We start from the raw sequence: 115,343 nt of genomic DNA on the forward strand, positions 1-115,343 counted from the left end.
GCGGGTTCCGCCTGCCATCGCCCGGAGCCCGTCATGTTCGCTGACGGCACCACCATGCACCGGCTCCAGCAGGCCGGGCGGATCCGCATCGGGGTGAAGTCCGACCAGCCCAGCCTGGGATTCCTCAACCCGGCGACCAACCGCCATGAGGGCTTCGACGTCGAGATCGCCACCATCGTGGCCGCCGAGCTCGGCCTCAGCCGCAAGCAGATCACGTTCGTCACCACGACATCCGGGGTTCGCGAAAGCTATCTCGTTCAGGGTCGCGTCGACATCGTCGTGGCCTCATACTCGATGAACGATCGCCGGCGAACGATGGTCGGGCAGGCCGGACCGTACTTCCGCACCGGGCAGCAGCTGCTGGTGCGGCGGGCCGACCGCAACGTCATCACCGGGCCGGATCGGATCGGCGCCGGCCGGGTGTGCTCAGCCGCCGGCTCGACCTCGATTGTGAAGTGGCAGCAGCTGTACGGCACGGCGCCGGTGGCCGAGCCGACCTACACCAAGTGTGTGCAGCGCCTGCTGACTCGGTCGGTCGACGGCGTCACCACCGACGGCGTCGTCCTGCTCGGCTACGTCGCCCAGCTGCCGACGAAGCTGGCGGTGGTCGGGCCGAAGTTCTCCGAGGACGCGTACGGGATCGGCTATCCGAAGGGCGATCGGGTGTTCTGCGAATTCCTCACACGCGTGATCACGGACGCCGAGGAGGACGGGCGCTGGAGCCAGGCCTTCGACCAGACGCTGGGGCGGGCGGGCGTGCACGCCTCGAACATGCCCGCGGTCGAGCCCTGCCGCGATCACTGACCTTCTCATGGGGCATGCGATACGGGGACGACCACGGCAGTTGTACAAGGCCGTGCTGCGCGCCACTGACCACTAGCGCGAGCGGCCAAGAACAGACCGGCGCAGGACTCAGGGGACGGGCGGTGCCGATTCGGCACCGCCCTTCCCCTGATCAGCGGGGATCCGGCCAGAGCACCGGCGGTTCGGCCGGCTGCAAAATCAGCAGCTGCTCGCGTCTGAGCCGCAGGTACGCCGCCGGCCCGCGAATCAAACCGGCGAACTCGGCCTGATCAGCCACGGTGAGCGTCGCCCGGCCCAGTGACCGCAGCGCCACGGCCTGGGCCAGGTCGTTGACCAGCGGCTCGCCGGCGAAGCTGGTGCTGAACGCTCCGGCCAGGAACGCCACGGCGTCGGGTGGTGCCGTGTCCGGTGCCGGCGTACGGAAGTCGGTGATCGCGGCGGTGAGCCAGGCCAGTGTGTCCATCGCTGCCTCACTGGATGGCGAACGGGGTCTGGCCCTCGAACGCGACGTTGCGGAACGGCACCCAGGACATGTTCGGGGTTTGCGAACCGGGCATCTTCGCCGAGACCGACCGGTGCAGGTCGGCGTAGGTGGCCGGGTTCTCGGCCAGCGCCAGCTTCAGATTCTGGGTGAACAGGCCGTTGCGGGTGCCGTCCAGCGACGTCTGGTTGTCCTGACAGCCGGAGTACAACAGGATCGACGCGGCCGGCGGGACGGACCGGCGGGTCATCGCCTTCGCCGCCCGGTACAGCTTCGACCGGCGCCGGAAGTCGATCGCCGCGTCCTCCACCGGCAGCAGTTTCGAGACCAGCGCGGTCTCGGTCGACAGGGCCCGGTGGGTCGCCCCGATCCGGTCCAGCACCGGCGCGATGACCTGTCCGGTGACTCGTTCGAGCTCTGCTCCCGTACGCCCACCGGTCACGGACGCGAGCAACGGCCGTACCGTCGCGGCGAGCGAAAGGGTGAGTTGCACCTCGTCGGGCGGGATGGTGCTCGGCGGGGCGAAGTCCGCGGCCGGGTCCGCCTCGCGGGACAGACCGCGCCGCACCAGGTCGCGTTCGGCGACGTCGCGTTCCGTCGCCTGGACCATGGCCCGGCTCATCGTGCCGCTGTGACAGCTGTCCGAGAACATCAGGATGCGCACGTCCGGGGCGAACTGCCCCCACAGGGCGTAGAGCTCGTCGTCGAGTAGTTGCCGGTCGTAGAGGATCCAGGTCTCGTCCATGTGGTCGGACTCCTCGGCGTCCAGGTCCGGCACCTGACTGCCGTGCCCGGAGTACGTGAGGAGGAAGATGTCGCCGGACTTCAGGCTCTGGGCCGCCGAGCTGATCGCGTCGATGACCGCCTCCGCCGTGGCCTGGCCGTCGTGCAGGTTCGGCGCGGCCACGAAGCCGTGCGACTGCGCGATGGCCCGCATGTCGTTGGCGTCGTTGATGCAGCCGCGCAGCACCGGGATGCGGAAGCCCGGATAGGCGCTGTCGTTCACGCGGTTGAGGCCGATGTGCAGGCTGCGGCCCTGCACCGTGCCGGTCGGGGAGCCGAGCGACTGGACGAGGGCCCCGTAGGTCTGCGGGCCGACTGCGCCGTCCACGCTCAGGTGGTGTTCCTGCTGGAAATCCTTGGTCGCGGCCTCGGTCGCGACGCCGAAGATGCCGTCGATGGTGCCGGGGTCGTATCCGGCCTGCTGAAGAAGTTGCTGGACCTCGCGAACGTCCTCACCGGTAACGCCCCGGCGCAGAGTTCGGGTAAGTGTGGCCATGGGTCTCTCCCGAAAAAGGGGGAGGGAGCGCAATCCGTGGACTCCGCTCCCTCCCTGCGGTCGGTGCGGGTCAGTCGTCGAGCCATTCGAAACGCAGCGACTTGCCGGCCATCTTGTCGAGGTCGTACACGTCGTACATCGCGGTGTGCACGCCCCAGAACTTGGCCTTCCAGAAGCGCAAGTGCCCGGCGCGGCGCAGCTGGGTGACCGGGATGCGCACCGGTCCGTCGTCGTGCCGGCCGTCCTGGCACCACATCGCCTGGATCACCGAGTCGCCGGCCATCAGCTCGATCTGCTTCCACCAGGTGTTGTACGGCTGGCTCAGCGAGATCTCGATCATGCTGGGGTCGCCCAGGTCGGACACGACCATGTTGATGAAGTCGCCGTCGTAGGTGCGGGTCGGGAAGCTGTCCAGGGTCAGTCCGGTGTCCCGGCTCTGGCCGCCGAGCAGGGTGAACACGGTCGGCAGCACCTGCACGATGCCACCGAAAATGCTGCCGAACAGGTCCCGCCCGACCGTCGCACCGAGCTCGCCCCGCAGCAGCGAGACCTCGGAGCTCGCCCCGTCGGGGCCGACGTCCCGGTTGCCGATCAGGCCGTTGATCATGTCGGTCACCGCGGGGATCACCACGGGGGCCAGCGCACTGATCAACGGGAAGATCCAGCGGCTCTGGGCCTCGTCGTCGTCGGCCGCGGGCAGGCCGCGGTTCTCGGCGGCGGTGCGGGTCAGCGTCTCGATCGCTTCCGGCACCAGGTCCCACAGTTTGGGGCCGATGGTGGTGAGGAACGAGGTGAGGTCGCGCACGCGCTGGTCGGCGTCGGCTTCGGGCAGCCCGGCCGCGCGTTGCTGGCCGGCTAGCGCGTCGACGGCGGCGACGACCGCGGGACCGACGACCTGGAACAAGGTGCCCCACAGGCTGCGCTGCAGCTCGGGGTCGTTCGGGTCGATGGCGGGCAGTGCGCCGGCCGGCGCCGCCACGTCCGGGCCGACGTCGCGGGTGCCGGTGGCGGGCACGGCGCCGAGGTCCTGCACCATCCGTTCGGCTTCCTGCGAGTAGTCGGGCGTGGGGTCGGTGACGGTGCGGCCGGCGTCGCGGCCGGTGGCGGGGTACGCGCCGCCGGCGGGCTTCGCGGTTGCGGTGCCGGTTGCGGATCGGTTGGTTGCGGTTCGTGACATGAGGATGCCTCCATGCATCGGTACGGTTCGACGCGTAGCCCGATGGCCTGCCGGGCCGGTCTGGTAGCGCTACCCGGCGAATCCTTCGCCGCCGGCCGCTGCGGTGGCGTGCGGCGACCGTTCCGCCGGCGCCGCGACGACGTGCCACGCCCGGGGCGGCAGCGTGGCAGGGGCGTCTCAGCGCCGTGCGCGTTCATCGGCAGGTCGCAGCCGATCGGGGGCCACACATACCCGCAGGCATCGCAGCCGTGTGGGAGTTCGCGCGTGGACAGCGTCGCGGAGGCGTCTCAGCGGCGTGACAGCCGAGGCTCCGGTGTCGGCTACCTGCCGGATGGGATCAGCAGTGACGGCTGGTGGCCGGTGGCCGCAGGTGCGGGGCGATCAGCATGGTCAGCCCGGGGCCCGGTTCGGCCTGCACTTCCCGATCGAGCAGATGGGCGTAGCGGCGGTACTGCCGGACGGCGTCGAGGCCGTTGCCGGCCCGGATCTCGATCTCGATCAGCAGCCGGTTCGCGCTTTCCCGCAGCGGGTCCACACCCACTGCCGTACGCGCCAGGGTGGCGGCCTCTCCCACCCGGCCGGCCATCAGCAATCGCTGCGCGCAGCCCTCCAGGGCGTACAGGGTGAGCAGCCGGAACTCCTCCCGGAACTCCACCAGCCACTCGTCGCTCCACCCGGGCAACAACTCGAGCGGGCCACCTGCCCACGGACGGAACGGGAGATCCTCGCCGCGCATAACCTGCCACGCCCACTGGCGTACCTCGTCGAAGTCGACGCATGCGTCGGCGATGCGCAGAACCTCGCCCTCCTCGGTCACCAGCTGTGGAGCGTCGTTACGCAACCGCCAGTACGCCGTCCGGAGGTTGTCGCGGGCGCGGTGCTGATCAAGGTCCGGCCACAGCAGCCCGGCGGCGTCGGACCGGGCGGTCGGCCCGCGGACGCCGAGCAGGGCGACCAGGCGCCGGGCACTCGGGCGCAGGCCCACCCGGCGCCCGGAGGCGACGACGGCGAACCGTCCGAGGAGATCGATGCGGTGTGCGGGAGATATGCGGACACGTCCCATGGAGGCCCCCTGCCCGACTCCGTGCAGAGCCTCATTCATGCCATCGCCGCCCGCCCGCAGCGTCAAGCCCTGCGTCGCAGCTACGGCACAAAAATGGCAGGTCGCAGAAATAGCCCAGAGCCGCAGGAAGAGTGCAGGCCTGCTCAAAGCCTGGTCTTGACGGACCCATTTACGCGGCGTCTCGGCGGTGCCGATGCCGAGTTTCTGAGCTTCCGCGGTGATCGCAGCCCAGTCGGACTCGTAGTGCGGCCGCACCTCAGCGACCAGCCGCACCGCCCGCTGACGCCGGTGCGGGACATCCTCGCCCTCATCACCGGGACCGGCGCCGACCCCACCGTCAGCGTGGGTCTGGGCGCCACCCTCGAAATCATCTCATCATCGCCAACGTCGGCACAGCCGTCGTCCCGTACGCACTGTTCAAGCGATACAGCGAAAGCCTCGCGCTGGGCTACGTCGCCGCCCGGCTCGTCGAGGGCACCTTCATCGCTATCGGGGTCGTCAGCCTGCTCCCGTTCGTGTTCATGCGCCAGCAAGGCACCGCCGGCACCGACGCGGCTCTCGGCGAGGCCTTCGTCGCGATCTACGACTGGGCGTTCCTGGTCGGGCCCGGCATCCTCGCCGGCATCGCGAGCGGCATGATCCTCGGCTACCTGATGTACCGATCCGGACTCGTGCCGCGAGGCCTGGCGATGCTGGCAATCATCGGCGGTCGGCGTCTATCTCATCGTCAAGGGCTTCGAGCCGGCTCCGATCCCGGCCCTGATCGAGGGCGAACCCATCACCGTGAACACCGGCTCGTAAAGGCACCTGCATCCAGCGCCAGCTCACGGCGAGATCCAGACCGCCTGCACCGTCATCTCGGCCTCGCTCAGAATGTTGTGGCGCTTCTTGATGGTCTGCTGGGCGCGCTCGTAAAGGTCGGTGCTGATGGGTGGCGTGTGTGACTCGGCGCGGGCGCAAGGTATCGCCGGGGGAGTGCTGGCGACGCGTGACTCGTTGGCGTGCCGTTGCGCCTAGCTTGGGTTTCTTGCGCGCAGGGCATACGCACAGTTCCTACACCGCATTCAAAGGTCATCCCGCAGGCATTTAGCTCTCAGGTTCGGTTGATTTCTATGAACGTCAGGATGACGACCACTAGTTGCCGCCGCCCTGACGTTCTCCTCCCGCACGGGGCGTGGGTCGTGCCGTGCACCCGTATCTCGGCAGAGCGGCGACGCGGGCCGGTCCCTCGCGTGGCGAGGGACCGGCCGATCTGGAGCGTTACAGGCTCAGCAGAGCCAGGATCGCGTTCAACAGCGCGACTATCTGCGCGAGCGGCGCATTCAGGCCGCCGTTGAGCAGGCCGGCGATCGCGCACAACAGGTTGCCCAGCAGGTTGCCCGGCCCGGAGATCGCGGTGATGTCGAGCACGACGGTGTTGAGGTGGACCGTCAGCCCGAGCAAATTGAGGTCCAGCGGGCCGAGCACCAGGTGCAGGATCGGACAGGCGGCCTGTGTGCCGACGTCCCCTGCCGGCAATTGCACCGGCAGGGTGACTGCGGTGTCCGTGGTGCCGACGTTGTAACCGGCTGCGTCGGTCAGCACGCTGTGCAACGTGCCGATGGCGACCACCTTGCCGTTCTGCGCGGCGAACCGCTTCGGTGTGAAGGTTCCGGTTACCGTGCCGCCGTTGCCGAAGGTGCCGTTGACGGCGGACGTCATGGTGCCGGCAGCGACCTTCGGTGCCGGCGCAGCTACAGCCGGGGTGCCCACGACCGTGGCCATGGCCAATGCGACTGTGCTGGCTAATGCGAGCCTGGCGATGATCCCGATGCGCATGTCCCACTCCTTTAATCGACGAGCTTCATTGTGCAGTATCTGCCCGTCATGCTCTGCGGATAACCTTGGGCGAGGAGCGGTGGATTCATATAGCAGGAACTAATTCTTGCGATTTTTCGAGAAGAAGGCGTCGGCGATTTTCGCACTCGGACGTACGCCATCGTCCGTCAACGCACGTCGACGTGCGGGGACAGTTCTTCACTTCTGCGAACTGGCGCTGGCGCCGTCACCAATTTCCGCCAGCTTTCACCGTCTAACGGAGACTGTCAAGTTGTAGAGGGCTGGAATGTGTCGATGACAAAAGTCATGCTTTTGTTATGACGATAGTCACGCTTTCGCCGTGACAAAGGTAATTCGTGAACGCCTCTGACAATTGTCGGCCACCGCCATGAGCCGCCGGGCGCACGCCCGGTACCAGTTGCGGATAGCGACGAGCGGTCGATGAGAGGCGAGCGCGTAGCTCGCTGGGCATGGCGGATGAAAGCTTGCGGCGGACATCGGGTTGCCGCCCGGACGCGCCGTGCCGAAGCTCCCGCGGCTACCGCCTGTAGAGCTTCCCAACAACACGGTGACACCGGCGACTCTCGGGGTAAGGAAACAAATCGAGCCGCCTACCGCCCGAGGGAGCACGCATGCCTGGACTACACGAACTGTTGACGGTTCGGCCCGGCGGTACACGGCTCGCTGACATCGACCCGCGCAGCACTCCCGGGCTGCCGGAGAAGCGGGTGATCGGTCACGACCCGAAACGGTGGTCACAGACCGAGGTGGCCGCAATGTCGAAGGAGCTCGCCGCGTACCAGGAGCGGTTGTTCGCCTCGGCCAAAGAGGGCGCCACCAACCGGCGGGTGCTGCTGGTGCTGCAGGCCATGGACTGCGGCGGCAAAGACGGTACCGTCCGCAACGTCACCCAGAGCATGAGCCCTGCGGGCATGAAAGCCGTCAGCTTCGGCCTGCCCGACGAGGAGGAACGCCGCCACGACGGGCTGACCATGGTCAAGGTCATGCTGCACATCTCCAAGGACGAACAGAAGAAGCGTCTGCTCGCCCGGCTCGACGACGCGAGCAAGCACTGGAAGTACAACCCGGGTGATCTCGCTGAACGAGCCCGGTGGGACGACTACCAGCAGGCGTACGAGGACGCGGTGAACCGGTGCAGCACCACTGCCGCGCCCTGGTATGTCGTGCCCGCCGACCGCAAGTGGTACCGCAACTGGGCCGTCGCCACCCTGCTGCGCGACGCCTTCGCCGACATCGACCCGCAGTACCCCGAACCCGACTTCGACGTCGCCGCCGAACGCGCCGAACTCCTCGCCGCCGACTGATGACCATCACGCGGGACGCCTCGTTCCGCGGTGCGGCGGGCGCGACGGAAGTCGATCATCCGCACCGGCGCAGCGTGGTCACTGGTCCAGGTCAAGCGGTTCTTGTTCCGACCCGGTGATCAGTTCGGTGTCCGATTGTGGTGGGGCGGGACTGCGCCATTCGGCGAGAAGTACGGTGGCGTCGTCCTGCAGCCGGTCGTCCTGGTAGTCGAGGATGGCGTGCACGAGCCGCCGCATGGTCTCCGGTCCGGGAAGCTGGTCGGCGAGGGCCTTGGCGGTGAAGTCGGTGAGTCGTTCGACGCCGAACTGCTCGCCGTCGGCCGAGCGTGCTTCGATGATGCCGTCGGTGTGGAGAAGCAGGCGGTCACCGGGCTCCAAGGCCTCTTCCACGACCACCGGGGGGCGCCTGTCGCCGAGCGAGACCGGTAGGGCGGTCGGGGTCGGTCTTGGTCGATACGGTCCGCGGGCCTGTCCCACTGCGAGACTACGAGCGCGACGGTGGTCAGCTTTTCGCTGCGTGCCCAGCGCAGGAAAGCTCCGCAGTTCGGCTCTGCGGGCGACCCGCCGTTCGGCGCGCCATTGATCGACGTCGGCGTACTGAATGTCGGCCAGGGCAGCGGTCGCCGCGTCGATGTGATTGCGCACGGTGGTGGCCTGAGTATCCGTGACAGCAGTGTTTGGGCCGGTGCGGGTTCGGAGCCGGCGCGAGGGATACCAGTGGGCGTAGCGCGAGACGCTGCGGCGCTGTTGCGGGTCATCGATGGCGGCCAAGGCGCGATGCAGCCACTGCTGGAGGCGGTCGAGGATCGGGACGGATCCGTCGGCCTGCATTCCCGCCGCTGGGTGGTGGACAGAACCCTGGCCTGGCTGACCGCCCACCGGCGGCTGGCCCGCGACTACGAATGCCACCCCGAAGTCTCCGAAGTGATCATTCGCTGGGCCGCCATCAACGGCATGCTCCGCCGTATCACCCGCGGATGCCCAGCCCGCCGTCAACTCCGCCGCACCTTCACATGGACTTGATCCACCTCTCGAACACTCACTCAGCCACTGTCTCTGCTCAGAGTCAGGTTGTGTCGGCTCCGGTCCCCGGCCCAGGCCGCTTCGAGGATCGCGGTCAGGCTGGCGGTGTCGGTCGGCCCTGGATGGTTCTGAATCAATCGGGTGACGCCACTGGCCATCTCCGCGAAGCGCGGAAGGTCGGCGCGTGCCACGCCGAGGTCCGCCAAGGTGGGCGGGATGCCGATGTCGGCAAGGAGTCCGTCGAGCCAGGCAAGGAACGCATCAGCCGCCTCGGCATCCGAGGCGTCGGTCACGTCCAGCCCGCACACCCGGGCGAGGATGGCCAACCGGTCGCCGATGGCATCCCGGGCCGCGTCCAGGGCGTAGGGCAGTAGCAGCCCGACGCCGAGGCCGTGCGGCGTGTGCGTGGCTGCGCCGATGGGGTACTGGAGGGCGTGCGGGGCCGCGTTGCCCGCGTGGGAGAAGGCGAGCCCGGCGAGCATGGACCCGTAGGACATGTCCGCGCGCGCGTCCGTGTCGCCTCCGTCCCTGACGGCACGGCGCAAGCTACGGGCGATCCGCTCCGCGGCCAGGAGCGCGTAGTGGTCGGTGATCGCATTGCGGCCGAGGAAGACCTGCTCCACCGGGTCGCGCGGTCCGTGGGCCCGGGGTCGCGCGGTGTAGCTCTCCACCGCGTGGCAGAACGCGTCGATGCCGGAGTGGGCGGTGACGGTCGCGGGGCAGGTGTAGGTGAGTTCGGGGTCGACGATGGCGAAGTCGGGCACGATGTGGACGCTGGAGACCCCCACCTTCAGCTCGCGGTCCGGGTCGGTCAACACCGAGACGGGGGTGAGCTCGGAGCCGGTGCCTGACGTCGTCGGTACAGCGACGAGAGGAATCGTCGGCCCCGGCACCTTCGACTCGCCGTAGTAGTCGCGCGGCGTCCCACCGTGGCGGCGGATGACGCCGACAATCTTGGCGAGGTCGATCACCGTGCCACCGCCGATCGCGAGGATCACGTCGGCGTCCATCTCGGCGGCGACCGAGACTGCCAGGGCGACATCGGCGAGTGGCACGTCCGGAGTCGCGTCGGAGAACACCTCGACGACCTTGATCTTCTCCCGCACGGCGGCCACGATCGCGGCCACGCCGGGCTGCCCCAGAAGGACCTGGTCGGTCACGATGAGGACTCGCGAGCCACTCTCGGCCACCACTCGCGGGATGTTCTGCGCGACCCCTTCGCCCACTATCAGCTGGCGTGGTCCGCGGACGGTCTCGAGCATGTCAGTGCCTCTCCGGAACATCGGCGGCGATCTGCTGGGCGGACGTCCAGGTCACCGGCGAGACCGGGACGGCGTCGGCAAGGCCGGCCGACCGGAGCAGCGGGCTGGTCACGGTAGGTCGATCGCCGCGTAGGTGACGTCGAGGTACTCGAGGATGCCCTCGTGCGAGCCCTCCTTGCCGATCCCGGACTGCTTCACGCCTCCGAACGGAGCCGACGGGTCCGAGATCAGACCTCGGTTGATGCCGAGCATCCCCGTCTCCAGCCCCTCGGCGAACCGGAGCGCCCGCTGAAGGTCCCGGGTGAAGACGTATCCGACCAGGCCGTGCTCGGTGTCGTTGGCCTTCGCCAGCACCTCGTCGTCGGACGTGAACGAGATGATCGGCGCCACCGGACCGAAGATCTCCGCCCCCAGCATCCGTGCATCGTCGGGCACGTCGACGACGACCGTGGGCGGATAGAAGTGGCCCGGCCCATCCGGACGCTCGCCGCCCACCAGGACCCGGGCGCCGCGATCGACCGCGTCGGCGACGAGCTCCTCGATCTTGGTGACCGCGGCCTCGTCGATCAGCGCCCCGACGTCCACGCCGTCGTCGAGACCGTGGCCCACCGAAAGCGCGCCCATCCGCTCGGCGAAGCGCGCCGTGAACTCCTCGCGCACCGGCTCCTCGACGTAGATCCGGTTGGCCGCGATGCAGGACTCCCCGATGTTGCGCATCTTGGCCACCATGGCACCGTCGAGCGCGACGTCCAGGTCGGCGTCGGCACACACGATCAAGGCCGCGTTGCCGCCCAGTTCCATGGAGGTGCGCAGCACGTTGTCCGCTGCCTGTCGGAGCAGCACGCGCCCGACCTCGGTCGACCCGGTGAACGAGAGCTTGCGGGTCCGCCTGTCGGCCAGCAGTGCTGAGACCACCTCGCCGGCCCGCTTGGTGGTCACCACGTTGACCACGCCGGGAGGAACGCCGACCTGCTCCATGATGCGGGCCAGGAGCAGCATGGTGAGCGGCGTCTGGGCTGCCGGCTTGGTGATGGTCGTGCAGCCCGCCGCCAGCGCCGGAGCGATCTTGCGGGCACCCATCGCCAACGGAAAGTTCCAGGGCGTCACGAAGACGCACGGTCCGACCGGCTTGGGCACCGTGAGGATGCGATATCCACCTGCGGGAGCGGTGCTGTAGCGCCCCTCGACGCGCACCGCCTCCTCGGCGAACCACCGGAAGAACTCGGCGCCGTAGGCCACCTCGGCCCGAGCCTCGGCGAGCGGCTTGCCCATCTCGAGCGTTATCAGCCGGGCGACCTCCTCGGATCGCCCGGTCAGGGACCGGTACGTCGCGGTCAGCAACTCGGACCGTTTCCGCGGCGGGGTCGCCGCCCACTGCGCCATTGCCTTGCTCGCCGCGTCCAGAGCGGCGAGCCCGTCAACGACGCCGGCGTCCGCCACCTCGGCGACGGTCTTGCCGGTGGCCGGGTCCTCGACGGCAAAGGTGGCTCCGCTTGCGGCGTCGCGCCAGGCGTCGCCGATCCGGAGCCGCCGGTGCTCGGGGGCCAGGACGTCCATCGGGTCACTCATCGCGGCTACCGCCCGGCCTCGGACAGCGACAGCCCGGTGCCGGCGTCGAACAGGTGCGCACGGTCCAGGTCGACCGTGACAAGCAGCCGCTCGCCCGGCGTACCGGTGATGGTCGGTCTTGCCTTGACCTTGAGGATCTCCGTCCCCACTCGGACGTCGACCACCGTCCGGTCACCGAGCGGCTCGAGCTCGTAGAGCTCGCCTGACAGCGACGCGTTCCCACGCTGTTCGACGGACAGGTCCTCCGCACGCAGGCCCAGCAGCAGGGAACGACCGTCCTCAGCCGTGGTCCAGCGGGGCCGTGGCAACGTCCAGCCTTGGGCACCGACCAGACGATCGCCCTCGGCGTGGCAGGCGAGCAGGCTGATCGGCGGGCTTCCGACGAACCCGGCGACCCACTGGTTGGCCGGCCGCTCGTACACCTCGGCCGGCGTTCCGACCTGTTGCACCTTCCCCTCCCTGAGCACCGCGACCTGGTCGGCCATGGACAGGGCCTCGACCTGGTCGTTGGTCACGTAGACGAAGGTTGCTCCGAGCCTGGAGTGGATGCGGGTGAGCTCGGTGCGCATCTCGACGCGGAGCTTGAGGTCGAGGTTCGTCAACGGCTCGTCCATGAGAAACGCGCGCGGGCTACGGACCAGCGCCCGGGCCAGGGCGACACGCTGCATCTCACCGCCCGACAACTGCGCGGGGCGACGCTGCAGCAGACGTTCGATGTGCAGCAGGCTCGAGATCCGCTCGACGGCAGCGGCGATCTCGCTCGAAGAAGAGCGGCGTGCCCGCAGCGGCGAAGCGATGTTCTCGTACACCGTGTGTCGCGGATAGAGGGCGTAATTCTGAAAGACCATGGCCAGATCCCGTACGGCGGGAGCGTCATCGGTCGCATCCCTCCCGTCCAGATGCACCGACCCGGCGTCGAGCTTCTCCAGGCCGGCGATCGCTCGCAGGGTCGTCGTCTTGCCTGCCCCGGAGGGCCCGAGGACGACGAAGAACGAGCCGTCCGGCACGTCCAGCGTCACCCCGTCCAGGGCCTGGACCTTGCCGAAGGACTTGCACAATCCGTGCGCTGCCACGGTTCCCATCAGGCCACCAGCTCTTCCGTGCTCACGTCATAGACCGCCGGGGCCCCGCCGCTGTGCCGCAGCCCGACCTTCGCGTCAGTAGCGAACCGGACAGTCGACGGCATCCGCACCCGTACGTCGCGCCGGCCGCCGTGGTCGACCACGTAGATGATCTCGTCGCCCAGCCACTCCGCCGAGACCACGCGGGCCGGTACTGAGTCTTCCGCCCCCGGTTCTGCGACCTCCAGCGCCTCCGGCCGGACGCCGGCGACCAGGCGACGGTCGCGCGGCAGGCCCGGCGGTGGCGTGAGGGCCAGTCCGCCTTGCCCGCGCAGCTTCCCGTCGGCCACCTCCACCTCGATCAGGTTCATCGGCGGGGAGCCGATGAACGCGGCGCAGAAAAGACTCACCGGACGGTCGTAGACCTCCAGCGGCGTACCGATCTGCTCGACGCGGCCCTTGTTGAGGATGGCGATCCGGTGACCGAGCGACATCGCCTCGACCTGGTCGTGGGTGACGTAGACCATCGTCGTCCCCAGCTGCCCCTGCAGGTGCTTGATCTCCGTACGCATGTCCGCCCTCAGCTCCGCGTCCAGATTGGTGAGGGGTTCGTCCATGAGGAAGGCGCGCGGTCGTCGCACCAGGGCGCGAGCGAGCGCGACGCGCTGCTGCTCCCCGCCGGACAACTGGCGCGGTCGCCGGTTCAGGAGCGGAGCGAGCCGCATCAGCCGGGCGGCCTCGTCGACCCGCTCACGGACCTCCGCCTTGGGCAGTCCCTCGGCCCGCAGTGGGAACGCCAGGTTGTCGCGGGTTCTCAGATGCGGGTAGAGGGCGTAGAACTGGAACACCATGGCGATGTCGCGTTCGGCGGGCGGCAGGTCGTTGACCAGCGTGGCGCCGATGTGGATGTCGCCCGTCGTCTGCCTTTCCAGGCCGGCGATGGCCCGCAGCGTGGTCGTCTTGCCGCAACCCGAAGGGCCGAGCATCACGAACAGCTCGCCGTCAGCGATGGACAGGTCCACGTGCTCAACTGCGACCGTCCCGTCCGGGTAGCGCTTGTGCAGCGCGGTCACCTCGATGCCGGCCATCAGCGTCGCACCGCGCCGAGCGTCACACCGGCGACGAGGTGCTTGCGCACCAGGTAGGCGAAGACGAGCACCGGTAGGGCGAACACCACGGAGGAGGCGGCCACGAGACCCCAGTCCACTGTGGTACCGCCGATGAGCCCGGCGATGGCGGGTGGCGCCGTCCGGACGTTGTCGCTGGAGGTGAGGAAGATGGCGAACACGAACTCGTTCCACGAGAAGATGAGTGCGAAGACGGCCGTCGCGGCGATGCCGGGCACGAGCAAGGGAAGGGTGAACTTCCGGAACGCCTGCAAGCGGGTGTAGCCGTCGAGCATGGCGGCATCCTCGTACTCCGCGGGTACCTCGTCGACGAAACCCTTCATCATCCAGATGGTGAACGGGACGTTGAAGGCGGTGTAGATGAGGATCAGTCCGAGCGCGCTGTCGATGAGTCCGACCTGGCGGTACATGAGGAAGATCGGGACCACGACCACCACGGGCGGCATGAAGCGGGTGGACAGGATGAAGAACAGCTGGTCCTTCTTGGCCTTCATGTCGAAGCGTGAGTAGGCCCAGGCCGCCGGGACGCCCAGCACGGTGGCCAGCACCGTGGAGACGCCGGCGACCATGACGGAGTTGAGGAACGAGCCGGACAAGGTCGAACGACCGCCGCCGGAGGCGACGAACACGTCCCTGTAGTGGTCCAAGGTGACCTTGAAGTCGAGGAACTTGGCCGGGATGGCGTAGACGTCCCGGTTCTCCTTGATGGACGTCTCGATCATCCACAGCACCGGAAAGAGCATCACCACGGCCAGTACGGTCAGCAGCGCGACCTCCAGCACGGATCGGCCCCGGCCGCCACGGCGGCGCGTGGGGGGATCGTGATCCTGGACCGGACCTGTGGACACGGCCTCGCCGACGGAGAGGGCCATCAGTCCTCCTTGAGCTTGTTCAGGTAGCGCAGGTAGAGCTGCGTGAGGACGATGACGACGAGGACCATGAGGATTCCGTACGCCGAGGCGGTTCCGGTGTTGAAGCCCAGGAACGCGACCTTGTAGACGTGGAACGACAACGTCTCGGTGGAGACCCCCGGACCTCCGCTGGTGAGGATGTAGACGAGGTCGAACAGGCGGAAGGCCTCGATGGACCGGAACAACACGGCAATGAGGAGCAGCGGCCACACCAGCGGCAGAGTGATGGTGCGGAACCGGAACCACTCGGACGCCCGGTCGATCGAGGCGGCCTCGTACAGGTACTTGGGAACCGCGGTGAGGCCGGCGAGTGCGATGAGCATGATGAACGGCGTCCATTGCCAGGTGTCGACCACGATCAGGGAGATCAACGCCGTTCGCTGCCGGGTGAGCCACTCGACCTGCCCGAGGCCGAGCGAGCCGAGCATGCTGTTGACCACGCCGAACTGCGCGTCGAGCATGAATCGCCAGAACAGCCCGACCACGACCGGCGACAGCATCATCGGAACCAGGAACAGAGTGGTCAGCAGTCCTCGCCCGTGCGTACGCCGTGAGATCAGGTAGGCGATGGTGAAACCGAGAACGGTCTGCAGACCGACCGCGCCGACCACGTAGACCAACGTTGTCAGGGCCCTCAGGTGGACCTGCGCCGAGGTCAGGATCGCGGTGTAGTTCCCGAACCCGATGAAATTCGCGGGCCCGCCGCGGGTGGCCGAGTAATCGGTGAAGGACAGGTACAAGGCCCACAGCAACGGGAACACCGACATGGCGAGCAGTAGCAGCAGCGCCGGCGCGATGAAGACCACGGCGAGTCGGCGGTCGCTCAACCAGCGGGACCTGCCCCGGGCAGGCGGCGTCACGGACGCCACCTGCTCGGGACGGTCGGTCGTCAGAGGGACGGGGGCACTCACAGTCCGCCGCCACCCTTTTTACCGCTGGAGTCGAGCACGCCCTGCTGTTCCTTGGCGATGTCGTCGAGCGCTTGCTTCGGCTTCTTGGCGCCGTTGAGAGCCGCGTTCACGTTGGTGTTCTCTATGTCGACGAGGCGCGCGTACTCGGGCACGTTCCACATGTCCCGCATCCGCGGAACCGAGTCGGCGTACACCTGGTTGAACGGCCCGGCATTGAGGAACTCGGGCGACGCCAGGGCGTCCGTACGCGATGGCACGCCGCCGGCCGCGGCCCACTTCTTCTGGATGTCAGCCTGCTCGAACCACTTCATGAAGTTCAGGGCCTCGGCCTGGTTCGCCTTGGGGGAGTAGGCCGACACGTGCATCCCCATGCCGCCGAGAGGCACCAGGTCTGTCTTCTGTTTCGGCAGGGTGGCAAAGCCCAGTTTGTCGAGAATCTGCTCCCGCGTCTTGCCCAGCGTGGACTGCTTCGGGTCGAGCAGGCCGCCGCTCGCGGCGATCCAGTTGAACGCGATGCAGGCCTTGCCCTGGGCGACCGCCGCGTTCGTCTCGTCGATGAACCAGTTGCCGGAGCCCTTGGCGGTCAGCGGCTTCATCTTGTTGACCAGGACGTCCATCGCCTCTTGGCCGGCCGTGTCGTTGAGGACGCCGTCGATCTTTTTCGTCTTGGCGTCCCAGAGGTTGCCGCCGTAGACGCCGTTGACCGTGTTGTAGGTGACGGCCGCGGCGTCGGAGCCGTTGGCCTGGTGGAAAGCCAGCCCGCTGACGCCAGGATTGTCCGCCTGGCACTTCTCGGCGGCTGAGATCATCTCGTCCCAGGTCTGCGGTGGCTTGTCGCCGATCAGGTCCTTGCGGTAGATCATCGTCCAGGTGTCGCCGAGCAGCGGCAGTCCGTACAGGCTGGCGTTCTCGTCGCGCTTGCCGGTCTCCGCCTGGGGGTACTGGCCGTAGGCCGCCAGGAGGTACGGGTTGTAGGCCTTGACGTCGACGTTCTGCTTGACGAAGTCGGTGAGGTCGAGGATGTTGCCGTTCGTCACGGCCTCACCGATGTGCTGCGAGTCCAGGATCGCGATGTCGAAGTCGGTCTTGCGCGCGGCGAACTGGGTGAACATCGCGTCGTGCCAGTTCGCGTTCGGTACGGTGTTGACCTTGATGGTCGCGTTGGGTCGCTCTTTCTTGTACTCCTCGTTCGCGAAGGCTTCCAACGCTTGGGCGGGGGGCCACTCGAACCAGATGAAGCTCAGCGTCAGCGGGTCCTTGGTGAGCTCGGGGATGGTCGCCGGTGCCTTGGGGGCGCTCGCCTTCGCGTCGTCGTCCTGGCTGTCGCCGCAAGCCGCCGTGGTCATGGTCACCAGCAGCAGGGCCGCCGTCGCCAGCCGCACCCTTCGACCGGGAACGGGCGGTCCTGTTCGCTTCGGATACCGCATCTTCTTGCCTGCTTTCTGGGTAAGGACTTCTGGAGCCTCGCTAGGTGCATCGCCGAGCAGTTGCTGGGTTCCAGGCGTGCCGCGGGCAGTCTCGAGGGCCGGCCTGCGGACTGGGAGGGAGCTCGCGGCGATCGAAGTAGAGCGATGGCGGGCGGTTCCGCGATGGCGAGCGAACGCCACGTTTCCTATACGATCCGGTGAGGGCGTCAGCATGTCGCAGCGTTGTGATTGATGTCAACAGGTTCGCCAGGACGCAAGAAAGGACCTCACGTCACGATGGACGACGAATCGGTGATCGCGCGGGACCGTGGCGCCATGACGGGCGGGATGCCGCCGGGCAGAGCTCATGGCCGGCTGGCCGACGAGGTGTACGACACCCTGCTCGGGCAGCTGATGTCGCTACGGATCGAGCCCGGCTCCCGCGTCACGATCGACGTCCTGGCGCGGGAGCTGGGGGTCTCGCAGACGCCGATCCGGGACGCGCTGAACCGCATGGAGGCCGAGGGCCTGGTCGTGCGCGTGCCCCATGCCGGCTACCGCATTCCTCCCCAGATCACCCGGCACCGATTCGAGGACATGCTCGAGATCCGCCTGCTCCTCGAGCCGGCAGCGGCGCGCAGATCCGCCGAACGCGCATCCTTGCCGCAGGTGGACGGTCTGCGACGAATGCTGGAGGAGATGGCGGAGCTGGAGGGGGGCAACGGGCCCACGGCCTATGGCGCCTTCGGGCTACGCGACGCCGCTTTTCACGATCTCGTCGCCCTGAGCGCGGAGAACCAGATCATCCGTGAAACGCTCGCTCGCCTGCACAGCCACGTGCACCTCTTCCGGCTGCACCACGACACCCAGGTCACCCACCTGGCCATGGCCGAGCACGAGGAAGTCGTGGCCGCGATCGCCGCACGTGACCCCGATGCGGCCGCCTACGCGATGCGCCGGCACATCCTGCGGTCCGGCGAGCGTTTCCGGCGATTGTTCGACGAGGTCAAGGACGCGGACGGGATGGCGGCAGAGGCTTGACGGGCGTGCCGGCCCGAGCGATGCTGACTCAACCAGATCGGATCGGATTGGATTTACCCCTCACGCGCCCCCCACATGCGAGGAGAAGCAGGTGCCCAGAGCGCTGCTCCTGACCGGCGACGCCGCCGAGGAGCTCGACACCATGTATCCCTACTATCGCGTGCAGGAGGGCGGCTGGGACGTCGACGTCTCGTCACGGACGTTGCGTGACGTGCAACTGGTCATCCACGAGTTCGACCCCAACTCCGACGCCTACGTGGAGAAGAACGGCCGGAAGCTGCCGGTCGACGTGCCCTGGGCCGAGGTCGACGTCGAGCGCTATGACGCCCTCATCATCCCCGGGGGACGGGCCCCCGAGTGGATCCGGGTCGACGCCGACGTCAGGCGCATCACCGAGCACTTCTTCGCGCGCAACCTCCCCATCGCGCTGGTGTGCCACGGCGCGCAGGTGCCGGCGGTGTACGGGCTGCTGAAGGGTCGGAAGACGGCATGCTTCCCGCCGATCACAGGTGACATGGAAAACGCGGGCGCGACGGTCATCGACGCTCCCGACGTCGTGGACGGCAACCTCGTCTCCTGCCGGGGGTGGCCCGACATGCCGCAATTCGGCCGGGCGATGATGGAGCTCTTCTCGAAGTCCGTCAACACCTGACCTGCCCCCGTGTCGATACATCGGACCGTCACAGTCGACGGATCCCCCGTCCACGTCTTGGAAAGCGGCACCGGGCCCGCAGTGCTGATGCTGCACGGCTCCGGACCCGGCACGACCGGGTCCGGCGCCTGGACAACGACCGCGCAGGCGCTGGGCACGTCCTGGCACCTGGTTGCTCCTGACCAGGCCGGGTTCGGCCGCACACCGATCCCGGCGGGCTCCAGGGTTGGGCTCCGGCTGTGGACGGAGCAGGCCGCGAGCCTGATGGACGCTCTCGGTCACGAGCAATACGCCGTGGTGGGCCACTCCATGGGCGGTGCCGTGGCGCTGGCGTTGGCGGCCGCACGCCCCCGGCAAGTCACCCGTGTCGTGGCGGTCTCGACGATGGGCGCCCCCGGGGCGCCGCTGTCCGCCGAGCTCGACGCGATCTGGGCCGCCCCCGCCGGCCCGCTCGGGGCACGAGACATGCTGGGCCGCCTCGTCCTCGACCAAGCGCTCGTGACCGATGCGGCCGTCGACGCCCGGGCAGCTGCGATGCGAGCGGGGGCGGCCACATTCGCGTTGTTGTTCCCTCCGCCCAGGGCACGATGGGTCGACGAGCTCACCCTCTCGGCGCAGACGCTGGCAGCGGTCCGCGCGCCCGTGCTGCTCGTTCACGGCGCCGACGACCGGGTCACCCCGCTCGGGACGGCAGCCCTGCCCTTGCTCGGACATCTGGCCGACGTCCGTCTGCACGTGCTCGGCCGATGTGGTCACGTGCCGGCAACCGAGCATCCGTACGAGTTCAGGCAGCTCCTGTCTTGCTTCCTCCGCCGGCACCTCAACTTCTCAGGCATACCTGTAGTCAACGGAACCTTCGACCATGCGAAACCACAAGGAAGCGGACCGTGAGTTGCGATTGGCAACGGCGACGACCTCTTCAATGAACCTGACGGTCTTCGGTTCCTCGGCTCGCGCAGAGAGCTACCTCGAAGCAACCGACGTTGAGAACGACGAGTACGTCTCCTTCGGGGCCGACGGCACATCCATCACACCTTCAGTCCGCGATGGGCGGGTGGCGCTGACGCCGACAGTCGAGAAGCAGCCTGTAGAACTCGGCGGTTCGACGGCGGAACAGCGGGAGTCCGGATGGGTTGCGAAGAAGGCGTTGCTGGCATTTGTCGACGGTGATCTGCGGCGGCGCTCAGGGAAGCCGGTCGTTCACCGGTCGGCGGGTTGTTGCCGGGCGGGAGCGAACCATCAGGGGCCGGTGAGGGGGAAGCGGTCGTGCGGCGGCTGTCGCCTGCCTATGAGGTGACGCCGATCCGGAGTGGCACGCTGTTCGAACACTGCCATCCCCCCGATGACGTGGCCTCCGCCGCTGTGTTGCCCGGCGCTGTCTTGCTGTGTGACATGCGGGAGAAACGAGGATTCAGACCCGGATTAGAGTGCGATCGTGACCGACGCATCCGTGTACCTCGCCGCCCAGCCTCGCCTCGACACGCTGGTGACGGTGTTTCCGTCCGACGCTCTGCGGCTGCGTACCGACTTCGCCGGGACGGCCTGGATCGGCGACATCCCCGACCCGGCATCCGGAATGATGGGGCCGCGATACCAGCGGCGCGCTGTCGACTCGCAACTTTTCCTGCCTGACACCCACTGGTACTCCGTTTCCGAGCTGGACGACGCCGAGGTGCAGGTTGTCGTCGGCCTGCTCCAAGTGCCTGGCACTACGCAGGGCACGCAAGGTCTGGTCGGCGCGATCGCGGACCCGCAGGCGGATTTCTTCGAGCACCCCGAGCACGACGACCGGGTCGGCATCTGCCTCACGCTGCGGGGCCAGATCTGGTCCAACGTCGGTCTGTCGTATCGAATCACCGTGCTGTGCCGGCCGGAGTCGCTGATGCGCTCATCGATGATTGCCACGCCAACGTGAGCGGAGGGCGTGGCCGCCGGTGTGGAAGCTGGCACGAATCCCCTGTGCTGGGGCGTGTCACGACTGGGCCGCGTCGTGGATGCTCCTGAGTGCGGGGACCGCCGACAGAGCAACCCATAGAGTGGACACGGACACGCCGATCGCGCCGGTCACCATTGCGGTGAACGGGTCGGTCTGTGTCGCGATGACGCCTCCGAGGGCGGCCCCTACCGGTATGGCACCCCAGGACACCAGACGGTAGGCGGCGTTGACCTGGCCGCGCAGGGCTTCGGGTGTGGCTGCCTGGCGCAGGCTGACGGCGTGGACGTTGGCGATGCCGATGCCGATGCCCATGACGACGAAGATCGAGCACAGCAGCGCGAGAAGCCCGGATTCTGATCCTGTCCGGTTGGCGAGCAGCACGCCCAGGGGTGCGCCGTTGCCGAGGGCCAGGGTGACGAGCAGGACTCGGCCGTACCCGAAGCGAGCGGTGAATCGGGCACCGAACCAGGCGCCGGCGAACGAGCCGATGCCGCCGGCGGTGAACACCGCGCCGATGGCCACGGGGCTCAGGTGGGCTTCGCGGACGGCGTACAGCATCAGGCCGAGCAGCAGTATCTCGTTGCAGAGGTTGAACGTGGTGGCCTCGCCGAGCAGCGGTCGTACGAAGCGTTGGCGGACGGTGAAGCGGATGCCGCGGAGCAGATCGCGGCGTGCCGAAACGCCGACGGCCGGCTGATCGTCGGCCGGTTGCGCGGTGGGAGCGTCGAGGCGGATCCGGCTCAGGGAGATCGCCGACAGGAGGTAGCCGCCGGCGTTGAGCAGTAGGGCGACGGGCGCGGACAGGGCTTGGACGAGCAGGGCACCGATACCGCGGCCGCCGATCTCGGCTGCGGACTGCGTCGCGGCGAGTTTGCCGTTGGCGTCGACGATCTGGCCCTCGGAGACGATCGTCGGCAGGACTGCGAAGTCGGCGATCTGGTAGATGACGGTCAGCACGGCGGCGGCGAAGACCACGACGTAGAGAGTCGGCATGCCGGCCGTCCCGGTCCACGCGGCGACCGGAAGAAGCGCTACGAGCAACGCGCGCCCCAGGTCTGCGCCGACCATCAGTCGTAGGCGGCTGTGCCGGAACCGGTCCACGAGCAGGCCGACCGGCACGGTGGCCAGCAGGAAGGGCAGGAACTGGGCGACTCGTAAGGTGCTCGCCTGCGCGGCGGAGGCGGAGAGCGTCACCAGCGCGAACAGCGGCAGCGCGATCTCGGCGACCTCGCTGCCGAGCGTTGAGGCGGCAGATCCGCGCCAGAGCCGCCGGAAGTTCCGGCTGGACCAGGCGGGGGCCGGGGGTTCATGGTCGTCTGTCACTTCCTCCGTAACCGGCTTCATGGTCGATCAGGTTATGACTAACCGGTTGAGGACACAAGCTGGTTACTATGAAGGCATGTCAACCGGCCTCTCGATGGCGGCCCCGGATCGGCTGGAGCCGATCCGCCGATTCGTCAACACCCTCGACATAGAAGCCGGCACCGACGCCCTCCAGGACGCTGCCGGGTTGCGGGTCTGGCTGAACGCGGCCGGCCTGCGGCCGGACCGACCAGTCAGCGACGACGAACTTCGCCGAGCGCGTGAGCTACGGGAGGCATTGCGTACGGCGGCCTCGGCCAACCACAACAAGGCCGCCCTGCCTGCTGCCACGGTGGCAGTCCTGGACGATGTCGCGAAGCGGGCCGGCATCTCGCTGTCCTTCACCTCGGATCGCGATTGGCAACTGACGGCCCACGCGGCCGGCGTCGACGGCGCGCTGGGCGAGCTGGTTCTTCGCGTCATCGAGTCGATGACCGCCGGCACGTGGCCGAGACTCAAGGTGTGTGCCAGCGATGCTTGCCGGTGGGCGTTCTACGACACTTCGCGCGCCGGCACCGGCAAGTGGTGCTCCATGAAGCTGTGCGGCAACCGCGCGAAGCAAGAGGCCTGGCGCGACCGACGCCGCACAACCGGATAGCCGCTCCTGTCGGCGATCGTGATGAACGGCGACCACAGCGCGTGCCGGTCGGGGCGTCAGGGTGCAGGAAGCAGAGTGGCGGCCTTGTCGGCGGTGAGGTGCAACCGAACGGCCACAGGACGGCTTCCGGCCCGGCGGGACGGCAGTTACGAAGGCGCCGTACTGGAGCCCGCTGGTGCGGCGGGTCGATACTGAAGGGATGTGGCTCGGGCGATGGGTCAGCGGTCTGGTGCGCGGATGGCGAGATCAGGAGTTCATCCTGGTTTCGGCGGTGCCGGCGCAGACGGCGCAGCAGCGGTTGGGTGCGGCGGTCGTCAGCCGGGCCCAGGCTTTCCGACGGGCGCCGATGATGGTCCCCGACGACCGGGTGGTGTACGGCTATGTCAGCGACGGCGGATTCCGGCTGATGTTGCTGCGGGTACGGTTCGTGCGTCACCTGCGGTTGCCGTCGCTGAGGGGGGAGATCGTGGCGGTCCCGGCCGGATGTGAGATCCGGTGCACGCTGGATGGCGATCGGTCGGGCCGGGTTCCGTTCTGGACCGGAGTCGTCGTCGGCGCGCTGATCGCGCTGCTCGGTGTCTACGACACTGTCGCGCCGCTGGTGCAGGGGTCGTTTCGGGAGGCGTTGATCGGGCCGGTGGTCGTCGGCGTCGGTGCGGGGATCGCTCTGGCAGGAGCCGGTCTTGCGTGGCTGGTGCGGGGAGTGCACCGTACCGACGGCGAATATCTGTCTTCTTGGGTGGCCGAGAAGCTCGCGGGCTCGGGAGTGGCCGGTCACGCCTGAGCGCGGCCGACGTGCCGGCTGCGACCGGCCGACCCTGACCATGTGCGGTGCCCGCCGACGTCCAGACCGCCCTCGACGCCTCGGGCCGCGACGGCGGTTTGGCGCGCTGCCGTCCCGCCGAGCGTCGGTGGCTTCTGTAGCCGATCGAGGACGCCGCCCAAGAAGCGACGCGGCGTTGGCGCGGTCGCCGGTTCCCGACCGTTAAGGGTTGACTCCCTCTACAGGGCGGCCGTCCTCGAGGTAGCGCACCTGTTTTGTCTTCCAGGCGGCGCGTACCCGACGTCGGACCGGTCCGCTGAGCAGAGGCAGCGCTGTGTCGATCGGCAGGATCCGGCTTTCGGCGATCTCGATCGGTTGGATGACCACCGTGTCCAGGACGGCGTCGGCGAAGACGCCGCAGTCGAACAGGAAGCGCATACCGCCCGGACGGTCGGGCCGTGGGCGCAGGAAATCCACGCAGACAAGCCGCCCCGTGGTGACGTCGAGGCCGCACTCCTCCTTGGTTTCGCGGCGACACGCCTCCCAGGGTGACTCGCCGATCTCGACGATCCCACCCGGGATCGTCCAACCGCCCTTGTACGTCGGCTTCAGGATGAGCAATCGGCCCTTGCGACCACGTACCAGAGCTCCGGCGGAGGCCGGGATGGTCGGGAGTACGAACGTCAGCTCAGGTAGCTCACCAGCGTTGACGTCGCTCATGGAGATCATGCTAGGGCCGGCGCGACCGATCGGCATCCGCCGGGCTCGAGCAGCATCCCTAGCGCGTGTACCTAGTGGTTGGCAGGTGCCTCCGCCTCGACGACGTCGTGGCGATGCAGCCGGACGCGGGTGATTGCCCGACCGGTGATCCCCACGACCTCGGCGCCGTCGGGATGTGCTCAAGCTGGGCGAGCCGCGGCCGTGGTCACCGGGAGGTGTCCAGGTCGGACCAGAAGTCGAGGTGGTGTTCGGCGGCGTAGTCGACCGGGCCGATGTGGTCCGGCGCGAGGGACTGGACATACGGTACGCCCGCGGTGGGGCGGAACCGCGGCCAACGGGGGAGGCCGTCGCTGCCCGGGTCACCGGTACGTGCGAAGTTCGTCCAGTAACGGATCATCAAGTCGGACAGCCTGATCTGCCGTGCGGTGGCGGTGTCGGTGAACTGCTTGTCGCGGAACACGTACGGTGTGTCGCCGGCGTGGTAGGCGCCGGCCGGGAAGTCCTGCGGGAACGGCAGGTACACGGGCGCGTCGCGGTCGGCGAACTCGTAGGTGTACGTAGGCACATGGGCGGCCAGCGCCCGATGCTGGGCGAACGTCGAGAGCGCCCACATCCGGTCGGTGAGCACGCCGGCCCAGGTGATGCTGGGTGACTCGGTGGTGGTGAGCGGGTAACGCCGCAGGATCGCGTCGACCTGCTCCGCGCCGAACGCCGCCGACAACAGCTGCGGGTACTGCTGCGCGGTGACCGGATCGCCGGGGAGCACCCGGAACAGTCCGACGAACGTCCGGTGCTCGTCGCGGGTCGCGCCGGATATCACCGGAACTCGATGGAAGCGCCCCTCGCGCAGAGCCGTGGCAGGCAGCTCGGGCAGCGCGGGTCCGCCGTAGACGATCGCCTGGAAGATGTTCATCACCTGCGGGAATGCCAGGATGGTCTCGACCGGGAGCGCACGCAGGCAGGCCAGCGCGACTGCGGGTTCGGCCGGGTCGCAGCCGAGTTCGCCGGCGACCCATGCTCCCGCTTCGTTGGCCTCCGTCTCCGGCCGCCAACCGAACCATGGCTGTGCGCCGAGCCCTGGGAACATGGATTCGGCGGGCATGTCCATCAGCCCGAAGCCACTCTCGATGATCGCCCGGTCGAACAGGCCCTTCGATCCCGGTGCCACCAGATGGGCGGTGGTGGCGAGGCCGCCGTATGACACGCCGAACAGCGTGACGTTGTGCGGATCGCCGCCGAACGCGTCGATGTTGTGCCGCACCCAGCGCATCGCCGCCTGCTGGTCCTGCAGGCCGAAGGTGCCCGCGCCGGCCAGTCCGGGAAGGCCGAAGCCGCCGAAGACGCCCATGCGGTAGTTGATGGTGACCGCGATGACGTCACCGTCGGCGGTCAACCGGTCGGCGTTGAAGAAGTGGCCGGCTCCGACTGCGCCGTCGCCGTGGATCCACACCATGACCGGTTTGCGGGCACCGCGGTGGGCATCGCGGGGTGCGGTGACGTTCAGCATCAGGCAGTCCTCGTCCACGCTGCTCACATCCGCGTACGACGACGGCAGCTGCGGGCAGGGGCTGCCCGGCTCGGTGGCGTTCCTCAGCTGCGTCCACGGCGTGACCGGCTGGGGCGCGCGCCAGCGCAGATTTCCCGTTGGTGCGGCGGCGTACGGGATTCCCTGAAAAACGCGGTGCTGCGCGGTGACGGTGCCGCGCAGTGGGCCGTCGTCGATCCGCACGACGGCGTTGCCGCTTGTCGATGGGGTCTCCTGTCGGCCGACAGCGACCGCGCCGGCCGTCGGCGTCGCGAGTACGGCGAGAGCAGCGATCAGCGTTACGGCCGGTGCCCGGCGTTTCATGTCATGGCCTCGCCGTGCCGGGGTGCCGGAGTCTGTGTTGCCGATGCGTGCCGGATGGTCGCTCATGCTCGTCCCCTTCCGGGGTGCTCACTTGCAGGTGGCCAGCTCGATCAGCAGGACCAATTCGCGCCGGTACGGCTCCAGGTCCAGCGCGGGATCGTCGGCGAGTTGGCCGATGACGGCGTTGCGCAGGGCCAGCACCGCCACCGCCATCACTCGGGTGTCGAAGCGGCGGAACTCGCCGTTGCGTTGCCCCTCGCGGAACAGTTCCTCCATCGCGGCCTGGTCAGAGGTGGCGATGCCCGAAACCCGGGTGGAGGCGCCGCCGGCTCCCGCCGCGCTGCCGAGGATGGCGGCCAGGGCCCGCAAGTAGGTGCGGTGTTCGTTCAAAAAGTCGAGGTTGGCTTCGATGAACGCGCGCAGCTGACCGGCCGCTGTGGTCTGCGCGTCGACGCGGGGGTGGACGTACGCGGCGAACTCGGCGAGCACCCGTCGCGCCACCTCGTTCATCAGGTCGTCCCGGCCGGCGAAGTGATACGAGATCAGTCGTGTGCTGCTGAGCCCCGCCCGCTGGGCGATCCGGGCGAACGAGGCTCCGGCGCTGCCCAGTTCGGCGATCGTCTCGATGGCGTGCTCGACGATCTGCGCCCGTCGCGCCTCGTTCGTGAACGTGCGTCGAGTTACTTGCACGAGTAAAAAGTAACACAGCCAGCGTAGGATCGCATCGAAGTCGACAGATGAGGAGATGGCGATGAGGCGGCCCAACATCGGCGGCACGTTCAAGGCGCGCAAGCTCGGCCATTTCCGCGACGAGGCCGCCTACCAGCGCTACTGCACCGCCTATGACACGGCGTTCGCGGCTTTGCCCGTCGTGCCGGCGCAGACGTGGGACATCGACACCAGCTTCGGTTCGGTGCGCGTGTACCGGTTCGGTGCGGACACCCGCGAGCCGATGCTGCTGCTGCCGGGCCGTGCCGCAGCCAGCCCCATGTGGGCCGGCAACCTGCCGGGCCTGGTCGACGCCCGTGGCACCTACTGCATCGACCTGCTGGGCGAGCCCGGCCTGTCCGTGCAGACGAGACCGGTCACCGGCGACGCCGACCACGCCGCCTGGCTCGACGAGCTGATCGCCGCGCTGCCCGTCGACCGGGTTCACCTCGTGGGCCTGTCCTTCGGTGGCTGGACCGCCCTGAATCTGGCCGGCCACCGCCCCGGGAGGCTCGCGTCGGTTACCGTGCTCGACCCGGTGAACACCTTCGGGCGCATCACCTGGAAGGTCGTCGTCGTCTCCCTCGGCGCGGTGATTCCCGGTATGCCCGGACCGTGGCGCCGCAAGCTCATGAGCTGGATCGCCGGGGGCGCCGAGGCCTCCGACGCCGATCCGGTCGCCGCACTGATCGCGTCGGGCCTGCGCGACTTCGCCGCGATGCTGCCACAACCGACATACCCGAGCGACGAACGGCTGCGCTCGATCACCGTGCCCGCGTTGGCCGTCATCGCCGGTCGCAGCATCATCCACAACCCGGCCAAAGCCGCGGAACGCGCCCACCGGCTACTCCCGACCGCCACGGTAGAGACCTGGCCACTGGCCACCCACGCACTGAACGGTGAATTCCCGGAGCGCATCGCCTCCACGATCAACACTTTCGTCGGGCGCCACTGAGGCGCTGCGGGAACGAAGGACCCCGCCATCGAACTGCGGCGCTGCCGGCGCCCGGCGCTCTTGCTCAAGGGCCCCGTTCACGACGCCGCGTAGTTTGCACCATCTCAGCGCACGCAGCGTTGGGAACGTCCACCGAGCACGAATCCTGCAACCGCGGTCAGGCTGCGTGGGCGCCGGCCGCGTCGAGGACCGCGCAGGTGGCGCTCACGCCGTCGTCGGCGGCGTCGGGGGGCGAGATGCCCGTAGAGGTCCACGGTGGCCCCGTTCCCGTTCCCGATGTCGCAGCGGAGTCGGCCAGTGGCGAGCACGGGCCGGCCCCACGTCGAGATGGGCGCTTGTGGAGCCGGTCCACGTCAATGCCGGGCGCGTTTACCGGCTGTGGTGCTACTCCACGATCCAGATGCCGTAGTCGCGGGTCGCGGTGCCGAAGTCCTGGAAGCCCAGGATGGTGTTGTTGCCGACGTAGGTGTAGTTGTTGATGCCCTTGGCGATCACTGTGCCGTTCGCGCCCGGGCCGTAGACGGGCCCGCCGCTGTCGCCTCCGCGTACCGCCGGCTGGCCGTCGACCTGGCGGGCCTCGACGGCGTCGCCCGGGTCGGTGTTGTACTTCTCGACCCGCAGTCCGCACACGGGACCGCCGATGTCGCGGGCGGAGGATCCGCCGGACTGGCAGAGGTACTCGCCGGGGAACGTCCAGTCCCACCCGGCGACGGTGGTGACGACGTTGCTGTCCAGTCCGCCGACGTACATGACGTTGTCCACGTTGCCCGGGGTGCTGATCAGGGCGATGTCGTGGCCGTCGTTGTCGGCGGTGAACGTACCGATGAATTCGCCGACGCCGTCGCGGATCTGGTTGCCGTTGCTGCCGCAGTGTCCGGCGGTCAGGATGAACCGTTCGTTGTTGCCGTTGCGCACGGGGAAGCCGGTCGTGCAGCGCGAATTGCCGTTGATCTGGTCGGCGCCGCTCTTCCAGGGCGCCCAGTCGTCGCGCCTGCTGGTCAGCACCTTCGCGCCCTGGTCGACGACTTCGACCGGTACCCCGACCTCCGGGGCCAGCCGGGTGACGCCCGTCCCCGCGCTCGTGGCGACGACGATTTTGCTGCCGTCCACGGCGTACTTGATCCGTGGCTGCTGCGCGGCGTACGCCGAACGCAGTCTGGCGCCCGCGGCCCGCAGCTCAGTCAGAGAGTTCTCGGCCGCGCCGACTCGCACGGGGGCGACCGACCGGGAGATGGCGATCGTCTGCTTGATCCGGGTGGGCAGTGCGCCCTTCCACCACACGACAACCTGCTTGTCCTGAAGCTCGATCCCGGCGTACCCGGGGTAGGCGTTGCGCTCGATTTCCTTACGGATGGCGCTGGCTGCCTGAACGAGCGGAATCTGTCGGCGGGCGTTCTCAGGGAACTGGAACGGGGCGGGGGAGGAGGCGGCGGCGGGGGCAGATGCCAGGACGCCGGCCGCCAGAACGGCGATGCTGACAGCTGCTCCGAGGCGCTTGCTACGTGTCATCCGAGTGCCTTTCGCTGGGCACGCGTGCGGAACGCGCACCGATGGGGATGGTGACGCTGAGGGGGCTGCGTCGACAGCGCTTGGGAAGAGACCTCCTCTTGTCGACCGATGGGGGAATCGGAATTGAATGACCGGGCGGTGCGTGCGATGCAGGCAGCAAGAAGCGGGACGCCACTTACCGTGCTTCATTGACTGACATCGTTGTCAACGGTAGAGCGTCTGCGTGTTGTTAACAACCCTGCACATCGACGGCAGCAAATGCGTTTGGCTGACCGGTGCGCTGCCGCGACTGCGCGACACGCAACCTCGTCGGGTGCGCTTGCCGGTCAGGCGACGAGGCGGTGCCCGCGACACCCGTCGGCCGGCACGGCGGCGGGGTTGGCATCCGGGCTCGCCGAGCGGCCTCAATCAACGACAAGCGGTTCGGCTGCCTGACCTCGACGGTGCGTCGGCTCCCGACGGTCGCCTGCGAGCCGGTTCCGGCACGGACCCGATGGGCTTGCTCCACGCGGTGAAGTCTCGCCCACCGGGCCGGCGGTTCGCGGTCAGCCCACGAGCGGCATCACGCGGGCGATCCTGATGGAGGTGCTGCTGCTGCCGGCGGCGGGATAGGCGGCGCTGCCGTCCGCGTACGCCTTGAACGCCAGGTAGTCGTGGTCGCGCACGGCAATGGTGAACTGGTCTCCCACCGTCTGCGCGGTCCCGGCGTCGTAGACCTGCGCCAGCATCGACGTGCCCGACTGCCAGGCCAGCAGCATCCGGTCGTTGCCGTAACTCACCAGATGGGGGTGACTGGTCGCCGCGGCCGTCGTGACCGTCCGGTCGGACGCACCCGTCGTGAAGTGGTCCAGTCGCGCCGTGCCGCCCTGGCTCCACGCCGTCCAGTAGCCGCTGGTCTTCGCCAGCACCAGGTCACCGCCGAACAAGGTGCCGTCACACGTGCCCGCCGCCACCGTCCGGTACGGGGCGGGCTGCGCTATCCGGCAACCGTTGTCGGTGGCACACACCATCACGAATTTGCTCGTCCTCGGGTCCCACACGATCCGCGAGGTCCAGGCGTGGCTGCACCCGAAGTCGAAGCCTTGCCCGGTGACCAGCGCACCCTTGGCGTCGACCACCTGCATCCGGTCACCTTCGTGGATGTCCACGCAGCTGCCGTTCTGCATGGTGATCGCCACCCCGAAATAGGCTGCGTAGTTGCTGCCGTCCGAGGCCAGCCGGCCGTGGTGCTGGTACCACCAGACGAACCGGGCGCCGTTGTCGTAGCCACCCCGGGCGTCGGTCAGGTTGGTCACCTGCTGCTCCCACACCTGGTGACCGGCCATGTCGAACCGGATCATGTGCATCGTGTTGCACGGGCTCGACGCGCCTCCGCACAGCGGGCCGGTGTGGCAATCGCCCCTGCGGGTCAGCAGCAGCACCCCGCCCGTCGCGTCGGCTTGCACGTCCTGCAGATCGATGCCCGCGAAGCTGGTCGGCGTGCCGACGAGCTTGTCGTCGCAGTCGAGCCGGCCGAGGTACACCTTGCTGTCGGTGCCCAACCAGGCCAGCCACGAACCGCCGTCCGGTGTAGCCGCGATCGCCATCGGAAGCGGCTCGGTGTCGCCCTCGCCGCCGTAACCGGTGACCGCCGATCCGACGTTCACGTCGGTGACCCGCACCTGCGGGGTGGAGGCAGCCGGGCGGGCGCAGGCACCCGTGGCGGGCCCCGCGCCGGTCGAGGCGGACGGGCCCGGGGTCGCGGTGGTGGACGGGCTCGCCGTCGTGGCCGCCGGCGCCGAGGTGCTCGTCGCCGTACTCGTGCTCGGGGTGCCGGTCGGCGACGCCGACGGCCCGGCAGGCAGCGTCAGCCGCCACTGCTGGTTCGTCTGTCCGGTGCATCTCCAGTGGATGACGGCGGCGCCGTTCGCCGTGGACCGGCCGGACACGTCGACGCACCGGCCGTTCTGCACGTTCTTGAGCGTGTAGCCGTCGCCGGCTCGGGTCGCGACGAATGTCGTCGCGGCACCGCCGGTGCACGTGGCTTCCAACCGGATCGGGGTGCCGGTGGACACCGCCAGGCAGCCGGTGCCGCTCAGCGGGGCGATCGTGTAACCGCCGGTGACGGCGGTGAGCCGCAATGCCTGCCGGGCGGCGGCCCCGGCGGAACAGGCCTGCTGCGTTACCGGCTGGCCGGCACCCGCGGTGGACAGGCACTTGCCACTGTGCACCGCCTCGACCGTGTTGGGCAACGCCGGTGTGATCGTAGCGGCGGAGGCCGTCAGCACGGCGAACCCGCCACCTGCGGCCATGACCGTGGCAGCCACGGACACGAACAACCAACGTCGTGAGAACACGAGCTTTTTCACCGAGGACGTCTCCAGATATGTGAACGAGGACCGGCGCAGATGATTCACAACGGAGGACCCCAGCACCCCTCAACTAAGCCGAAGATAAGACAACCTTCAATCGATGGGCGCGCGGTCCGGGCGCGGGCGGGCCGATCGCGGCTGATCGCCCCACCCGCGTACGTGTTGACGTTCGTCAGGACAGGAAACTGGCGAACGGACCGTTGAGGATGCCGTTCTTCTGGGTCTGGCTGAAAGTGCAGTTGGGGTAGTCGTAGAGCGAGGCCGACATGCAGGTGCCGTCGGTCGAGGTGGCGTCGGGCAGTCCGAAGGCGTGGCCCAGTTCGTGGACCATTCCGCCGTACCAGCGGTTGATCGGGCCGTTGACACCCGCGGCGCCGTCCGCGTCGTGGCCGCTGAGCAGCACCCAGCCGTTGCCCCCACCGCCGCCGGACTTGTTCGTCTCCTCGGCGCTGACCTCCTCGACGTTGATCCACCGGCTGTCGGCGCCGAACCGCTGCTGCAGTTCGCGCTGGCCGTTCTCGACCACGCACCAGTAGTGGTCGCTGCCGGTGCAGTTGTTGGTGATGTACCAGTTCGTGTCGTGCAGGCCGTTGACCACCTCGACGACCGGGGTGTTCAGCGTGAACGTCTTGCCGAGCTGAGCCTTGAAGAACCGTTGCGCTTCCTTCATGACGCTGGTGATGCCGTCGGGGTACCGCTGGTCGAACGCCTTGTCGGTGGGCCTGAGCCAGTAGACCCGGACAGTCCTGGCCGGCGGCGTTCCGTTCGGCGGCGCCGTGGTCGGGGCGGCCGTCGGCGTCGTGGTCGGTCTGGTGGTAGGCGGGGTCGTCGGGGGCGTCGTGGTAGTGCTGCCGGTGCAGGCGACGTTGTTCAGGGTGAAGCCGGTCGGCACCGGGTTCGACCCGGTCCAGGTTCCGTTGAAGCCGAACGACGCGCTTGCGCCGGTGGCCAGCGCCGCGTTGTAGCTCACGCCTGCCGCGGTGACCGTCGCCCCGGACTGGGTCACGGTGGCGTTCCACGCCTGGCCGACGGTCTGCCCGGCGCCGAACGACCATCGCAGCGTCCACCCGTTGATCGGGTCACCGAGGTTGGTCACTGCCACGGAGGCGCCGAAACCGCCCTGCCATTGCGAACCGACCGTGTACGACACCTGGCAGCCGGCGGCGGCGGCATGCGCCGTCATCGTCATGACCGAGAGTGTCGCGCCCAGGCCGACCGCGAGCACGGCTGCCAAGAGGCGCCGAGTGCGTCTGAGTGCCATCTCGTTTCCTTCCTGATCGAGGCCGGCTCCGGGCGCGCCCTTGTCCCGGCCCGTGTGTGCGGAGCACGACGAAATCGTTTTCGGAAGATAGCAGTAATCGATGCTTGTCGATAGATGTACCCGGCATTCAGCTGGACATAGTCTGTGACGGAGTGCCGAAAGGTTTCGGAACTCCGGCTGGCAATGCGCGTTGCGGCATCAGGTCATGGCCCTGCAACGGCCGGCGCGCGGCGGTCGGGCGTGGGTCGCCCCCGCCTGTCATGCCTTGAGCCGACCAGGCCACCATCGACCTGCTGACCGACTACTTCGATGCCATGGAGGCCAAGGACTTCGACCGGCTCGGCTCCTACTGTGCCGACGATGGCTATGACCCTTTGACGACTCCGCCTAGCGGGTGATACCTGCCGCCCGGCAGACGCGACCGGGCGCGGTCCGGCGATGCGGGCATGCTGTACCTACGCTGAGGCCATCATGGGTGTCTTGACCAAGCCGCGCCGGCCGGTCGTACGCCGCCTCGGAATCGTGGCGATCGTCATGGCGTTGATCGTGGCCGGCTATGTCTCCTACGTTGCCGTCCGCCATGTCAGGCCCGTCGCGCTCCCTGTCGCGTCCGGGCCGTATCTGGTGGGACGTTCGCGGGTGGAGTGGACCGACCCGGCTCGCGTCGATCCGCTCGCGCCCGTTGCCGGCACGCCGCGCCGGTTGGCCGTCTGGTTGTGGTACCCGGCTGTCGCGGGCGGCGACATGCGCCCGGCGCCGTACGCGCCGGGACCCTGGGCGCGACTTCATCTTGCCGCTCCGGTGGGCTGGGCCGAGTCCGACTTCACCGCGATCCGCAACGGCGCGTACGAGGATGCGCCGGTGGCCCCCGGGCGATTCCCCATCGTGGTACTGGAACCCGGAATGGGCTTTTCCGCCCCGCAATACTCGGTGCTCGCCGAAAGCCTCGCGGGGCACGGCTTCATGGTCGCCGCGGTCACTCCCACCTACAGCGCCAACCTGACCGTGCTCGGCGGCAGGATCGTCGGTGCCGAGAAGGCCGGCAATCCACCGGAGCTGGGCAGCCACTCCGGAGAACTCGGCGCGCAAGCCGACCGGCTCGTCGGGATATGGGCGGCCGACGCCCACTTCGTTGCCGCCGAAGTTGCGGCGCTTGATCGCGGCGGGGCCCTCGCGGGTCACATCGACGCCACCCGGGTGGCCTACATCGGTCATTCCTTCGGTGGGGCCGCGGCACTGGAAGCGTGCCGCAGTGATCCGGCCTGCGCCGGTGCGGTCGACATGGACGGCACCCAGTTCGGTCCCGTCGCCCGGAAAGGTCTGCGCCCACCGACGCTGGTTCTGGGGCATGAGAATTCCTGCGTGACCGGCGGGTGCGCCCCGTCCGGCCGGGACGACCGGGACGACCTCGCGGTGGCGCAGTCGTTGATCGCCGCGAGCAGCGGCCCGGTGTGGGCGTTCACCGTCGACGGCACCGCGCACTTCGACTTCACCGACTACGCCGCCTACTACCTGGCGACGCCGCTGCGCCGGTTCCTCGCGCTGGGCTCGCTCGACGGGCGGCGAGCGCTCACCATCACCAGCTTCCTGGTGACGGCGTTCCTTGACCAGGCGATGCTCGGGCGTAGGTCCGTAGTGCTGGATACAGGTGGGAGTCCCTATCCCGAGGTGCGCGTCCGGCATCTGCCGCGCTGACGGACGACGGTGACCGTTTCCCGCACGGGCCTGGAACATATTGTCCGACAGGATGTAGGTGGTAAAGGCAGGCTCACCTATAGTGGGTGGGCGACTCGAGGAACCCCCGCGGTCGTCCGGCCATCCCGGATGACCGGCGATGCCCGCCCTTCCGGCCCGATCGTGACCCTTGCTCAGCTGGCGCCCGGCTGCCGTGCCCTGCTCACGGGCTTCGCTGTGGCCGCGCCGCCGTCGATCGTGCGGCGCCTGGAAGACCTCGGCTTCGCGGCGGGCACGGAGGTGGAGGTCGCACGCCGGGCACCGCTGCGAGACCCGCTGATCTACCCGCGCCTAGGGAACGATCATGACCTCCGGATACTGCGCCGACGGGCCGTCCAGCAGGTGCCCGCGGTGGCGCAGGTGCCGGTCGAAGAACGCCAGCGGATACGCCTGCTGCACGGCGATGCCCCGGGTCGGGTCCAGCGAGCCGATCTGGTCGGCGGGATCGATGCCGAGCACGTCGGCGAGCTGCGGTAGCAGGGCTTCGTAGTCGCTGTAGGACAGGTGCTTGGCGCCGGTAACCCGGAGCTCCAGATGCCAGCCGCGCAACCGGGACCAGAAGGCGTCGAGGTCCGGGTAGTCCGGCCGGTTGATCTTCGCTTCCATCAGCATGTACGGCCGGTCCAGTCCGGCGCCCACGACCGGGCCGAGCACCGGACCGTCCAGGCTGAGCCCGGCTTTGATGCGACGGTCGGCGTACATCGCCGATGCCGTGGTGGCGCCGCCCGCCGACGTCCCGACCATGCCGATCGCGTGCAGATCGAAGCCGCCGGCCAGTCCGGTGGGCAGGGGCCGGTGCTCGGCATCCGGGTTGCGGCCGGCGTGCAACCTCGCGAGGGTGTCCAGCACGAAGCGGGTGTCGGCGAGTCTCAGCTGGTATATGTCGGTGCTGTGCGGCCCGTCGGGCAGCGGCGTGACGACCCGGCCGTCCGGAAACTCAACCACGCCGTCGTAGGTGTGGTCGATCGTGACCACCAGGTAGCCGTGGCTGGCCAGTTGCTCCACGACCACGGTGTTACCGGAGCGGATCGCGTCGTTGCCGGGCGAGTACAGCACCACCGGCAGTGGATGGCCACGTCGCACGGGCGAGCCTTCGTGCCCGTGGGTCAGGGGCAGGACGACCTTGCCGGGTGGGATGTCCTCCGAGGCGAGCACCGCGGCGCCCGCGCCGGCCGTCAGCCACGGCGCCACCGGGTGGTGGTCGCCCGGATGGGTCGGGTACCACAGGCTGATCATCAGCTCCCGGTACCGCCCCGGCCCGGCCCACGGATCCGGACGGGAACGGTCGACCAGGTGCAGCGACACGGTGCCGACCGGGGCCGGTCCGGTCGGCGCCGGGAGCGTCAGCCGGACCGGATCGGCCGCCGGGACCGCCGCCGCCGGACCGGTCGCGGCGGCGGCCGCGCCGCCGGTAACGGCCACCGCAGCGACGGCGGCGGCCAGGATCGCCAGTGGTCGCCGGCCACGGCGGGGCGATGCCGCAATGGTGCTTGTCATTTCTCCTCCAGATGGACGTCGGGTGACTCGCCTCATCGTGGTGAATGGCCGGCGCGGAAACATCGGCCCGCGGCAGCAGGCTCCGGTGGGCCGCGCGGGCGAGGCGCGACGGGCCGGCTCGCCAGGTACCGGCCGACCGGCCTACGCCGGGCGGCCGATGCGGGTGAGGGAGGCCCGGCCGTACCTTGAGCCCTGTGACCGCTGAACCTCGTCCGCCGCGGCTGCTCGCGGCCGGAGGACATCCGGTGGATCGGCTCGTCGCGGTGAGCTTCGTGGCCGTGTTGATCCTGTACGCGGTGGTGCGCGACGACCCGGCGGCCGTGCCGGGTGTGCTGGTCGTAGGGCTGGCTCTCGATCAGCGTCGCCGTCGCCCGGTGCTCGCGCTGGCCGTGCTGCTGCTGGTCGCACCGCTGTGCCTGCCGCTCTGGGCGGCGGCGCTGAGCTGGTCGTCCGTGCTCTATCTGGTGGCGAGCACGCGGGCGGTGCGGACCTCGCTCGCCGCTCTGGCCGTCACCCTGCTGCCCGCACCGGTCGCCCTGTTCTGGGCGCCGTGGCTCGACGCCGTCCGGATCGGTGTCGTGGCCCTGCTGACGCTGGGGCCGGTCACGGCGTGGACCCTCGGGTACACGGTCCGGCAGCGTCGTGCGTACCGCGAAGCGCTTCGGTGTTACGAGCTCGAACGAGCGGCGGCCGACGCGGAACGCACCCAGCGGGCGTTCACCGAGGAGCGGCTGCGGATCGCCCGGGAGTTGCACGACGTGGTGGCGCAGAGCATGGGCGTCGTGACGGTGCAGGCGGGCTACGGGTTCCTGGTCTTCGACGACCAGCCCGAGCGGGCCAGGGCCGCGCTCGCCGCCGTGGAGGAAGCCGGCCGGGAAGCGCTGACCGAGTTACGGCGGTTGCTGGGGGTGATGCGCAACGAGTCGGGGTCGCCGGCCGCCCTGTCCCCGGCGCCCGGGCTGGACAGCCTGCACCGCCTCTTCACCCAGACGGCCGGGGCCGGGGTCCATGTCAGCTACCAGGTGACCGGCTCGCCGTTCCGGTTGCCGGCGGGTCTGGATTTGACGGCGTACCGCATCGTGCAGGAGGCGCTGACCAACATCGTGCGGCACGCCGGCACGGACACCGGCGCAGTCACCATCGACTACCAGGCCCGGGAGCTGTGCATCGAGGTGATCGACGCCGGACGGGGCGGACCCGTGACCCCGGGCGGGCACGGCTTGGTCGGCATGCGGGAACGGGTGGCCGTGTACGGCGGCCGGTTCACCGCCGCTCCTCGGTCCTGCGGCGGCTTCCGGGTGTCGGCGCGCCTTCCGCTACCGGCCGGCGCCGCAGGCGCGGCCCCGTGACGATCCGAGTGGTGGTAGCCGAGGACCAGGAGCTGGTCCGCGCCGGCCTGTGCGGCATCGTGGACACCGCCGCGGACCTCACCGTGATCGGTGCGGCGGGCAACGGCGTCGACGCCGTCCGGCTCGCCTGCCAGGAGCTGCCCGACGTGGTGCTGATGGACATCCGAATGCCCGACCTCGACGGGCTCGAGGCCACCCGCCTGATCACCGGGTCCACCACCGTCCGGGTGCTCATCCTGTCCACCTTCGATCTGAACGAATACGTCTACGCGGCACTGCACGGCGGCGCCAGTGGATTCCTGCTCAAGAGCTCGCCGCCGGCCGCCCTGCTGGCAGCCATCCGGGTGGTCGCCGCCGGCGAGGCGCTGCTCGCCCCTACCATCACCCGCAAGTTGATCGACCAGTTCGTCGCCGCCCGCACTTCGGAACCGCCGCGACCCGGATCCGACCCCTTGGCCGCGATCACCACCCGGGAGCGGGAGGTGCTCGGTCTGGTGGCGGAAGGGCTGTCCAACCCCGAGATAGCACAACGGCTGCACATCAGCCCTGCGACGGCGAAAACCCACGTCTCCAGCCTGCTGACCAAGCTCGGCGTCCGCGACCGCATCCAACTGGTGATCCTGGCCTTCGACGCGGGACTGGCCCGGCCACGGTCCGGGCGCCGGCCGTCCTGATTGTTCGACCCTGCCGATCCCCGAACCCGGGCTCAGGCGGACTTCCGGAGCCCAGGTCGGTCGGCAGGACGGGAACCCGGCAAGCTGGTACGCGGTGCCTGGCTCGGCGTAGTGCGTCGGAGTACGCCTCGATGAGCCGGCGGGTGATTTGCGGCGCAACCAGCGCGTCGCCGGCTGCGATGGCGTGCACCGCTGTGATGATGCGCACCGGTGGCGCGTCCTTCAGCAGGAATCCGGACGCGCCAACGCCCCGACCGTCACCGGGCGGGACGCCATGCTGGACCATCAGTCGCCGGCTGTCATGCCGACCCGCTCCGGCGCCATGGTTCCCCCGGTGCCAACACGTAGTGGGTGAGCACGTGGCGCCAGGGGATGACGGCGATGATGATCGCGACCCAGGCGACCGTCGCTGCCTGATCGCGGGTGGCACTGTCGAGCTGGTTGTCCAGCCAGGCCGGCAGGGCAACGATGCCGAGCCAGAGCAGCTTCCACGCGACTTCGAACAGCAGGATGGGCAGCATCCGCTGGGGGTGCCGGAGGCCGAGCAGTGCCAGGATCGACATCGCCACGAGCATGCACTCGACGGTGCCCTGCGCCAGACCCCACGGCTTGTCGGCGAACAGCAGGGGCCACTTGTACACGGCGAGGCCGACCCCCATGACGAGGTAACCGATCCGGAGCAGGTTCACCTGCCACAGGGCGAGTTGCCCCGTACGCGGTATCGCCGGTGCCGGTTGCTGTACGGACGTCATGATGACTCCGTAAGAGTGACCAGCCGTGCGCGGATCCGGTGGAGCTGGGGCATGAGGCCGTAGATCACGATCGGTACCGCGATCGTGACCAGGATGAAGGTCCGCACGACGACGGGCAGTCCGTCCAGCAGGCCGCTCAGCGCCAGGTTGAGGACGACAAGGGTGGGGAACACGGCCAGCCAGATCATCAGGGCCAGCTGGTGCTTCGACGGTGGTCGGTGGGACATGGTCGGAACTCCTCTACAGATTGATCGGGTGGTCATGGGTCGCGTTACGGAGGTCGTCGTCGACCAGGTCCGCGTTGATCGCGATGGCGGCGGTGGATCCTTCGCCCGCGGCGGTGATGACCTGGGCGCGCGGGTTGGCCGCGTTGCCCGCCACCCAGACGCCGGGGGTGGTGGTGCGGCCGGTCGCGTCGGTCACGACCCATCCGCGGTCGTCCACAGCGCAGCCCAAGGTCAAGAGCAAATCGTTTTCGGGTACGAAGACAGGGCGCACGAACACCGCGACGCGGGGGATGACGCGGCCGTCCTGGAGTTCGACGCCGGTCAGCCGGTCGTCGGTCACGACGAGGCGGCGCACCGGGCCGTCGACGACGCCGATGGCCCGGGCGGTCAGCTGGTGGCGCTGGTCGGCGGTCAGGGTGTCGGTGTGGGGAAAGAGGATGAGGTCGGCGGACCATTGCCGGATGAGGTGGGCGTGGGCAACGGCGTCCGGCGTACCGCCCAGCACGGCGACCGGCTGGTCGCGGACCTCGTAGCCGTGGCAGTAGGGGCAGTGCAGCAGGTCCCGGCCCCAGCGTTCACGTACGCCCGGGAGGTCCGGGAGTTCGTCGCGCAGACCGGTGGCGATCAGCAGGCGGCGGGCGCGCAACGGGACGCCGCCGGCCAGCGATACGTGAAAGCCGGTGCCCGTGTCGGGCTCGATGCCGGTCACCCGGCCGTCGATCAGCCGGCCGCCGTAGCTCTCCACTTCCGTGCGCCCGATGGCGAGCAGGTCCTGCGGCGCAAGGCCGTCGCGGGAGAGGAAACCGTGCATGTGGGCGGCTGGGGCGTTGCGCGGTGCGCCGGCGTCGATGACGGCGACGCGGCGGCGGGCGCGGGCGAGGACCAGAGCCGCCGAGAGGCCGGCGGCTCCACCTCCGATGATCACTACGTCGTACTCGCTCATGGGCAGAGCGTGCGCGCGCCCGGCGTACCGCAGCAATGTTTGTTGCTATTTCCGGGACGCCGGGGTGGGATGAGCCGGTGGACGACTTATCGCAGATCGCCGCGGCGCTCGACCTGGTTGGGCCGCGGCTCAAGCGGATCCGCGCCCAGCGCGACGTCACCCTGAGCGACTTGGCGGAGCGCACCGGCATTTCCAAGAGCACCCTGTCGCGCCTGGAGAACGGCCAGCGCCGGCCGAGCCTGGAGCTGCTGCTCCCGCTCGCGCTGGCCTACCGGGTGCCGCTGGACGATCTCGTCGGCGCCCCCGAGGTGGGGGACCCGCGGATCCGGCTCAAACCACGACGGGTGCACGGTCGCACGGTGCTCCCGCTGACCCAGCAGCCGAACGGCGTCCAGGCGTGGAAAATCGTCATCCCGGCGAGCCAGTCGACGCCGAAACCGCGGGCACACGAGGGTTACGAGTGGTTGTACGTGCTGTCCGGCCGGATGCGGCTGATCCTCGGCGACCGGGACTTCGTGCTCGATGTGGGCGAGGCGGCCGAGTTCGACACCCAGCTGCCGCACTGGTTCGGCAGTACCGGTGAAGGCCCGGCAGAGGTCCTGAGCATCTTCGGCAGGCCGGGGGAGCGCATCCACGTTCGCGCTGAATCAGGCGACCAGCAAGCAGCGCACTGATCCAGCCCGCGGCGCTCCTCGCACCGCGGTGTTGGCGCGGTCATCGACGAGGGCTGGTACGGGCCCGTCGGCGGGTTGCGATCCGGTACTCCGGCGACCCGCGTCGTGCGCCGGAGCAAGACGGATGCTGGGTCAGCTGACTGTCGCGAGTGCCGGTGACGGGACGGCCGCGGGCCGGGCGGGCGCGGTGAAGCCCTTGGCGATAAGCCAGATCGGCAGGACGACGAACTCGAACAGGAATCCGGGAATCAGGACTGTCATGCCGGTGCCTTGGTTCATGTCGAGCACGCCGAGCAGGTCCAAGGGCACGCCCAGCGAGAACAGGCCGTAGCCGACAAGGCCGAGCACGGCGATGGGCCGGGGAACCAGCCGGGAAACGAAAAGGAGGTAGTTGAGCACCAAGCCTCCGATGCCCGTCGGGATGTAGACCCAGAGGAGGTGATTCGGGACCACCTGCGACTGGATGAGCAGATAGAGCCCGCAGGCGGTGGACACGGCGAGCTCGACGATCCGGAGCACCGGGTACCACAGCGCGATCTTCTGGTTGACCTCTTTCAGGACCTGGTACATCAGAAGTCCGATGCCGGCGACAGCGAGGCCGGAACCGATCATCAGGAGGACGCCCGCTGTCAGCGGTGCCCGTTCGCTGTTGCCGTCCACGAATGCCTGGATCAGCGATGTTCCCACCATGGCGGTGGCCATCTGGACGAAGAACAACACGCCCACGGTGATGGCGATCTTCCTTCTTGACATGGCTCTCCTCGAATTGGGCTGGGCTTTCTCGGTCTTGCCTCAGATCTGGACGGCGAGCTTTCCGCGGGCCTGACCCGCGCACAGCCGCCGGATGGCGTCCGGTGTGTCGCTCAGCGGATAGGTCGTGTCGATGATCGGCGTGACCTGGCCCGCGTCGATCAACTGCGTCAGGGCCTGCAGACGCCGGTCACTTCGGCACCGAGCGCCTTGGCGATCTGCACGGCGAACAGGCCGACCCCGCCCGACGCACCGATGACCAGGACCTTCTGCCCCGCGGTGACGTGACCTGCGTCGCGGACGGCGGCGAGGGCGGTGGCCGCTGAGGTGGGTACGGCTGCGGCCTGTACGAACGACAGGTTGGCCGGTTTGGGGGCAAGGGTGTCCGGGCGGGCCGTTGCGTACTCGGCGAACGAACCATCGCACGTCCCGAACACCTCGTCGCCGACCTGGACTCCCGTCACGTGGGCGCCCACCGCGACGACCGTCCCGGCCACGTCGGTGCCGCGGACGCGGGTCTTGGGGGCGCGCAGGCCGAAGCCCATGATGCGCATCAGACAGGGCCGGCCGGTCATCAGGTGCCAGTCGCCGATGTGGGTGCCGGCGGCGCGGACCCGGATGAGCACATCGTTCTCCCCGGTGGCGGGGTGACAGCTTGGTCGGTGGTGGACACGGGGTCCTCCTAGGCGAAGTCGGTAACGCCAGGTGGGCTACCATACTTAGTACGGGAACGTACCGTACAAAGTACGGGAGCGCCATGGGTGGAGACGCGATGCCAAGAAAAGCGACAAATAGTCCAGCCGAGAAGCGGGTGCCCCTGAGCCGGGAGCGTGTCCTCAACGGAGCCCTGGCCGTCGCTGACGCCGAGGGCGTCGACTCCCTGACGATGCGCCTGCTCGCCGACCATCTCGGGGTCAAACCCATGGCTCTCTACCACCACGTGGCCAACAAGAGCGAGATCATCGACGGCATCGTGGACCTGGTGTTCAGCGAGATCGAGCTACCGTCCACCAGCGGCGGGTGGCGGTCGGAGATGAAGCGACGAGCCTGCTCCGCGCGCCACGTGCTCAAGCGCCACCCCTGGTCGATCGCGTTGCTGCAGTCACGGACCCACCCCGGCCCGGCCACCCTTCGGCACCACAACGCGGTCATCGGCACGCTGCGCGGAGCAGGGTTCTCAGTGGCCATGACCGCCCACGCGTATGCCCTGCTCGACAGTTACATCTACGGCTTCGCCCTCTCGGAGGCGTCGCTGCCGATCAACGGCCCGGAGACCGTCGCCGAGGTTGCCGGATCGATGATGCTGCAGTACCTCGCCGAGGACTACCCGCACCTGAGCGAGTTCTCGACCGAGCACATCCTCCAGCCCGGCTACGACTTCGGTCAGGAGTTCGAATTCGGACTCGAACTGGTCCTTGACGGGCTGACTCGTTCGCTCGCCGGCGCCAGGTAGCCGGCCCGATACCAATCGGGCCACCGTTGTGCGCTTGATGCGGCAGTGGCGATTCACTGACAGTGACCTATATAGCCACCTTGTGAGGGTGGTCACCCGCCGCTATGGTCTGTCTAGCGGTTCAACTAGTCCATCCAGTGGACCTACCGCACCTGGAATACACCTCCAGACGGGAGTTCCCCGGCATGAACAACCATTGGCTCAGAACGGTCGTGCCGATCGCGGCGCTGGCGATCCTCGCGCCGGCCTCGGCGCTGGCGCTCACGGGTTCGTCGAACGGGCAGCCCACCAGGCCGGCCGGCATCGATCCCATCTACGGCGTGTGCCGAGGGGTCGACCCGAGCTGCTACAGCGACTGGGGCACCCAGCGTGACAACAAGGTGCTGGTGTACTCGCGTACGGCGGGTCCCAGACACGCCAACCTGGGACAGGTCCTCGATCCCGACAACCCGAGCGTCCAGGGCCTCGCCCTTCCCCGCCCGTACGTGATCACCCACGATCACAGTGATCCGGCGGCGTGGCCGCGCCCGCTGAACAGCTCCAATGTGGCGCAATCCGCCCTGGTCAGGATGTTGCAGGCGGACGGCATCGAGGTTCACGTCACCGAGGACGTCCAGGCCATCGAGCGGCTCAACTCCAGCTACAAGGCCGTGATCTTCATGAGCCCCACCCGCGACACCCTGTGGAACCACGCGCGCGGCGCCGAGGGCGGCACCCGCCTTGACTGGGCCCGCGAGTCACTCCGCAAGTACATCCAGGGTGGCGGCGGTTTTGTCGGAGTCCACAACGCCTTCGGCACCGAGTACGGCTGGAAGTGGTACGAGGGGCTGCTCGGCAACGCGAACTACTACAACCACGGGCGCAGCCAGCCCGGCGACGTCGTCGTCGTCAACGACCGCGACGTATCGACCAAGGGCCTGCCACGACGCTGGGGGTTCTCCGACGAGTGGTACAACCTCGTGCCGTTCCCGACCAACGTGAACTTCCTCGCCACCGTGGACGAGCGGACGTTGGCGGGCGGCGCGGGCGGAGAGGGCTCGCACCCCGGGCACGGTGACTTCCACCCGGTCACCTGGTGCCAGTACTACGACGGTGGCCGGTCCTGGCTCACGACGCTCGGCCACGACGCGGCTGCCTTCCAGGAGAACTCCACATTCCCCGGTGCCGCCGCATTCCAGGCACACCTCGAGCACGGCATCAAGTCGGCCATGGGCCTCGAGCCGTTCTGCACCCCGGCCAAGCGCAAGTAGCCACAGCGGAAGGCGATCGATGAAACCACGAATTCTCCTGGCGGTCCTGCTCGGCGTCGCTGTTGCCGTCGGGCCGTCCACCGCTTTCGCCCAGAGCCCCCGGGTGGCCGCCGAAGCCGAGCCGCCGGGTCTGGAGCCGACGGGGGCCGACATGCCGGCCGTCGGCGGCAACCTCGCGAACCAGCACTACTCGGGACTGAAGCAGATCACGAAGCGGAACCTCGACGAGCTGGGCCCGGCCTGGCGCACGCACGTGTCGGCGGTCGCGCCGGCCAGTGACGACGTCGGCCAGCAGACGACACCCGTCGTCGCCGACGGGGTCATCTACCTCGACACACCCCGTGGTGAGGTGATCGCCGTCGACGGCGTGACCGGCGCGCCCAAGTGGAAGTGGGCGCCCGAGGGGTTCGAGACGGCGGACACCCGGCGCGGGGTCTCCCTCGGCCAGGGCAAGGTCTTCACGCTCGCCGCCGGCGACCGCATCGTCGCACTCGACCAGCAGACCGGCGCCCAGGTGTGGGTCTCGCAGCCGGCGGTCCAGGCCGGCGTCGACCTGGGCAGCCTTGACCGGGTCGCGACCGTCTACAGCGACGGCATCGTCTACGCCCACGCGGCCAACGGCGACCGGGCCGCAGTCGTGGCGGTGCGCGCGAGCGACGGCGCCTACCTGTGGCACTTCTTCGGAGGGCCGGACCGCGGAACCCTCTACACCGATGTCAACGGCAACTCCGTCGACGCCGGCGCCACCTGGGGGCCCGTGCTGCCCGACGGCACGCAGTGCAACCTCGAAGGCGGGGCCACGCCGTGGATCCACGGCGCGGTCGACCCTGAACTCGGCCTCTACTACATGACCTTCGGCAACCCGCGTAGCTGCCGGAGCTCGCAGGACGGCTCGCAGCGTCCGGGCGACAACCTGTTCTCGACCACCATGGTCGCGGTCGACCGGAAGACCGGGGCCTACAAGTGGCACTACCAGTCGATCCGGCACGACGTGTGGGACATGGACAACGTCCATCCGCCCACCCTGGCCGACATCAAGGTCAAGGGTCAGAAGCGCAAGGTGGTGTTCTACGGCAGCAAGTCGGGGCACCAGTTCGTGCTCGACCGGACCACCGGCAAGCCCGTGCTCCCCGTCGCTGACAAGCCGATGATCCAGGACTCCCGGCAGCACAACGCCGCGACCCAGCCGTTCCCGGCGGAGCGCCTGCTGCCCGAGTGCGTCGTCTGGCAGAAGCTGGACCCGCGCAACGTCCCGGGGGACCCGTGGCGTGCGGTGCCGAACTACAACGGCTATCAGCCCGACGCCGACGGCAATCTGGTCTTCAACCCGGACAGTTATGTCGCGGCGGACGAACCGTTCCTCACGTACCCGCAGGGCTCTCCGGCCGACCACCGCCGCGGCTGCATGTACGACCCGCAATGGGACCTGCCGATTCTGTCGACCACCAGCCAGAACGGCGGCGGTGACTGGTCGAACCACTCCTACAGCCACAACACGAACCTGGTCTACTTCCCCTACGGCACCAACCCCGTGGCGCACTGGAACGGCGCCGCGGCCAACGGGCAGCGGGCCATCGGCCAGTACCAGACCGGCGGCATCCTCGCCTACGACGCCTCGACCGGCAAGGTGCGGTGGCGCAATCACCTCGGCACGGACATGTCGCACGGCCAGGGCCCGTTGACGACCGCGAGCGACCTGTTGTTCGCCGGGCAGATCGACGGCCGGCTGCTGGCGATGGACGCCCGCGACGGCGACGTGCTCTGGCAGTTCCAGACCGGATCGGGCATCGCCGGTGCCCCCATCACCTACACCGTGAACGGCGAGCAGTACGTCGCCGTTCTCGCCGCCGGGTCCACGAACCCGTACGGCGCCTCGGTGACCCAGGGCGATTCGCTGTGGGCGTTCAAGCTCGGTGGCCGGTACGCGACGGAGTCGGGCAGCCAGGAGGGGCCCGACCCGGCACCGCTGGCGATCCGCCGTCCCGTCCAGGGCGATCCGGTCGAGGGCGCGACGGTGAACAACACCGTGTACCTGGGCCGCCAGGACCGCACCACCGACACCGCCACCGCGCGCGACAGCACGTCCCAGCGCGGTATGGCCCCGACCCACCTGCGGGTGCCGGTGGGAACCACCGTGACCTTCCGGAACCCGGGGGCGGAAACGTTCCCGAACTTCCCGAACCAGAAGCCGCACTGCGCGACCCAGTTCTTCGAGGGGCTCTTCAATCTCAAACTGGACCCCGGGCGGAGCTCCACTTTCACGTTCGACCGCGCCGGCGAGTACTACTTCAACGACTGCACCGACCCGCGGCCGACCGGCAAGATCGAGGTGTACCTGTCGCCACGGGACCTGCCGGGTGCGTTGCGGTTCCTGCCCTCGAGCCTCGATCTGAGCTCACGTACCGGGATCTTCACCGGGGTGCGCGGCGTCGTGATCGCGACGCTGAGCCTTCCGCCCGGCTATCGCCTCGACGGCGACGTCACCCTGCGGACACCGCTGTCGCGGACACCCGTCAAGGCAACATATGCCAAGACCATCGGTCGTACGCTGACCGTGGTGTTCGACAAGGCCGACCTCGACAACAACGTGCCGGCGGGTGACGCGGTGCCGTTGACGCTGGCCGGAACCTTCCGGCACGACGGCCGGCAGGAACAGCTCACCTCCACGGCGACGGTCCGGATCGTCAAGTAGGTCCAGGGCACCCGGTCCCGGCGAGGCCGTACGAAGGCCTCGCCGGGACCGGTCACCGGCGCCGGAGGTAGTCGCGGGTTGCCGTGATGGCCTGCCGGGCGTGTTCCTTGCCGCCCACCTGGGCGACCAGCGTCGCCCGGGGAATCTCCAGGGCGTACGGCAGTCCGGGCGGGAGGGCGTCGAGGATGCCGTGGACGTCGATGCCGCCCTCGCCGGGGAAGAGCCGTTCGAAGCGGGCGGTGTGGATGAGTCCTTCGTTGGTGGGCGGCACCGCCGGCGGTGCGTCGCAGACGTGTACGAAGTGGAACCACTCGGCGGGGAGCTGGCGCAGGTCCGCGATGCTCGAACCGGACCGGGCGAAGTGCAACAGGTCGACCAGGATGCCGGCGTTGGGCTGGCCGGCGCCACGCAGGACGCGGACCGCGGCGTTCAGATCCGGCGTCTCGGTCCAGGAGGGGAACTCGAGGTCGACGGTGAGGCCGCGTGGCCGGGCCATTTCGCACAGGCGCGCGAACCGCTCGATCTTGCGGTTGCGGTCAGGATCGGGGAGCTGGGCGATGACGTGCCGGGCGCCGAGTTCCGCTCCGGCGTCGAGGAACCGTTCCAGGTCCCGGGGGTCGTCGTCAGGGCTGATCCGGGCCAGTTCGATGTCCAGCACCTCGATGCCGGTGGCGGCCAGGCGCAACTTGGTGGTGCGCAACAGAGCCGGGTCGGTGGCGAGCGGATAGTGCGGCTCCTGCGGCGTCACCCGGGTCAAGCGCAGCCCGACGTACCGGTAGCCGGCTTCGGCCGCGGCGTCGACGAGTTCCGGTGGGGACAGACTCAACGCGGTCAGGTGAGCCAGGGAGAAATCGTGGCGTACGGATGCACCGGGTGAGCTGCCGCGCAGGGTGACCAGGCGGCGTTGCCGGTGGGCCGCCATCCGGACCGGCGCGCTGACCGGCCCGTCGTAGCCGGTGTATCCGTCGATGCGCTGCACCACGGCGAAGAACACGCGTGAGCCGAGCATCTCGGTGTAGAAGTGCAGGTAGGCGCCGTGCTCGTCCCGGTCGTAGAGAACCGAGTTCGCGCGCAGTGCCGCCAGGAAGTGCGGAGACAGATCGAAGCGAGCTTCCAGGTCGGCGTAGTAATTGTCCGGGATGGCGAGCAACGGTGCGCCGCGCGCCCGCATCGCCGCCGCGCTGGCGAGCGCGTCGTCGGTGGCGAAGGCGACATGCTGCGGACTGGGGATCACCGGAGCCCAGTCGCCGCGGCGCAACGCCGCCGTGCTGAGCGTGATTCTCACCCGGTGGCCGGGATCGGCGGCGGCCCGGCTGCGGATCAGCCCGAACGGCGCGATGATCTCGGTCGTCCCGGCCGCCCGCAGACCCAGCACCACGCGGTAGAACAGGGCCGCTTCATCGAAGTCGTCGACCTCGTCGGTCAGTGACAGGTGATCGGTGCCGGTGATCCCCGTGCCGCCACCGGCCGGGACCGGTGCGGGTACGAAGTCCTGGATCCAGCTGTCCCGGTCCGGCCCGGTGCGGACGAGGAAGACCGCGATGCCGTCGGGGGCGGCTATGGAGGTCAACTCCGCCTCCTGCGGCTCGCGCAGCCGGGGCAGCACCGGGGCGAGCAGCTGTTCCGCCCGGCGGGTCGAGGCGTCCGGATCGGCGCTCTCCACTGCCAGGGCGCAGATCGTTGCCGTGCCGGGAGTGACGGTCCGCTGCGCGGCGAAGTTCAGCAGGATCCGGGCCTCGGCCTGCTGCCAGAGCTGCACCGGTTTCGACCGGTGCTGACCGACGTGGGCGAAGCCGAGCGCGGCCAGGGCCCGGGCCACGGCCGGACCGGAGATCTCGTCCACGGCGACCTCGGTGAAGACGATGCCGCTGAGCTCGGGCGCCGGGGGAAGCCCACCCGAGCGGAGCCGGTCCCGGGCCGGTGGCGGGGCGACCGCGCCCGCCGATTCCTGAAGGGCCAGCAGTGACCGCATGCCGTCGATCGCGGCGTGCCGGGGATCCGCCTGCCGGTAGACGTCGTTGAGGACGTCGAGTGACAGCGGGCCGCCGTAGCCGGTGCTCAGCACATGAGCGAGGAACGTGGCGAGGTCGAAGGAGCCCAGGCCGGGGAAGAGCCGGTGGTGCCGCCCTCCTTCGACGACGTTCGCGGTCGGGCCGGCCGCGTCCGCCAGCTGGAGGTGGAACACCTTCTCGCCGGGGATGACCCGGAGGCCGGCCAGATCGCTCCCGGCGAGCGACAGCACGTGGAAGCTGTCCAGGCAGAGGCCGAGGGCGCGATGGCCGGCGCGGCGGACGATCCGCCACGCGTGCGGATAGGTGCTGACGAACCGTCCCCACGCCTGCGCCTCGTACGCGATGCGCAGGCCGCGGTGCTCGGCTCGGACGGCCAGGGCGTGCAACTGCTCGGCGGCGAGGTCGTCGTCATCGACGGCGTCGGCCGACGTCGACGAGCCGACCAGCAAAGTGCGGGTGCCGAGCTGCTCGAGCAGGTCAAATGTCCGCTCGGCCCGGCGCAGGGTCGCGGCGAAGACCTGCGGCGGCACCGCTTCCACGTCGGAGAGCATCTGGTAGGCGTCGATCGTCAGGCCGCGGCGGTCGCATTCCTGGTTGATCCGGTCCGGCGACCAGGACGACGCGACGAGATCGTTGTCGGCGAGTTCGACGCCGTGGAACCTCGCCGCCGCGGCGGCGGCCAGTTTGTCGTCGAGGGCGCCCGACAGGCAGGACGTGGCGATGGACAGACGATAGGGAGAGGCCATGCTGTCACCCCAGATAGGTGGGCCGGATGGCGGGCGGGATCGGTCCCTTGTTGCGCCGCCCCTGCCCGGTCTCCTCCCAGGCATGCGCGAGGATGCCGACGCTGCGGCTGAGGACGAACAGTCCTCGCGCCAGCGGGGCGGGGAAGCCGAGCTCGGCGTAGATGACCGCGGTGGCGCCGTCGATGTTCATCGGGATCGGCTTGTCGCGGGCCCGGTTGAGAGCTGCCTCGACGGCCAGGGCAGCACGCAGATGAGCGCCGTCCACGACGCCGGCGGCGACGGCCTCGTCGACGAGAGCCAGCAGGGGATCGCGTCTCGGGTCGCGGGTGTGGAAACGGTGACCGAAGCCGGGCAGATAGCGGACGCCGCGGGCCCGCCACTCGGCGATGACCTGGTCGGTCGCGGCCGGTAGAGCGTGGCCGGCGGCCTCGCGCCGGCGGATCTCGTCCAGCATCATCACGCATTCCTGGCCCGCGCCGCCGTGCGAGTCGCCGAGGGTGTTGATCGCGCTGGCCATCGCGTTGTTGAGCCCGACCCCGCAGGTGGCGGTCATCCGGGCCACCGCGATGGACGGGGCGTGGGGGCCGTGGTCGACACCGGCCACGAGGGCTGCTTCGAGCAGGGCCGCCTGCTGGGGCAGGGGACGCTCCCCGCGGAGCATGAACCAGATCATCGAACCGAACCCGATCGTGCCGATGAGGTCCTGGACCGGTGTGCCACGCAGTTCCACCACGTTCGGCTCGATACGGGACACCGCGGTGCCCCACCAGTCGGCCGCCAGCGATTCCGTCATGGCGCGACCCTAACCTCCGGTCCGTCCAGCGGTCTAGCGGGACCGTGCAGCGGATCGTTGCAGATGAGCTGAGATCGGCAGTCGTCTCTTGACACGGAATGTTTCGAGGGGAATAACTAACGTACCGGTTCGTACAAAGTGACGGAGGTGGCCCGTGATCGCATCGACCGGGTCAGCGCCCGGCGTCGTCGGCCAGAGCCGGGCTCCGGCCGGCCTGCCAGCGGCGCAGCAGTTCCGGCAGCTCCGCGTTGTGCTCGCCGAGCGCGGGCGGAGGTGTCTGCGCGGTGAGCGGCTCGCCGTCGAAGAGCACTCCGCTGCCACTGAGCCGCAGCGTGTCCCCACCCGACCGCTCAATTGCGGCCCGGGGCGTGCCGGCCGGAAACGGCAGGTCGGCGAGAAAGCCTCGGCCGGCGATCTGGTCGGCCGCGACCGCTTGAGCGACGGTGAGGATGCGGGCGGCCGGCACTCCGGCCGCCGACAGGATGTGTTCCCATTCGGCGGCCGGGCGGCGCCGCAGTGCCTCGTTGAGAACCTGGTTGAGCGCCTCACGGTTCTGCTTGCGCGCTTCCCGGTCGGCGAACCGCGGGTCGTCGATCAGGTCGGCCCGCTCGGTCAGCCGGCACAAGGTCTCGTACTGCTCCTGGCGGTTGGCCGCGATGTTGAGCGGGCCGTCGGCCGCCTCGAACGTGCCCGACGGCGCGGCCGTCGCGTTCTGATGGCCCATCGGCTGCGGCTCGACCCCGCTGACCAGATAGTTGGAGACCGCCCAGCCCATCGCGGACAACGAGGCCTCCAGCATGGACACGTCCAGGAAGCGGCCCCGGCCGTCGATCTGCCGGCCCGCCAGCGCCGCCGTGATGGCGAGGGCCGCGCTGAGCCCGCCGACCGTGTCGGCGATCGGGAAGCCGACCCGCAGCGGGGCGGTCTCCGGCGTACCGGTCACGCTCATCATCCCGGACAGGCCCTGGATGATCTGATCGTAGGCCGGGGCCTGACTCATCGGCCCGGTCTGGCCGAAACCACTGATCGCGCAGTAGACCAGGCCCGGGTTGAGTTCCCGCAGCCGTTCCCACGGGAAGCCGACCCGGGCCAGCACGCCGGCTCGGTAGTTCTCGACCAGCACGTCGGCGTGGGTGGCGAGCTGCTCGAAGGCGGCCCGGCCGCCGTCGGACTTGAGGTCGAGCTCGACGGACTTCTTGCCGGCGTTCTGGGCCAGGAACGACGCGCCCAACCCGGCCTGGTTGAGTTCGGCGTCGGGCCCGAGCCGCCGGGCGAGATCACCCCGGCCCGGCATCTCGACCTTGATCACCTCGGCGCCGAGCAGCATCAGGTGATAGGTGCAGTACGGGCCGGCGAGAACATTGGTCAGGTCGAGGACGCGGACACCGTCGAGCGGCCGGTCTTGCATAGGGGGATCTCCTTCCGACGCCCCAGGCCGGACCGGACCCGGTCCGGCCGGGGGCTAGAGCGACGAGCCGAGCGGGTGGTCGAAGCCGCGTTCGTTCATCCGGGTCGCCGCGGCCAGCAGGGCCGCGGTGAACTCCGCGACCCGGTCGTCGGTGAACCGCACGGTGGGGCCGCTGAGGGTCAGGGCCGCCACCACCGAGCCGGATCGCCCCTCGAGCGGAACAGCCACCGCGGACAGGCCCTCCTCCCGCTCCCCGTGGCTCACGGCGAATCCCTGCACGGCCGCCTGGTCGATCCATTCCTGCATCCGGCCGGTATGCCCCTCGCCCCACGGCGAGGACCGGGCGATGCGGTCGAGCAGCGCGGGCGGGGCGTTGCGCAGCAGCACCTTGGCCGAGGCGCCGGCCCAGAGCGGGAGTTCGTCGCCCACCCGGACGACGTGCCGCAGCGGTTGAGGGCTCTCCTGCTGGGCGATGCAGACGCGGACGGTGTCGCGGACGACGTAGAGGTTGACTGTCTCGCGCTCGTGGGCGGCGAGCTCGCGCATCAGCCGCTGGGTCTCGGGCGGCAGTTCCCAGCTCTGCCGGGCCAGGTGGGCCCACCGCCACAGGCCCGGGCCGGCCATGTAGCCGGAGTTCGTGGCCCACAGCAGCCCGGTCTGCTCCAGCGTCTGGACGATCCGGATGACGGTTGTCTTGGCCAGGCCGGTCGCGGCGACGATGTCGCGGATGGCCAGGAGCGGGCGCTCCTCGGTGAGCAGCGACAGGATGTCCAGGGCGCGCTGGATGCTGCGTACTCCCTGGCTGTCGGAGGTTTCCTCGCCGGGGGCTTTGCGGCTGGTCGCGGATGGCACCGTGACTCACTTCCTCTCGTCAGCCGCGACGGGCGGCCGTGGTGTCGCGGACACCGACGATTGTGCCGTCCCGCCGGCGTCGACATCGGCTCGTAACTTTTCGACACCCACCTATTGCCTTCGCCCGGCGGCCAACCGTACGTTACACCCGAGTCCGCAGAGCGGTCCAGAAGTACCAGATACGGTCCACTGAGCGGACCTGGGAGGTTCCCGTGCTCGACGCGATTCTCGAGACGCCGGCCGGCGACGTTGTCCTCGCACCGGCCCTGCTCGGTGGAAAGTGGACCACCGATGGGGCCACGACCGAGCGGATCGGGCCGTACGTCCGCAAGGTGGTCAGCCGGGCCCGACCGGCCGGGCCCGGCGACGCGCGAATCGCCGCCGAATATGCGCAGGCAGCAGCCCGTACGGTGGCCCGGCTGGCCCCGGCCACCCGGGCCACGATCCTCGACCGCGCGTCCGCCCTGGCCACCGGCCATCGCGAGGCGATCGCCCGGATCATCGCGCTGGAGCTCGGCAAACCGGTCCGCGACGGCCGGGGCGAGCTCGACCGGGTGGCCGACACGTTCGCCGTGTGCGCGGCCGAGGCTCGCCAGATCGGCGGTGAACTGCTGCCGGTGGCCGGCTGGGCGCGCGGGGTCGGCAACACCGCCCTGACCTATCGGGCACCGGCCGGCGTGGCCCTGGCCATCACCCCGTTCAACGCGCCGGCCAACCTGCTGGCGCACAAGCTCGGCGCCTCGTTCGCGGCCGGGAACAGCACCATCGTGAAGGCGCCACCCCAGGCCCCGGCAACCTCCGCGGCGATCGTCGCCCTCCTGCTGGAGGCCGGGGCGCCCGTCGAGTCGGTGCAGCTGCTGCACGGTGACGGCGAGATCGGCGCCGCCCTGTGCGCCGCCCCCGAGGTCGCCGTCATCAGCTTCACCGGCAGTGCCGAGACCGGGGCCGCGGTGGCCCGGGCCGCCGGAGCCAAGCGGCTGGTGCTGGAGCTGGGCGGCAACGCCGCGACCATCGTCTGCGCCGACGCCGACCTCGCGGCCGCCGCGAAGGTGTGCGCCCGCACCGGCTACAGCAATTCGGGGCAGAGCTGCATCTCGGTGCAGCGCGTCTACGTCCAGCGGTCCTGTTACACCGAGTTCGTCGACCTGATGACCGCGGCGGTCGCCGACCTGCGGGTCGGCGACCCGCTCGACCCGGCGACCGAGGTCGGCTCGATGGTGGACGATCAAGCCGCCGAACGCGTCCTGAGCTGGGCCACCGAAGCCGTCGCGAGCGGCGCCCGGATCACCGTCGGCGGCCGGCGCGACGGCGCCACCCTCAGCCCGACCGTGGTCGCCGATCCACCGGCCGACGCCTCGGTGATCACCCAGGAGGTCTTCGGCGCCCTGGTCAGCGTGCTGCCCTTCGACGACTTCGACGAGGTGCTGGCCACCTGCAACACGAGCCGGTTCGGCCTGCAGGCCGGGCTGTTCACCCGCGACGTCGGGCGCATCCTGACCGCCTGGCGCGAGCTCGACGTGGGCGGCCTGGTCGTGAACGGCTCGTCCAACTTCCGCCTCGACCACGTCCCGTTCGGCGGCGTCAAGGACTCCGGGTTCGGACGCGAGTCGCCGCGCTACATGGTCGAGGACTTCACGGTCGTCAAGACGCTCATGCTGCACGGCCTGTCGATCTGGGGAGAGAACTGATGTCCGCGCCCACTGTCGCCCAGCGCACCGCCGCCGGCGCCCTCGTCGAGCAACTGGCCGGTTACGGCGTCGAGTACATCTTCGGCACGTGCGGCCACACCAACATCGCTTTGCTGGACGCGCTCGGCCGCAGCCCGATCGAGTTCGTCATCGCCCGCCACGAACAGACCGCCGCCCACGCGGCCGACGGCTACGCCCGGGCCACCGGCAAACCCGGCGTGGTGCTGATGCACGTCGGCCCCGGAATGATGAACGCGGTCACCGGTGTCGCCACCGCGGCCCTCGACTCGGTGCCGCTGGTCGCCATCTCGGGCGACATCCCCTCCTACATGTACGGCCGCCATCCGCACCAGGAAGTCAACCTGCACGCGGACGCCGACCAGGCGGCCATCTACCGCCCCTTCGTCAAGCGCGCCTGGCAGGTTCAGCGGGTCGAGGACCTGCTCCGCTTCACCGAGCGGGCGTTCTGGACGGCCACGTCCGGCCGTCCCGGCGCGGTCCTGCTCAACGTGCCGATGGACATCTTCTCCCGGCCCCTGCCCGACACCGTCACCGTCAGTCCGCTGCCAAGCTCGTCCTCCCGGCCCGATCTGGCGCCGGCCGACGCCGACCGGATCGCCGCCCAGCTGGTCGGCGCCGAGCGGCCCCTGATCTACCTTGGGGGCGGCCTGGGCGGACCCACGGGCCGGCAGGCCCTGCGGGAACTGGCCGAGCACCTGGACATCCCGGTCGCCCACTCGCTGATGGCCAAGGGCGCCCTGCCCGACGAGCACCCGCTCGTGATGGGCATGACCGGATTCTGGGGACTGGCCGAGACCAACGCGTACGCCCGCAACGCCGACCTGGTGCTGGCCATCGGCACCCGGTTCGCCGAGACCGACGCCAGCTCCTGGGATCCCCGGTTCACCTGGAGCTTCCCGCCGAGCCGGCTGATCCAGATCGACATCGACCCGGCCGAGATCGGCCGCAACTACCCGGTCGAGATCGGTGTGGTGGCCGACGCCGGCCTGGCCGTACGCCGGATCCTCGACGCCGTGCACCGGCGGCAGGCCCCGGTCACGGCCCGCTCCGCCCTGCGCGAGCAGATCCACACCGCCCGCTCCGAGATGTTCGCGGCCAGCGCCGAACGCGGCCGCAGCGACCAGTTCCCGCTGCGGCCCGAGCGGATCCTGGCCGACGTGCGCGCGGCCCTGCCCGCCGACGCGGTGCTGGTCACCGACGTCGGCTGGAACAAGAACGGGGTGGCCCAGTGCTATCCGCTGCCGGCGGCCGGCCGGTTCATCACCCCGGGTGGCGCCTCCACGATGGGATTCGGCCCGGCCGCCGCCCTCGGCGTGCAGATCGCGCAGCCGGAACGGGTGGTCGTCGCGCTCATCGGCGACGGCGGGATGAGTGCGCAGCTGCCGGCCCTGCCGATGGCCGTCGAACGGGGCCTGCCGGTCATCTTCCTGGTGATGAACAACCGTGCCCACGGCACGATCTCCGACCTGCAGTCGAGCGCGTTCGGCCGCAGCTACGGGTGTGACTTCGTCGATCCGGACGGCAACCCGTACAGCCCCGACTTCGCCGCCCTCGGACGCGCCTGTGGCGCCGACGGCTACGCGGTCGGGGAACCGGGCGACCTCACCGTCGCCCTGAGGACGGCCATCGAGCGCCGCCGCCCCGCGGTGATCGACGTGCCGATGGTCAACGAACCCGTACCCACCCCCGGCCACTGGAACATCAAGGACATCTACCAGGGCCTTTTCGACTGAATCCTGCTGATTGGTAGAGGTGAGACGCTCATGCTCCGTCACCGCGCCACCGCCATATCCGTTCTCGCTGTCGCGACCTTGCTTGCTGCCGGATGCAGTGCGCCGGGCGAGAACGACGAAACGTCCGGAGACGACTCCGGGCCTGTCAAGATCGCCCTCGTCGATGCGCAGAGCGGCCAGCTCAGCTCGCTGGGCGCCTGGGAGCTCAAGGGTGCCCGGCTGGCCGTCGACGAGTGGAACGCCCAGGGCGGCATCAACGGCCGGCAGATCCAGCTCGACGTCTTCGACGACCAGGGCGACCCGACCATCGGGACCAACCTGGCCCGCAAGATCGACAGCGAGAACTACGTCGCCATGATCGGCACTGCGGAGAGCGCGGTGACCATCGCCATGGCGCCCATCCTCAAACAGGCCGAGATCCCGAACATCACCTCCGGCCAGTCACCCGGCCTGGTCGGCGCCGGCAGCGAGTTCCTCTTCCTCAACGGACCGACCAGCACCACGTACGACGAGACGCTGGCCAAGCACATCGTGGACCAGCAGGGCATCAAGAGCATCGCGATGATCACCAACAACGGCGGGTACGGCAAGGGTGAGCACGACGCGTTCCTCAAGGCCCTGCAGAGCCGCGGCGTCACCCCGCTGGCCGACCAGGTCGTCACCACCGAGCAGAAGGACTTCAGCGCGGTGCTCACCGGAATCCGCCAGAAGAATCCCAAGGTGATCTTCCTGGGCGCCGAAGAGGTCGAATCCGGCCTGATCGTCAAGCAGGCCCGTGACCTCGGCATCACCGCCACCTTCGCGGGCGCGGCGCCGCAGGGCACGCCGGTCTTCATCGACACCGCCGGGGCGAAGAACGCCGAAGGCACGATCGTCAGTTCGCCGTATCTGAGCAACGACGTCAGCGACGCGTCGAAGAAGTTCGCCGCGGCGTACAAGGCGAAATTCACCGAGGACGCCGAGCTGCACGGTGCCAAGGCCTACGACGGCGCCCAGATCCTGCTGACCGCGTTGAAGACCAGCAACGTCGCTGACGGCAAGGCGCTCGCCGATGCCATCCGGGCCACCAAGTACCAGGGCCTGCTCGGCGACTTCGCCTTCGACCAGACCGGCGTCGGCATCTTCGAGACGTCCATCGGCACCATCCGCGACGGCAAGCTCGTCGCCGTCACCAGCTGACCGGCCAGGGAGAGCCCATGCAGGTCTTTCTGCAGACGATCGTCGGCGGGGTCAGTCTCGGAGCCGTGTACGCCCTGGTGGCGCTCGGGTTCTCCCTGGTCTACCGCACCATGGGGCTGGTCAACTTCGCGCACGGCAACGTGGTGACCGTCGGCGCCTACCTCGCCTCCACCTTCTACCTGTCCACCAAGCTGCCGTTCGCCCTGGCCATGATCGTGGCGATCGGCGTGACCGGGGCGATCGGCCTGGTCATCGAGCGGGTGCTGCGTCCGCTGGAGAACCGGGACTTCGACCTCATGCTGATCGGCACCATCGGCTTCGGCATCGTGCTCGACGCGCTGATCATCATGATCTGGGGCGCCACCGGCCGGGCTGTGCCGTCGCCGGTGCCGTCCGCCCCGCTCGACCTGTTCGGCCTGCGTATCCGCACATACGATCTGGTGGTCCTGGCCATTGCCGCGGTCGCCACCGTGTTGCTGGTGCTCTTCCTGTCGCGCACGAAGACGGGCACCGCGATGCAGGCGGTTGCCATGGATCACGAGGCGGCCACCGCCGTCGGCATCCACGTCGGGCGCAGCAACGCCATCGCGTTCATGATCGGCGCCGGGCTCGCCGCGCTGGCCGGCGGCCTGGTCGGTCCGCTGCTCTACGTCAGCCCCGCGCTCGGCGGCGCGCTCGGCATCAAAGGCTTCGCAGCCGCCATCCTCGGCGGCTTCGGCAGCATTCCCGGCGCGATCGTCGGTGGACTCGCGATCGGCATCCTCGACTCCTTCACCGCCGGGCACTTCCAGGGCTACTCCGAGCTGGTCACCTTCCTGGTCTTCACGGTGATCATCATGGTGCGCCCGACCGGCATCTTCGGCGAGCGGACGGTCAACCGGGCATGAGATACCGCATCGGAGTGATCGCGCTGATCGGCGTCGCCGCCTGGCTGCTGCCCTACGGCCTCGACTCGTACGCCATCCACGTCGTCAACGTCATCGTCATCTTCGCCATCCTCGCCGTCGGGCTCGGCCTGTGCATGGGCGTCGGCGGGCAGGTGAACCTGGCCCAGGTCGCGTTCTTCGGCGTCGGCGCGTACGCCACCGCCATCCTCACCACCGAGGGCGGCCTCGGTTTCTGGATCTCGGCGCTGCTGGCGCTCGCGGCGACCGTCGCGGTCGGCCTGGTGGTCGGCACGCCCGCGCTGCGGGTCCAGTCGCACTACCTGGGCATCGTGACGCTGGGGCTGGCGCTGGCCTTCACCAACTGGGTCACCAACGCCGAGCTCAGTGGCGGCGCGGAGGGGATCTCGGCCATCCCCGTGCCCACCCTGCCGGGCATCGACCTGTCCAGCGAGTACCTGTACTACTACCTGGAACTGATCGTTTTCGCGGTCTCGCTGGCCTTCGGCCTGTTCGTTGTGCGGACCGGGCTGGGCCGGCGGATGCGGGCCATGCGCGACGACGCCCTGGCCGCGGGAGCGCTCGGCGCCGAGGTGCCGATGCTGCGCATGGTGGCGTTCCTGCTCGCCAGCGTCTACGGCGGGCTGGCCGGTGTGCTCTACGCCGGGCTGATCCGTTACGTCGCCCCGGAATCGTTCGGCATCGCCAACATGTTCCTGCTGCTCGGCATGGTCATCATCGGCGGACGGCAGAGCCTGATCGGCTGCGTGGTCGGCGCGGTGGGCCTGTTCCTGGTCCGTGAGGCCCTGGTCGACCACCCCACGGTCGCTCAGATCGGCTACGGCGCCGTCGTCGTGCTCGTCGTGGTCTTCGCGCCCACCGGCCTGGCCGGTCTGCCGGCCCGGGTGCGCGCCGGCCTCGACCGGCGCCGCGGACGGCAGGGCACCGCGGCACAGCTGCACCCCTTCCAGCCGTACGAGACCCCTGCCGCATCGGCCACCCGGGACGGGACCGTCCTGACCGTGAGCGCCGTCAGCATGCAGTTCCGCGGCCTGAAAGCGCTCGACGACATCTCGCTGACCGTCACCGAGGGCGAGATCCGCGGCATCGTCGGCCCCAACGGCTCCGGCAAGACCACCCTGTTCAACGTGATCAGCGGTCTCTACCGGCCCAGCCGCGGCCGGGTCGAGTTCCGCGGCCGGGACGTGACCAATCGCGCCCCGTACCGGTTGGCCCGGGCCGGGATGTCCCGCACGTTCCAGAACCTGCGCCTGTTCGGCGGCCTGAGCGTCGAGGAGAACCTGCTCGTCGCGCTCGACCGCAGCGGCACCGGGCAGAGCTGGCGATATCTGCTGCGACCGATCAGCGTGCTCCGTCGCGACCGCGACCTGCACCGGCAGGCCCACGCCGTGCTCGAACGCTACGGCCTCACCGAATTCGCCGGCCTGCCGCCCCGGTCCCTGCCCTACGGGATCCAGCGACGCGTCGAGATCGCCCGCGCGGTCGCCGCCGGCCCGGTGCTGCTGCTGCTCGACGAACCGGCGGCCGGCCTCAACGGCGAGGAGACCCGGCAGCTCAGCCAGATCGTCCGTTCCATCCGGGACAGCGGCATCACCGTGATCATCATCGAGCACAACATGGGCCTCGTGATGTCGCTGTGCGAGCGGGTCACGGTGCTGTCCGGCGGCCGGATCATCGCCGACGGCGCCCCCGCCGAGGTCGCCCGGACCCCCGCGGTGATCGAGGCCTATCTCGGCGACTCGATGAACGAAGGCGACCTGCCGCCGATCCCGGAGGTGACCCGATGACCGTCACGACCACCAAGGGACAGGACCTCACCGTGGAGGGCCTGACCGTGCACTACGGCGGCGTCTGTGCCGTACGGAATCTGAGCCTGGCCGTGCCGGCCGGCGACGCCGTCGGCGTCATCGGCGCCAACGGCGCCGGGAAGACCTCCACCCTCAAGGCTGTCATGGGCCTCATTCCCCGTACGGTGGGCAGCCTGCGCTTCGGCAGCACCGACCTGAGCCGGGTGAACGCCCGGCAGATGGTGCGGCACGGCATCGGCTACGTGCCCGAGGGACGGCACGTCTTCGCCGGCCTGCCGGTGGAGAAGAACCTGCTGCTCGGCGCGTACGCCCGCAAATGGAACGCCGACACGCGGGCCACCCTGGCCGAGGTGTACGAGCTGTTCCCCGTCCTCGGTGAGATGAGCGGCCGGCTGGCCGGAGCGCTGTCCGGAGGCCAGCAGCAGATGCTCGCCATCGGCCGGGCCCTGATGTCGCGTCCACGGCTGCTGCTGCTGGACGAGCCTTCCATGGGCCTGTCGCCGAAACTCGTCGAGGACATCCTGGCGGTCCTGCAACGGCTACGCGCCGAAGGCCTGAGCCTGCTGCTGGTCGAGCAGAACGCCAAGCTCACCTTCGAGGCGACCAGCCGCTGCCTGGTCGTCGAGAACGGGGAGGTCGCGATGACGGGCACCTCCGAGCAACTACGGCACGACCCCCAGGTCCGGCGTATCTACCTCGGCCTGTGACCGCCCTGCTCGGCACGCCTCTGCCGGTGGGCCGGCTGACGCTGCGCAACCGGGTGATCAGCCCGCCGATGGAGCGCAACTACGGCACCGCCGACGGCCGGATGACCGACCGCTACGTCGCCTATCTGCGGGCCCGGGCCGCGGGCGGGGCCGCGCTGGTCTTCACCGAAGCGACCTACGTGCGCGCGGACGGACGCGGCCGGATCCGGCAGCTCGGCGCTCACGCCGATCACGTCCTGGCCGGTCTGGGCGAGGCGGCCGAGGCGGTGCACGCCGAAGGCGCCCGGCTCGGGGTGGAACTGAACCACGCCGGCCGGGTCGCCGACCCAGCCGTGTCCGGCTTCCAGCCGGTCGCGCCGTCCGTGGTGCCCTTCCGCGGTCGCTCGCCCCGGGAACTGAGCACCGATGAGACCGAGGAACTCGCGGGTGCGTACGGCGAGGCCGCCCGCCGCTGCGCCGCGGCCGGGGTCGACGTCATCGAACTGCACGCCGCCCACGGCTACCTGATCCACCAGTTCCTGTCGCCCCGCACCAACCACCGCACCGACCGGTACGCCGATCCGATCCGTTTCCTCGCCGAGGTGCTGACCGCAATGCGCCGGGCCGCGCCGGACACCACCCTGTTCCTCCGGCTGTCCGCGTTCGAAGGGGTGCCGGGTGGACTGGACGCGGACGCGACGCTCGCGCTGACCGCACGGATGCCGCTGGACCTGGTCGACGCCCTCGACATCAGCGCCGGGTGCTACGAGGCGGGGGAGTGGATCGTGCAGCCGGGTGAGGTCGAGCGGGGCGTCCTCGCGCCGTTCGCGGCCCGCTACCGCACCTTCGGCAAGCCGGTCAGTGTCGCCGGCAGGATTCCCACCGGTGAGGCGGCCGAGCGGATCCTCGGGTCGGGCGCGGCCGATCTCGTCGCTGTCGGCCGGGCCCAGCACGCCGATCCGGCCTGGACCCGCATCACGCTGAGCGGCGGCACTCCGCGCCCGTGCATCGGCTGCAACCAGGGCTGCATCGACGAGCTGCACCGCCAGCAACCGATCTGGTGCGTGACCAACGCCCGCACCGGCCACGAACACGTCGCCTCACCACGCCGCAGGAAGCCCCGGCGGATCCTGATCGTCGGTGCGGGCCTCGCCGGGCTCGAAGCGGCCCGCAGCGCCGCGCGGGCCGGACACGCGGTGACGATGCTCGAGGCCGGAGCGGAGATCGGCGGCCAGTTCCGGTTCGCCGCGACGCTCACCGCCAAGCCGGAGTTCCGCCGGCTGCTCGACTGGTACACCGCCGAGCTGGTCCGGCTGGGAGTGGATGTCCGGCGTTCGGTGGCCGCGGACGCCGAGACGATGGCCGCCACCGAGCCGGACGTGATCGTGCTGGCGACCGGTGGAATCCCTTTCCGGCCGACGATTTCCGGCCACCACCTGCCCCGGGTGATGGCGGTGACGGACTGGCTCAGCTGTCCACCGGCCCCGGTGGGTAGCGCTGTGGTGACGATCTGGGGAGCTGACCGCACCGGAGTTGCGGTAGCCGACGCCGCAGCGACCGCGGGCCACCGCGTCCTGCTGCTCTGCGCCGGATCCGGCCTCGCACCCGAGGCCGGTCCCCGCGAGAACGGACCGGTGCTGCGGCGGCTCCACGACAACCCGGCGGTCGAACTGCGGCTGCACACCACGCTCGAGGGCATCGACGACGACCGGCTGCTGCTCGGCCGCGACGGCCGACGCTCGTGGTGGAACGTCTGCGGACCGGTAGTCGTGTCGCAGGGTTCGATGCCGGGTCCAGCCGTGCCGACGCCGTACGGAATCCGCACTGTCGGGATCGAAGCTGCGGTGGACGCGGCCGAAGCCATCCGGCGAGGCGCGGCCCTCGCCTTCGAAGGAGAGCCGGCATGACAGGGAGCGCGGCACCCCGCAGGACGCACAACGCCGAACGCACCCGAGCCGACATCATCGAGATCGCCACCCGCGAGTTCGCCGACCGGGGGTACGCCGGCGCGCGCGTCGACGAGATCGCAGCCCGCACCCGCGCCACGAAGCGGATGATCTATTACTACTTCGGCGGCAAGGAGGATCTGTTCCTGGCCGTGCTGGAGCAGGCTACCGCCGGATCCGCGCGCTGGAACAGCAGGTGGACGTCGAGCAGCTGGAACCCGCCGCGGCCCTACGCCAGCTCGCCGAACTCACCTTCGACCACCACGAGGCCGACCCGGACTTCGTACGCCTGGTATCGATCGAGAACATCCACCACGCCGAACATCTACGCCGCTCGCAGTCCCGGGAAGTCCTGTCGGCTCCAGCCTTGGACATCCTGGCCCGCATCATGGAACGGGGCAAGACCGCCGGCCAGTTCCGCGAAGACCTCGACGCCCTCGATGTCCACATGATCATCAGTGCCTTCTGCGTCTTCCGAGGGGCCAACCGCCACACCTTCGAAGCCATCTTCGGTCGTGACCTGCTCGCCCCGTCCCGGCGCGACCACCTGCGCACGATGATCGGTGACCTGGTGGTCGCGCATGTGACAACTCGCCCCGACCTGCTCTCGACCGACGACGGGGCTGTCTATCGGGAGACGGGGGTCTAGAGTGGACGCGTGCTGGGAGTAATCGCGGCCGCGCTTGGCGGTCCTGAGGTGTTACAGGTGACTGAGCTGCCGGAGCCTGAGGCCGGGCCCGGGCAGGTTGTGGTCCGGATCCGTGCGGTCTGTGTGCACCCGGCTGACGTCGCCGCCACCACCGGGGAGATTCCTCGCGGGCCGGATGTGCCGCCGTTCTCGCCCGGGTGGGACATCGCCGGCGAGGTGGCCTCGGTCGGCCCCGACACGGCTGATTTCGGGGTGGGTGACCGTGTCGTCGGGATGATTCCGTGGTACTTGACCCGCGGTGCACCGGGTGGCTACGCCGAGTTCGTGGCGGCCGACACGGACTGGTTGGTGCGGTTGCCGGACGGGCTCGACTTCGTGTCCGCGGCCACGGTGCCGCTCAACGCCCAGACCGCACACCAGGGGCTGTCACTGGTGTCGTTGGCCATGCTTCCGGCCGGCAGCAGCATTCTGGTCACCGGTGCCAGCGGCGGTGTCGGCGGCTTCGCCACCCAGCTTGCCGTGCAGAGCGGCTTTCGTGTCCTGGCGCAGGCCAGCCATGAGGATGAGCAATGGGTGCAGAGTCTTGGCGCTCACGAGGTGGTTTCCCGTTCCGTCGATCCGGCCAAGGTAGGGCCGGTGGCCGCGGTGTTCGACGCGGTCCCCCTCGGCGAGGCGGCAGCCGCTGCCGTCGAGGACAGGGGAGTCGTGGTCGCGACCCGGCCCACGCCGGCCATCGTCCCGGCCCGTGGTGTGCGCCAGGAGCTGCAACTCATCCGGCACGATCGCGAGCTGTTGGCCGACCTGGTGGGGCAGGTGGCGGCGGGACGGCTGCGCACGCGCGTGGCGGACACGATGCCGTTGACCGAAGCGGCCGACGCCCACCGACGGGTGCTGGCCGGTGGCCTGCGCGGAAAGCTCGTGCTGACGGTGGGCTGATCACCGGTCGGTGGAGGACTTCCGGTCCAGGTACGGATCGGCTTCGGCTCGGACCGTGAGACAGTTCGTGGGGATCGTGTCGACCATCGTGCCGGCGCCGTTCAGGCATCGGTAGCGGACCAGGGCTGCCCATTCGCAGGCGCTCTCGACCACTCCCGCACGACGGGCGCCACTGCGGTGCACCCATACCGGGTCGCCGGGCCGGCACGTCACTGCAGATCCCGAGGCGGTCAGGTCCGGCGAGGACCCGAGGGTCGCGGCCGGCTCGTACGTCTCGGTGTGGTCGCCGCTCTCCGTGGCCACGACCCAGGTGATACCGGCCTTGTCGGCGGTCTTCGCGTGCCGCTTGGCGCTGAACATCGCCTGATCCGCGCGGCGCAGCAGGTCGGCAAGGTCAGCGGAGGGTCCAGCCGGCACGACGCCGATCGAGGCGGTGATGGCCAGGGTGTGGCCCTTCACGTCCATCGGGGGTGCGATCGCGGCGCTCAGCGAGCTGGCCACCTCCTGCCACCACGCCTGCGGGACGTCGGCGCGCGGGGCGCGGGGCAGCGCGGCGAACTCGTCGCCGCCGAACCGGGCCACCAGGTGATCGGCGAGGCAGGCGGCCATGCGCCGGGCGACCACGCAGAGGACCTCGTCGCCGGCATCGTGGCCGTACGTGTCGTTGATCGGCTTGAAACCGTTGAGGTCGAGGATCAGGACGGCCGACGAGCAGTCGTCGCCGCGCAGCAGCTCCGGGGCGAGCGCGTGGAAGAGGCGCCGGTTGGCGAGTCCGGTGAGCTCGTCGTGGTCGGCCATCCACCGGAGTGAGGTGCGCTCGTGCTCCAGCTGCTGGACGTGCGCCGCGAGCTGATCGATGCGGGCTTGGAGGCGGGCAGTTTCGGGCTTGGTCCGCAGCTGAGCGTCATCTGGCAGTACACCGCTCGGGTCGGCGGCGGCAGAATCGAGGATCCGCATCGGCCGTCCTCTCAAGACTGCGGCGGACCAGCGGGAGCTGTCGAGTCGACGGCGAGGCATCGCCGAGCGCCACAGTGGAATCATGGCAGTCGGCCGAGGCGCGTGCAAGATTTCACGAGGACAACTATCACGGTGACATGATGCATCCGTGGCGGGTTTCGGCTACTTTAAGTACGTGCACTTTCGTGGTGAAAGAGTCGTTCTTGGACCTGAAGCGGTGTTTTCGCACCTCAGACCGGTAATGGGAGAGGCGCCGGGCCACTGGGCCGGTGGCCAGCCGATCACCCACGGTAAGCGACTCCGGAAGGAGGGGCACTGATGAATGGCGAAACCGGCTGGATCATTTCCAGCAGGTCGACGGGCAACGGAGGCAGTTGCGTCGAAGCCCGCCGCCAGGATGGCCTCATCGAGGTCCGCAACAGCAAGGCCCGTGAGGCCGGCACCGTGGTGTTCACGATCGAGGAATGGGACTCGTTCCTGTTCGGTGCCAAGCGCGGCGAGTTCGACCAGCTCTTGACCGACTGATCCCGGCGGACCTCCGCAACGAGATCAGTGCGTCAGCGGAACTCTCCGACCGGTACGGAGTCTTTGCTGATGAGATCGAAGATCCGCCGGTATTCGTCGACCTCGACCTGCTCCTCCAGGTAGAGCGCGCCGACGTGGGATTCGAGGTAGACCACGTCCGGATCGGCCGGGTCGTCGAACTCCAGGATCCGGAAGGCACCGGCCATCGCCGCGTGCGCCCCGACCGAGAACGGCAGCACCCGGATGTCGACCGTGTCCTCTTGGGACAGCCGCCGGAGATGCTCGATCTGTCCCTTCATCACCTGTTCGCTGCCGACCGTGCGGGTCAATGTCCCCTCGCCGAGCACCGTCACGAGGCGGATCGGTGGGTTGCGAGCGAAGAGCGTCTTCTGCCGCTGCATGCGGAGATTGATGTGGCGCTCGGCGATCTCCGAGTCGACCGGCTGCTCAGCGCCGAAGACGGCTCGCGCGTACTCCGGGGTCTGCAGCTCGCCGGGAACGACCTCGCCGTCGTACCCGAACATGCGGGACGCGGACGCCTCCAGTCCGACGTACAGCTTGAACCATTCGGGGATCACCGGGCTGGCGTCCCACCACTCCTGCTGTGACGTGCCCAGCGCGAGGTCGGCAAGCGCGTCGGTGATGCTCTGGTCCGCACCGTAGAGCCAGCAGAGCGCGCGTACGTTGGCCCCGGTGACCGGCACCTTGCCCGTCTCGATGCGGTGCAGCGTCGGCTCCGAGATGCCCAGCCGCGCTTCCACCACATCACGCCGGCTCATCCCGGACGCCGTGCGAAGCCGCGTCAGTCGCCGCCCCAATGCCCGTCGCACGACGCGTTGGCCTGTGACCGGCACCCTTACCTCCGCCTTGCCAACCCCTGTGGACGGTGACGTCGACCACCGTACCCGCAACGCCGCGTTGTCAACAGGCGACCCGTCGTTGCTCCCGTGTTCGCGGTGATGCGCGCCGGCTGGCTACGCCCGTGGGCTCCGCCCCCCTAGAGCGTGTCGCCAAAGGGCTACAGCCATTGCAGAAGTGCGGCGATGGTGACGGTGGCCTGGAACGAGGTGCTGGTTTTGTCGTAGCGGGTGGCTACTGACCGGCATTGCTTGAGCCGGTTGAAGCAGCGTTCCACGACGTTGCGGTGGCGGTAGATCAGCTTGTTGAACGTCGGTGGCCGGCCGCCGCGTGGTCCGCGTTTGTGGCGGTTGTTCTGCTGGTCGCTGCGTTCCGGGATGGTATGGGCGATGCCGCGTCGGCGCAGGTAGGCGCGGATGCTTCGACTGCTGTAGCCCTTGTCGGCGATGACATGGTCGGGCCGGGTCCGCGGTCGTCCTGGGCCTCGCCGGTCGACGCGGATGGCGGCCATGAGCTGTTCGAAGCGGGTGCAGTCGTTGACGTTGCCGCCGGTCAGCACGAACGCCAGAGTGCGGCCGGTGCCGTCGCAGGCGAGGTGGATTTTGGTGGTCAGCCCGCCTCTGGATCGTCCGATGGCGTGATCCGCTTTATCCGTTTCTCGCTGCCCCCTTTTGCGCCGGCGGCGTGCTGGTGGGCCCGCGCGATGGTGGAGTCGACGCTGACCAGCCAGTCGATGTCGCCGTCGGCATCGGCGTCGGTCTGTGCGCCCGCGAGCATTCTGGTGAATGTGCCGTCGAAGGCCCACCTGCGGAAACGTGTGTAGATCGACTTCCAGGACCCGTACCGGGCGGGTACGTCACGCCACGGCGCACCCGAGCGGATCTTCCACACGATGCCGTTGAGGACCCGGCGATCGTCGCTGCGGGGACGACCGCCGGTCACCGTGCAGGGCAGATACCGCGACAACGAGTTCCATTCGGCATCGGTCAGCTCATAGCGGCGGATCACGCCGTACATCATCCACGGTCATGATCCTTTGAAGACGTGCCCTAGCGGGGTGGCACCCGGTCCCAGGCGAAGACGCGGTCCGAGACCACCCCCGGGGGCGGTCCTTCGTTCAGGAGGTCGAGGTCTGATGCGAACGACACGTGCCGGCCGTCTGCCGAGATGGCGGCGCCGTAGGCGCCGTTGCCGACCTCCGGGTACGGGCGCTGCTGGCCGCGGGTGATCCAGATGAGGGACCCGGACTGCCGGTCCTTGACGAAGGCGTCGCTGAGGCCATCGGTGTCCGAACGGAACACCGGGGCGCGGGTGGTGAAGGCGACGAAGCGCCCGTCTGCCGACACGTCACCGCCGGCGGGGTAGTTCAGCATGGTGGACGGCTCACCGCGGTAGTCGGCGGAGATCAGTTCGAGCCGGCCGGTCCGCAGGTCGCGCAGCCACACGTTGGGGACCGGATCGACCCCGACGCCCAGGGATCCACCGTGGTTGAAGACGACGTAGCGCCCGTTGTCGGAGATGGCCGGCTCGCTGCTGGTCGCGACGAACGAGCGAGGATCGACGGGAACGTCGCGCGACAGCACCACGGTCGTGTGGCGCTGCCGGTCGCGGGCATAGACGAGCATGTCGGTCGGGAAGGGCAGCGGCGGGCCGGGCACGAGGGCTTCGCTGGAGGTGAAGGCGACCACGGTGCCGTGAGCGGAGATGGACGGGTCGGAGCTGAAGTAGTCGCTCTGCCCGCCGTCCGGGGTCACCGACACCCGTTCCGTATGACCGGCTGCCAGGTCGCGGACGAAGACGTCCGAGGTGGCGTTCGTGTCTCCTGCGATCAGATTCGGGGAGGCGGAGTCGAAGGCGACATAGCGGCCGTCGGCGGAGATGTCGGGTCGCAGTGCGCCGAGCTCTGCGGGCCCGTCGGGCCCGGCGGAGACCAGCGTGGTGGTCCCGCGCACGAGGTCACGGACAAAGACGTCGAACGTGCCGTTGTCGTCGCCGGCCGCGAACGTGGTCGCCGCTGATTCGAACACGACATAGCGGCCGTCCGCGGAGATGTTGCCGGGCCGGCTCTCGCCGTCACTGGCCACGCCGCCGTTGCCCTGCGAGACGAGCATTGTCCGCCGGCCGACGGTGTCCCGGACGAACACGTCGACCTGATCGTTGGTGTCACCGGCGACCAGATTTGTCGCAGCCGAGGCGAAGACGATGTAGCGGCCGTGTGCGGAGACGCCGGTGCCCGGTGTCGAGTAATTGTCTGCCGGGCCACCGTTCAGCGCGACGGTGACCAGGCTGAGCTTGCCCCGTGGTTCGGCCGCAGCGGGTGCGCTCGCGACCAGCAACGCGGCCACGGCTGTCAGGGCCGACGCCATCGATCGTCGCCTGTGCATGGTGACCTACCGCCGCGTGGACTTCATTGACTGTCGTCCGGCGCCATCACCGGCGCAACGCCCGACTACACCAGCGCCAAGCCGGTGGGGTCGGCGCAATAGGAGAGGTGGGCGCCGAGCGCGAATACCCGGGCCGAGGGTGCGGGGCACACCGTCGTGTGACAACGGCTGGGGAAGTTGCTCCCTATTCCAGTGGGTGTATCCCTATCCGGTCTATTATGCGTCGGTGACGCATGTATCCGCCCCCAGCGGCGAGCCGGCTTCCTGGATTCATGTCGGGCGGCAGCCGATCTACGACCGTAGCGGAGACGTGGTCGCCTACGAGCTGCTGTTCCGCGATTCAGCGGCAGCGCAGAGCGCCTCGCGGAGCACCGCGCAGGCCACCAGCCAGGTGATCGTGGCGGCCTTCACCGAGTTCGGCCTGGCCGAGCTGGTCGGGTCGAGGGCGTGCTTCGTCAACGTCACCCGCGAGTTCCTGACCGGCGAACTGCCCGTGCCGTTCGACTCCGACCAGGCCGTTCTGGAGATCGTGGAGACCGTCGAGGTCGACGACACGGTCATCGACGGGACCCGGGCGTTGGTCGAGCGGGGTTTCACCATCGCGCTGGACGACTTCGTCTGGGGCGCGGGAGCTGAGCGCCTCCTGGATTGGGCCACCTACGTCAAGGTCGACATGCTGGACGCCGACCCGGCCGGCGTGGCCGAGACGGTTGAGCAATGCCGCCGATACCCCCACATCCAGTTGGTCGCCGAGCGGCTGGAGACCGAGGAACAGTTGCAGCACGCCATGCAGCTGGGGTTCGACTTCTTTCAAGGCCACGTGCTCGGTCGCCCACATGTGCTGTCGACCGCGTCGATGTCACCGACACGCGCCGCCAGGCTTCAGTTGATCGCCGCGTTGAACGCCGACGAGGTCGACTTCGACGAGGTGGTGTCGCTGATCAGCCGGGACCCCGCGATCACGTACCGGTTGTTGCGGGCCACCAACTCCGCGGCCTCCGGTCTCGCCGCACGCGTCTCCTCGGTCGCTCAGGCCGCCACCCTGCTCGGCCCGGCGACGATCCGGCAGTGGGTCACGCTGATGCTGTTCAGCGACCTCACCGACGCCACCGAAGACCAAGTGATGACGACATTGATCAGGGCCCGGCTGTGTCAACTTCTCGCCGAGAAACTCCGCTTGTCGGGCGGCGCAGCCTTCACCGTGGGACTGCTGTCCGGTATCGCGGACCTGCTCGCCGAAAACCCCGCCCGGCTGATCACCGAGCTGCCCTTGGCCGACGACGTCGTTGCGGCGCTGACCGCCGAGGCCGGAGACCTCGGCCGGGTCCTGCACGCCGTACGCGCATACGAACAAGGACAGCCGACCGCCGGTGCGGTCATCAACGCCGAAGACATGATGGAGATCTACCTGTCAGCGGTGAGCTGGTCCACCCACACCGTGAGCGGCGCCCTCACCGATCAACCCCTGCGCCGGGTCGACCTGTCACGTTGAGCCATCCAGGCCATGCACGGCCGGCACGCGCAGGGTCCGCGCGCCGGGCTCGCCGCCGAGGATCACCTTGCGCAGGGCGGCGTTGTTGTCGGTACGCAGTTCGGCCAGATGCTCCTCGGGGTTGGCTCGGACCTCGATCCAGTACGTGCCGTTGGGCAGGTCGGTGACCTCGAAGGACTGGCCCGGGAGGAACTGCCCGTACGTGTCGCCGTTGCCGATGTCGAGCACCTCGCGCACCGCCACCGCCGTGTTCTGCCCGCACGAGGTGGCCAGGCTGGTGTTGCCCGGCCGCCACTTGGCCAGCGGCATGGTGTAGTCCACCGGGTCGGTGTTGGCGAGGCAGAACGCCTCCTTGCCGGAGCGCACGGCCAGTTCCTGGCCGGCGTCGAGCAAGTTGTACTGGGCGAAGTCGGTGAAGTGCCAGTGCAGGTGCCCTTCGCGGGCGTCCCACTGCATCGTCCCGGCGGGCCGGGCTCCCACTTCGGTACCGGCGGCGTCGTAGAAGTACTGGTACGCGTCCATGAGGTCCTCGCCGGTGCGGCGGAAGCCGTCCACCACCAGCGGAGAGGTCCCGCCGTTCCAGACGGTGGCGGCGAAGGTGATGTACGCCTTGCCGTCGGTGTCCTGCTGCAGGGCGATGTCCCAGGCGGGCAGCGAGCGCAGATCGGGCTTCGGGCCGGTCGCCGGCACCGCGGCCAGGGTCGCCGGCACCTTCGCGGGCGGCCGGAAGCGCGGGTCGTAGCCGGTCACCTGGGCTGCCGGATCGCCGGCTGTGGCGTGCTGGTGTGCCTCGGTGGCCGTGCGGGCCCCCGCCTTCGCCGCCGGGGCCGACGCCTGGCCCACGCCGATGTCAACCACGGTCAGGTCGAGGTTCACGGTGGCGTCCGCGGCGGGCACGGCCAGCCATTCCCGGTACGGATCGTTCAGCCGTACGGTGACCTGGTATTCGCCGCCCGGCAGATCGATCTCCGGTTGCCCGGTCCAGGCCCCGTCGCCGCGCGGGACGGTCTCGATGGGGGTGGCCCAGCCGGCCGGGATGCCCCAGACCGAACCGAGCAGGAACGGATTGCCGCTGCCGCCGTCGCCATAGCCGTGCCAGCCGCAGTCCAGCGGGTACGCGTTCTGCGACGGGCCGTCCGGGCGGCTGCGCACCGAGCGTTCCGAGTTCGGGCACCAGTCGGTCGTGTAGTCGTGGACCACCGCGCCGGCGGCGTCGCGGATCGTGATCGAGGTGAAGTCCTCGAAGCCACCGAACGACGTGAACAGGCCGGCCGGCAGCGGGGTGCCGTTGAGCTTGGCGACGATCGGCTGCGCGTACGACTTGCGCTTGGCCCGGATGTCAAAAGGCTGCGTCCCGGCGACCATGTGAATGCCGAGATCGAGATCGAACCAGATGTAGTCGCCGTCGACGAACCGTTGCACCACCGGGTGCGCGGTGGCGGAGCGGAAGGTCAGGATCGGCTGAGCGACGGCGGCGGCTGCGACGGCAGGCCCGACGCCGACAACGAGCAGTGTGGTAACGGTCAGGGCGGCCAGTGGACGTCGGATGTGCATAGATCCCCCTCGATGCTACATTCGGCCAACGTAACACCGCCTCCTCCAGACGGAGAGCCGTCGTCCACTTGCGGACACTCAGGCGAGACCTAGCCGGCTTCAGCCCTCCGCCTTGAGTACCTCCGGGGTGAGCAGCGCATCCGCGAAGTCGGCGCGGGCAGCGGCCACCACTGCCGGGTCGGGCTCATCAGTGGCGAACCATGGTTCCAGGTCGCGGGCCTGAACCAGGTGGCGGCCCCCGGCCAGGGGCTGCACGTCCCAGCCCGGCAGTGGGCCGAGCCGGGACAGATGAGCGCCGGTCACCACCTGAATCCCGTGGGCGTCCGGCACGTACCGGTCCCACAGCCGCCGGTAGCGACGGACCTTGGCCTCGGTCACGTGCGGCAGTGCCGGAACGGCGCCGGCCAGGTCGATCCAGGAGGTGACCTCGTAGCGGCCGGTCCGGATGAAGGCGACGTCGAGCCGGTCCGCGAACTCCAGGAGTGGTGCGCGCACATGCTCCACCCGCGCGCGCCAGTCCGGGTTGTCGTCACCGACCTGGCAGGTGACCTGGCCCCAGGCACCAAGATCAGCTCGCCTCACCGCTGCCGATGCGCCGTAGGCGATTCCTGCGGTGTGGTCGTGCTGGGCCGCCCACACCAGGTGCTCCGCGACGTCTCCGCCGGAGAACTCCTGCCGGGACCGCCCCATCGCGAGCTGGACGGCGGCGTCGGGCAGGGCTGCCCAGTTCACCAGGTACCGGCACAGCGCCGTGGTGGTCCCGGCGTCCACCGCCCACCGGGGCGGTCCCCACCGGCCGACAGTGCCGGGTGGTGGTACCTCGGCCATCCGGAAGGCGAGGTAGGCCGCCGGCCTGATCGCGGTGTCGAGGCCGACCGTCCCCGCGGACGGCGGCACCGGGGCCGGGGTCACCACTCCGGACCAGCCGTTCCGCGTGAGCGCTCCGGTGAACGCGGTGAGCCAGGACCGGTTCTGTTCGGCCGTCCCGATCAGGTCGAGGAAGACCACCGGACCGTCAGGCGACGGTTCGACGCTCTCCGCCCACACCGTGTCCGGGCGCACGCTGCCGTTCGCATGGGCCATCGCGTCGCCGGCCGCGGCCATCGCGTCGGCCAGCGACCGGTGCGACTCTCCCTCCGCGCCGCGGAAGAGCAACTGCAGGGCGTCGGCGTTGAGTTCCAGCCGCCGGTTGATGGCGGCCAGCTCCGCCACCACTCCCGAACTGTTTGCTTTTGTCATCGCTCTTGACCCTCCGTGCCCGCCCACATACCTTCTGAGCACATTACCGGGGCCGACACGCTCCACTTTGCTGGTTCGTGGGCCCTGCACGGGGAGGGCATCGATGATGCGCGCGTTCCGACGAACCCTGCTGGCTCTGCTCATCTGGTTGGTGGCACTCGCGATGGTGGTGTCGGCCGGCACCAACCAGGCCGTCGCGGCCCCGCCCCCACCAGAGCCCGGCCTGGCCTCAGCGGGGACCGGTGACCCGTGCAACCCCAACAGCACGCAGAGCGTCCTGATCGACGATAGCCCGCCCCAGTGCATCGCTGAGGAGACGCGCTCCACCCGGGTGCGCGTCAAGAACAGTTGTATCACCGGAACGAAGGCGCTGTGGCCGGACGCGACCTACTCCAAGCTGGAATGCCGTGGCGGTGACGGTATCCAGGCCGAGGCGATCGCCCAGGCCCGGGCCATCGCCCAGCTGAACGCCCGCGGCAGCTACGGCCCCAGTTCGCCCGGTGGCATCAGCCCGAACCTCCAGTGGGAAACCCAGATCTCGGGTGGCGGGCGACCCGACCTGTTCATCTACGACCGGGGCAACCCGGACGGCGGCGTCGGCCTGGTCGAGATGAAGATCGATGAAGCCGGCGGCGGTGCGGGCATCCCGGGTGCGCAGAGGGACATGGTCAAATACCTGGCCGCCTTCCCGGAAACGGCGAGCGGTCGGGATGTGAAGGCGTACTCCATCCCCGGCGGGTTCACCGACCGGTTCTTCATCACGTTCGGACCCTGCAAATACTTCCCCGACCAGGAGTCCGGCAACTGGTACACGACGCACACCGTGCCGGGCACCCCCGGCGTTCTGGTGTCGGACACGGTACGCCAGGAGTGCCCGCGGCGGTCGTCCCAGGGGGATGAGGAAGACCGGTACGAGGGCGAGATCGGTGCCGACAGGAATCACAACAACATCGACGACTTCCTCGACTACTTGGCTGATCACCCCGAACACTGGCACCTGCCCAGCCGGATCCCGAAGTGGTTCGCGCCGGCCAAGGAGCCGGTCCGGGTCCTTCTGACCGAGGACGCGCTGCTGGCGTTCGAGGAAGGCCTCGTGGGGGCCGGTGAGAGCGGCTTCCCGGCGCTGATCGAGGCGATGGGCGGCGTCGCGGTCGAATCGCAGGCGGCGATCGCCACCGGTGACGCGGTCGCCCTGGGCATGACCGCGGAGGAACTGGCGGTGGCCGAACTGCTGCTTGCGGATGCCGGAGTGATCACGCTCGGCACCGCCCTGGTGGTCGCCGCGGTGGTGATCGTGGTGGCAGTCGCGTTGGTGGCCCTGTGGAAGCTCTATCACGGACAGGGCAACGTCTACGGCGAGCCGCATCTCGGCACTCTGGACGGTCTGGCCTACGACCTGCAGTCGCACGGCGAGTTCCACCTGATGCAGGTTCCTGATGCGGATATCGACCTGCAGGCCCGGTTCGAGCCGGGGGCTATCACGAACGCGACCCGGCTGAAGGCGATCGCGTTCCAGATGAACGGCACCCCGGTCGAGATCCGCGACAACGGCACCCTGCTGGTGAACGACGAGGTCCAGCCGACCAGCAAGGTGTGGATCGACCTGGGCAACGGCGGCGTGCTGTGGCGCAAGGGCAACCGGATCATCGCGACGTTCCCGGGGGCCGACCCCACCACGCTGTCCCTCAACGGCACCGACTTCACCATCAAGGTGCCCGCCGGGGTCCCGACCCGGGGACTGCTCGGCAACAACGACGGCATCCCCGGCAACGACCTGGTCACGGCCTCCGGTGAGCAGGTCACCGGAGCGTCGGCGGCGGTCCTGCACGGGCGGTACGCCGACTCGTGGCGGATCACCCAGTCGGAGTCGCTGTTCACCTACGCCGACAGTGAGGACACCGAGACCCACACCAACCGGTCGTTCCCGCCGAACATCCTGACCTTGTCCGACTTCTCCGAGGCCGAGCTCAACGCCGCTGCCACCGCCTGCCGGGCCCAGAACGTGCCCGAAGGGCCGCAGTTCGACGACTGCATGTTCGACATCGCCCTGACCGGAGACGACTCGTACGCGCAGTCGGCCGCCGCGGTGACGGACTTCCTGCAGGACCCCACCGCTCGTAGCGTGTCCGCGAGCGGCACCCTGACCGAGGGGTACGAGGGGACCATCCCGGCCAACCTCAGGCCGGTGAGCCTGGTGACGGTGCCCGACGGCAAGGCGGCCGGGCCGGTCTTCGACAAGAGCGGGTACAGCTTCTCGGTCCCCGCGCTGCCGAGCCACGCGGACGTCACGGTCGCCCTCGACCTCTACGTGTTCGGCATGCGCGACGGTGAGCCGGCGACCGGCAGTGTCGCGATCAAGGCCGACGGGCTCACCCCGGTCACCGTGGGGTTCACGCCTACGGCGGCCACGGTGACCGCCGGACCGGGCCAGGTCACCTCGCTCGGGGTGGGCGAGTCGGCGGCCGGGCAGTTCAGCCGGTACCGGGTCACCTTGCAGGGCGGGCACCTGTCCGACCATCTGCGCGTCTCGTTGGAGCCCAACGGGTTCCGGGGACTGCTGGGCACCAGCCTGGCTGTTGACAACCTGTCGGTCGCGTTGACGCTGGTAGCACCTCAGAACTTCACCGTCGGGACCACGAGCACGGTGTCGGACGGGGTGCCCGCGGCCGGCGCCGGCCAGATCGAGACCCGCGCCTCGCACGACGTCTACTCCCTCACCGTGGCGGCCGGGGCGTCGGAGTACCTCGACCTGCGTACCTGTCCCCGAGGGCTGGCCTACGACGTGTACAACGCGGCCAAGGCCAGGGTGAAGAGCGGGACCTGTACGGACGCCGAACTGATGAACCTCGCCGCCGGCACGTACACCATCGATGTGCACGTCTCGCCGACGGCCACGGTTCCGGCGTCCTACTCGTTCGCATTGAGCCCGGTGGCCGCCGACGTGACCGGTACGCTCGCCACGAACGGCACCGCATCCACGGTCACCACGACGGTGCCGGGGCAGAACGCCCGGGCGACCTTCTCCGCCACCGCGAATCAGCGGGTGATCGTCACCTGTGCCGAGACCACCGCGCTCAGCTCGGTCAGGTACACGCTGCTCGACCCGTCCGGCGCGACGGTCAAGACGGCCTACTCCTGCCCGAGCTCCGGCCTGGCGTTCGACACCGTCACCCTGCCCACGGCCGGGACCTGGACGATCGCGATGAACCCGACGGCGACCGACGTCGGTGCGATCACCCTGACCGCGCGCACCGTACCGGCAGACGTGACCGCCACCGCGACGGTGACCGGCACGCCGGTCACGGTGAGCACGACCGCGCCCGGCCAGGACGCGAAGGTGACGTTCACCGCCACCGCCGGGCTGCGGATCTACGTCAAGTGCTCGGAGACCGCGAGCCTGTCGTCGGTGCGCTACAGCCTGCTCGATCCGGCCGGAAAGGCGGTGAAGACGGCCTACTCCTGCCCCTCCTCGGGAACGGTGTTCAACACCACGACGCTGGCGACCGCCGGTACGTACACGGTGCACCTGAACCCGACCGCCACCGAGGCCGGCGGCGTGACCCTGACGCTGTTCGCAGTCCCGGCGGACGTCACCGCGACCTCGTCGGCCGACGGCTCGCCCGTGACCGTCACCACCACCACGCCCGGGCAGAGCGCCCGGTTCACCTTCGCCGGCACCGCCGGGCAGCGGGTGTACGTGACCTGCGGCGAGACCGCCGGGATCGGTGGCGCCACGTATACGTTGTCGGACCCGACCGGGGCCTCCATGAAGACGGCGTACTCGTGCCCGACTTCCGGTAAGGCGTTCGACACCACCAAACTGGCCACCACGGGCACGCACACGATCACCGTCGACCCCGACAACGCCGAGATCGGCACGATCACGCTGACGATCTACTCGGTGCCGGCCGACGCGACGGCCACCGCTACGGCGAACGGCAGCGCGGTCCCGGTGACCACCACCCAGCCGGGCCAGAACGCGAAGGTCTCCTTCACCGGTGCTGCGAACCAGCGTGTCTACATCACCTGCTCCGAGACCACCGCCCTGGGGACGGTCGGCTACGCCCTGCTCGACACGGCCGGAACCGCGGTGAAGACGGCGTACTCCTGCCCCAGCAGTGGTGCTCTGTTCGACAACCAGACGCTGACCGCGGCCGGGACCTACACGATCACGATCAACCCGTCCAATGCCGAGACCGGCACCACCACACTTGCGATTTACACCGTGCCGGCGGATGTCGCGGTGGCGGTACCGACCAACGGAACGGCGACTGGCGTCACGACGACAGCGCCGGGCCAGAATGCCAAGGCGACCTTTACCGCTACAGCCAATCAGCGGGTATTCATCACCTGTACAGAAACAACAGGTCTCGGGTCGGTCAATTACGCGCTGCTTGATCCGGCCGGCACCACCGTGAAGACCACATCATCCTGCCTCAGCACCGGAACGCTGGTCGACACCCTGACGCTGACCGCGGCCGGTACCTACACGATCACGATCAACCCCGACAACGCCGAGACCGGCACCACCACACTTGCGATTTACACCGTGCCGGCGGATGCCGCGGTGACGGTACCGACCAACGGAACAGCAACCACCGTCACCACGACAGCGCCCGGTCAGAATGCCAAGGCGACCTTTACCGCGACAGCCAATCAGCGGGTATTCATCACCTGTTCAGAAACAGCAGGCCTCGGGTCGGTCAATTACGCACTGCTCGATCCGTCCGGAACCACCGTTAAAACAACGTCGTCCTGCCTCAGCACCCGCACCCTGATCGATACCCTCACGCTGACCGCGGCCGGTACCTACACGATCACGATCAATCCCGACAACGCTGAGACCGGCACCACCACACTGGCGATCTACACCGTGCCGGCCGATGCCACGGTGACGGTACCGACCAATGGAACAGCAACCACCGTCACCACCACCGCACCCGGCCAGAACGCCACGGCGACCTTCACCGCGACCGCGAGTCAGAAGATCCTGGTCACCTGCGCGGAGACGGCGAGCCTCGGATCGGTCAACTACGCGCTGCTCGACCCGGCCGGAACCAGCGTGAAAACCGCCAGCTCGTGCCCCAGTTCAGGAACCCTGTTCGCCAGTACCACGCTGACCGCGGCCGGCACCTACACGATCACCATCAACCCCGACAACGCCGAGGTCGGCACCGTCACCCTCGCGGTGAAGCCGGGGTAGGGCCGTCAGGGGCCTGCGGGCCGGCGGAGTGCGATGTCACCCAGCGCGGATCGGTACGGCAGTGCAGTGCGCGTCGACCCGGTCGACCAGCAGGTCCTCGGGTGTCGGGTACCGGCGGCGCAACGCGGCAACGGCATGCTGGTGAGCCAGGCGGTCGTACGGTGTCTCCTGCATCCTGGCCACCGACTCCCGTACCACCGACAGGAAGCCGACCGGCCACCGAACCCGGTGCACCGCCCGGACCACCCTGCTGTCCCGGTCGGCCAGCACGATCCGTACCCCGTGCGTACCGTCGACGCCGGCCGGTCCCTCCTCGGCCGGAACCAGACGGGGGTGGAAGGTCACCTGCGCCCAGGGCAGCACCGGGCCGAGGCGGTACAACAGGACCCCCGCCGCGCCGACGTCGATCCACGCGAATCGGGTCGGGGCCGCGGTGACCGCTTGCACTTCCAGCTCGTGCGGGCGACTCAGCGCCAACAGCAGCTCCACCGGCGCCCCGGTGACCATTGTCAGGCCGGCATGCTCCGGGAGCGTGACGTCCGGATCCAACCGGCTGCCCTTGCTGAGGACGGTATGCACATCCCCAGCGTATTGGCAGGGGAGCGAGCCCGCGGGCGCTTGGCCGACCTGGTCGGAGTCAGGAGTTACGCACTTGCCAACTAGATAGTAAGCGCGCATACTAGTTTGCATGAAGACGATCGCCACCGCTCAGCTCACCTCCGACGTCCGGCCTCAGGCGTTCTTCGATCGCTGGGCCGACATGGCCACCTGGCCGGAGTGGAACACCGACACCGAATGGGTCCGCCTCGACGGACCCTTCCGCACCGGCGCGACCGGGACGCTGAAGCCCAAGGGTGGTCCGGCCACCCGGTTCGTCGTCACCTCACTCGTGCCGGGCCACGAGTTCACCGACGTGTCCCTGCTGTTGGGTGCGCGGCTGACGTTCCAGCACCTGGTAGCCATTGATGCGGGCGGCCGCACCACGATCTCGGTGCGGGTGACCCTTGCCGGCCCGCTCGCCTTCTTCTGGAACGCTGTCCTGGGCAAGAACATCGCGAAGGGCCTGAGCGACGATCTCGCCCGGCTCGAAGCCGCCGCCCGTACGACCGAGGTGCCGGCATGAATCACTGGCTCGGTGTGGTGTGCCGTGACCACGTCCGGCGTGGCACCGAGCGCGGCATCGCTCAGCTCGGTCACGGCAAGCGGGACGGGCTCGCTCGACTCGCGGCCGGCGACTGGCTCGTCTACTACTCGCCGCGGACCAGCTTGCGCGACGGCGAACCACTGCGGTCTTTCACCGCGCTCGGCGTGGTCGCCGACGACGAGATCTGGCAGGCACACGAGGGACACTTCCATCCGTGGCGGCGCCGGGTCGACTACCTTCCGAACGTGGTCGAAACACCGCTCCGGCCGCTGGGTCTGGCCTTCACCGCTCAGCCCGGTTGGGGTGTCCAGTTACGTCGCGGCCTCGTCCAGCTCACCGATGACGATTTCAGCCGGATCCACCAGGCCATGCAGCAACATAAGGTAGCGGCATGAGTCTGGCCACTCGCCACGACAGCGCCGACGAAAGCCCGGGCCTGCTGTTGTGGCAGGTCACCAACCGGTGGCAGGCGGCGCAGCGGGCGGCGCTGAAACCCTTCGACATCACCCACGTGCAGTTCGTGCTGTTGGCGACGCTCACCTACCTGGAGACCTCCGGGCCCGTGACCCAGAAGGCTCTCGCCGACATGGCGGCCACCGACCCGATGATGACGTCCCAGGTGCTACGCGCGCTGGAAAGCCGCGACCTGGTACACCGGCCCCCTCATCCCAGCGATGGGCGAGCCCGGGCGGTAGCCGTCACCGTGGCCGGACGTGACCTCGTCAACAAAGCTGTGGTCGCGGTAGAGGCCTGCGATGCCTCCCTGTTCGCCGTCCTCGGCGCAGAGCTGCCGGCATTCACCAAGGCACTGCGGACCCTGCGTCAGTCCTGATGACCCGTGCTCCTGGGCGAACCGGCCCGCGAAGCGTGCATGTAACCGGGGTGGAGGAGTCAGGACTGCTCGACGGGCACTGCAGCCGGTGAGGGCGTGTCGACCAGCCGGGCGAGCAGTTGGAGGCGTTCGCTGTCGGGACTGTTCTCCTCAGCGGTGTAGGCGACGATCATCATTCCGGGTGACGCGCCGGGCAGCCGGTAGGCGTCCCAGTCCAGGTTGAGCTCGCCGACAAGCGGGTGAATGATGCGCATCCGGCCGCGGGTGGTCTCCTCGATGTCATGCCGGCCCCAGAGCGTACGGAACTCGTCGCTGTTCACCGCGAGCTCACCGACCAGGCTCAGGGCTCGCGGGTGGTTGGGGTCAGAGGCCACCGCGGTACGCAGCATGGCGGTCAACTCGCCGACGGTCGCCGCGCGGTCGGGGCAGGTCAGGTCAGCGCCCGGCTGCAGGAGCAGCCACAACATGTTCCGCTCCGGCGGCGGTAGGGCGGTCAGCTCGCCAAGCAGGGCACCAGCCAGCGGATTCCAGGCCAGCACGTCGAGGTGCCGGCCGACGACCATCGTCGGTGCGGTCATCGTGCGCAACAGCCGCAGTGTGGTTGCGGGCACCACCTCGGGCGCGCGACGTCGGCGTCGGTCAACCGGTCTGCGGGCGGCGGCGGCGAGCGTGTACAGATGCCGGCTTTCCTCCGCGGAGAAGTTCAGGGCCCGCGCGAGCGCCTCCAGCACCTGGTCGGAAGGCCGCACGTCGCGGCCCTGTTCCATTCGCTGGTAGTAGTCGGAGCTGACACCGGCCAGCAGGGCGATCTCCTCCCGCCGCAGCCCGGACACCCGGCGGCGCGGCCCGGGCTCCAGTCCGACGTCCTCCGGTCGTAATCGGGTCCGCCTGGCCTTCAGGAACTCCGCAAGCTCGCGGCGGGGATCGTCGTCCATGCCGCCCAGTATGCCTTCGGGTGCCGACTGGAAGGTGGGTCCGGTTGTCCCAGGAAAGGCCGGTCGACCATGATCGCGGTCCGGCCCGTCAAGCTCGGTGCGGCAGACGTCGACGACCGAGAGGACCAGAACCATGAAAGCCGCTCAGATCTTTTCGTACGGCGCACCCGACGTTCTCACGGTGACCGAGGTCGAGCGGCCCGAGCCGGGTCCAGGTCAGGTCCTGGTCGCTGTTGCGGCGTCCAGCGTGAACGGGCATGACGCGCTGGTTCGCTCGGGGGCCGCGAAGGTGATCTCAGGTCGCCGGTTCCCGATCGGTGTCGGTCTGGACTTCGCAGGCTTCGTCGCCGCCACCGGCCCGGACGTCGACAGCGTCCGGGCCGGCGATCCGGTGTGGGGCACCGTGCACCCGAGGGAGAAGCATGCCATCGCGGGCGCGGCGGAGTTCGTCGTCGTCGCGGCGGACCGTGTCGGCCCCGTACCCGTCGGGTTGTCAGCGCTGCAGGCTGCGGCGCTGCTCGTTCCCGGAATCACCGCCTTGGCCGCGCTCCGCGGCGCCACCCACATGGAAGCGGGCGAAAGAGTCCTCGTTCGTGGGGCGGCCGGCGGGGTCGGCACGGCCGCGGTCCAACTCGCGCACGCATTCGGCGGCCGGGTCACCGCCCTGGCCCGAGCCCGGCACACCGCCGCGCTCACCGACCTGGGCGCCGAATGCGTCCTCGACTACCGTCAGACCGCAGCCGAGGAGACCGGCCTGTTCGACGTCATTGTCGACACTGTCGGCACCGACCTCGCCCGCTACCGCCGCCGACTCACCAAGAGCGGCCGGATGGTAACCGTGGGGCTGTCCGGCCCCGCGATCGCCGCGATCGCCGCGTCCACCGTCTTCGGTTCCCGCCGCATCCGCACCTTCAGCGCGAATCCACGTGCTGCGCAGCTCACCGAACTCGCCGAACAGGTCGCGTCCGGAGCGGTGGCTCCGGTGATCGACGGCGTGTACTCCCTGAACGATGTTGCCTCGGCGCACCACGCTTTCGACAAGGGCGGCGCCTTGGGCAGGCAGATGGTGCAGATCGCAGGGAGCGACGCTACCGGTCAGTGAGCACAACAAGGGCGAACGAATCGAGTCGCGCTGCGCTCGCCTCGGCGGATCCGTGCGGGCAGTACCCGTCCGTGCAGTCGGTGGAGGTCAGCGCGCGGCGTGGCCGGCCACTCGTCCGCGGCCCTCATTTTTGGCGTGGTAGAGCTTGCGGTCGGCGTCGGTGAGCAGGGCCGGTAGTTCCTGGCGGCCGCCGGTGTGGACGCCGATGCTGATCGACACGGTGAGGCCGGCCGCGACCTCCTCCCACGGATGCCCACGGACGGCGTCGAGGATCACCCGGGCACGTGCTTCGGGGACGTCCGGTCCGACGTCAGCCAGAATCACCACGAACTCGTCGCCGCCGAGCCGGGCGGCGAGGTCCACCGGGCGCACGTTCGAGGCAAGCACCTGCGCGATCCGGGCGAGGACGACGTCGCCGATGTCATGGCCGAAGGTGTCGTTGACGCCCTTGAAATGGTCGACGTCGATCATCATGACCGCGTAGCCGTCCTGGTTGTCGGTCTCTGCCGGGATCGCCGGTTGTAGCAGGCCGGTCAGGTAGGCCTGGTAGCCGCGCCGGTTGGCGAGTCCGGTCAGGTCGTCGACGAGAACTTGGTGGCGCAGCTGCTCGTGTTCGCGGCGCCGGCGCTCCACGGCGATCGCGTCCCGCACGCCGATCATCTGGTTAATGCGGGCGTTCCAGCGCAGCATCACGAGTTCGTCGGAGTAGGCGGTGGCGACGGCCGGCGTGCCCGGCTGCCGGGCGGCGATGCTCATGCACAGCAGCCGGGTGCTCGCCGGCATCAGCTCATCGTCGATCCGCTCGGCGTGTCCATCGGCCAGCCGGGCTGCGCGAACTGTCTGTCCGTTCCGGGCGGCTCGGATGGCCGCGCTGACGGCGATGATCGTGGCGGTGGCGGCGTCGTCCCACTGGGGGTCCAGGTGGCACTGCGAGCTGCCCGAGGACCCGGCCAGGGCTGCCAGGAGACACAGGTGACGGCGGTATTGGGACACCCAGCTCGGCGGCCAGCCGGCGTCGATGGCCTCGAGGCCGGCGGGCAGGCTCGCGGCGGCGCGGGCCCCGGCAGCGGCCCAGTCACCGAGGGCCGCCTCCTCGCTCGCCCAGTCGAGGGCCAGGTCGAGCCGGTTGAACGCGACGGCGCGCCGTTGCCGGTGCACGGTCGAGCTCCACCGAGGGTCGTGGTCTTCGCCGAACGCCTCAGCGAGCAGCTCGTACTGCTGCGCGGCAAGTTCCCAGAGGCCCAGGGCGTGCGACACGTTCGCGACCTCGATCATGGCAGCCGCGCGGTGCACCACGGGAGCGCTCGAGCCGTCGAGCAATGCGACCGCACGCACCAACAGGCTCATCGGTGACTCGGTCAGATCCAGAGCCTGGCGGGACTTCACCCGGCGGGCCGCCGTATGAGCGAGCGACAGGGCGTACAGAGCCGGATCCTCGATCCGGCTCGCGATGTCAACCATTGCCTGGATGTGCGCCGAACCGTCCTGGCCGGCGTAGGCCGCGACGAACGAGGTCGCGAAATGGACCAGGACCCGGACGTCGTCCCAGCCGTGGGCGGCCGCCTCGACGCCGGCCACATTGGCTTGAGCTGCCGCGTCCTCACCTTGGGAGGCCTCGACGAGGGCATAGGCGCGCACGATCGCAGCGGAGTGAGCCTCGTCCGACCCGTCGGCATCCGGCACGGCTCACCCCCTCATCGGTGTTCGTGCCGTCTTGTACATCATCGAGCCGCCGACCCTGAACCTGAGGGATCGGGCGTGGCGCAGCACCGCAGCCCAGCGACGGGTGCGAGATCTGCCAGATCATGGCCGACGGCACCGAGGTACCGCCGGCGGGCTACTCGAAGGCGCCGAGGTCCGGCGCCTTTCCGGTGAAGGGCGATCCGACGTTGACGCCCTTGTCGATCAGGGCGCTGGCCGGGGTGGGACGCAGGTGAGGCAGCACCGGCAGGCTGCCGTCGGCCTGGCGGGGCCCGTCCCAGCCGGTGATCGAAACGCTCTGGAACTGGGCGTCCGACAGGGCGATGCCCAGGTTCCAGGAGTTCGACGCGGCGGTCGTACCGGTCATGTTCGACGTCAGGGTGCCCGTGTACGCGAGATTGTTGCGCAGATTGCCGCGGCCCACCGCGGCGTTGCCCGCGTCGACGCCCAGCATGTTGAAGTCGGGGTGGTTGCCGTAACTGGTGTTGTTGAAGAAGTCGTTCGCGACGGGGTGGTGGTTGGCGTAGAAGCCCGCCGCCTTGTTGGCGAACGCCACCGAGAAGCGGACGGTGTGCTTGACGGCGGCCGCGTCGTAGGCGCCGCCGTAGCCGCCGGCCTTGAAGCCGTTTCCGTTGCCGGCGCTGCTGGTCGTGCCGGGCAGGTATCCGTTGCGCCATGCCCACGATTTCTCGATCGTCACGGGCGAGTAGGCGTCGATGAGATCGAACCCGTCGTCGGCGTTCCACCACGCCCGGCAGCCGCGGAAGACGTTGCCGGCGGTGCCGGCCTTCATGTAGTGCGCGCCGAAACCGTCGGCGTTCTCGCCGGGCCCGTCGGTGCTGTTGGTGTCGTAGTTGTCGTGCGAGTCGGTGTTGAGCACCAGGTTGCCACCGCCGCCGTTGATGAAGAGGCCGGTGCCCATGATGTGGTGGATGTTGAGCTGCTCGAAGGTGTTGTTGCTGCCGGAGATCCAGATCCCCCAGGACTCGGCGTTCAGCTTGTTGTTCTGCTTGACACCGGAGATTTCCAGCCCCTTGAGGTGGATCCAGCTGCCGGTGACGTCCAAGCCCTTGAGCCGGCAGTCGTCGGCCATCCTGGCGAAGTCGAAGACCGGCTTCTCGCCCGGGAACGCCCAGTAGCGGATCGGGTTGCCCGGGGTGCCGCTCTTGTTCAGGGTGATCCCGTCGACCCGGGCGGTCTGGCTCGCACAGGCGGTGTTCGCCTTGGTGTAGGCGTAAATGCCGCCGCGGAAGTAGACCGTGTCGCCGGCCGTCGCGACGGTCTGCGCCTTGGCGATCGACTTCCACGGCGCGGCCTGCGTGCCGGCCGCGTTGTCGTTACCGGCCGGCGCCACGTAGTAGGTGGCACCGGCTGCCGCGCTGCTCTCGTCGGCCGAGACCGCGACGATGCCGATGGCGCTCGCCAGCACGGCCGAGCCCAGCAACGCGCGGGTCAAGACTCTTGACTTCATCAGGAACCCCAGGTCACAGGAAGCCGTCGAGGGCGGCTGTCGGCCTACGGGTGGCCTCGTCCCAGGCGGAGCTGTTGTAAGCGGTGAGAGACGGGTAGCCCTCGGGCTCCCAGAAGAAAGTGCCGAGACCGCCGAAAGCCTTGATCCCGGAGACGAACGCTTTCAGCGAGTCGCGCACCTGGGTCGGCTTGCCGACCGGCCCGCCGTACTCGACATGCATGATGGGCTTGCCGTACGTGGTCTGGATGGTCTGCATGTTGGCGAGGATGCCGGGCACGTTGCCGCCCTGGCCGTACGAGGACAGACCGGTGATGTCCCACCTGCCGCCGTTGGACCGGTAGGCGTTGAGGAAGTTCTGGACGCCGGCGAGGTTCTGGGGCTGGGCCAGGTGCACCAGCACCGGTGTGCTCGGGAAGACCAGTTTGGACATGTCGTACGCGGCGTTGAGCAGCCCGGTCATCTGGGCGGGTTTGCTGAGGCTGCCGGTCGGCTTGCAGATGCCGGAGTTCTGCTCATTGCCGATCTTCACCCAGCCGGGAGTTACGCCGTAGTACTTGATCACGTTCAGCGAGTGGTAGACGTAATCGTTCATCGCCTTCAGCATCTGGGCGTAGGTCATGCCGGCCCACGCCGCCGGCGGGTTCTGCACGCCGGCCGAGTTCCACGTGTCGCCGAAGTGGAACCCGAGCAGCACCTGCAGGCCGGCGTTCTTGGCTCGCTGGGCGAGCTGCGCGGTCTCCTCGATGCTGCAGTGCCCGTTGGTCGGGTGGCTGGACGGGTTGACCCACGTGCGCAGGCTCACCGCAGTGATGCCGTAGTCCTTGAGGATCGACAGCAAGTCCCGCTGGACGCCGTTTCTGTCCTTCCAGATGTAGCCGCTGGCCTCGAGTTGGGGCAGCCAGCTGACGTCGGCGCCCTTGACGAAGGCGGCAGCCGCGTCGGCCGGACCCGCCAGAACCGTGGTGCCCAGCGCAAGCGCGCCGGCTCCGGCGGCCGCGCCGAGCAGTACGGAGCGGCGCCGCAGCCCGCCCGGGCTCTCCAGGTCTTTCAGTGACATCCGTACACACCTCGGTCGGGGATGGGGAGGGGATGGGAGGCAGCGTTGTGACCGTTCACAGCGGACCATGACCACCCAAGACTGTCAAGCCTGTCTATATGTTGCCGACAAATCGGCAGCTCACAGCCCCCTCAATACGAATGATCAGAATCTGGCAGGCAAGCAGGTAGCCACCGCGAACGCGGCGGCCGGCGGATGCCGGGTGGACTACACGATCGCGAGCCACTGGGACGGCGGCTGCACCAGCGATGTCAAGATCACCAACTTGGGCGATCCGGTATCAGGATGGCGGCTGACCTTCGCCTTCGCCGGTGGGGAGCGCGTGGGCAACGCCTGGAACGCGACGCTGACCCAGGCCGGCAGCCAGGTGACCGCGGTGAACGTCGGCTACAACGGCAATATCGGGACCGCCGCCGTCGCGAGCTTCGGCTACCAGGGCACCGTCTCCGGCACCCACGCCAAGCCGACCGGCTTCGCCCTCAACGGCGTCGCCTGTACGGGCGCGGCCACCACCAGCCCGCCCACCGTGCCGCCTTCCAACCCGGCCCCCTCCAGCCCGGCGCCCACTACTCCGCCGCCGAGCACGCCTGCTCCCACCACCCCGCCGGCCAGTGGCTGGGACCCGCCGGCCACCTTGTCCGCCGCGCTGGATCAGGTCTGGCAGCACCAGGAACAGACCTACAACAAGTGGATGGACGTGATGGCCGGGCACAACGGCTGGCCGTACACCCAGGTGCCGGTGAAGGTCGTCGGCTGGGCGGTCCGGGACCGGGCCCAGCTGGAGTGGACCGACAACTCGGTCGACATCTACGTCGACAACATCCGGGAGAACGCGCCGCAATGTCCCGAGCCGTGCGGCCGGTTCTTCAACCAGTCCGGCACCTACCCGAACTGCCCCGGCGGCGCCGCCCGGCACTACGACCAGTCACTGTGGCTCACTGCCGGGTTCAGTGGCGGCGCCGGCGGTCGGCGGCTCCCTGATGAAGGCCGGCAGCGCCACCCGGATCACCGACTTCGACGCGTGGATGCTGCGCGACTGGTGGCGGCACCTGAAGATCCGCTACGGCTTTTTGCAGACGATCAATTCCGGGCCCGTACCAATTGTGCGGATGCCCTGATCGAGCGACTTCCCGGCCAGTGATCGACAAGAAACCGCCGTTGACTTCCAGTAATTCATCCCCTTCAATGGGTGTGCCGGCACGGGGGTGCGGCGAACGCGATCGAACGGCGATGTCGAGGGCTTTCTGATGGCCGGCGCCGCCATGACCCCGTGCACAAAAATCGGGGCTTGGAGGATCGATGCGCACCAAACCATTCTTAGTGAGAACGACACTGGTCGCTTCCATGGCGGCATTCTGCTCGGCATTCGCGATTACCGGGCCGGCCTCGGCCGACACGGACAAGGGCGCACCGCTTTCCGATCAGGTTCACGCCGAGGGCGCCACCGCTGAGGTGCTCGCCCTCATGCGCGACCAGATTCCGCTGGACCGGGCGGCCGATCGCATCGAGAGCTCGACGAAGTCGACATCGGCGTCGGGCCTGGGCGGCTTCATCGTCGACGCCGCCGCGAAGACGCTGAACGTGTACTGGAAAGGTGCGATCCCCGCGACCGTCCGGGCGGAAGAATCAGCCGCGGCGGGCAGCGGCATCAAGATCTCCGTGCATCCGGCCGCCTTCACCCTGCGCGAGCTGGAAGCCGAGCGGGATCGCCTGGCCACGCTGCACATCACCGGCAAGGCGTCCGGCCCCCGCGTTGTCTCGATCGGCCCGAAAGCTGACGGTTCCGGGCTGGAGGTCGGCGTCGCCGGGACACCGGCCGGGTCCGGCAAAGCGGTGCAGCAGGCCCTGACCGGTATCACCAGCAAGGTGACAATCAGCGCCGTGGCCTCCGAGGGACCCGTCGCGACCTCCCGCTACGGCGACACTTCACCGTACTGGGGCGGTTCGTACATGGAGCGTCAGGTCGACGCCACCCACATCGCCAGCTGCACGACCGGATTCCCGCTGAAGACCTCCTATTCAGGACAGCCCAAAGTCATGTTGACCGCCGCTCATTGCGGGCAAGGCTTCTGGTACAACGGCACCGGTTTCGGCATCAACAGCCTCATGGGCGGAACCTTCCCCGACGAGGACCGCACCCACGACGCCATGATCGTCGCGATGCCCACCGCCGGCCGTCAGTACGACGGCGGCTCCATCGCCGGCGAGGCGGCCCAGTTCTCCAAGCCGATCCGCGGCCAGTTCGGCAACCGGACCGGCGACTCCGTCTGCACCTCGGGATCCTTCTCCGGCGCCAACTGCGGCATCACGGTGGCCGCGACCGGGCAGACCATCACGATGGGCGGCTTCGGCACGGTCAAGAACATGGTCCGGGCGGAGAAGAACGACCGAACCGCGTCCGTCGGCAACGGTGACAGCGGCGGCCCGGCGTTCAGCCTCACCTCCGACGCCACCGGCGTCTACGCGCGCGGCACGATCAGCGCCATCTCCGGCAACCAGGCCGACTGGAAGACCTGCCGCGGCGTGCCCGGCGGAGCGAACAGCGACCCCAACGCCCGGCATTGCTCCTGGAAGTTCTGGTACCCCGACGTGCTCGTCCAGCTGCAGGGTCTCAACGCGGCCGTCGGCGACCGGACCTTCCGGGTTCTGCTGGACGGCGAGTGACCCGGCGCGGTGCGGGGCAGCCCTGCTATGAGGGCTGTCCCGCACCGCTCGGATAAGGCACACCCGAAGGCCGGAAGATCTGGCCGGGAATCGGTGTCGCGCTGCCGTGCACCAGCCGCACCGCCTGCGCGCCGTAACGGTCGTCGAAGGCGGCCTGCCAAGCCCCGGCTTCCTCGCCGATCATCACCTCGACCGCCGAGCCGTCATAGGTGGGACCGGCCCCGTTCACCGTCACCGCCCGGCGTTTCCAATAGGCGGCGTCGGCCATCACCTTGTCGGTCAAGCTCGCCATCTGCCCGGCGGTCCACCGCGCGTCACGAAACTCGATCCTCGGGGTGGACCAGCGGGCTCGTACCGCGTCATCGAGAGCATGGTCCGGCACCCGGTAGACCACCAGACTGTCGTTCGCGGCATCCACCCACATTCCGGCGAACGAGTTCGGGTATCCGCTGCGCAGGAAGTCCTCGATCCTTGCGGATACGACGCTCAGACCCGGATCCGAAGCGGGTGCCGGCCCGGGGCCGCCGCCGGCGTCACCCCGGTCCGACGCACAAGCCGCGACGGTCACCAGCAACACGGCGACGGCACAACACCTGACTGTACGCATCCGAACTCGCGCTCCTGGCCACATGTCGATGGGACGTCCCACCACGGACCACCGGTTCCCTTCTCGTCATGTTGTCGACGCCAAGGGTGTCGGTGAAGCGTCGCGACCAGCGGCACCCCCGGCGGCGGCGAACTCGGGGACGAGCGAGCACGGTGCTGAAGAGGCGCGGAATGAGACAGTGGCCCCCGGCGGGTGCCGGGGGCCACGGGTCGGCCGTAGGTCAGTTGTTGCCGGCGGCGTTGCACTTGACGGACTGGTCGATGCAGTTGCGCACCCGGGCGGCCTGCGCGGCGGGCAGCCAGGCGTTCATGAAGTCCCCGTGCATCGACGACGCCATCCCGGAGGCCAGCGTGAACCCGGCGGTGGTGCCGTGGACGGGGTAGTCGATGACGAACGACAGCGACGGGATCGTCACCGGGAACTTCCCGCTGGCGCAGGTGCCGTCCGGACCGGTCGGTCCGACGTGGTCCTTGTGGTTGGGGCTGTCCAGGTGCACGCCGTCCCAGCAGTCGGGGAAGACGAGCTGGTAGGTCAGGTTCGCGGTCGGGGCGCAGATCGGCCAGTTCCCGTCGGCGCTGCGGCCGGTCTGGCCTCCCGGGCCGGCGCACCAGAACTGGTTGCCGCTGCTGGGGACCTGCAGCTTCGCGTCACCGGCGATCATCCGGAAGCCGGGCGGGAACGGCTGGGTGCGGCTCGGGTCCTTCAGCCGCGAGCCGTAGTAGACGGTGACCCCGGCGGGGTCGATGACCGTGCCGTTCTGCAACAGCGAGGGGATCCAGTACGCGGACAGGTCCTCGGCCGGGGTGCAGGTGGTCACGGTGTGCCCGAGCAGGGACTGGTTGGTCGAGTTCGCGTTGGTGCTGGTATTGCCCAGGAAGGTGTGCGCGTGCGAGGCGCCGGCCATCCCGGGGAAGATGATCGGGTCGTCGTTGAGGTGGTGGCTGACCGTGCAGCCGGCGTTGAACTCCGGGACGCGTACCACGTTGCCGGTGATCGGCCGCGGGGTGAGCGCGAAGAACGCCGCCGTGTCGGCAGCTTGCTGGGCCGCGTTCACCGTGGGCCATCCGGGGCCTGAAGTCCCGGTGGGGGTCGGCGTGGCCGGGGTGGTAGGTGTGGTGCCGCCGGCCGCGGTGACGGAGAACCAGTTGAGGTTGACGAAGTTGCCGGCCTGGGGGCTGGTCAGGGTGAGAAAGACCGTCTGCGCGCCGGTCGGGTGGGTGTTCGCCACCGCGGACGTGGTGGTCCAGGTCTGCCAGCCGCCGGTCGAGGTCACCGGGATGCTGGCCAGCACGGTTCCGGTCGCCGATCCGGTGCGGAACTGGATGCTGCCGGTGGTGCCGCTGTCGGACGCCAGGCGTGCGCCCAGTGTGATCGCGCCGGCCGCTCCGAGGTCCACGTTGTCGTACCGGAGCCAGTCACCGTTGGCCAGGTAGGCGACGTTCTGCCCGCCACCGGTGTCGACGGTCGGTTCGACCTGCGCCCCGGACTGGCCGGCGTACGACTCGGCCTGGACGGTGACCGTGGTCGCCGCCGAGGCCGATCCGGCGGCGGCGGCGAGGCCAGCGGCCACGAGGGCGCCGGTGAGCGCCACACCGAGAGCAGCACGACGCACGGTGCGGCTCCGCGTCCGGGATTTCCTGGTGGAGAGGGCTGTGGCATGTCGGGTCGCTCTGCCACGGAACACAGGGGTTGTCATGGAGCTGCTCCTTGGGGATCGGGGATGTGTCGGAGCCGTTGCGAATCTCAACCTTGAACGCGGGGAAGCGCTCTCTTTGGTGCCCACTGTGAACGTCCCGTTAATGGCTGTCAATGCCTGGTGCCGCTCGGGGAAGCGCTTCCCTAGTCAGGCGACCAGGCAGATGCCCGCCGGGCATCGCCGGCCCCCGCAGTGGATCCCCGCCACCGTCGTCGGTATGAGCTGGGCCCCTCTCGGTGCCGCCGCCGTGGACGATCTCCGTGCCGGGCAGGCGGTAGCATTCCGCTTGTGCGGTGACTGATCCGTCAGCCGACGATGCTTCGGGTCGCATGGTGGGACGACCACGAGAGCGGGTTGCAGTGAGCATCCACTTGTCCAAGGGAGGCGCGCTGCGGCGGGTCGTCCTCAGTTGCGACGTGGCGGGATGCCCGATCCAGGTGGAGCCGCCGGCCACCGAGGCGTGGCGCAATGACACGGACGCCCGAGCCTGGGCTCGTGAACACGCTGTCGGCTGGAGGTCGGACCCGATCCGCCAGACTGACTATTGCCCGGCACACGCCCAGTTCCGTGAGGCCCCGGCTGGCGGCGACGCCCCGCCGCGGCCAACGGCAACCGTTCGGGATCGTTCCGGCAACCCGCTCAACCGCGACGAGTACGCCGAAGCTCTCGGGAAGCGGCTCGTCGACGGCGACCGGTCAGCGGGACGACCTGTGACGCTGACGGCGGCTCAGGCTGCGGTCGTGGCCCGGCTGCTTGACGAGCTGGCCGGCGTCTACCGTGGGGAAAGCCTGGGGACAATCGCCCACGAGCTTTCCACACTGCTCGACAGGAAACTCCGCGATCAGGAATGATGGTCGTGGCTACCTTTGGGCGCCTATTGCTGCGGTCCGCAGACGCGGAAGACGGGGTAGTCGGCGGCGACCTTCTCGAAGGCGGCTACGTCCGCGTGGTGATCCACCGGGATGTGCGGCCGGGCGCCCGGTGCCAGTTGGAGATATCGCTGCAGGATGGGGGCGCGACGGGCCGGATCGACCTCCACGAGGCGCACCTCCTCGCGCCGCCCGGCGCGGAGAACGGCCGCCCCGCCCGCCGCGCGGACATTCGCCACCCATGCGGTACGCGGGCCCAGCATGGCCACCAGATAGCGTTCGCCCTGATAGTCCGTGGGCACGAGCGGCAATGAGATGGTGCGGCCACTACGCCGGCCGCGGACCTCCAGGGTGACCAGCCGGCTGGGCCAGAGCCCAGACGAGGCGATCATGGCGGTGACTCGATTCATGATCGACGCCAGTCGGTTCGGCCGTCCGGATCGGTACATGGACCGAACCATCCGGCCAGGCCGCTGTCCGCTCTGCTGAGAATCTTTCATGGCGTCTCCGATCGTTGAATGACACAACCGCTACCGCCATCGATCAAGGCCGGGACGGCGACTGCCGTGCCTGGTCACACGACGAGCGATCGAAGCACGTTGCGGTCGTGCGGACAGTCGTCAGGTGGCCGTCCCCGACAGCGGCTTGCCGGTGACCAGCGGGGCACCACCGATCACCGACCACTGACCTACGTCGGCCGCAGCCGGATATCGGTGCGCGGGAACAGTCTGCGAAAAAACGCTGAAGGGGGCCGCAACGGGCAACTGCAAGCCACCGGGGTCCAGGGCGACACGACGACCCTACGCCTGTCCGCACCGATCGTCGTCGGGCCGCCGCCAGGCCGGTCCACCACCGCGGTGATCGTCTTCCGGCGCCGCCCGCCTCGGAGAGCCGGCGGAAGGGCCGAAGGTCCCGCCGGTGGGATTGCTTCGGCCCTGGCCGGCCGGGTTCGGCCCGGCGAGGGTGAATCCATGACGACTCTCGGCCGCGCGGTGCCCTCCGCCGCACCGCACCGGGCCCCATTGGCGAACCGGTTCATGGTGCGCCTGCTGGGTTCCCGGATGCGGCACCTCGCCGGCGGGAAGCTCGCCGTGCTTCGCTACACCGGCCGTACCGGAGCGTTGGTGGCGGTGCCGGTGCAGGCCACACGCGACGGTGACGACATCGTGGTGATGTGCGGCGACGCCGCGAACAAGCAGTGGTGGCGCCATTTCCGCGCCGGGGCGCCGGTCGAGGTGTTGTTGGAGGGCGCGTGGCGCTGCGGCACCGGCCGGGTGGTCACGGGCACCGACAGTGAAGCCGCAGCAGCGTATCGGAGAACTTACCCACGGTTGACGGTCGAGCTCGACGCCATCTTCGTCGTGGTGGCCCTCGATGGACCTGCCTTGGCCCGGCCGGCTCTGCGTGGCCCGCGGCTGGTGCGTTCGTGGTTCTTGACGGTCACGGCGGCGGAGTTCCTCGGCTTTGCCGTCGCGGCCTGCGCCGGTGCGGTGACTGCCGACGCCGCAGCGGGGGTTTCGGTGCCGGCCCTGCTCGCGGCCGGGGCGCTCGAAGGCGGCATGCTCGGCTGGGGCCAGGTCACCGTACTGCGCCGGGCGTTGCCCGGCGTGGGGCGACGGCAGTGGATTGTGGCTACCGCGGTCGCTGCGATGATCGCGTACGCGATCGGGCTGGTGCCCTCCACCTTGGCCGGGTCGATCGGGTCCTGGCCGGTGGCTCTCGTGGTGCCGGGCGCGGTTCTGCTCGGCGCTGCCCTCCTGGCGTCGATCGGCACCGCGCAGTGGCTGATCCTGCGCCGCCACGTCACCGGCGCGCTCCGCTGGATCGGTACCACCGCGCTCGCCTGGCTCGTCGGTCTCGGTGTGTTCCTGGGCTTCGCGATGCCGCTGTGGCAGCCCGGGCAGCCGTTGGCATTGACCATCGCCATCGGCGTCGGCGGGGGTCTGCTGATGGCGGCCACTTCTTCTCTGATCACCGGCATGGCGCTGCGGCACATGCTCCGTTGACCGACCTTCTTCGGATCTGTCCAGGGGCAGCGGCGACGGCTCGCCACAGCCCGCCCGCCGTTCGGCGGAAGCGGTCCGGTCCGCGAGGATGTGAAGATCAGACATGGGCGCGTCACGATCGCCGGTACGGCTGTTGCCCGGGCTTGCACTGGTGCGCGGGTACGAGCGGTCGTGGCTCCGGGGCGACGTGCTCGCCGGACTCACCGTGTGCGCCTACCTCGTGCCCCAGGTGATGGCCTACGCCGATCTTGCCGGATTGGCACCAGTCACGGGTCTGTGGGCCATCCTGGCGCCGCTGGCGCTGTACGTACTGCTCGGCTCGTCACGGCACCTGTCGGTGGGCCCGGAATCGACCACGGCTTTGATGACAGCTGCTGCGGTAGCGCCGCTGGCCGCCGGCGATCCGGCGCGCTACGCCGCACTGGCCGGTGCCCTCGCCGTGATGGTGGGCCTGCTGTGCCTGGTGGCGTTCGTCGCGCGGCTCGGGTTCGTGGCCGACCTGCTCTCCAAGCCGATCCTGGTCGGATATCTGGCCGGAGTGGCCGTGACGATGATGGTGGGGCAGGCCGGCAAGCTCACCGGCGTCCCGGTCACCGGCGACAGCATCCCGGCTGAGCTGGCCTCGTTCGTCGAGCACCTGCCGCAGATGGACCTGGGAACCGCGTTGTTCGCCGCCGCGATCCTGGCGCTGCTCTTTCTCGGGCAGTGGCGCTTTCCGCGTGTCCCGATACCTTTGCTGGCCGTGCTGCTGGCCACCACCGCCGTCGTGGTCTTCGACCTGCAGGAGCACGGCATCACCGTGGTCGGTGCCGTTCCCCGCGGTCTGCCCACCCCGGCGCTGCCCGACGTCGGAGACCTCGGGCAGCTGGTGTTGCCGGCGATCGGGCTGCTCGTCGTCGGGTACACCGACATGGTGTTGACCGCCCGGGCATTCGCCGACCGCGACGGCGCTCCCGTCGATGCGAATCAGGAGTTGCTGGCGCTGGGCGCGGCGAACCTCGGTGCCGGCGTGCTGCGCGGCTTCCCGATCAGCAGCAGCGGTAGCCGTACCGCGCTGGGGATGGCCGCCGGGGGCCGGACCCAGATGCACTCCCTGGTCGCGCTGGCCGGCGTGACCGCGGTCCTGATCTTCGCCGGGCCGCTGCTGGCCCGGTTTCCCACCGCGGCGCTCGGCGCCCTGGTGGTGTACGCCGCCACCCGCCTCATCGACGTGGCCGGATTTCGCCGGCTGGCCGCGTTCCGCCGCAGCGAGGTCCTGCTCGCTCTCACCGCGTTCGCCGGTGTGCTGGTCTTCGACATCCTCTACGGGGTCTTGCTGGCCGTCGGCCTGTCCGTCGCCGAGATGCTGCACCGCGTGGCCCGGCCCCACGACGCCGTGCTGGGCTTCGTCCCCGGCCTGGCCGGTATGCACGACATCGACGACTACCCGTCGGCGAGCACCGAGCCGGGGCTGCTGGTCTACCGCTACGACTCACCGCTGTTCTTCGCCAACGCCGACAACTTCCGCCGGCGTGCCCTCGCCGCGGTCGACGATCAGGGTGGGGCGGCCGCCTGGTTCGTGCTCAACGTCGAGGCCAATGTCGAGGTCGACAGCACCGGCCTGGGCGCGATGGAAGACCTGCGGGCGGAGTTGACCTACCGCGGCGTCGTGTTCGCACTCGCCCGCGTGAAACAGGACCTGCTCACCGCGCTGACCGCGTACGGGCTGACCGAGGCCATCGGGCCGGACCGGATCTTTCCCACCCTGCCCACCGCCGTCGCCGCGTACCGGGAATGGCTCCGCACCTGAGGTCACCGAGAGCGCCGCACTCAGACGGTGTGGCAGCGCAGCTGCCGCAGATGTCGCGGCGCCCGGTGTGCGGCCGAACCCCGGCATGGCCGTGCTTGTTGCCGTCAGCGCTGACCGAGGGGCCGGTCGGTCGCGCGGCCGGCGGCGCGCAGGATGCTGGCGATGAGCGCCGTGGTCGCTGCTGAGGGCGGCCGATTGCTCGGCGTGGCCAGCGCGACGGGGAGGTCCAGATCCGCGTCTTCGACGTCGACGACCGACACACCGTCCTCCTCGCTGCCCGCTCGTGGGAGCAGAGTCACGCCGAGCCGGTTACGCACCAGCCCCAGGGCAGTCGTTTGATCGGCCACCTCGAACGGGATGTCACGCACGATGCCGGCGCCCGCGAAGGCCCGGTCGGTGAGTGCCCGGTTGCCCCAGCCGTACGGGAAATCGATGAAGGTCTCGTCGGCCAGATCGTCCAGGGTGACGGAGGTGGCGTCGGCCAGGCGGTGCCGGCGTGAGCAGACCAGGGCCAGGCGAACTTTCCCGAGTGGATGCAGTCGCACACCGATCGGCTGACTGATGGGTCCCACCAGGGCCAGGTCGAGGTCGTCGGCTGCCACCGCCGCCAGATGTCCCGTGGAGCCCTCTCGCGAGGTTCGCAGCTGGAAAGTCACCAACGGGTGGGTGACATGGAATCGGCCGAGCACTTCGGGCAGATCGATGACGAGCAGCCCGGCCGACTGCGGGCGGGCGCCGATAGCCACCAGAGTTCCGATGCGGATGGTGCCGCGCAGACCTGCGCGGACCTGGTCGACGGTGTCGCGCGCCCGCCGTTCGGCGCTGAGCAGGGATCGTGCCTGCGGCAGCAGCGCCACACCGGCGTCGGTGAGCGTGGTGGTCGCTGAGTCGCGGAGGAACAGCGGCATGCCCAGCTCGCGCTCCAGCTTCTGGATCGTGGCGGAGACGGCCGACTGCGCGACGCGTACCCGCCGGGCGCCCTTGGTGAAGGTGCCTTCCTCGGCGACGGCGATGAAGTACTCGAGCTGGCGGAGTTCCATCACGCCACTATCGCCGATGGAGATGGGTGACAGCGCGAGGTCATGGGTGCGGCAGCCGCCGATGCCGCGAGGCTTCTCCCATGAATATCGCGATGACGACGGAACCCCCGAACGCCCGGACCATCGATCCGGCTGAGCTGTCCCGGCTGGTCGCCGAGGTGACCGGCCCGGTGTTGCAGCCCGGTGACGAGCGGTACGCCGAAGAGGTGGCCACGTGGAACCTGGCTGTGGCGCAGAATCCCGCCGTGGTGGTGGGTGCTACAGGCCCGGCCGATGTCCAGGCAGCCGTGCGCTTCGCGGGCCTCTGCGACCTTCCGGTGGCGGTCGTGGCGACCGGCCACGGTGCCCTGGTGCCGTCGGACGGGGCGGTGCTGATCAATCTGCGCCGGATGGACGGGGTCAGCATCGACACACAGGCGGGTACGGCGACGGTCGGCGCGGCCGCCGACATGCAGTCCCTGATCGACGCGGCCGCCGAACATGGACTGGCACCGATCGCCGGCTCGTCGCCGAACGTCGGTGTGGTCGGCTTCACCCTCGGCGGCGGCCTGAGCCCGGTGCTGGGCCGGGCCTACGGCTACGCCGCCGATCATGTGCGATGCGCGCAGATCGTCACCCCCGACGGGGTGGTGCGCCATCTCGACGCGGGCACCGAGGCCGACCTGTTCTGGGCCGTACGCGGCGGTAAGGGCAACTTCGGCGTGGTCACCTCGCTCACCATCGACCTGATGCCGGTCACCCGGCTCTACGGCGGCGGTCTCTTCTACGACGGGGAGCACGTCGGTGCGGTGCTCGACGCGTACCGCCGGCTCGCGGCAGGTGCGACCGAGCAGCTCAGCATCTCGTTCGCGTTCCTGCGGCTGCCGCCGCTGCCGTTCGTCCCGGAGCCCCTCCGGGGCCGGTTCACCGTGCATGTGCGTGTCGCCTATCTGGGTTCGGCGGCCGAGGGCGGGCGACTGATCGCGGACCTGCGCGCTTCGGCGCCCAGGTTGATCGATTCAGTGGCGGAGATGCCGTACACCGCGATCGCGGCCATCCACGCCGATCCGGTCGACCCGGTGGCTGCGTACGAGACCTCCTCGATGCTGCGGGACTTCCCGCAGTCAGCCGCGGACATGCTGATCGCCGCCGCCGGCCCGGACGTCGGCTCACCCGCCATGATCGTCGAGATCCGGCAGCTCGGTGGCGCACTCGGGCGCGAGCCGGAGGAGCCGAACGCCGTCGGCAACCGCGACGCCAGATTCCAGCTGTTCGCCGGCGCGGCCGGCGCGCCGGGCCTGGGGGAGACGTTCCGCGGGGCGCTCGACGACCTGAATCTCGCCCTCGCGCCGTGGTCGACGGGTGGCAAACAGATCAACTTCTTGAGCGCGTACGACACCACACCCGCGGCGGTCGAGAAGGCGTACGAGCCGGCGACCTACGAGCGGCTGGTACGGATCAAGACGGCGTACGACCCGCAGAATCTGTTCCGGATCAACCACACCATCAGGCCCCGGCGGTGACCGACGAGATCCGTACGCCGGATCAGCGCATCCGCGTCTTCGTCAGCTCCACCCTGGCGGAACTCGCCGCCGAGCGGCGCATGGTGCGGTCGGCCATCGAGCGGTTGCACCTGACCGCGGTCATGTTCGAGCTCGGGGCACGGCCGCATCCGCCCGCAAGTCTGTACCGGGCGTACCTGCGGCAGAGTCACGTGTTCATCGGCATCTACCACGAGCACTACGGCTGGGTCGCGCCCGGCGAGCGCATCTCCGGTCTGGAGGACGAATTCCGCCTCAGCCAGGGCATGCCGCGCCTGCTCTACTTCAAGCGGCCTGCGCCGGACCAGGAGCCGCGGCTGCACGAGCTGCTCGACGAGGTCCAACGCGACGGCTCCGCCTCGTACCGGGCCTTCACGGACGCTGAGGAACTCGCCGGACTGGTCCAGGAGGACCTGGCGACCATCCTGAGCGAACGCTTCCTGACCACCGGGGCGGACCGGGCTCATCCCTCGGCCGACGCCGCCCGGCCGCCCGTACCGCTGACCCGCACCATCGGCCGCGACGCCGACACCGCCCTGGTCGCCGGCATGCTCACCGCGGGGACACGGCTGCTCACGATCACCGGCCCGGGCGGGATCGGCAAGAGCCGGCTCACCCTCGAGGTGGCGCGGGCCGTCGCCGACCACTACATCGACGGCGTCGCGTTCGTACCTCTTGAGAATCTCACCGATCCGCACCGGGTGCTGTCGGCGATCGCGGCCGGCCTCAAGGTGCCCGACGACGGCACTCGCCCGATTCTCGACGTGCTCACCGACGAACTGGCGACCCGGAACCTGCTGCTGCTGATCGACAACATGGAGCAGGTCACCGCGGCGGGCCCGGAGCTGGCCGAGCTGCTCGGGCGCTGCCCGGAGGTGTCGGTGCTGATCACCAGCCGCCATGTGCTGCGGCTGCGCGGCGAGCGCGACTACCATCTGGGGCCGCTCCCGGTGCCGTACGGCGCCGATGACGAGACAGTCGAAGCGGTGGCGTCGGTGCGTCTGTTCGTGGAACGCGCCCGGGCCGCGGACCCCGGCTTCCGGCTCACCCGGACGAACCGGGCGGCCGTGGCGGAACTGACCCGGGTACTCGACGGCCTGCCGCTGGCGATCGAACTGGCCGCGGCCCGGACACGTCTGCTGTCACCGGCGGCACTGCTCGAACGGCTCACCGAGCGGTTCGACGTGCTCGCCCATGGCCCCGGCGACCTGCCGTGGCGGCAGCGGACCCTGAGGGCGACGCTGGACTGGAGCTACCAGCTGCTGAGCCGGGCCGAGCAGGCGTTGTTCACCCGGATGGGCCTGTTCGCCGGAGGCGGCACCATCGAGGCGATCGAAGGCGTCTGCGGCGACGAGACGGTCCCGGATGTGCTGAACACCGTTTCGTCGCTGGTCGACAAGAGTCTCCTGACGACCTCGTCGACCGGCGCGGCCGACCTTCCGCGGGTCGTGATGCTGCATACGGTCCGGGTCCGCGCCGTCGAACTGCTTGCCGAGCGGGGCGACACCGAGACGTTCGCCGCTCGCTACGCCCAGTGGTACACGGACTTCTGCGAGCCGGCTGACGTCATGCGCCACGCCCAGGCGCCCCGCCGCTGGGGGGCACTCGAACAGGAGGGCGCGAACCTGCGGGCGGTCGCTCAGTGGGCGACGGTCAACGCCGAGGACGTACTGCTGGTCGCTCTGGCTCAGCGGCTCTGGCCGTGGCTGTGGACCAGCGGCCGGGTCGGCGAACTCCGCGAAGCCATTTCCCGGACCCTGGCGGCGCTGCCGGCCGATCCGGCGCCGCGGGACCTCGGTTACCTGCACTACGTCGATGCCTACGCGAAGGGTCTCACCGGCGACTTCGCCGGGGCACTGCTCTCGGTGGACAAAGCCCTGCAGCAGTACGCGGCCGTCGACGGCACCGACACGGCGCTGCTCGTCGCCGCCGCCCGGCTGGTCCGCGGCACCGTGAGACTCGGCCTGGGACACAACGACGGTGTCGACGCGGATCTGGACGCGGCGGTCGAGGTCGCCCGCCGATGCGACAACGCCTGGCTGCTGGGCTACGCCACATCGCACCGCGGGCTCCGCCGCGCGATGCAGGGCGACCTGGTGCGTGCCCGAGCCGATCATGAGGTGTCCCGGGTCATTGCCACGGCGACCGGGAACGACGTGCTCGCCGCCCAGGCGATCGGGCAGCTTGCCATCGTTGACGTCCTGGAGCGCAGGTGGGATCAGTCCCACGCCGGTCTGGTCCGGCAGGTCGGCCATCTCCGACGCGTCCAGCACCTGGAAGGCCTGGCCAACGCCCTGGACACAACAGCCGCCCTGGCGGTGGCCCGGCAGTGCTGGGCCGTGGCTGCCGGCGCCGGAGCTTCCGCCCAGCGCCTGCGCGATCGCATCCGGATGGCGCCGTGGCCCCTGATCGGCGACTTCCACGACACCACGTCCCGGTCCGCCCGCGAGAAGCTCGGCGACGGGGCACCGGCCGTCGAAGCCGCCGCCGTCAGGACCGATCCCTGGACGGTGGTCGACGACGCACTGGCCGAGCTGTCTGTTGTCACTCCCGCGCATGGACGAACGACAGCGATCGAGGCGCCGCATCAGGCATAGGTCGATGACATCGCCCCGGATCGACAACCGGACAATGGCAAGAAACGGCCCCCTGGCCCACCGCCAGGAGGCCGTTTCGCCTCTGTCAGGAAACGATGCAGTTCCTGCCGTTCGCGCCGGAGCCGGTCTTGGTCGGCTCGGCGCCGGTGTTGTTGCCGGTGTACAACCAGCAGGTGGGGATGCTGCCGATGTTGTTGCCCTTCAGCGTCGCGACGTCGCCGTAGTTGGTGTTGACGCCGGCGATCACCTTGCCGCTGGTCGCGGTGATGTTCTGGATGGTCACCTTGCGGGCGGCCTGGGTGGAGCAGTTACCGCAGGAGCGGTAGAACTTGCCGAAGTTGGAGACCTTGAAGTTCTTGATGGTCACCGAACCGCCGGAGCCGCGGTTGTCCTGGAACACCTTGTCCGACGCGCTCGCCGCGCTGCCGCCGTCGATCACCACGGTCGCGTTGGTGCCGCGGAAGGTGGCGGCGTCCTCACCGACGTCCTGCCAGACGACGTTGGTGAGGTTGCAGCTGCCGGCGCAGTGGACGCCGTCGGCGGACGGGGCGCCCAGGATGACGTTCCGCAGGGTGGCACCGGCGGCCAGGTCGAAGATCGGGTCCTGGCCCTCGTCCTGGCCACCGCTGCCGAGTGCGCCGGAGCCGATGTAGCGCTTCCCGCCACCGTCGAAGGTGCCGGTCACCTTGATCGAAGCAGTGACCTTCACATCCGTGGCGGCTGACGCCAGACCCACCGTCGCAACAGAGCCGGCCAGCGCTGTGATCACAACTGCGGCACCGATGAGCACGCGTGGTCTTTTCATGTGGGGACCTTTCTCAGAGCCTCCCACCTTCGATGAAGGCGGGACGGAACCGGCGTGGTCATCGCAGCGTGCGGTCCGTGCGGATGACGCCGACGGTATTGGAGGAGGACATCTCCAACCTGACAGGCGTATTGATAAACGTCAATGAATATGGTTTGCAGCTTTGTTGCAGGATTGCGGTGGTTGCCCACCCTCGCCCGCCCGGCAACCTGTAGTGGTCAATAGGGCGCGGGAGGTTGCCCGATGAACCAAACTGATGTCAACACAGGGGCAGCGGACCTCAGTGCAGAGTGCAGGCGACCGCGGGCGCTCGGTTGCTGCCGATCCACGAGGCCACGAAGCCGAAGGTGGTCGAGCCGCCGGGTGCCGTTCTGCCGTTCCAGTCGGCGTTGCGGACGGTGACCACCGAACCGGTCTGCGTCGCGGTCGCGTTCCAGGTCTGAATGACCTGCTGGGTGTCGGGGAAGGTCACCGTGGCCGTCCACGCCGTCGTCGGCGCGGCTGAGTCATTGCGGACCGTTACTTCGCCCTGGAAACCGTCACCCCATTGAGAGATCACCCGGTAGGTCGCGGTGCAGGCGCCGGCCGGCGGGGTCGTGGGCGGCGTGGTAGGCACAGCCGTGGGCGGGGACGTGGGCGGGGTCGTCGGCGGGGTGATGCCGCCGAGCACGCGGGACAGGACGGAGTACCAGCCGGCGGCCATCTTCTGATAACCGGTGTCGTTGGGGTGCACGCCGTCGACGTTGTCCGCCACCGCGTCGTACCCGGTCCAGAGGTCCGCGACGACGACGGGGGACTGCACCGTCGTGAGGCCGGCGGCCCAGCCGGGGATCGCGTTGTTGAGCGCCACCACGTCGGCGGGGCACGTGGCACAGGCGGCGGCGCTCATCGGGATGATCTGCGCGACGATGATCTTCATGGCCGGGTTGGCCGTCCGCATCTGGCCGACCAGCTTGGTGAACGCGGCGAGCTTGGTGGCCAGCGGGATGTAGCCGCCCCACATGTCGTTGGTGCCGAGGTGCATCAGGACCACGTCGGGCCTGGCGGCGGCCAGCCAGGCCGGCAACTGGTTGTTGTCCGCGATGCCGGTGGCCGAGAAGCCGCCGTGGCCCTCGTGATCGAAGTCGTACGGGTAGCCGGGATTGCAGCCGCCGCCGTCGGAGACGCCGCCGACGAAGTCGATCGCCGTGTGTCCCGACGTCTGCAGCTGATGCCACAGCTTGGCCCGCCAGCATCCGGTCCCGGCGGTGATCGAGTCGCCGAGCGGCATGATCCGGACCGGCGCGGCGGCCGAGAGCGCCGGATCGGCCGCCGCGAGCACCGGCACCGCGGCGAGGAGGGCGAGTGCGAGCAGAAAGGCGCGGAGCCTGGAAAGCGGGGCGCCGGAAAGGGCTGGTGAAGGACTCCCTGAGCGCATCAGATCCCCTCTTCGTGCAGAGCGGCGATGTCGGAGGCGGCCAGTGCGCGGCTGTGGATCCGGAAGCTGTCCACGGCGGCGGCCAGGTACGGGTCGGCGTACTGCGAGCGGCCGACCCAGTTGCCGGTGGTCGAGCCGAGATCGGCCGGACCCAGCGTCATGGCGGAGTTGCGGGCGACCTCGACGCCGTCGACGTACAGGACGCCGAGGCGGGCCGCCTTGGTGACCGCGACGTGCACCCAGGTGCCGGTCGGCAGCGCGGCGGGTGCGTCGATGCGCTGTTCGCCGCCCGCGCCGGTGGCGGTGATGGCGAACCGGGCGGTGCCGGAGCCCGAGCGCGGGGTGAGGAACATGTTCGCGCCGGTCCCGCTGCCGAAGTCGAACACCCGGGCCCAGGCGGTCGCGGTGTCGAGCCGCACCCAGCAGGCGACGCTGAAGGCCGTCGCACCGGCCAGGATGCCGGCCGGCAGGGTGACGTGACTCCCGCTGCCGTTCAACAGGACCGCGTTCCCGGTACGCCCGGACGTCCACGTCCCGCCGGTGAGCGTGGCGGTCCGGCCGTTGCCGGTGGCGTCCGCGGCGCTGGTCCCGCTCGACTCGTCGAACCGGTAGTGGGCAACGAAGTCCGGTAGCGGCGGGCTGCCCGTCACCGTCCAGTAGACGGTGTACCGCTGACCGTGCATCCGGTAGAACGGCAGCAGCGACACACTTCCGGTGCTCGCGGTCGCGGTGTACTGCAGTGGATCCGCCGTCGGCGTGAGGGTCGCGGGTTGCAGGGCCGGCAGGGCGGACAGGTTCGTGGTGCCGTACGCGCCGGCGAGCACGATGGGTCCCACCTCGACCGCCTGCACCGCGGCGTTGTCCGGGGCCGCCGAACGGCGCAGGGCCATCGGCAGGCTGACGTCGACCACGTCACCGGAGGCGAAGGTCCGGTCGAGGACCGCGTACGTGCCGGGGGCGGCGGGGATCGGCTGGACGGTGCCGTTGAGCCGGATCTGTGCGCCGGCCGCCCAGGCGGGGATGCGGACGCGCAGGTCGATCCGGCCGGCCCCGGAGATGGTGAGCCGGGTGCTGCCCTGCTGGGGGAACGCGGTTTCCTGCCGTACGGTGATGGTCCGGCCGGGCCAGGTCAGCACCGACGGGATGAACAGGTTGACCCAGAGCCGCTCGGCGCCGTCGTGGAAGTACACGCTGTCGCCGTACTTGGTGTTGCTCTCCAATCCAGTGCCGTGACAGCAGACGAAGCTCTGGTAGTCGTTGCTGTAGGTCTTGATCCCGCCGGCCCGCAACGGCACGTAGTAGCACTGGAAGCCGTGGGCCGACGCCGGGTCCTGCGAGGCCAGCACGTGGTTGTAGAGCGCGCGTTCGTAGAAGTCGAAGTAGCCGGCGCGGGACGGGTCGGTGCGGAACAACTCCCGGGTCAACTTCGCCATGTTGTACGAGTTGCAGCACTCCGCCGTGGTGTCCGACAGCTCCGTCGCGATCCGACCGGGCGCCTTGAAGTACTCGCCGTTGGAGTTCCCGCCGATCACGTACGTGTGGTCGCGGACCACGATGTCCCAGAAGTTCGCCGCGATCGTCCGGTACCGGGTGGTGCCGGTGGCGTGGTACTCGCGGATCGCGCCGAGCGCCTTGGGGATCTGGGTGTTGGCGTGGTAGTTGTTCAGGCTGTCGACCCCGGCGGCCAGCGGATCGAAGACCTCGGCGTGGTCGAAGTGCTGGGCCGCGGCCAGGTGCGCCGGATCCCCGGTCACCTGGTACAGGTTGGTCAGCACCTCGTTCATGCCGCCGAACTCGGTGTCGAGCATGTCCTGTCGCTGGGCCTGGGTCAGCCGGTCGTTGCGGGCCTTCACCCAGGCGGCCATGCCGAGCAGCACGGTCAGCGCCTGGGCGTTGCCGGCCAGCAGATGCATGTCGAGCAGCCCGGCCATGATCTTGTGCAGGGTGTAATAGGGCGCCCAGACCGCCTGCCGGGCCTCCACCCGATCGATGAAGCTCTCCGGGAACGCGCTGAGGTAACCGGGGTTGAACCCGGCGGTCGCGGCGCGTGCCTGGCACTGGGCGAGCACGGTGACGACGCTGTCGCCCTTGGCCTTGAACGCGGGGGTGCCGGTGGACGCGTACGCCTGGGCGAGTGCGGTCAGCAGATGGCCGGTGGTGTGGCCGCGCAGCTCGGTGGTGGGGGACTCCCAGCCGCCGCAGGGGGTGGCCGAGGACGGCAGTCCGACGTTGAGCCGGAACGTGTGCAGCAGCCGGTCCGGGTCGAGGAACGTCAGGTACGCGTGCGTCCGGGCCTGGTTGGCGGCGAACGGGCTGCCCGCCGGCAACCGGACAGCACTGAGCGGGAACGGATAGGCGGAGACGCCGGTGTCGGGGCGCGCGCCGGCCGCACTGCTGAGGGACAGCGCGCCGGTGGCCGTACCGGTGATGATCGCCGTGCCGGCGGCCCCGGCACGCAGCAGGGTCCGGCGGGATACCGGGCCGGAGAGGGACATGGCGGTCCTTTCGCGTGGTCGGTATCGCGATCTCCGAAATTTACGAAAACCTTTTCGGCATCGTGGCAGTGGGGATATCAATTGTCAACGGTCTATTTATGACCGGGCGGGCGGCGGAAGATCCACGCGAGGGTCGGCGGTCCGGCCGACCGAAATCTTTTCGGCCGGTCGTGGAGGTCCCGTCGGAGCCCTGATCTCATTCGAAGTTGCTCCAGGCTGGAACTGATATTGACAACCTCCGATGCGGTGATACGGTCCTGAAAAGGTTTTCGAGGATTACGCGCTCCCTCTTCAACCCCAGCGCCAACCGTCCACGGGTCGGTGCGCCCAGCGGGGGTCGTCTCTCCGCGCGGTGGTGACCGCCCCTGCCCGCCGCGGTGGCGCGTGACCGAAAGGACAGCTCTGTGACCGCAGAGATGGGCCAGTCGCCCGAGCCACCGACGGCGACCGCCCGCACCGAACATCGTTCTCGCCTTCCCCGGCTCGTAGCAGCGTCGCCGGACGACGCCCGCCACCGAACCGAGGGCCCTGTGACGACGGCCCGTAGCACTCATCCGCGGTGGCGGAGGGCGGTCAGCATGGCGGCTGTCACGGTGCTGGCGAGCGGGGCCGCCGTGACGGCCGTCGCTGATCCGGCGCGGGCCGCGCAGACCATCGGCTACCCGGTCTTCACCGGGGCGGCGATACCTCAGCCTCCGGTGGGCTACACGACCGGCAACATGATGCAGTCCATCTACGACTCCGAGAAGGCCGGCACCGACTTCTGGATGGACCGGCTGCTGTCCCGGTCCGGCGGCGATGATCCGTCCGACGCCGACGGCGGCATCCTGATGACCAGGGGCCGGGCCGTCTTCATGAAGCAGCACAACCCGGCGGTCATCGGCTTCGGTGGCAGGGTCGCCTACTGGGAGAGCATCAACGACGCCAACGCGTACGCGATCACGCTGAGCCCTGGCACCTTCAGCGAGCAGCCCGCCCAGCGCCGGCAGGCACCGAGCTACTGGCGCAGCGTGTATGCCGGCGGATCGCTGCAGGCCACCGAGACCAAGTTCATCACGGACAACAACGTGCTGGTCACCAACCTCGCGATCAAGAACAACGGATCAGCCTCGAGCACGTTGACGGTGCGGGCCACCTCGCCGTACGCGTCTTCCGGCAGCGGCAACGAGCTGACCGGCTCGACCGGCGTCAAGAACGGTCTGACCACGCTGACCACCAAGCTGTCCGGCGACGGCTTCAGCGTGTCCAGCGGCGGCCTGAACCGGTCGATCACCGTCGGGGCCGGGCAGACGGTGCAGACCAAGGTGGTCATGGGCTTCATCGCCAAGGAGATCCCCGAGTCGGCCACCGACTACGCGACCTACCGGGACGCCACGCCGGACACCGCGTTCGCCACCCACGTGCGTCTGTACAACAAATGGTGGGCCGACAACGTGCCCTACATCGACGTGCCGGAGCCGGCGATCAAGAAGGAGGTCTACTACCGCTGGTGGCTGATGCGGTTCAACAATCTCGACGCCAACATCCCCGGCCAGAACTTCCAGTTCCCGACCTCGGTCGAGGGCGTGCTCGGCTACAACAACGCGATCGCGCTCACCCAGCCCATGCACATCGACGACCTGAAGTATCTGCGCGACCCGAAGTACTCCTACGGCGACTGGCTCTCGGTGGGCCAGATCTCCAAGGGTGGCCGCTTCCTCGACAACCCGGGCGACCCGGAGAACTGGTCGAACAGCTACATCCAGTACATCGCCGAGGCGGCCTGGCGCAGCTATCAGCTGCACGGCGGCCAGCCGGCGATCGCGGCCAGGCTCGCCCACTATGCCGAGGGTGACGTGAAGGGCCAGCTGAGCACGTACGACAGCAACAACAACGGCATCATCGAGTACAACTGGGGCGCGATGACCGGCAACGACGCGGATGCCGTGTCGTTCGACTACGCGCCGGGCAGCAACCTCGACCGGGCCGAGGGCGCCTACCAGTACAGCGGGGCCATGGCGGCGGCACAGGCCTACGACGCGGCCGGCAACAGCGCCAAGGCCACGGAGATGCGCAGTATCGCCGACCGGATCAGGAACGCCATCGTCGGCACGCTCTGGAACCCGGGCGACAACCTGCTCGAGCACAAGGTCGTGCCCACCAACCAGTTCAACCCGTGGAAGGAGATCAACAACTACTACCCGTACGCGGTCGGCCTGATGCCTGACACCGACCAGTACAAGCAGGCCCTGCGCCTGTTCGCCGACCCCGCGGAGTACCCGGTCTTCCCGTTCTACACGGCGAACCAGAAGGACAAGGCCGCCGCGGCCGCCAAGGGGAACCCGGGCAGCAACAACTTCTCCACGATCAACTCGACCGTGCAGTTCCGGCTCCTCTCCTCGGTGCTGCGCAAGTACCCGAACCAGTGGATCAGCGCGGACGACTACAAGAAGCTGCTCTACTGGAACACCTGGGCGCAGTACGTGAACGGCAACACCGCGTGGCCGGACGCCAACGAGTTCTGGGCCGACTGGAACCCCGCGACCAAGCACATCGACTACCGCTCCTGGATCCACCACAACATCCTGGGCAGCAGCAACTGGACGATCATCGAGGACGTGGCCGGGCTGCGGCAGCGCAACGACAACAAGGTCGAGCTGTCGCCGATCACCATCGGCTGGCCGAACTTCGCGGTCAACAACCTCCGGTACCGCAACGCCGACCTGTCGATCGTCTGGGACGACCCGGCCGACGGCGTGGTCCGCTACCCGGGTGTGCCGGAGGGGTACTCGATCTTCATCAACGGCAACCGGGTCGCCACGGTCAACAAGCTGGTGCCGCTGGTCTGGGATCCGGCCACCGGCTCGGTGACCACCACCGCCACGGTCACCTTCTCGACCGCGGTCACCGGCCTGCAGGCGCCGAATCAGGTCACCTTCAGTGACGCCGGCACCGTCGATCTGCTCGCCAAGGCCGGCGTCGATCTGACCCCGGGCACCGCCAACCTCGCGTCCGGCGTGGCGGTGTCCACCTCGTTCACCGCGAGCGGCGCGACCGCCGCGGCGGCCGCCGACGGCTATCCCACCAACGAGCCGTTCTGGGGCGCCGCCGGCTCACCCAACAGTCAGGACTGGTACGAGCTCAATTTCGGCTCGGCGAAGACGGTCGACGAGATGCGGCTGTACTTCAAGGACAGCCGGCCGGCCAGTACGGCGTACCGGGCACCGGCGTCGTACACGGTGCAGTACTACAACGGCAGCGCCTGGGTCGACGCGGCCGGCCAGGTCAAGACGCCCGCTGCCCCGCAGGGCAACCTCAACAAGGTGCAGTTCACCCCGGTCAGCACGCAGCGGCTGCGGGTGCTGGTGACCCATGCCAGCGGCTCGAAGGCCGGCCTGACCGAGGTGCAGGCCTTCAACCGCGGCGGTGGCACCCCACCGCCACCGACCGGTACGTCCTACGAGGCGGAGGCGAGTGGCAACGCGCTCGCCGGGCAGGCCGCGATCCGCACCTCGCCGGGCGCGTCCGGCGGCTCCCTGGTCGGCTACGTCGGCAACGGCGCCGCCAACTACCTGCAGGTCAACAACGTCGCCGGCACCGCCGGCAGTCACTCGATCACCGTCTACTACGCCTCCGCCGACGACCGGTCCACCCAGGTCAGCGTCAACGGTGGCGGTCCGGTCAGCCTGGCCACGCCGAGCACCGGCGGCTTCGACACGGTCGGTGCGGTCAGCCTGACGGTGACCCTGGCCGCCGGCACCAACACCATCCGCTTCAGCAACACCACCGGCTGGTCGCCGGACTTCGACCGGATCGTCGTGAACTGACATGCCCAGGAACCCGGAGAGGACAGCTTTGATGAGAAGGAGCCCACGCATCGCGGCGTTGTCGATCGCGGCGGTGCTGGCCGCGGTGATCGTGCCGGTCACGACGGCCGGCACGGCCGGGGCGGCGACGGCCGGTTGCCGGGTCGACTACACCGTCTCCTCGCAGTGGCAGGGCGGCTTCGGCGCCGACGTGGCCATCACCAACCTGGGCACGCCGCTCACCGGGTGGACACTCACCTGGAGTTTCGGCGCCGGGCAGAAGATCGGCCAGGCCTGGAACGCCACCGTCACGCAGAGCGGAACCCAGGTCAACGCCGTCAACATGTCGTACAACGGTGCGGTCGCCACGAACGGCAGCATCTCGTTCGGCTTCAACGGCGCCTGGACCGGCAGCAACCCGGTGCCGGCGAGTTTCGTGCTCAACGGCACGACGTGCACCGGCACTGTGACACCGACGACGCCGCCCACGACCCCGCCGACGACGCCGCCCACGACCCCGCCGACGAGCCCGCCGCCGACCGGAGGCACCACGCACACCTTCACGAATCCCCTGAAGGCGCAGGGGCCGGACCCGTGGCTCACCTACCACAACGGCTACTACTACCTGGCCACCACCACCTGGAACAACAGGATCACCATGCGCCGGTCGGCCACCCTCGGCGGCCTGGCCTCCGCGGCCGAGCAGACCATCTTCACCCTCAGCCGGCCGAACGGCGCGGGCACCATGTGGGCGCCGGAGTTCCACCTGCTCGACGGGCCGGACGGCAAGCGCTGGTACCTGTACTACGTCGCCGGCCGAGAACCGTACGATCTGGGCACCCAGCGCATCCATGTGCTGGAGTCGGCCGGCACCGATCCGATGGGCCCGTACAGCTTCAAGGCGGACCTGCTCGATCCGACCCAGGACAACACCTGGGAACTGGATCCGAGCATCCTGCAGCTCAACGGCAAGCTCTACCTGCTCGGGACCTACTACAACGGCTCGCAGCCCAACTTCATCCGGGAACTGGCCAACCCGTGGACCGCGGCCGGCCCCCGGCACGTGCTCTCCTCGCCCACCGCCGGCTGGGAGACGGTCGGTGGAGCGGTCAACGAGGGCGCCGAGGCTATCCAGCACGGCGGCAAGACCTTCATCGTCTTCTCCGCCTCACACTGCTCCACGCCCGACTACAAGCTGGGTCTGCTCACCTACAACGGCGGTGACCCGCTCAACGCGTCGTCCTGGGTGAAGTCGACCAGCCCGGTGTTCCTGCGCAACGACGCCGCCGGTGTCTACGGTCCGGGTCACAACGGATTCTTCAAGTCGCCCGACGGCACCGAGGACTGGATCGTCTACCACGCCACCACCAACCCCGGCGGCAACTGCGACCTCAACCGCTCCACCCGCGCCCAGAAATTCACCTGGAACGCCGACGGAACACCCAACTTCGGCAAACCGGTCGGGCTCGGCGTCACCCTCACCGCACCCTCCGGCGAGTAGGACCACGACATGTCGGTCCGGTGCGCCGGCGCACCCAGTACCCGTGCGCCGGCGCACCGGACCGCTCACCCGTCGTGGACGGGTATCCAGACACGCATCGACGACGGGCCGCGTCGGGCCCACCGGTGATAGGGCAGCAACGGTACCGGCAGGGAGGCGCCCGGCTCAGTCGGCACGACCCCGCCGTACGGCCAGTCGTCGCCGTCAGCGGGCTTCACGTGGAAGGTCGCCACGACCGTGCCGTCGCGTTCGGTGAGATCGGTGGCCGCGTTCATGCTCAGCGTGTCGAGCGGGACTCCGCTGGGCAGGTCGGCCGACTCCAGACAGAACACGATCGGGCCGCGTTCGACGGCGGCACAGCCACGAATGGCGTCGATTCGCGGATCCGGCATGGTGAGCCGGGCACGGACCGGCAGTACGAGGACGATCACCTCGCCGGCGGTGAAGCGGCGCCGGATCTGCACCGATCCCGCGGAGACCGGGCTGAGCCGGCCGTCGACCTCGATGGTGGCGTCTGTGGTCCAGTGCGGGATCCGGAGGGTGAGCGTCCACGGTGCTTGCGGCGTGCGGACGATCCGGATGGCGATGTGCCCGTCCGCCGGGTACTCGGTGTCGATCTCGAGGCCGATGCCGCGACCGTCGGGCAGCGTCGTCTCCAGCGACGCGGCGGCGTACTGGTGGAGCTGAATGCCTTCGTCGTCGGTGGTGGCCAGGTAGGCGGCCAGCGCGGCGAAGGTGCGGGCGAGGTTGGTCGGGCAGCAGGAGACCGCGAACCATGGCGCCCGCAAGCTGGAGGCGGCGCGGGGCACCAGAGCATCGGCCGGTGGGTCGATGCCGGGGACCCGCTGATGCAGGGTGTTGGTGTAGAAGAACCGGGTGCCGTCGTCGGACGGCGACGTGGCGATGACGTTGAACAGGGTGCGCTCGATCAGGTCGGCGTAACGCGGATCGCCCTGGGCGAGCAGCAGCCGCCAGCTGAACATGACCGAGCCGATACCGGCGCAGGTCTCGGAGTAGGCGCGGTCGGCCGGCAGCGAGAAGTCCTCGCCGAACGCCTCGTCCTGGTGGCGCGAGCCCATCCCGCCGGTGAGATAGGTGCGCCGGGCCACGGTGGTGCGCCATTGGCGGGCGAGGGCGTCCAGCAGCTCGGTGTCGCCGGTCTCGACGGCGACGTCCACCGCCCCGGCCGCCAGGTAGCCGGCCCGGACGGCGTGACCGCGCAGCACGCCGGCCTCGCGTACGGGTATGTCGTCCTGGAAATAGGCCCGGCCGAACTCGATGTCGTCGAGGGTCTGACGGCCGCGCCGCTCCACGAAAAGTCGCGCCTGGTCGAGGTATCGGCGCTGCCCGGTGACGCGGTACATCTCGACGAGCGCCGGCTCGATCTCCGGGTGACCGCACACCGAGGCTATGCCGTCCGGGCCGAAGGTGTCGCAGATGTGGTCGGCGGCGCGGAGGGCGACCTGGACGAGTTCGTCGTGGCCGGACGTGCGGGCCCGGGCGACGCCGGCCTGGATGAGATGCCCGTAGCAGTAGAGCTCGTGGCCCCACTCCAGGTCGCTGTAGCGCGGTTGCTGCCCGGGCCGGCCGAAGTTGGTGTTGAGATATCCGTCCGGTTCCTGCGCCGCGGCGACCCGCGCGACGATCGCCCGGAGGCGGGCGTCCAGCCGCTCGTCGCCCGTGCGCCCGTACTCCCAGGCCATGGCCTCGAGCAGTTTGTAGACCTCGCTGTCGGCGAATTCGCGACCACGCCGGGCCGCGGGCAGCCGGTCCTGCACGGCAGCGTCGAAGTTGCCCAGCCAGCCGGCGCGTTCCAGCCAGTGCTCGATGTGGGCCAGGGACGCCGACTGGTTGGTCTGCTGGCGTTCCTGCCAGAAGCCGGGCCGGAGGATCACTTCACGCAGGCCGAGTGGTCGCAGCCGGCCGGTGCCGGGCGCCGTGGGGGTGCCGCCCCGCTCGATCCAGGAGGTCTCGGGTACGGCGTCGGCGCGGACTACGTCATTGATGGTCACTGAATCATCCCTTGAGTGCGCCGGACATGAAGCCCCGGACGTAGTGCCGCTGGAGGGCGAGGAACAGCACGATGCAGGGGAACGCGAGCACGACCACGCCCGCTTCGGTGGCGCCGTAGTCGACGATGCCCATCACCTGCTGACGCATGTTGGCCACGGCCAGCGGCAGGGGAGTCTTGCCGGAGTCGCTGATCAGCACCAGCGGGGCGATGAAGTCGTTCCAGGCGGCCAGGAAGGCGAACAGGCCCACGGTGACCAGGCCGGGCCTGACCGCCGGAACCAGGATGTGCAGCAGTGCGCGGACGTTTCCGCACCCGTCGACCTGGGCGGACTCCCTCAGTTCCGTGGGCACCGCCTCGAACGAGATGCGCATCATGAACGTGGCGAACGGCAACTGGAACATGGTCAGGACCAGGGCCAGGCCGATCAGCGAGTTCTGCAGGCCGAGCCGGTTGAGCAGGACGTAGAGCGGGATCAGCAGCGTCGCGTACGGGACCATGAGGATCGCCAGGGTCACCAGGAAGAGCAGGTTGCGGCCGGGGAACCGGAACATCGCGAAGGCGTACCCGCCGAGCAGGGACACTCCGAGGGTCAGGGCCACGGTCAGGAGCGACACCAAGGTCGAGTTGAGCAGGTACTGCCAGATGCCGGCCTGGTAGTTGGCCAGGGTGTGGTAGTTGCCGAGACCCCAGCCCGACGTCTGCGCGGTGCCGGCCTGCGGACTGACCGATGCGATGACGGCCCAGACCAGCGGGAACAGGAAGAGCAGGGCGAGTCCACCGGTGAGGACGTGTTGCGGGGTGCGCGTCAGGTTACGGAACACGGATCAGTTCTCCTTGCCGCGCAGGCCGCGGAACTGCAGGGCGTTGATGGCCAGCAGGGCGACGAGCACCAAGATCGACAGGGCGGCGGCGCGGCCGAGGTCGTTCTGTCCGCCGAAGGCCATGTTGTAGACGAGTTGGACGATGGTGATGGTGCTGTTGTCCGGGCCGCCCTTGGTGAGGATGTAGAACTGGTCGAAAGCGAGCAGCGAGCCGGTGACGCAGAGGATCGTGCACAGCGCCAACGAGGACCGCAGCAGTGGCAAGGTGATGTGCCGGAAGGTCTGCAGCCGGCCGGCACCGTCGAGGTGGGCCGCTTCGTAGACATCGCCAGGGATGCTCTGCAGTCCGACGAGCAGCAGCAGCATGTAGAAGCCGGCGAACCGCCAGACGATCAGGATCACGGTGGACCACAGGGCCGATATCGGCGTGCCGAGGAACGAGATGGGCTGGTCGGTGACTCCGAGCAGGCGCAGCGGGGTGTTGACCGGGCTGCTCTGCGGTGAGTAGAGGGCGTAGAAGAGCAGCGAGGCGGAGGCGAGGCCGAGCGCCGACGGCACCAGGAACGCGGTTCGCAGGAACCCGGTCCATCGGCTCGACTCCTGCACCAGCAGGGCCAGCAGGAGCGCCAGCCCGAGCAGGATCACGGTGGTGACGACGGTGTACTTGACGGTGAACCAGACCGCGGGCAACAGCAGCCGGTCATCGAGGGCCTTCTGGTAGTTGCCCGGTGCGTTCCAGCCGCGGTCACCACCGAACAGGGTCCAGTCGGAGGCGGACATCCGGGCGACGATGCCGATCGGCACGACGAAGAAGATCAGGACGAACACGGCGGTGGGTGCCGCGTAGGCCCAACCGGCGAGTTTGTCCCTGCGGCGGGGCCGCCTGGGCCGTTGCGGCGTCGCCGGTGCGGCGGGCGCGGTGCCCTGGTCGGTGACGGCGGTGAAGGATATGGCCACGGTCCTCAGTTCCTTCTCGTCGACGGC

At 69.3% G+C, this 115,343-nt stretch carries 94 protein-coding genes and 5 pseudogenes (1 of these 99 only partly in view); 47 read left to right on the forward strand and 52 right to left on the reverse strand.

Features of this window, described 5'->3' with window-relative positions; all coding sequences use genetic code 11:
• On the forward strand, window positions 1-804 hold the 3' portion of the coding sequence (locus ACQP2Y_RS13555) for a glutamate ABC transporter substrate-binding protein (RefSeq protein WP_433727894.1). 42 nt of this gene lie to the left of the window's left edge; 804 of the gene's 846 nt are visible here — the last part of the coding sequence; the start codon falls outside the window, past its left edge; it ends in the stop codon at window positions 802-804.
• Between the two features lie 151 nt (window positions 805-955).
• On the opposite strand, the gene ACQP2Y_RS13560 is transcribed toward ACQP2Y_RS13555, so the two are convergent.
• From ACQP2Y_RS13560 to ACQP2Y_RS13575, 4 genes are all read right to left on the reverse strand, one after another.
• Window positions 956-1,267, reverse strand: coding sequence for a hypothetical protein (locus ACQP2Y_RS13560; RefSeq protein WP_433727896.1), 312 nt, complete (start codon window positions 1,265-1,267; stop codon window positions 956-958).
• Between the two features lie 7 nt (window positions 1,268-1,274).
• Window positions 1,275-2,564, reverse strand: a complete 1,290-nt coding sequence (locus tag ACQP2Y_RS13565) for a caspase family protein (RefSeq protein ID WP_433727897.1) — start codon at window positions 2,562-2,564, stop codon at window positions 1,275-1,277.
• A gap of 70 nt (window positions 2,565-2,634) precedes the next feature.
• Window positions 2,635-3,741, reverse strand: coding sequence for a hypothetical protein (locus ACQP2Y_RS13570; RefSeq protein WP_433727899.1), 1,107 nt, complete (start codon window positions 3,739-3,741; stop codon window positions 2,635-2,637).
• A gap of 337 nt (window positions 3,742-4,078) precedes the next feature.
• A complete protein-coding gene (locus ACQP2Y_RS13575; protein ID WP_433731931.1) occupies window positions 4,079-4,804 on the reverse strand; it encodes an AfsR/SARP family transcriptional regulator in 726 nt (241 codons plus the stop codon).
• A 413-nt stretch (window positions 4,805-5,217) separates the two neighbouring features.
• Here ACQP2Y_RS13575 and ACQP2Y_RS13580 point away from each other — a divergent pair, with 413 nt between their 5' ends.
• Window positions 5,218-5,748, forward strand: coding sequence for a DUF4386 domain-containing protein (locus ACQP2Y_RS13580; RefSeq protein ID WP_433731933.1), 531 nt, complete (start codon window positions 5,218-5,220; stop codon window positions 5,746-5,748).
• A gap of 316 nt (window positions 5,749-6,064) precedes the next feature.
• On the opposite strand, the gene ACQP2Y_RS13585 is transcribed toward ACQP2Y_RS13580, so the two are convergent.
• Window positions 6,065-6,622, reverse strand: coding sequence for a hypothetical protein (locus ACQP2Y_RS13585; RefSeq protein WP_433727901.1), 558 nt, complete (start codon window positions 6,620-6,622; stop codon window positions 6,065-6,067).
• 776 nt (window positions 6,623-7,398) lie between these two features.
• Between ACQP2Y_RS13585 and ACQP2Y_RS13590 the strand changes: the two genes are divergently transcribed.
• On the forward strand, window positions 7,399-7,947 hold the full coding sequence (locus tag ACQP2Y_RS13590) for a hypothetical protein (RefSeq protein ID WP_433727903.1): 549 nt from the start codon (window positions 7,399-7,401) through the stop codon (window positions 7,945-7,947).
• 78 nt (window positions 7,948-8,025) lie between these two features.
• Here ACQP2Y_RS13590 and ACQP2Y_RS13595 read toward each other — a convergent pair whose 3' ends face one another.
• Window positions 8,026-8,343 carry a PP2C family protein-serine/threonine phosphatase gene (locus tag ACQP2Y_RS13595; protein WP_433727905.1) on the reverse strand — a complete coding sequence of 106 codons (318 nt, stop codon included), beginning with the start codon at window positions 8,341-8,343 and terminating at the stop codon, window positions 8,026-8,028.
• Window positions 8,344-8,781: 438 nt separating this feature from the next.
• Here ACQP2Y_RS13595 and ACQP2Y_RS13600 point away from each other — a divergent pair.
• Window positions 8,782-8,970, forward strand: a pseudogene (locus ACQP2Y_RS13600) (hypothetical protein); the annotation flags it as partial.
• A 20-nt stretch (window positions 8,971-8,990) separates the two neighbouring features.
• Here ACQP2Y_RS13600 and ACQP2Y_RS13605 read toward each other — a convergent pair.
• From ACQP2Y_RS13605 to ACQP2Y_RS13635, 7 genes are all read right to left on the reverse strand, one after another.
• Window positions 8,991-10,232 carry an iron-containing alcohol dehydrogenase gene (locus ACQP2Y_RS13605; RefSeq protein WP_433727907.1) on the reverse strand — a complete coding sequence of 414 codons (1,242 nt, stop codon included), beginning with the start codon at window positions 10,230-10,232 and terminating at the stop codon, window positions 8,991-8,993.
• Window positions 10,233-10,340: 108 nt separating this feature from the next.
• Entirely contained in the window at window positions 10,341-11,801 is a 1,461-nt protein-coding gene (locus tag ACQP2Y_RS13610; RefSeq protein WP_433727909.1) for an NAD-dependent succinate-semialdehyde dehydrogenase, read from the reverse strand.
• Between the two features lie 5 nt (window positions 11,802-11,806).
• Complete coding sequence (locus tag ACQP2Y_RS13615; protein WP_433727911.1) at window positions 11,807-12,883, reverse strand: ABC transporter ATP-binding protein; 1,077 nt, start codon at window positions 12,881-12,883, stop codon at window positions 11,807-11,809.
• Entirely contained in the window at window positions 12,883-13,950 is a 1,068-nt protein-coding gene (locus ACQP2Y_RS13620) for an ABC transporter ATP-binding protein (RefSeq protein ID WP_433727913.1), read from the reverse strand. The genes ACQP2Y_RS13615 and ACQP2Y_RS13620 overlap by 1 nt, the downstream gene beginning before the upstream one ends.
• Window positions 13,950-14,861, reverse strand: a complete 912-nt coding sequence (locus tag ACQP2Y_RS13625) for a carbohydrate ABC transporter permease (protein WP_433727915.1) — start codon at window positions 14,859-14,861, stop codon at window positions 13,950-13,952. Before ACQP2Y_RS13625 ends, ACQP2Y_RS13620 begins: the two co-directional genes overlap by 1 nt.
• On the reverse strand, window positions 14,861-15,727 hold the full coding sequence (locus tag ACQP2Y_RS13630) for a carbohydrate ABC transporter permease (RefSeq protein ID WP_433727917.1): 867 nt from the start codon (window positions 15,725-15,727) through the stop codon (window positions 14,861-14,863). Before ACQP2Y_RS13630 ends, ACQP2Y_RS13625 begins: the two co-directional genes overlap by 1 nt.
• An 80-nt stretch (window positions 15,728-15,807) precedes the next feature.
• On the reverse strand, window positions 15,808-17,193 hold the full coding sequence (locus tag ACQP2Y_RS13635; protein WP_433727919.1) for an extracellular solute-binding protein: 1,386 nt from the start codon (window positions 17,191-17,193) through the stop codon (window positions 15,808-15,810).
• A gap of 321 nt (window positions 17,194-17,514) precedes the next feature.
• On the opposite strand from ACQP2Y_RS13635, the gene ACQP2Y_RS13640 reads away from it, so the two are divergent.
• The 6 genes and pseudogenes from ACQP2Y_RS13640 (at window position 17,515) to ACQP2Y_RS13665 (ending at window position 20,825) form a co-directional block, all read left to right on the forward strand.
• The gene (locus ACQP2Y_RS13640; protein ID WP_433727921.1) at window positions 17,515-18,258 is read left to right on the forward strand and encodes a GntR family transcriptional regulator; all 744 of its coding nucleotides are present in this window, start codon (window positions 17,515-17,517) and stop codon (window positions 18,256-18,258) included.
• Window positions 18,259-18,349: 91 nt separating this feature from the next.
• Entirely contained in the window at window positions 18,350-18,910 is a 561-nt protein-coding gene (locus ACQP2Y_RS13645) for a DJ-1/PfpI family protein (protein ID WP_360817712.1), read from the forward strand.
• An 87-nt stretch (window positions 18,911-18,997) separates the two neighbouring features.
• Window positions 18,998-19,801 (forward strand): alpha/beta fold hydrolase, encoded by an 804-nt coding sequence (locus ACQP2Y_RS13650; protein WP_433731935.1) that lies wholly within the window; start codon window positions 18,998-19,000, stop codon window positions 19,799-19,801.
• A 31-nt stretch (window positions 19,802-19,832) separates the two neighbouring features.
• Entirely contained in the window at window positions 19,833-20,207 is a 375-nt protein-coding gene (locus tag ACQP2Y_RS13655) for a hypothetical protein (protein ID WP_433727924.1), read from the forward strand.
• A pseudogene (locus ACQP2Y_RS13660) lies at window positions 20,204-20,251 on the forward strand (hypothetical protein); the annotation flags it as partial. The gene ACQP2Y_RS13655 and the pseudogene ACQP2Y_RS13660, both read left to right, overlap by 4 nt.
• A 94-nt stretch (window positions 20,252-20,345) precedes the next feature.
• The gene (locus tag ACQP2Y_RS13665; protein WP_433732439.1) at window positions 20,346-20,825 is read left to right on the forward strand and encodes a hypothetical protein; all 480 of its coding nucleotides are present in this window, start codon (window positions 20,346-20,348) and stop codon (window positions 20,823-20,825) included.
• A 57-nt stretch (window positions 20,826-20,882) separates the two neighbouring features.
• Here the strand turns inward: ACQP2Y_RS13665 and ACQP2Y_RS13670 are convergent, their stop codons facing one another.
• Window positions 20,883-22,190 carry an MFS transporter gene (locus tag ACQP2Y_RS13670; protein WP_433727926.1) on the reverse strand — a complete coding sequence of 436 codons (1,308 nt, stop codon included), beginning with the start codon at window positions 22,188-22,190 and terminating at the stop codon, window positions 20,883-20,885.
• On the opposite strand from ACQP2Y_RS13670, the gene ACQP2Y_RS13675 reads away from it, so the two are divergent.
• Window positions 22,189-22,806 (forward strand): CGNR zinc finger domain-containing protein, encoded by a 618-nt coding sequence (locus ACQP2Y_RS13675; RefSeq protein WP_433727928.1) that lies wholly within the window; start codon window positions 22,189-22,191, stop codon window positions 22,804-22,806. The genes ACQP2Y_RS13670 and ACQP2Y_RS13675 overlap by 2 nt on opposite strands.
• Before the next feature lie 175 nt (window positions 22,807-22,981).
• Window positions 22,982-23,590 (forward strand): hypothetical protein, encoded by a 609-nt coding sequence (locus tag ACQP2Y_RS13680; protein ID WP_433727930.1) that lies wholly within the window; start codon window positions 22,982-22,984, stop codon window positions 23,588-23,590.
• Window positions 23,591-23,791: 201 nt separating this feature from the next.
• Here the strand turns inward: ACQP2Y_RS13680 and ACQP2Y_RS13685 are convergent, their stop codons facing one another.
• The 3 genes from ACQP2Y_RS13685 to ACQP2Y_RS13695 all read right to left on the reverse strand — a co-directional run bounded on the left by ACQP2Y_RS13685 (window position 23,792) and on the right by ACQP2Y_RS13695 (window position 26,915).
• Window positions 23,792-24,289 carry an NUDIX domain-containing protein gene (locus ACQP2Y_RS13685; RefSeq protein ID WP_433727932.1) on the reverse strand — a complete coding sequence of 166 codons (498 nt, stop codon included), beginning with the start codon at window positions 24,287-24,289 and terminating at the stop codon, window positions 23,792-23,794.
• A 205-nt stretch (window positions 24,290-24,494) separates the two neighbouring features.
• On the reverse strand, window positions 24,495-26,204 hold the full coding sequence (locus tag ACQP2Y_RS13690; protein WP_433727934.1) for a carboxylesterase/lipase family protein: 1,710 nt from the start codon (window positions 26,202-26,204) through the stop codon (window positions 24,495-24,497).
• Window positions 26,205-26,225: 21 nt separating this feature from the next.
• A complete protein-coding gene (locus tag ACQP2Y_RS13695) occupies window positions 26,226-26,915 on the reverse strand; it encodes a TetR/AcrR family transcriptional regulator (protein WP_433731937.1) in 690 nt (229 codons plus the stop codon).
• Here ACQP2Y_RS13695 and ACQP2Y_RS13700 point away from each other — a divergent pair.
• Complete coding sequence (locus ACQP2Y_RS13700) at window positions 26,890-27,801, forward strand: alpha/beta fold hydrolase (protein ID WP_433727936.1); 912 nt, start codon at window positions 26,890-26,892, stop codon at window positions 27,799-27,801. The two genes, ACQP2Y_RS13695 and ACQP2Y_RS13700, sit on opposite strands and share 26 nt — an antisense overlap.
• A 384-nt stretch (window positions 27,802-28,185) precedes the next feature.
• Here ACQP2Y_RS13700 and ACQP2Y_RS13705 read toward each other — a convergent pair whose 3' ends face one another.
• The 3 genes from ACQP2Y_RS13705 to ACQP2Y_RS13715 form a co-directional block, all read right to left on the reverse strand.
• Complete coding sequence (locus ACQP2Y_RS13705) at window positions 28,186-29,310, reverse strand: cellulose binding domain-containing protein (protein WP_433727938.1); 1,125 nt, start codon at window positions 29,308-29,310, stop codon at window positions 28,186-28,188.
• A 545-nt stretch (window positions 29,311-29,855) separates the two neighbouring features.
• A complete protein-coding gene (locus ACQP2Y_RS13710; protein ID WP_433727940.1) occupies window positions 29,856-31,622 on the reverse strand; it encodes an RICIN domain-containing protein in 1,767 nt (588 codons plus the stop codon).
• A gap of 211 nt (window positions 31,623-31,833) precedes the next feature.
• Window positions 31,834-32,922, reverse strand: coding sequence for a cellulose-binding domain-containing protein (locus ACQP2Y_RS13715; RefSeq protein WP_433727942.1), 1,089 nt, complete (start codon window positions 32,920-32,922; stop codon window positions 31,834-31,836).
• A 480-nt stretch (window positions 32,923-33,402) separates the two neighbouring features.
• Here ACQP2Y_RS13715 and ACQP2Y_RS13720 point away from each other — a divergent pair, with 480 nt between their 5' ends.
• Entirely contained in the window at window positions 33,403-34,617 is a 1,215-nt protein-coding gene (locus ACQP2Y_RS13720; RefSeq protein WP_433727944.1) for an alpha/beta hydrolase family protein, read from the forward strand.
• Between the two features lie 129 nt (window positions 34,618-34,746).
• Window positions 34,747-34,884 (forward strand): annotated as a pseudogene (locus ACQP2Y_RS13725) (hypothetical protein); the annotation flags it as partial.
• Window positions 34,885-34,947: 63 nt separating this feature from the next.
• Here the strand turns inward: ACQP2Y_RS13725 and ACQP2Y_RS13730 are convergent.
• Window positions 34,948-36,153, reverse strand: coding sequence for an alpha/beta hydrolase family protein (locus ACQP2Y_RS13730; protein WP_433727946.1), 1,206 nt, complete (start codon window positions 36,151-36,153; stop codon window positions 34,948-34,950).
• A gap of 245 nt (window positions 36,154-36,398) precedes the next feature.
• On the opposite strand from ACQP2Y_RS13730, the gene ACQP2Y_RS13735 reads away from it, so the two are divergent.
• A complete protein-coding gene (locus ACQP2Y_RS13735) occupies window positions 36,399-37,502 on the forward strand; it encodes a sensor histidine kinase (RefSeq protein WP_433727948.1) in 1,104 nt (367 codons plus the stop codon).
• On the forward strand, window positions 37,499-38,176 hold the full coding sequence (locus ACQP2Y_RS13740) for a response regulator (protein WP_433727951.1): 678 nt from the start codon (window positions 37,499-37,501) through the stop codon (window positions 38,174-38,176). Before ACQP2Y_RS13735 ends, ACQP2Y_RS13740 begins: the two co-directional genes overlap by 4 nt.
• Window positions 38,177-38,475: 299 nt before the next feature.
• Here ACQP2Y_RS13740 and ACQP2Y_RS13745 read toward each other — a convergent pair whose 3' ends face one another.
• From ACQP2Y_RS13745 to ACQP2Y_RS13755, 3 genes are read right to left on the reverse strand one after another with little or no spacing between them, the layout of a single operon-like run.
• Window positions 38,476-38,928 (reverse strand): hypothetical protein, encoded by a 453-nt coding sequence (locus ACQP2Y_RS13745; RefSeq protein ID WP_433727953.1) that lies wholly within the window; start codon window positions 38,926-38,928, stop codon window positions 38,476-38,478.
• Window positions 38,925-39,155, reverse strand: a complete 231-nt coding sequence (locus ACQP2Y_RS13750) for a hypothetical protein (protein WP_433727955.1) — start codon at window positions 39,153-39,155, stop codon at window positions 38,925-38,927. The genes ACQP2Y_RS13745 and ACQP2Y_RS13750 overlap by 4 nt, the downstream gene beginning before the upstream one ends.
• Window positions 39,156-39,168: 13 nt before the next feature.
• Window positions 39,169-40,098: an NAD(P)/FAD-dependent oxidoreductase gene (locus tag ACQP2Y_RS13755; protein ID WP_433727958.1), complete on the reverse strand. Its 930-nt coding sequence runs from the start codon at window positions 40,096-40,098 to the stop codon at window positions 39,169-39,171.
• Between the two features lie 77 nt (window positions 40,099-40,175).
• On the opposite strand from ACQP2Y_RS13755, the gene ACQP2Y_RS13760 reads away from it, so the two are divergent.
• Entirely contained in the window at window positions 40,176-40,772 is a 597-nt protein-coding gene (locus ACQP2Y_RS13760; protein ID WP_433727960.1) for a helix-turn-helix domain-containing protein, read from the forward strand.
• Window positions 40,773-40,904: 132 nt separating this feature from the next.
• On the opposite strand, the gene ACQP2Y_RS13765 is transcribed toward ACQP2Y_RS13760, so the two are convergent.
• The 3 genes from ACQP2Y_RS13765 to ACQP2Y_RS13775 all read right to left on the reverse strand — a co-directional run bounded on the left by ACQP2Y_RS13765 (window position 40,905) and on the right by ACQP2Y_RS13775 (window position 42,148).
• Window positions 40,905-41,498: a DUF4386 domain-containing protein gene (locus tag ACQP2Y_RS13765; RefSeq protein ID WP_433727962.1), complete on the reverse strand. Its 594-nt coding sequence runs from the start codon at window positions 41,496-41,498 to the stop codon at window positions 40,905-40,907.
• Between the two features lie 66 nt (window positions 41,499-41,564).
• Entirely contained in the window at window positions 41,565-41,687 is a 123-nt protein-coding gene (locus tag ACQP2Y_RS13770; RefSeq protein ID WP_433727965.1) for a zinc-binding dehydrogenase, read from the reverse strand.
• A gap of 5 nt (window positions 41,688-41,692) precedes the next feature.
• A complete protein-coding gene (locus tag ACQP2Y_RS13775) occupies window positions 41,693-42,148 on the reverse strand; it encodes an NAD(P)-dependent alcohol dehydrogenase (RefSeq protein ID WP_433727967.1) in 456 nt (151 codons plus the stop codon).
• Between the two features lie 146 nt (window positions 42,149-42,294).
• Between ACQP2Y_RS13775 and ACQP2Y_RS13780 the strand changes: the two genes are divergently transcribed.
• From ACQP2Y_RS13780 to ACQP2Y_RS13790, 3 genes are all read left to right on the forward strand, one after another.
• Window positions 42,295-42,975 (forward strand): TetR/AcrR family transcriptional regulator, encoded by a 681-nt coding sequence (locus ACQP2Y_RS13780; protein WP_433727969.1) that lies wholly within the window; start codon window positions 42,295-42,297, stop codon window positions 42,973-42,975.
• A 185-nt stretch (window positions 42,976-43,160) separates the two neighbouring features.
• Window positions 43,161-44,225 (forward strand): ThuA domain-containing protein, encoded by a 1,065-nt coding sequence (locus tag ACQP2Y_RS13785; RefSeq protein ID WP_433727971.1) that lies wholly within the window; start codon window positions 43,161-43,163, stop codon window positions 44,223-44,225.
• Window positions 44,226-44,244: 19 nt separating this feature from the next.
• Window positions 44,245-46,917 carry a PQQ-binding-like beta-propeller repeat protein gene (locus ACQP2Y_RS13790; protein WP_433727973.1) on the forward strand — a complete coding sequence of 891 codons (2,673 nt, stop codon included), beginning with the start codon at window positions 44,245-44,247 and terminating at the stop codon, window positions 46,915-46,917.
• 52 nt (window positions 46,918-46,969) lie between these two features.
• Here the strand turns inward: ACQP2Y_RS13790 and ACQP2Y_RS13795 are convergent, their stop codons facing one another.
• From ACQP2Y_RS13795 to ACQP2Y_RS13810, 4 genes are all read right to left on the reverse strand, one after another.
• Window positions 46,970-49,675: a TIM barrel protein gene (locus ACQP2Y_RS13795; RefSeq protein WP_433727975.1), complete on the reverse strand. Its 2,706-nt coding sequence runs from the start codon at window positions 49,673-49,675 to the stop codon at window positions 46,970-46,972.
• A gap of 4 nt (window positions 49,676-49,679) precedes the next feature.
• Window positions 49,680-50,468 (reverse strand): citryl-CoA lyase, encoded by a 789-nt coding sequence (locus ACQP2Y_RS13800; protein WP_433727978.1) that lies wholly within the window; start codon window positions 50,466-50,468, stop codon window positions 49,680-49,682.
• A 172-nt stretch (window positions 50,469-50,640) separates the two neighbouring features.
• The gene (locus ACQP2Y_RS13805; protein WP_433727981.1) at window positions 50,641-51,876 is read right to left on the reverse strand and encodes a CaiB/BaiF CoA transferase family protein; all 1,236 of its coding nucleotides are present in this window, start codon (window positions 51,874-51,876) and stop codon (window positions 50,641-50,643) included.
• Window positions 51,877-51,930: 54 nt separating this feature from the next.
• Window positions 51,931-52,728: an IclR family transcriptional regulator gene (locus ACQP2Y_RS13810; RefSeq protein ID WP_433727983.1), complete on the reverse strand. Its 798-nt coding sequence runs from the start codon at window positions 52,726-52,728 to the stop codon at window positions 51,931-51,933.
• A 212-nt stretch (window positions 52,729-52,940) separates the two neighbouring features.
• On the opposite strand from ACQP2Y_RS13810, the gene ACQP2Y_RS13815 reads away from it, so the two are divergent.
• From ACQP2Y_RS13815 to ACQP2Y_RS13860, 10 genes and pseudogenes are all read left to right on the forward strand, one after another.
• The gene (locus ACQP2Y_RS13815; protein ID WP_433727985.1) at window positions 52,941-54,416 is read left to right on the forward strand and encodes an aldehyde dehydrogenase family protein; all 1,476 of its coding nucleotides are present in this window, start codon (window positions 52,941-52,943) and stop codon (window positions 54,414-54,416) included.
• Window positions 54,416-56,170 carry a thiamine pyrophosphate-binding protein gene (locus ACQP2Y_RS13820; RefSeq protein WP_433727988.1) on the forward strand — a complete coding sequence of 585 codons (1,755 nt, stop codon included), beginning with the start codon at window positions 54,416-54,418 and terminating at the stop codon, window positions 56,168-56,170. Before ACQP2Y_RS13815 ends, ACQP2Y_RS13820 begins: the two co-directional genes overlap by 1 nt.
• 30 nt (window positions 56,171-56,200) lie before the next feature.
• Window positions 56,201-57,349, forward strand: coding sequence for an ABC transporter substrate-binding protein (locus ACQP2Y_RS13825; protein WP_433727990.1), 1,149 nt, complete (start codon window positions 56,201-56,203; stop codon window positions 57,347-57,349).
• A 17-nt stretch (window positions 57,350-57,366) separates the two neighbouring features.
• On the forward strand, window positions 57,367-58,236 hold the full coding sequence (locus ACQP2Y_RS13830) for a branched-chain amino acid ABC transporter permease (RefSeq protein WP_433727993.1): 870 nt from the start codon (window positions 57,367-57,369) through the stop codon (window positions 58,234-58,236).
• Window positions 58,233-60,041, forward strand: coding sequence for a branched-chain amino acid ABC transporter ATP-binding protein/permease (locus tag ACQP2Y_RS13835; RefSeq protein WP_433727995.1), 1,809 nt, complete (start codon window positions 58,233-58,235; stop codon window positions 60,039-60,041). Before ACQP2Y_RS13830 ends, ACQP2Y_RS13835 begins: the two co-directional genes overlap by 4 nt.
• Window positions 60,038-60,769 (forward strand): ABC transporter ATP-binding protein, encoded by a 732-nt coding sequence (locus tag ACQP2Y_RS13840; protein WP_433727997.1) that lies wholly within the window; start codon window positions 60,038-60,040, stop codon window positions 60,767-60,769. The genes ACQP2Y_RS13835 and ACQP2Y_RS13840 overlap by 4 nt, the downstream gene beginning before the upstream one ends.
• Window positions 60,766-62,655: an FAD-dependent oxidoreductase gene (locus ACQP2Y_RS13845; RefSeq protein WP_433727999.1), complete on the forward strand. Its 1,890-nt coding sequence runs from the start codon at window positions 60,766-60,768 to the stop codon at window positions 62,653-62,655. Before ACQP2Y_RS13840 ends, ACQP2Y_RS13845 begins: the two co-directional genes overlap by 4 nt.
• Window positions 62,652-62,789 (forward strand): annotated as a pseudogene (locus ACQP2Y_RS13850) (TetR/AcrR family transcriptional regulator); the annotation flags it as partial. The gene ACQP2Y_RS13845 and the pseudogene ACQP2Y_RS13850, both read left to right, overlap by 4 nt.
• A 101-nt stretch (window positions 62,790-62,890) precedes the next feature.
• Complete coding sequence (locus tag ACQP2Y_RS13855) at window positions 62,891-63,343, forward strand: hypothetical protein (protein WP_433728001.1); 453 nt, start codon at window positions 62,891-62,893, stop codon at window positions 63,341-63,343.
• 57 nt (window positions 63,344-63,400) lie between these two features.
• Window positions 63,401-64,279, forward strand: a complete 879-nt coding sequence (locus ACQP2Y_RS13860) for an NADP-dependent oxidoreductase (protein WP_433728003.1) — start codon at window positions 63,401-63,403, stop codon at window positions 64,277-64,279.
• Here ACQP2Y_RS13860 and ACQP2Y_RS13865 read toward each other — a convergent pair whose 3' ends face one another.
• Window positions 64,280-65,236, reverse strand: coding sequence for a GGDEF domain-containing protein (locus tag ACQP2Y_RS13865; protein WP_433728005.1), 957 nt, complete (start codon window positions 65,234-65,236; stop codon window positions 64,280-64,282). It lies immediately after the preceding gene.
• 318 nt (window positions 65,237-65,554) lie between these two features.
• On the opposite strand from ACQP2Y_RS13865, the gene ACQP2Y_RS13870 reads away from it, so the two are divergent.
• A complete protein-coding gene (locus ACQP2Y_RS13870) occupies window positions 65,555-65,761 on the forward strand; it encodes a DUF397 domain-containing protein (RefSeq protein ID WP_433728007.1) in 207 nt (68 codons plus the stop codon).
• A gap of 32 nt (window positions 65,762-65,793) precedes the next feature.
• Here ACQP2Y_RS13870 and ACQP2Y_RS13875 read toward each other — a convergent pair whose 3' ends face one another.
• The 3 genes and pseudogenes from ACQP2Y_RS13875 to ACQP2Y_RS13885 all read right to left on the reverse strand — a co-directional run bounded on the left by ACQP2Y_RS13875 (window position 65,794) and on the right by ACQP2Y_RS13885 (window position 69,003).
• Entirely contained in the window at window positions 65,794-66,540 is a 747-nt protein-coding gene (locus tag ACQP2Y_RS13875; protein ID WP_433728009.1) for a helix-turn-helix domain-containing protein, read from the reverse strand.
• A 239-nt stretch (window positions 66,541-66,779) separates the two neighbouring features.
• Window positions 66,780-67,624: pseudogene (locus tag ACQP2Y_RS13880) on the reverse strand (IS5 family transposase).
• A 44-nt stretch (window positions 67,625-67,668) separates the two neighbouring features.
• Window positions 67,669-69,003 (reverse strand): TolB family protein, encoded by a 1,335-nt coding sequence (locus tag ACQP2Y_RS13885; protein WP_433728011.1) that lies wholly within the window; start codon window positions 69,001-69,003, stop codon window positions 67,669-67,671.
• A 196-nt stretch (window positions 69,004-69,199) separates the two neighbouring features.
• Between ACQP2Y_RS13885 and ACQP2Y_RS13890 the strand changes: the two genes are divergently transcribed.
• Entirely contained in the window at window positions 69,200-70,495 is a 1,296-nt protein-coding gene (locus tag ACQP2Y_RS13890) for an EAL and HDOD domain-containing protein (protein ID WP_433728013.1), read from the forward strand.
• Here the strand turns inward: ACQP2Y_RS13890 and ACQP2Y_RS13895 are convergent.
• Together ACQP2Y_RS13895 and ACQP2Y_RS13900 are read right to left on the reverse strand one after the other, a co-directional pair.
• Window positions 70,487-72,049, reverse strand: a complete 1,563-nt coding sequence (locus ACQP2Y_RS13895) for a lysyl oxidase family protein (RefSeq protein WP_433728015.1) — start codon at window positions 72,047-72,049, stop codon at window positions 70,487-70,489. The genes ACQP2Y_RS13890 and ACQP2Y_RS13895 overlap by 9 nt on opposite strands.
• A gap of 99 nt (window positions 72,050-72,148) precedes the next feature.
• Window positions 72,149-73,288 carry a hypothetical protein gene (locus ACQP2Y_RS13900; protein ID WP_433728018.1) on the reverse strand — a complete coding sequence of 380 codons (1,140 nt, stop codon included), beginning with the start codon at window positions 73,286-73,288 and terminating at the stop codon, window positions 72,149-72,151.
• A 103-nt stretch (window positions 73,289-73,391) separates the two neighbouring features.
• Between ACQP2Y_RS13900 and ACQP2Y_RS13905 the strand changes: the two genes are divergently transcribed.
• Window positions 73,392-78,491: a VWD domain-containing protein gene (locus ACQP2Y_RS13905; protein WP_433728020.1), complete on the forward strand. Its 5,100-nt coding sequence runs from the start codon at window positions 73,392-73,394 to the stop codon at window positions 78,489-78,491.
• Window positions 78,492-78,527: 36 nt separating this feature from the next.
• Here the strand turns inward: ACQP2Y_RS13905 and ACQP2Y_RS13910 are convergent, their stop codons facing one another.
• The gene (locus tag ACQP2Y_RS13910; RefSeq protein WP_433728022.1) at window positions 78,528-79,070 is read right to left on the reverse strand and encodes a hypothetical protein; all 543 of its coding nucleotides are present in this window, start codon (window positions 79,068-79,070) and stop codon (window positions 78,528-78,530) included.
• A 109-nt stretch (window positions 79,071-79,179) separates the two neighbouring features.
• Between ACQP2Y_RS13910 and ACQP2Y_RS13915 the strand changes: the two genes are divergently transcribed.
• The 3 genes from ACQP2Y_RS13915 to ACQP2Y_RS13925 are packed head-to-tail and all read left to right on the forward strand — an operon-like array spanning window position 79,180 to window position 80,467.
• Entirely contained in the window at window positions 79,180-79,614 is a 435-nt protein-coding gene (locus tag ACQP2Y_RS13915; RefSeq protein ID WP_433728025.1) for an SRPBCC family protein, read from the forward strand.
• The gene (locus tag ACQP2Y_RS13920) at window positions 79,611-80,030 is read left to right on the forward strand and encodes an EVE domain-containing protein (protein ID WP_433728027.1); all 420 of its coding nucleotides are present in this window, start codon (window positions 79,611-79,613) and stop codon (window positions 80,028-80,030) included. Before ACQP2Y_RS13915 ends, ACQP2Y_RS13920 begins: the two co-directional genes overlap by 4 nt.
• The gene (locus ACQP2Y_RS13925) at window positions 80,027-80,467 is read left to right on the forward strand and encodes a MarR family winged helix-turn-helix transcriptional regulator (protein ID WP_433728029.1); all 441 of its coding nucleotides are present in this window, start codon (window positions 80,027-80,029) and stop codon (window positions 80,465-80,467) included. Before ACQP2Y_RS13920 ends, ACQP2Y_RS13925 begins: the two co-directional genes overlap by 4 nt.
• A 59-nt stretch (window positions 80,468-80,526) precedes the next feature.
• On the opposite strand, the gene ACQP2Y_RS13930 is transcribed toward ACQP2Y_RS13925, so the two are convergent.
• Window positions 80,527-81,402 carry a helix-turn-helix transcriptional regulator gene (locus ACQP2Y_RS13930; RefSeq protein ID WP_433728031.1) on the reverse strand — a complete coding sequence of 292 codons (876 nt, stop codon included), beginning with the start codon at window positions 81,400-81,402 and terminating at the stop codon, window positions 80,527-80,529.
• A gap of 133 nt (window positions 81,403-81,535) precedes the next feature.
• Here ACQP2Y_RS13930 and ACQP2Y_RS13935 point away from each other — a divergent pair, with 133 nt between their 5' ends.
• A complete protein-coding gene (locus ACQP2Y_RS13935; protein ID WP_433728033.1) occupies window positions 81,536-82,504 on the forward strand; it encodes an NAD(P)-dependent alcohol dehydrogenase in 969 nt (322 codons plus the stop codon).
• 87 nt (window positions 82,505-82,591) lie between these two features.
• On the opposite strand, the gene ACQP2Y_RS13940 is transcribed toward ACQP2Y_RS13935, so the two are convergent.
• The 3 genes from ACQP2Y_RS13940 to ACQP2Y_RS13950 form a co-directional block, all read right to left on the reverse strand.
• Window positions 82,592-84,142 carry a GGDEF domain-containing protein gene (locus ACQP2Y_RS13940; protein WP_433728035.1) on the reverse strand — a complete coding sequence of 517 codons (1,551 nt, stop codon included), beginning with the start codon at window positions 84,140-84,142 and terminating at the stop codon, window positions 82,592-82,594.
• A 199-nt stretch (window positions 84,143-84,341) separates the two neighbouring features.
• Entirely contained in the window at window positions 84,342-85,676 is a 1,335-nt protein-coding gene (locus tag ACQP2Y_RS13945) for a right-handed parallel beta-helix repeat-containing protein (RefSeq protein ID WP_433728038.1), read from the reverse strand.
• A gap of 13 nt (window positions 85,677-85,689) precedes the next feature.
• Window positions 85,690-86,733 (reverse strand): glycosyl hydrolase 53 family protein, encoded by a 1,044-nt coding sequence (locus ACQP2Y_RS13950; RefSeq protein ID WP_433728041.1) that lies wholly within the window; start codon window positions 86,731-86,733, stop codon window positions 85,690-85,692.
• A gap of 67 nt (window positions 86,734-86,800) precedes the next feature.
• Between ACQP2Y_RS13950 and ACQP2Y_RS13955 the strand changes: the two genes are divergently transcribed.
• A complete protein-coding gene (locus tag ACQP2Y_RS13955) occupies window positions 86,801-87,874 on the forward strand; it encodes a cellulose-binding domain-containing protein (RefSeq protein ID WP_433728044.1) in 1,074 nt (357 codons plus the stop codon).
• 323 nt (window positions 87,875-88,197) lie between these two features.
• Window positions 88,198-89,397 carry a hypothetical protein gene (locus ACQP2Y_RS13960; RefSeq protein ID WP_433728046.1) on the forward strand — a complete coding sequence of 400 codons (1,200 nt, stop codon included), beginning with the start codon at window positions 88,198-88,200 and terminating at the stop codon, window positions 89,395-89,397.
• Between the two features lie 25 nt (window positions 89,398-89,422).
• Here ACQP2Y_RS13960 and ACQP2Y_RS13965 read toward each other — a convergent pair whose 3' ends face one another.
• On the reverse strand, window positions 89,423-89,791 hold the full coding sequence (locus tag ACQP2Y_RS13965; protein WP_433728048.1) for a hypothetical protein: 369 nt from the start codon (window positions 89,789-89,791) through the stop codon (window positions 89,423-89,425).
• Between the two features lie 433 nt (window positions 89,792-90,224).
• A complete protein-coding gene (locus ACQP2Y_RS13970; RefSeq protein WP_433728051.1) occupies window positions 90,225-91,616 on the reverse strand; it encodes a DUF1996 domain-containing protein in 1,392 nt (463 codons plus the stop codon).
• A 443-nt stretch (window positions 91,617-92,059) separates the two neighbouring features.
• On the opposite strand from ACQP2Y_RS13970, the gene ACQP2Y_RS13975 reads away from it, so the two are divergent.
• Window positions 92,060-92,551 (forward strand): hypothetical protein, encoded by a 492-nt coding sequence (locus ACQP2Y_RS13975; protein WP_433728053.1) that lies wholly within the window; start codon window positions 92,060-92,062, stop codon window positions 92,549-92,551.
• A gap of 23 nt (window positions 92,552-92,574) precedes the next feature.
• Here ACQP2Y_RS13975 and ACQP2Y_RS13980 read toward each other — a convergent pair whose 3' ends face one another.
• Window positions 92,575-92,961 carry a nitroreductase/quinone reductase family protein gene (locus ACQP2Y_RS13980; protein WP_433728055.1) on the reverse strand — a complete coding sequence of 129 codons (387 nt, stop codon included), beginning with the start codon at window positions 92,959-92,961 and terminating at the stop codon, window positions 92,575-92,577.
• A gap of 669 nt (window positions 92,962-93,630) precedes the next feature.
• Here ACQP2Y_RS13980 and ACQP2Y_RS13985 point away from each other — a divergent pair.
• Both ACQP2Y_RS13985 and ACQP2Y_RS13990 read left to right on the forward strand, forming a co-directional pair.
• Window positions 93,631-94,575: a hypothetical protein gene (locus ACQP2Y_RS13985; RefSeq protein ID WP_433728057.1), complete on the forward strand. Its 945-nt coding sequence runs from the start codon at window positions 93,631-93,633 to the stop codon at window positions 94,573-94,575.
• 103 nt (window positions 94,576-94,678) lie between these two features.
• Window positions 94,679-96,364, forward strand: a complete 1,686-nt coding sequence (locus tag ACQP2Y_RS13990; protein WP_433728060.1) for a SulP family inorganic anion transporter — start codon at window positions 94,679-94,681, stop codon at window positions 96,362-96,364.
• Between the two features lie 104 nt (window positions 96,365-96,468).
• Here ACQP2Y_RS13990 and ACQP2Y_RS13995 read toward each other — a convergent pair whose 3' ends face one another.
• Window positions 96,469-97,404 (reverse strand): LysR family transcriptional regulator, encoded by a 936-nt coding sequence (locus ACQP2Y_RS13995; RefSeq protein ID WP_433728062.1) that lies wholly within the window; start codon window positions 97,402-97,404, stop codon window positions 96,469-96,471.
• Between the two features lie 92 nt (window positions 97,405-97,496).
• Between ACQP2Y_RS13995 and ACQP2Y_RS14000 the strand changes: the two genes are divergently transcribed.
• Together ACQP2Y_RS14000 and ACQP2Y_RS14005 are read left to right on the forward strand one after the other, a co-directional pair.
• A complete protein-coding gene (locus tag ACQP2Y_RS14000; protein WP_433728064.1) occupies window positions 97,497-98,906 on the forward strand; it encodes an FAD-binding oxidoreductase in 1,410 nt (469 codons plus the stop codon).
• Window positions 98,903-101,521, forward strand: coding sequence for an ATP-binding protein (locus ACQP2Y_RS14005; protein WP_433728066.1), 2,619 nt, complete (start codon window positions 98,903-98,905; stop codon window positions 101,519-101,521). The genes ACQP2Y_RS14000 and ACQP2Y_RS14005 overlap by 4 nt, the downstream gene beginning before the upstream one ends.
• A gap of 85 nt (window positions 101,522-101,606) precedes the next feature.
• Here ACQP2Y_RS14005 and ACQP2Y_RS14010 read toward each other — a convergent pair whose 3' ends face one another.
• The 3 genes from ACQP2Y_RS14010 to ACQP2Y_RS14020 all read right to left on the reverse strand — a co-directional run bounded on the left by ACQP2Y_RS14010 (window position 101,607) and on the right by ACQP2Y_RS14020 (window position 106,238).
• Window positions 101,607-102,326, reverse strand: coding sequence for a pectate lyase (locus tag ACQP2Y_RS14010; RefSeq protein ID WP_433728068.1), 720 nt, complete (start codon window positions 102,324-102,326; stop codon window positions 101,607-101,609).
• Window positions 102,327-102,606: 280 nt separating this feature from the next.
• Window positions 102,607-103,653: a cellulose binding domain-containing protein gene (locus ACQP2Y_RS14015; RefSeq protein WP_433728070.1), complete on the reverse strand. Its 1,047-nt coding sequence runs from the start codon at window positions 103,651-103,653 to the stop codon at window positions 102,607-102,609.
• Between the two features lie 89 nt (window positions 103,654-103,742).
• On the reverse strand, window positions 103,743-106,238 hold the full coding sequence (locus tag ACQP2Y_RS14020; protein ID WP_433728072.1) for a beta-L-arabinofuranosidase domain-containing protein: 2,496 nt from the start codon (window positions 106,236-106,238) through the stop codon (window positions 103,743-103,745).
• Window positions 106,239-106,816: 578 nt separating this feature from the next.
• On the opposite strand from ACQP2Y_RS14020, the gene ACQP2Y_RS14025 reads away from it, so the two are divergent.
• Both ACQP2Y_RS14025 and ACQP2Y_RS14030 read left to right on the forward strand, forming a co-directional pair.
• Complete coding sequence (locus ACQP2Y_RS14025; protein ID WP_433728074.1) at window positions 106,817-110,044, forward strand: MGH1-like glycoside hydrolase domain-containing protein; 3,228 nt, start codon at window positions 106,817-106,819, stop codon at window positions 110,042-110,044.
• Window positions 110,045-110,075: 31 nt separating this feature from the next.
• The gene (locus ACQP2Y_RS14030; protein WP_433728077.1) at window positions 110,076-111,524 is read left to right on the forward strand and encodes a family 43 glycosylhydrolase; all 1,449 of its coding nucleotides are present in this window, start codon (window positions 110,076-110,078) and stop codon (window positions 111,522-111,524) included.
• Window positions 111,525-111,589: 65 nt separating this feature from the next.
• Here ACQP2Y_RS14030 and ACQP2Y_RS14035 read toward each other — a convergent pair whose 3' ends face one another.
• Genes ACQP2Y_RS14035 through ACQP2Y_RS14045 form a run of 3 tightly spaced genes read right to left on the reverse strand, consistent with a single transcriptional unit; the run spans window position 111,590 to window position 115,316 of the window.
• Window positions 111,590-113,536, reverse strand: coding sequence for a glycoside hydrolase family 127 protein (locus ACQP2Y_RS14035; protein WP_433728079.1), 1,947 nt, complete (start codon window positions 113,534-113,536; stop codon window positions 111,590-111,592).
• A 4-nt stretch (window positions 113,537-113,540) separates the two neighbouring features.
• The gene (locus tag ACQP2Y_RS14040) at window positions 113,541-114,359 is read right to left on the reverse strand and encodes a carbohydrate ABC transporter permease (RefSeq protein WP_433728081.1); all 819 of its coding nucleotides are present in this window, start codon (window positions 114,357-114,359) and stop codon (window positions 113,541-113,543) included.
• A 3-nt stretch (window positions 114,360-114,362) separates the two neighbouring features.
• A complete protein-coding gene (locus tag ACQP2Y_RS14045; protein ID WP_433728083.1) occupies window positions 114,363-115,316 on the reverse strand; it encodes a carbohydrate ABC transporter permease in 954 nt (317 codons plus the stop codon).
• Between the last annotated feature and the right edge of the window lie 27 nt (window positions 115,317-115,343).

The sequence above is a fragment of the Actinoplanes sp. CA-051413 genome, from assembly GCF_050955795.1.
GTDB lineage: Bacteria > Actinomycetota > Actinomycetes > Mycobacteriales > Micromonosporaceae > Actinoplanes.

Coding starts and splice junctions, on each gene's coding strand:
- ACQP2Y_RS13750 (WP_433727955.1), bottom strand. CDS start 39,155: ATGTCCCACCGACCACCGTCGAAGCACCAGCTGGCCCTGATGATCTGG.
- ACQP2Y_RS13840 (WP_433727997.1), top strand. CDS start 60,038: ATGACCGTCACGACCACCAAGGGACAGGACCTCACCGTGGAGGGCCTG.
- ACQP2Y_RS13685 (WP_433727932.1), bottom strand. CDS start 24,289: ATGAGCGACGTCAACGCTGGTGAGCTACCTGAGCTGACGTTCGTACTC.
- ACQP2Y_RS13915 (WP_433728025.1), top strand. CDS start 79,180: ATGAAGACGATCGCCACCGCTCAGCTCACCTCCGACGTCCGGCCTCAG.
- ACQP2Y_RS13650 (WP_433731935.1), top strand. CDS start 18,998: ATGCTGCACGGCTCCGGACCCGGCACGACCGGGTCCGGCGCCTGGACA.
- ACQP2Y_RS13950 (WP_433728041.1), bottom strand. CDS start 86,733: ATGTCACTGAAAGACCTGGAGAGCCCGGGCGGGCTGCGGCGCCGCTCC.
- ACQP2Y_RS13830 (WP_433727993.1), top strand. CDS start 57,367: ATGCAGGTCTTTCTGCAGACGATCGTCGGCGGGGTCAGTCTCGGAGCC.
- ACQP2Y_RS13745 (WP_433727953.1), bottom strand. CDS start 38,928: ATGACGTCCGTACAGCAACCGGCACCGGCGATACCGCGTACGGGGCAA.
- ACQP2Y_RS13800 (WP_433727978.1), bottom strand. CDS start 50,468: ATGACGGAATCGCTGGCGGCCGACTGGTGGGGCACCGCGGTGTCCCGT.
- ACQP2Y_RS13625 (WP_433727915.1), bottom strand. CDS start 14,861: ATGGCCCTCTCCGTCGGCGAGGCCGTGTCCACAGGTCCGGTCCAGGAT.
- ACQP2Y_RS13925 (WP_433728029.1), top strand. CDS start 80,027: ATGAGTCTGGCCACTCGCCACGACAGCGCCGACGAAAGCCCGGGCCTG.
- ACQP2Y_RS13955 (WP_433728044.1), top strand. CDS start 86,801: ATGACCACCCAAGACTGTCAAGCCTGTCTATATGTTGCCGACAAATCG.
- ACQP2Y_RS13795 (WP_433727975.1), bottom strand. CDS start 49,675: ATGGCCTCTCCCTATCGTCTGTCCATCGCCACGTCCTGCCTGTCGGGC.
- ACQP2Y_RS13930 (WP_433728031.1), bottom strand. CDS start 81,402: ATGGACGACGATCCCCGCCGCGAGCTTGCGGAGTTCCTGAAGGCCAGG.
- ACQP2Y_RS13865 (WP_433728005.1), bottom strand. CDS start 65,236: ATGCGGATCCTCGATTCTGCCGCCGCCGACCCGAGCGGTGTACTGCCA.
- ACQP2Y_RS13605 (WP_433727907.1), bottom strand. CDS start 10,232: ATGCTCGAGACCGTCCGCGGACCACGCCAGCTGATAGTGGGCGAAGGG.
- ACQP2Y_RS13730 (WP_433727946.1), bottom strand. CDS start 36,153: ATGACAAGCACCATTGCGGCATCGCCCCGCCGTGGCCGGCGACCACTG.
- ACQP2Y_RS13900 (WP_433728018.1), bottom strand. CDS start 73,288: ATGACAAAAGCAAACAGTTCGGGAGTGGTGGCGGAGCTGGCCGCCATC.
- ACQP2Y_RS14000 (WP_433728064.1), top strand. CDS start 97,497: ATGACGACGGAACCCCCGAACGCCCGGACCATCGATCCGGCTGAGCTG.
- ACQP2Y_RS13715 (WP_433727942.1), bottom strand. CDS start 32,922: ATGGCACTCAGACGCACTCGGCGCCTCTTGGCAGCCGTGCTCGCGGTC.
- ACQP2Y_RS13985 (WP_433728057.1), top strand. CDS start 93,631: ATGCGGCACCTCGCCGGCGGGAAGCTCGCCGTGCTTCGCTACACCGGC.
- ACQP2Y_RS13690 (WP_433727934.1), bottom strand. CDS start 26,204: ATGAGCGACCATCCGGCACGCATCGGCAACACAGACTCCGGCACCCCG.
- ACQP2Y_RS13655 (WP_433727924.1), top strand. CDS start 19,833: ATGAACCTGACGGTCTTCGGTTCCTCGGCTCGCGCAGAGAGCTACCTC.
- ACQP2Y_RS14030 (WP_433728077.1), top strand. CDS start 110,076: ATGAGAAGGAGCCCACGCATCGCGGCGTTGTCGATCGCGGCGGTGCTG.
- ACQP2Y_RS13885 (WP_433728011.1), bottom strand. CDS start 69,003: ATGCACAGGCGACGATCGATGGCGTCGGCCCTGACAGCCGTGGCCGCG.
- ACQP2Y_RS13920 (WP_433728027.1), top strand. CDS start 79,611: ATGAATCACTGGCTCGGTGTGGTGTGCCGTGACCACGTCCGGCGTGGC.
- ACQP2Y_RS13620 (WP_433727913.1), bottom strand. CDS start 13,950: ATGGCCGGCATCGAGGTGACCGCGCTGCACAAGCGCTACCCGGACGGG.
- ACQP2Y_RS13675 (WP_433727928.1), top strand. CDS start 22,189: ATGGTCGATCAGGTTATGACTAACCGGTTGAGGACACAAGCTGGTTAC.
- ACQP2Y_RS13585 (WP_433727901.1), bottom strand. CDS start 6,622: ATGCGCATCGGGATCATCGCCAGGCTCGCATTAGCCAGCACAGTCGCA.
- ACQP2Y_RS13835 (WP_433727995.1), top strand. CDS start 58,233: ATGAGATACCGCATCGGAGTGATCGCGCTGATCGGCGTCGCCGCCTGG.
- ACQP2Y_RS13805 (WP_433727981.1), bottom strand. CDS start 51,876: ATGCAAGACCGGCCGCTCGACGGTGTCCGCGTCCTCGACCTGACCAAT.
- ACQP2Y_RS13670 (WP_433727926.1), bottom strand. CDS start 22,190: ATGAAGCCGGTTACGGAGGAAGTGACAGACGACCATGAACCCCCGGCC.
- ACQP2Y_RS13825 (WP_433727990.1), top strand. CDS start 56,201: ATGCTCCGTCACCGCGCCACCGCCATATCCGTTCTCGCTGTCGCGACC.
- ACQP2Y_RS13780 (WP_433727969.1), top strand. CDS start 42,295: ATGCCAAGAAAAGCGACAAATAGTCCAGCCGAGAAGCGGGTGCCCCTG.
- ACQP2Y_RS14020 (WP_433728072.1), bottom strand. CDS start 106,238: ATGTCCCTCTCCGGCCCGGTATCCCGCCGGACCCTGCTGCGTGCCGGG.
- ACQP2Y_RS13575 (WP_433731931.1), bottom strand. CDS start 4,804: ATGGGACGTGTCCGCATATCTCCCGCACACCGCATCGATCTCCTCGGA.
- ACQP2Y_RS13705 (WP_433727938.1), bottom strand. CDS start 29,310: ATGACACGTAGCAAGCGCCTCGGAGCAGCTGTCAGCATCGCCGTTCTG.
- ACQP2Y_RS13590 (WP_433727903.1), top strand. CDS start 7,399: ATGTCGAAGGAGCTCGCCGCGTACCAGGAGCGGTTGTTCGCCTCGGCC.
- ACQP2Y_RS13610 (WP_433727909.1), bottom strand. CDS start 11,801: ATGAGTGACCCGATGGACGTCCTGGCCCCCGAGCACCGGCGGCTCCGG.
- ACQP2Y_RS13565 (WP_433727897.1), bottom strand. CDS start 2,564: ATGGCCACACTTACCCGAACTCTGCGCCGGGGCGTTACCGGTGAGGAC.
- ACQP2Y_RS13700 (WP_433727936.1), top strand. CDS start 26,890: ATGAGGCGGCCCAACATCGGCGGCACGTTCAAGGCGCGCAAGCTCGGC.
- ACQP2Y_RS13790 (WP_433727973.1), top strand. CDS start 44,245: ATGAAACCACGAATTCTCCTGGCGGTCCTGCTCGGCGTCGCTGTTGCC.
- ACQP2Y_RS14025 (WP_433728074.1), top strand. CDS start 106,817: ATGGCGGCTGTCACGGTGCTGGCGAGCGGGGCCGCCGTGACGGCCGTC.
- ACQP2Y_RS13785 (WP_433727971.1), top strand. CDS start 43,161: ATGAACAACCATTGGCTCAGAACGGTCGTGCCGATCGCGGCGCTGGCG.
- ACQP2Y_RS13895 (WP_433728015.1), bottom strand. CDS start 72,049: ATGCACATCCGACGTCCACTGGCCGCCCTGACCGTTACCACACTGCTC.
- ACQP2Y_RS13995 (WP_433728062.1), bottom strand. CDS start 97,404: ATGGAACTCCGCCAGCTCGAGTACTTCATCGCCGTCGCCGAGGAAGGC.
- ACQP2Y_RS13905 (WP_433728020.1), top strand. CDS start 73,392: ATGATGCGCGCGTTCCGACGAACCCTGCTGGCTCTGCTCATCTGGTTG.
- ACQP2Y_RS13870 (WP_433728007.1), top strand. CDS start 65,555: ATGAATGGCGAAACCGGCTGGATCATTTCCAGCAGGTCGACGGGCAAC.
- ACQP2Y_RS13980 (WP_433728055.1), bottom strand. CDS start 92,961: ATGATCGCCTCGTCTGGGCTCTGGCCCAGCCGGCTGGTCACCCTGGAG.
- ACQP2Y_RS13935 (WP_433728033.1), top strand. CDS start 81,536: ATGAAAGCCGCTCAGATCTTTTCGTACGGCGCACCCGACGTTCTCACG.
- ACQP2Y_RS13570 (WP_433727899.1), bottom strand. CDS start 3,741: ATGTCACGAACCGCAACCAACCGATCCGCAACCGGCACCGCAACCGCG.
- ACQP2Y_RS13560 (WP_433727896.1), bottom strand. CDS start 1,267: ATGGACACACTGGCCTGGCTCACCGCCGCGATCACCGACTTCCGTACG.
- ACQP2Y_RS13755 (WP_433727958.1), bottom strand. CDS start 40,098: ATGAGCGAGTACGACGTAGTGATCATCGGAGGTGGAGCCGCCGGCCTC.
- ACQP2Y_RS13820 (WP_433727988.1), top strand. CDS start 54,416: ATGTCCGCGCCCACTGTCGCCCAGCGCACCGCCGCCGGCGCCCTCGTC.
- ACQP2Y_RS13875 (WP_433728009.1), bottom strand. CDS start 66,540: ATGAGCCGGCGTGATGTGGTGGAAGCGCGGCTGGGCATCTCGGAGCCG.
- ACQP2Y_RS14010 (WP_433728068.1), bottom strand. CDS start 102,326: ATGAAAAGACCACGCGTGCTCATCGGTGCCGCAGTTGTGATCACAGCG.
- ACQP2Y_RS13640 (WP_433727921.1), top strand. CDS start 17,515: ATGGACGACGAATCGGTGATCGCGCGGGACCGTGGCGCCATGACGGGC.
- ACQP2Y_RS13960 (WP_433728046.1), top strand. CDS start 88,198: ATGCGCGACCAGATTCCGCTGGACCGGGCGGCCGATCGCATCGAGAGC.
- ACQP2Y_RS13990 (WP_433728060.1), top strand. CDS start 94,679: ATGGGCGCGTCACGATCGCCGGTACGGCTGTTGCCCGGGCTTGCACTG.
- ACQP2Y_RS13615 (WP_433727911.1), bottom strand. CDS start 12,883: ATGGGAACCGTGGCAGCGCACGGATTGTGCAAGTCCTTCGGCAAGGTC.
- ACQP2Y_RS13945 (WP_433728038.1), bottom strand. CDS start 85,676: ATGAAGTCAAGAGTCTTGACCCGCGCGTTGCTGGGCTCGGCCGTGCTG.